Source organism: Aeromicrobium ginsengisoli, assembly GCF_004134905.2.
In the GTDB taxonomy this organism is placed as follows: Bacteria; Actinomycetota; Actinomycetes; order Propionibacteriales; family Nocardioidaceae; genus Aeromicrobium; species Aeromicrobium ginsengisoli.
Genome location: NZ_SDPQ02000001.1, coordinates 1014783 through 1125135 on the forward strand (window position 1 = coordinate 1014783; position 110353 = coordinate 1125135).

Sequence of the window (110353 nt, forward strand, 5' to 3'; positions counted from 1 at the left end):
CCGTCCAGGTACTCGAAGCTGGGAATCCAGTCGCTCGCGTGCGCCGCGTTGTTCTTGCCGTGGCCCTCGCCCTTGACGATCGAGTTGTAGCTCACCGAGATGGCGTGTGCGTTGGCAGGATTGCCCGGCGGAACGTGACAGATCGTGACCTTGGCGTCGAGATCGACGGCTGCTGCGACTGCTGCAGCGCTGTCGACGTCGTCATTTGGTGCATTGCCCGACGTGGTGTCGTCCGGCTTCGGTGCCGGCTTGTTGGCATCGCGCGCGGGCGGCGCCGGCTCGTCGTTGACGACCGGCTCGGGCTTGCTCTCGGCTGCCGGTGGCGTCGTCTCGGCTGGAGCCTGTTGCTCCGGCTCGGCCGTGTCCGGCGCCGACTCGGTCGTGGTGTCCGCGGTGGTCTCGACGGCGGCTTCGGCCGGCGCGTCTCCTTCGTCCGCGACGGCGGGCTGCGCGAGGAACACGCTGGCCGCGATCATCGCGAGGACGATCAGTATCTTCTTCATGAGATGTAACTCCATCCGTATCGCCCCTGCACGGAACGGTTCGAGTTGTGGGTACGGGGAAGTCCCCCGAAGGCCGAGACCCAGGAGTGCGTCGCGACCTGTGCACCTTGATGAACGGCTGTAACAGACAGAAGGTCACGCCGTTTGAGACCTCAAGGTCTGTAATTCTGGCCAGAATCGGCGATTTGATCACTACTGACTACGCCCCCTAGTTCCGATGGGCCACAGCTCGAAACCACGCCGCGCTCACCGGTGGAAACACAAGAAGGGGAGCCGCCGAAGCGACTCCCCTTCTCAGATCGTGCTCAGATGATCAGCGCAGTCGCCTGATCACGGTCGGGTCCGACTCGAGCTGACGGCGCTTCAGGAGCATGACTCCGGCCGCGACCATCGGACCGGCGACGAGCAGCGCCCACAGCGGCAGGCCGCCGGTGTCGGGCAGCAGTCCGTTGTCGTCCTCGTCGGGCGAGGTGCAGTCCGAACCGCTCAGCTGCTTCTCGACGGTGATGTTGAACTCCGTCTCACCGTTCAGCACGAAGTCGTCGCTCGCGGGTGCCGCGGTGACGACGAAGTCGCCGGGCCCGGACTCATCGGGCGAGACCGAGTAGATGACGCCTTCGGTGTCGGGCAGGTTGAGCGAGCCGTCCGCGTCGCACGTTGCCGGATCGGCCGTGGGCTCCTCAGGCGTGACCTCGGTCGGGAACGTGGGGCAGTTGACCAGCTCCTCGTCGCCCGGCTGCTCGTTGCCCACTGCGTAGCGGATCGCGATCGAGTCCTGCGCATCGCCGAACGCATACGGGAAGACGCCCAGGAAGCCGTCGCCCAGCGCGCTCTCGTTGACCACGATGATGTGGTCAGGAGTGCCCGGAGGCGTTCCGACGTACTTGCAGACCACGACCTTCTTCTCCACAGCGGTGGAGCAGTCGGTGCCTGTCGGCTGGTTGCCCGGCACGTCGGGGCACACATCGACCGGCGGGGTGAAGTCGCACTCCGAGACGGCGACGTCCTTGGCCTGCTCGCCCGGCTCGGCATAGCGGATCGCAACGGAGTCCTGCGCGTCGGCGAAGATCGTCGGGAAGACGCCGAGGAAGCCCTTGGGAGCGTCCACGATGATGACGTGGTCCAGCTCACCACCAGGTGTGCTGACGAACTTGCAGACCACGATCTTCTTGTTGGCCGCCGGAGCAGCGATGACTGCGGAGTCACCCCGGGTGTCAGCCGGCGGCTCGGCACCCGCGGCCGGCGGCGGGACCTCGGTCTCCGGTGCCGGCGGGGCCTCCTCCGTCGGAGTGTCTCCCGTCGGGGTGTCCTCCGTCGGGGTGTCCTCGGTGGGAGTGTCGGTGGTGGGAGTGTCGCTCGGCGTGTCGGTGGCCGTGGTGGTCACCGGGTCGTCGTCACCGGCGATGGCGGGCTGTGCGAAGAACACACACGCCGCGAGCATCGCGAGTACGAGGAAGATCTTCTTCATACGGTAAAGCTCCATCGGTTTCGCCCCTGCACGGAACGGATTTGAGGCACAGCCAAGGGGGTGCCCTCGCTGCGGATCGGCTGCGGCAAAGTGGGAGTGCGCCGCTACCTGTCACCACAGCCAACAGCATGGCGCCGGGTCACGTCACCTCCAGATGGTGTCGTGGAGGTAAATTTTCCGAGATTGCAGCGAATTTGATCACGAAGGACTAGACGGACTAGTTCGAAGGAACCATATAGTTAAAGACTAGACTTTAAGGCGCGCATCACTGCTGAGCGTGCGCGGCGCCGACCTGGTTCGCGAGCGCGACGGCCACGCGTCGTTGCTCGAGTGTCGGGCGTACGATCCGCGTCGAGGCGACGATCAGGAACGCACCCTCGACGCGGCCGAGGTGGCGTACCGGCAGCACCAGCTCATCGAGCACCGGGAGGCCGTCCCGCTCGACGTTGACGACATGCCCATGCACCGTCACCTCACCGTCCGGCCCCAGCGCGGCGCTGTCCGGGCGGACGACGCCGGCCTCGACGAAGCGGCACGAGTCGACCTCGAGGAGCTCAGCGATGTGGGCCGCAGCCTGGTCGGCGAACGCGGCGGACGACGACTGGGCCGAGACGATCTGCGAGGTGGCCATGAGTCCGTTCAGGTAGCCCGCCCGGCGGCTGGCCACGGCCTGCTGGCGTCCGCCCCAGATCGCGAGCTCCGTCACGGCGACTCCCACCAGGACGAGCAGCAAGGTGACCTCGATGTCATCGGAGTCCTCGATCGTGAATCGGTGGAATGGCTGGGTGAGGAAGAAGTCGAACCACACCCCGCCCGAGACGGCGGCGGCGAGACCCGCCAGTCGATCCCCGGTCGCGGCAGCGGCGACGACGAGGGCGACCAGCACGAGCGCAGCCGTTGCTGCCGTGACCTCACCACGCATCTGGGCCGCCACAGAGCACCACACGAGGGGCAGTCCGGCGGCAAGGCCGACCAGTGCGGTCGGGTGCTGCCGCCACCACGTTGTTCCCATGACTCCATGGTTGCGCGGATCAACGGGTTGAGCGCCGATCGCCGCAAATCCTGACGCGATCTTGACGCTCTGGTCTGAGCTCTGGGTCAGACGACGAGCCGGTAGCCGATGCCGGGATCCGTGATGAACATCGTGGGCCTGGAGGGATCCTGCTCGAGCTTGCGCCGGATCTGCGCGAGGTAGACCCGCAGGTAGTTGGTCTCCCGGTCGTACGCGGGCCCCCACACCTCGTGGAGCAGCTCGCCCTGACGCACCAGCCGTCCCTCGCGACGCGCAAGGACCTCGACGATGTGCCACTCGGTCGGGGTGAGACGTACGTCGGCGCCGGCTCGGGTCGCTTGACGCTCCCGCACGTCGAGGCGTACGTCGCCGGACTCCACGACCCACGGCGCGTCGTCGCCGCCACTTCGCCGGATCGCCGCCCGCACCCTCGCCAGCAGCTCCTCCATGTCGAAGGGCTTGGTCACGTAGTCGTCGGCACCCTCGTCGAGGGCCTCGACCTTGTCGTCCGACTCATGCCGTGCCGACAGCACGACAACCGGCACCTGTGTGTAGACCCGGAGGCGCTTGAGCACCGCGACACCGTCGAGGTCGGGAAGGCCGAGGTCGAGGATCACGACGTCGGGCATGCGCTCGTCGATGATCTGCAGGGCTGACCGACCGTCGCCTGCGGTCTCGACGTCGTAGCCCCTGGCTCGCAGGTTGATCGAGAGCGTGCGCAGGATGGCTGGGTCGTCGTCGACCGCGAGCACGAACGTCATGCCTGCCCTCCGTCGAGCTCCGAACCGGTCCGCGGCAGGTCGAGGACGAACGTGAGTCCGCCGCCGGGGGTGTCTTCGACGGTCAACGTACCGCCCATCGCCTCGGTCAGGCCCCGGGCGACCGCGAGGCCGAGTCCGATGCCCTCCCCGCGTGGGATGTCTCCCAGGCGTTGGAACGGCTCGAACAGCCGCTCACGCTGGTCGAGCGGCACGCCCGGCCCGGTGTCTACGATGCGGACGAGCACCCGCTCCCCTGCTGCCGAGGCATCGACCCGGACCTGCGTCTCGGCGCTCGCGTAGGCCAAGGCGTTGCCGACGAGATTCGCGATCACCCGCTCGAGCAGGCCCGCGTCGCCGACGACGAGCGCCGCGTCGTCGGCCACCACGACGTCGACCCGCTCCCGTCCCGCCAGGGCCGCCAACGCCGTACGGATCGTGCCCTCGACCTCGACCTCGTCGGCGTGGGCGTTGACCGCACCCATCTGCAGGCGGCTCATGTCGAGCAGGTTGGCCACCAGGTCGTCCAGGCGATCCGCCCCTTCCTCGACGGTCGCGAGCAGTGCCTCCTCGTCCTCCGGCGACCAGGTGATCTGGTCGTTGCGGAGGCTGCTGACGGCGGCCTTGACGGCGGCAAGTGGTGAGCGCAGGTCGTGCGACACCGCTGCGAGGAGCGCCGTGCGCGTGCGGTCGGTCTCCTCCAGCACGCGCCGCTCGCTCCTCGCCTTCATCGCGCGACGACGCTCGCCCAGGACAGAGGCATGCGCGGCGTACGCCTTGAGGAGTCGTTGATCGGCCGCGGCCAGCGAGCGGCCGACGAGTGCGAGGTAGGTCTCGTCGTCGACCTTGACGCTGACGTCCGCCGATGCGAGGTCGACGACCGGCTCACCGAACCCGATCGAGACCTGTCCGTCGGTGCCGATGATCGCCGCGCCCCGCATGCCGAACAGCTCGCAGGCTCCGGCCAGCAGCGTGCGCATGTCGCCGGCGTGCAGCAGGCTGTGGGACAGCACCGAGAGGGCGTCGGCCTCCGCACTGGCCCGCTCCGCCTGCTCCGTCCGGCGAGCCGCCAGGTCGACAACCGACGACACCGCGATGGCCACGACGACGAACAGCAGCAGCGCGAATGCGTTCTCCCCACTGGCCACGGTCATCTTGTGAAGTGGCGGGGTGAAGAAGAAGTTGAGCGCAAATCCGCTGACGAAGGCGCTCACGATCGCCGGCAACAGGCCGCCGGCGATCGCGGTCGCCACGACGAGCGCCATGTAGAGCATCGACTCGGTCGGCAGGCCGTGGAAGTCGGGCGTCGCGAGCAGGAGCCCCGACAGCACGGCCGGTCCCACGGCGCCCATCGCGAAGCCGTACGCACGCCGCCGCCCGCTCAGTTCCGCGGCCCGGCGGAAGTTGCGGCGCTTCTTGCGCGCTTCGGCGTGCGTCACGATGTGGACGTCGATGTCGCCGGACTCGGCTATCACGGTCTCGCCGATGCCGGGATTGGCCAGCGTCGACAGTCGCCCTCGCCGGCTGGCGCCGATGAGGACCTGCGTCGCGTTCTCGGCCTTGGCGAAGTCGAGGATCGCGACAGCCGGGTCGTCGCCCACGACCGTGCGGAACGTGCCGCCCATGTCCTCGGTCATGACGTGCAGCTTGTGCAATCGGGCCGGATCCATCTGGACGAGCCCGTCGCCGCGCGTCACGTAGAGCGCCAGCCACTCCCCACCGCCGATGCGCGACGCGATGCGGGAGGCGCGGCGCATCAGCACCTCGGACTCCGCGCCACCGGTGACCGCGACGACGATCCGTTCGCGCGCCGCCCACGTCGAGTCGATCCCGTGCTGGTCGCGGTAGCGGTCGAGCCCCTCGTCGACCCGGTCGGCGAGCCACAGCAGCGCGAGCTCCCGCAGGGCCGTGAGGTTGCCCTCGCGGAAGAACTGCGACAGAGCCGCGTCGACCTTGTCGGGCGCGTAGATGTTGCCGTGCGCCATACGTCGCCGCAGCGCCTGCGGGCTCATGTCAGCGAGCTCGATCGCGTCCGCCTGGCGCACGAACGTGTCGGGGACGGTCTCCTGCTGACGGATGCCGGTGATCGACTCGACGACGTCGTTGAGCGACTCGAGGTGCTGGATGTTGACCGTCGTGATGACGCAGATCCCGGCCGCGAGGAGTGCCTCGACGTCCTGCCAGCGCTTCTCGTTCTGGGCGCCGGGAATGTTGGTGTGGGCGAGCTCGTCGACCAGGACGACCTCAGGCTTCCGGACGAGCACGGCGTCGAGGTCCATCTCCTGGTGCGCCGTGCCCAGGTAGTCGATGGTCCGTCGAGGGATGACCTCGAGGTCGCCGACCTGCTCCTCGGTGTGCACGCGCCCGTGCGTCTCGACGTAGCCGATCACGACGTCGGTGCCCCGGGCCGCACGGCGTTGCCCCTCGTCGAGCATCGCGAACGTCTTGCCGACGCCGGGCGAGGCGCCGAGGTACACCCGCAGGATGCCTCGCTGCCTCGCCTCGTGCTGCACGCCTTCAGTGTGCACCTTCGCCTGACCTCACTGTCGGGCCAGCGCCAGGTTGAGCTTGAGCACGTTGACCTTGGGTTCCCCGAGGAATCCGAGCTGCCGGCCCGACGTGTACGTCTCCACGAGCGCCTTGACGGTCGACACGGACAGGCCGCGTTCACGCGCGACCCGATCCACCTGCAGCGCGGCGTACGCCGGCGAGATGTAGGGGTCCAGGCCCGAGGCCGAGGCCGTGACCGCGTCGGCGGGGATCTCCGAGACGTCGACGCCCTCGATCGTGGCGATCTCCTGCTGTCGTTGCTTGATCGACTTCAGCAGGTCCGGGTTGGACGGGCCGAGGTTGGAAGGGGCCGAGGCTAGTCCGTCGTAGTCCGTCGCCGACGGCCGGCCGTGGAACCACTCGGGATCCTTGACCTTGAAGTCCTGGCCGATGATGGCCGAGCCGACGTCCTTGCCGCCCTGCGACACGATCTGACCGTTCGCCTTGTCGTGGAACGCGACCTGTCCGACGCCCCACACGGCTGCGGGATAGGCGACCCCGAGCATGACGGTCATGACGACCACGATCTTGAGGCCGACGACACTCTGGCGGATGAAGTCTTTGTTCATGGTTATCCGATTCCTGGGATGGTCGAGACGAGGAGGTCGATGAGCTTGATCCCGATGAACGGTGCGATGACGCCGCCGACGCCGTAGACCAAGATGTTGCGGCGCAGGATGGACTCCGCCGACGCGGCGCGGAACGTGACGCCCTTGAGCGCCAGTGGGATCAGCGCGACGATGACCAGCGCGTTGAAGATCACGGCCGAGGTGATCGCCGACGCCGGCGTCGAGAGCTTCATGACGTTCAGCGAGTCCAGCGAGGGATAGGCCGCGAGGAACATCGCCGGGATGATCGCGAAGTACTTCGCGACGTCGTTGGCGATCGAGAACGTCGTCAGCGCTCCGCGGGTGATGAGCAGCTGCTTGCCGATCGCGACGATGTCGATGAGCTTCGTCGGGTCGGAGTCGAGGTCGACCATGTTGCCGGCCTCCTTGGCCGCCGACGTCCCGGAGTTCATCGCGACGCCGACGTCGGCCGCGGCGAGCGCCGGCGCGTCATTCGTGCCGTCACCGGTCATGGCGACGAGTCGCCCGCCCTCCTGCTCCTTGTGGATCAGCCTCATCTTGTCCTCGGGCGTGGCCTCGGCGAGGAAGTCGTCGACCCCGGCCTCCGCCGCGATCGATGCCGCCGTCAGCGGGTTGTCACCCGTGATCATGACCGTGCGGATGCCCATGCGACGCAGCTCGGCGAAGCGTTCCGTCATGCCCTCCTTGACGACGTCCTTGAGGTGCACGACGCCGAGGACCTTGGCGGTCGCGCCGTCCATCTCGGCGACGACGAGCGGCGTCCCGCCGCTGCCGGCGATCTCGTCGACCGTCAGGCGTACGCCGGGATCCATGTCTCGGCCGACCCACGCGGCAACCGACGAGCCAGCGCCCTTGCGGACCTCGCGCCCGTCGGCCAGGTCGACTCCCGACATCCGGGTCTGTGCCGTGAACTCCACGAACTCGGCCCCGACTGGCAGGTCGTTGTCGTCGGCACCTTCAGCCAGGGCGAGCTCGACGATCGAGCGACCCTCCGGCGTCTGGTCGGCGAGGCTCGACAGCCGGGCCGCATCGCGCATCTCCTCGGCGCTGACTCCGGCAGCCGGCACGAAACGTGAGGCCTGCCGGTTGCCGTACGTGATGGTGCCGGTCTTGTCGAGCAGCAGGGTGCTGACGTCGCCGGCTGCCTCGACCGCGCGGCCGGACATGGCCAGGACGTTGACGCGCACGAGCCGGTCCATCCCGGCGATGCCGATCGCGCTCAGCAGGGCGCCGATCGTGGTCGGGATGAGGCAGACCAGGAGGGCCACCAGGACCAGGGTGCTCTGCGGTGCGCCGGCGTAGTCGGCCATCGGCCGCAGCGTCGCCACGGCGAGCAGGAACACGATCGTCAGGCTCACCAACAGGATCGAGAGGGCGATCTCGTTGGGGGTCTTGCGGCGCGAAGCGCCTTCGACGAGCGCGATCATCCGGTCGAGGAACGTCTCGCCCGGCGCTGAGGTGATCTCGACGACGATCTGGTCCGACAGCACCTTGGTGCCGCCGGTGACGGCCGATCGATCGCCGCCGGCCTCACGGATGACGGGGGCCGACTCGCCGGTGATGGCTGACTCGTCGACCGATGCCACCCCCTCGACGACGTCACCGTCGCCCGGGATGACCTCGCCGGCCCGGACCAGGACGCGGTCACCCTTCTTGAGCGCCGTGCCGGCCACCTGCGTCTCGGTCCCGTCGGGGTCGATCCGGAGCGCCGTGACGTCCGTACGTGCCGCCCGCAGCGACGCAGCCTGTGCCTTGCCGCGGCCCTCTGCGACCGCCTCGGCGAGGTTGCCGAAGATCACCGTGAGCCAGAGCCAGACCGTGACGGTCCAGGCGAACACGCTGGGATCGGTGACCGCGATGACCGTGGTCACGAGCGAGCCGATCCAGACGATGAACATGACCGGGCTGCGCCACAGGTGCCGCGGGTCGAGCTTGCGCAGAGCCTGGGGCAGCTGCGAAAGGAGTGAGTGGAGCGTCATGACAGAGCCTCCGCGAGGGGTCCGAGTGCCAGCGCCGGGAAGAACGTCAGGCCGGTGATCAGGAGGATCACGCCGACGAGCAGGCCGGCGAACAAGGGGGTGTGAGTGGGCAACGTGCCGGCGGTGACCGGCACCTTGCCCTGCCTGGCGAGAGAGCCGGCCAGAGCCAGGACGAACACGATCGGGACGAACCGGCCGAGCAGCATCGCCGCAGCAAGGGAGAGCTGGAAGAAGTCCGACGTGACGGTGATGCCACCGAACGCACTGCCGTTGTTGTTGGCCGCGGACGTGAACGCGTAGACCACCTCGCTGAACCCGTGGCCGCCCGGATTGCCCATCGCACCCGAGGTGCTGGATCGGGCGATCGCCGCGCCGATCCCGACGAGCACGATGGCCGGCACGCTCAGGGTGTAGAGCGCGACGTACGTCATCTCCTGGCGGCCGATCTTCTTGCCGAGCAGCTCCGGTGTACGCCCGACCATCAGCCCGGCGATGAACACCGTCAGGATCGCCATGATGAGGATGCCGTAGATGCCGGCACCAACCCCTCCGGGCGAGACCTCGCCGAGCATCATGTTGACCAGCACCGTGCCGCCCCCGACCGGGGTGAACGAGTCGTGCGAGGCGTTGACCGCTCCGGTCGACGTGCCGGTCGTGAAGACCGCGAACATCGACGACAGCCAGGTGCCGAACTGGGTCTCCTTGCCCTCCATCGCTCCCCCGGCGAGCCGCGCCGCCTGGGAGTGTGCTCCGACCTCCGCCCATGTCGTGAGGGCGACCGCGACACCGATCAGGAAGGTCATCGCCCCGAGGATCGACAGGCCCTGCTTGCGGCTGCCGACCATCGTGCCGAGGGTGCGGGTCAGCGAGATCGGGATGACGAGGATGAAGAACATCTCGAGCAGGTTGCTGATGGGCGTGGGGTTCTCGAACGGATGCGCCGAGTTCGCGTTGAAGAAGCCACCGCCGTTGGTGCCGAGCTCCTTGATCGACTCCTGGCTCGCCGCGGGACCGCCCGGGATGACCTGCGTCCCGCCCGAGAGCGCGTGCACCGTGTGGTCGCCGAAGTTCTGGATCGCGCCCTGCGAGATCAGCAGGATCGCACCGACGAACGCCACCGGAAGGAGGATGCGCAGCGTGCCGCGCACCAGGTCGACCCAGAAGTTGCCGAGCTCGCCGCTGCGTGAGCGTGCGAAACCGCGGATCAGGGCCACCGCCACGGCGACGCCCACCGCCGCCGACAGGAAGTTCTGCACCGCAAGGCCGCCGGCCTGGGCGGCGAAGCCCAGTGTCGACTCGCCGCCGTACGACTGCCAGTTGGTGTTCGTGACGAACGAGACCGCGGTGTTGAGGCCCATCTGCCACGGCATGCCGGGCAGCCCCCGGTCGTACGGCAGGAGGCTCTGCCCGACGAGGATCAGGTAGAGCACGATGATGCTGACGAGCGAGAAGCCGAGCACGCTGAGCGTGTACGAGCGAGCGGTCTGCTCCGACTCCGGGTTGACCCCGATCAGGCGGTAGATGCGCTTCTCGATCCGCCAGTGCGACGGGGTCGTGAAGACGCGCGCCATGTAGTCGCCGAACGGGGCATACACGGCGGCGAGCAGGCCGATGAGAACAGCGAGCGTGAGCAGCCCGGAGACGGTGTCGTTCATGCCGCGGCTCAGAACTTGTCGGGCAGGATCAGGGCGGCGACGAGATAGGCCAAGAGGCCGATCACGATCACCAGCAGGACTGCGGAATCGAAGGTCATGACCTCATCGCACACCCGGAATCCGCTCGTCCGGCCCGCCTTGACGCCGCGCTAGCGGACGTTGACGCGTTCTTGACGGGCGGGAGACGATGGCCACATGGACACGTGCCGCCTCGATGACGTCCTGGCTTCCTTCGACGAGCACTGGCAGCCGCGTCTGGTGGCATCCGTCAACGACCATGACGTCAAGGTCGCGAAGGTCAAGGGCGAGTTCATCTGGCACACGCACCCCAACTCCGACGAGCTGTTCCTGGTGCTCGACGGGGAGCTGACGATCGAGCTGCGCGACGGCGACGTCGCGTCGTGCCCAAGGGCGTCGAGCACCGACCGGTCGCCGAGGTCGAGACGTCGATCATGATGGTCGAGCTGCAGGGCACCGTGAACACCGGCGACGCGGGCGGCGACCGTACGTTCGAACCGGTCGACCTGACCTAGCCGCCACGGCGTGTGACCCCCGCCCTAGGCGGCGTACTCGCCTGATGGACATACTGAGAGGAGTTTTGTCCTCGTCAGGAAAGAAGTGACCCGCGTGCGAAATCCCCGAGCATTCCTTCGCCCTCTGGCCGTCGGCGCACCTGCGCCGGTCGCGGACGTCCCGTTCCGTCCGAGCCGGATGATCCACTTCTTCGACCCGAGCAACGAGAAGATGCAGGCGAAGGTCCCGGAGATCGCCACCAAGGTCGACATCATCCTGGGCAACCTCGAGGACGCGATCAAGACCGAGAACAAGGAGGCCGCACGGCAGGGCCTCGTCGACATCGCCAAGAAGACCGACTTCGGCCAGACCCAGCTCTGGACGCGCATCAACAGCCTCGACTCGCCCTGGGCGCTCGACGACCTGATCACCCTGGTCACCGAGATCGGCGACAAGCTCGACGTCGTCATGGTGCCCAAGGTCGAGGGCGCGCAGGACATCCACTACGTCGACCGGCTGCTCGCGCAGCTCGAGGCCCGCGCCGGCCTGACCCGGCCGATCCTGGTCCACGCGATCCTCGAGACCGCCGAGGGCATGACGAACGTCGAGGAGATCGCCGCCGCCAGCCCGCGCATGCAGGGCATCTCGCTCGGGCCCGCCGACCTGGCCGCGAGCCGGCGCATGAAGACGACGCGCGTCGGCGGAGGCCACCCCGGCTACCTCGTCCGCGAGGATCCGACGGGAGACGACCTCCACGCCGGCCGGACGACGTACCAGCAGGACCTGTGGCACTACACGATCGCGCGCATGGTCGACGCCTGCGCCGCCAACGACATCCTCCCGTTCTACGGCCCGTTCGGTGACATCAAGGACGTCGTCGCATGCGAGGACCAGTTCCGCAACGCCTTCCTGCTGGGCTGCGTCGGCGCGTGGAGCCTGCACCCCGTGCAGATCGACATCGCCCGCAAGGTCTTCTCACCCGACCCGGCCGACGTGGCACACGCCAAGGAGGTCGTCGAGGCGATGGGCGACGGCTCTGGCGCCGTCATGATCAACGGCAAGATGGAGGACGACGCGTCCTGCAAGCAGTGCCAGGTCATGCTCGACCTCGCCAAGGCTCTCGCCGAGCGCGATCCCGAGCTCGCCGCCGCCTACGACCTCTAGGAGCTCCGCCATGACTGACACCCTCCTGCGGCCCCGTCGCTCCGTCCTCTACATGCCCGGCGCCAACGAGCGGGCGCTCGAGAAGGCCAAGGGCATCGACGCGGACGCCCTGATCCTCGACCTCGAGGATGCCGTCGCACCCGACGCCAAGCCCGAGGCGCGAGAGCGCGTGTGCGCCGCCGTGACGTCTGGTGAGTACGGCCACCGCGAGCTCGCGATCCGGGTCAACGGCATCGGCACCGAGTGGCACGAGGCCGACCTCGCCGCCGCTGCGCAGGCCGGGCCCGACGCGGTGCTCGTGCCCAAGGTCAACTCCGCCGCCGAGGTCCTCCAGCTCGTCACCGCCCTCGAGAAGGCCGGCGCTCCCGAGAAGACCGCGCTGTGGGCGATGGTCGAGACGCCCGTGGCCCTGCTGCAGGCCGCCGAGATCGCCGCAGCCCACGACCGGCTCACCGTGATCGTGATGGGCACGAACGACGTCGTCAACGAGACGTACGGGCTCCACGTGCCGGGTCGCAACCCCGTCGTCCTGACCTCGTTGTCGATCGCGCTGCTCGCAGCTCGCGCCGCCGGCAAGGTCATCCTCGACGGCGTCTACAACGACGTGAAGAACCTCGAGGGCTTCGACGCCGAGGCCCGCCAGGGCCGCGAGATGGGCTTCGACGGCAAGACGCTGATTCACCCGAGCCAGGTCGAACCGGCCAACGCGGTCTTCGGACCGTCCGACGACGAGGTCGAGCACGCCAAGGCGATGATCTCCGCCTTCGAAGAGGCCAAGGCCGTTGGTCAGGGCGTCGTGACCTACAACGGCCGCATGGTCGAGGAGCTGCACGTGCGCGATGCGCAACGCATCCTGGCCCTGCACGAGGCCATCACGGCACGCTGAAACGACGACGAGCGGCGAGCGGGGATTGCTCCCCGCCCGCCGCTCGCTCACGGTGTCGCGATCAGCGCGTGCTGCGCAGACGGTAGATCTCGTTCTGGATCGCGACTGCCTGCTTCTGGACCTTGCGGCGCTGACGCACCGACTCCAGGAGCACGACACGGTCGATCTCGGACATCTCGTCCCAGGCGCGCTTGCGGCCCTGACGGGAGTTGAGGATACCCACGGCCTTCACCCCCTCTCGATCGTTTCCTGTGGTCGGATCGGTCGGGTTCTGTGCGGGCATGAGTCGTGTATCGGGCTTCGTGGTCATAGCGCGCCTCCTCTCTTGAAGGTTGGATGTGTGGAGTAGATGTTCGGGCAAAAGAAAAACCGCCTCAGATCGAAGATCCGAAGCGGCAGAAGTGCCAACGAGTGTGGGCTACTTCAGGTGCACTGCTCCGGAGGTGGGACCGGCAAAGGGCGCGACGGCATCGCGACCGATGTGGGCGAGAGTCGTCATGGTGAGCTTCTTCATGGGGTCCACCTCCTTCAACAGTTCGTCGCTCCGTGCGGAGCAGTTTGAGAAACGTATCGCATGGATGGACAGGTTGTAAAACATCCGGCGTGTCGCGGCCGCCGGGAGCCCGTGCGTGACGGGGTCCGACGGCCGCGACAGCTGTTGCGGCGGGCTACGGCTTGAGGTTCAGAGCCCGCGAGATGGTGAAGAACATGTCGGTCTGGTCCGTCAGCCCGACGAAGTTCGCCGCCTGGGGTCCGTACGCCGCGACCCGGAGCTGCGTGCCCGTGTGCTGCTGCGAGCCACCCGACGGCGAGGTGCCGTAGTTGAGCGTCATCGGGCTGCCCTCGTTGGTCAGCAGGTTCGCCGTGAGGCCCGGTGACGTGCTGCCGGCCTCGATGATCTGGCTCGTGTGGGCGTGATCAGCCGTGACGATGACCGTGGTGTGCTTGTCCTTCTTGGCGAAGTCCAGCGCGACCTTGACCGCCTCGTCGAGGTCGACCGTCTCACCGATCTGGCCACACGCGTCAGCTGCGTGGTCCTGCTTGTCGATGCTGGCGCCTTCCACCTGGAGGAAGAAGCCCTTCGTGTTGCCCTTGTCGAGCAGCTGGATCGACTTCTTGGTCATCGCCGCGAGTGACGGCTGGGTGGCCGGTCGCGCCGAGTTGTCCTTGCAGCGCTCCGCCGGCTTCTTGCTGCCGTCGATCGTCGCGGCAGGTCCAGTCCACCGGACCGGCAGGTTGCCGGGACCGAACAGACCGAGCACCGGCTTCTTCTGGTCCGCCTTCGTGATCTGGTTGAGCGACGCCAGATCGGTCGGCAGCTGGTAGCCGCGACGCTCAGCCTGGTCGAGGAGCGTGAGGTTCTTCCACTTCCCGGCGGTCGCCTTCTCGTTGAACGTCGCCGCGCCTCCGCCGAGGGTCACGTCGGGGCGGGTCTTGAGCAGCTGCTCGCTGATCGAGCCCGGGCCACCGTTCTCCAGAGCCGCCTCGGGGCACGTCGCGGTCGTCTTGACCGGGCCGTAGCAGGAGCGGGCCGAGATGTGGGAGACCTGCACGGCCGGCGTCGCGTCCTGGATCTCCGAGGTCGTGACGTCGCCGGTCTTGAGGCCGCGCTTCTTGGCCAGTTCGAGCAGGGTTGGCTGCGCCTTGCCGCGGATGTCGACCGACACGGCATTGTCGTACGTCTTGGTGCCGGTCGCCCATGCGCTTCCGGTCGCGGCCGAGTCGGGGACGTAGTCGACCTTGCCGTCCTTGGTCAGCGAGAACGTCGTGTACTGGCCCGTGAACGGCAGCGCGTCGATGCCTGGGAATCGGCCGTCGGCGCCGTACTCGTAGTTGCGTGCCGAGGTGATCTCGGAGTCGCCCATGCCGTCGCCGATGAGCAGGATGACATTGTCAGCCCGGCCGCCGTCGATGGCGGACTTGAGGGTCTTGCTCTGGTCGCCGGAGAGCCGAGTCGCTCCTCCGTGGGCCGAAAGGTCGTGCGCCGCGCCGATCGCGCCGGCCGTGGTGGCGCCGACGATGACGGCGGCTGCTGCGATGCCGACGACGGTGCGCCTACTGGTGTTTCCCCTGTATGAATTCATGGCGGCAGCCCATCGATCGCGGATGAACTGGGCGGGAACTCAGGCACACGCGAAGCTGAAGACTGGCTGAGGAGTGGTGCGGGTTGCGCCGATCGCCGGCTCGCTCGGCTCAATCAAATTCGAGGCGGTCGTCGATCTCGTCCCGGGTGTAGCCGCTGGCGTACAGCAGATCGGCAGCGAGCGACCGGACCTGGGCGGCGATCGAGGCGCTGTTCATCGTCATCGCGGTGGGCAGCGCGACCGTGGCCATCCGCGCCGCCTCGATGAGCTCCTGTCGCGCGTGGTCGAAGTCCTCGTGCTCCGAGAGATCGTCGGCGAAGATGCCGACGGCGCGGGCCAGGGCGTCGATCGCCTGGTCCATGTCGGGCGGCACGACCTCGCCGCGGCGCAGCAGCGTCGAGGTCTTGCGTGCCAGGACCCGCGCGTCGCGGATCGCGTTGTCGAGGTCGCGGACCGTGGCGACGTACGTCTCGACGTGGTCGCGCTGCTTCCAGCGCATCGGTGACATCCGGGCGATCTCGCTGACGTTGGCCGCGGTCGAAGTCATCGACTCGACCTGGGGCTGCATCGACCGCGCTTCGTCGAGGGCGATGTCGGCGAGCTTGGCATCGACGGTGCGCAACGCCTGCGCCGTACGGCTGAGGACGCCCGCGAGCCTCCGCAGGAAGCCCTGGACCTCGCGGTCGATGTCGCGGACCGGGTTGCGGGGGATCAGCAGGACCATCGCCAATCCCACCGCGCCACCGACCAGCGCGTCGAGGAACCGGGTCACCGCCGGGTTGCCCGAGCCGGCGACCGGGATCACCGCTGCGAGCAGGACGGACGAGGTCGCCGACTGGGTCAACGCCAGGCCCTTGAGCCCGAGCAACGTACCCACCACGACGGTCAAGGTCACGACCAGAGCCATCTGCCACGTCCCGCGACCGATGCCGAGGATCAGCAGCTCCCCCACCAGCACACCCAGCGACACGCCGACCACCAGCTCGTACGAGGTGCGGCCACGCAGACCGGCGCCGGCGATCAGGACGATGATGCACGCGATCGGAGCGAAGAACGCCTGCCGGTGGTCGAGGACGTGCGTCGCGATGAAGTAGGCGATCGCCGTGCCGAGGCTCAGGCGCACAAGGGTGCGCCAGCGGCGGCGCAGGACATATAGCCGGTCCTGCAACGTGTCAGCCGGCTTGCGCAGCCGGAGGCGACGCAGCGGGATGTCGCGCGCCGGGCCCACGCTCAGCTCCGACGCAGGGGCGTACGCCGCATGGTCAGCGCACGAGTCGGCGGATGACGATGATCCCGGCCACGACGGCGACCGTGCCGCCGACCAAGGGGACGATCGTGCCGAGCTTGGGCGAACCCGTCTCGTCGACGAACCGCGATCGGAGGTTGTAGAGGCCGCGACGCGCGATGTTGCGAGGATTGGTGCGGTCGATCAGCGCGTCGACCGTGTCGGCCAGTCGCTCTCGGATCTCGTCGATCTCGTCGACCATCTGATCGGGTTTGGCCTTCGCCACGTCGCGCCTCACTCACCTGGGTCTGCGGAGGGTGCAGGCCACTCACCTGCACACGTACGTCAGGATAGTGCCCATGACGACGCGGCTGCAGCCTGGCGACACGGCACCCGACTTCACGCTCACGAACGACGAGGGCCAGGAGGTCACGCTCTCGGACCTCAAGGACCAGAAGGTCATCGTCTACTTCTACCCCGCGGCCATGACGCCGGGATGCACCAAGCAGGCCTGCGACTTCAGCGACTCGATCGACCGGCTGCAGGCCGAGGGCTACACGGTGCTCGGCATCTCGCCCGACAAGCCGGAGAAGCTCGCGAAGTTCCGCGAGCGCGACGGTCTGACGATCACGTTGCTGTCGGACCCCGACCGCTCGGTGCTCGAGGCGTGGGGCGCGTTCGGCGAGAAGAAGCTCTACGGCAAGGTCGTCGAGGGCGTGATCCGGTCGACGTTCGTCGTCGATGCCGGCACGATCACCCTGGCGCAGTACAACGTCAAGGCCACGGGCCACGTCGCGAAGCTCCGCAAGGACCTCGGCCTCGGGGCATGACGTGCGTCGGCACGCCTCGCTGAACCGGCAGCCCTCACACATCGCCGGACAGCGACGTCTACCCGCGAGCCGATTTCGAGGCGACTAGTATCAACCCCGGGCCGATGTGGTGGAACTGGTAGACACGCGGCACTTAGGATGCCGTGTCTTCGGACGTGCAGGTTCAAGTCCTGTCATCGGCACTTCACGAGGCGTTTGCCTGAGCGCCGCTTCGCGCACGGTTTGCGGCTGTCATGACGGGGTATTCCTTGTCTTCCGGTTCCGATGTGGGGACCACCAGACGGAGGGAACCTCCATGCCGAACGTCGTCACACCCTTCGCCCGTCGGCGCGATGCCGCCCGCCCCTCCACGACGGCACCCCGCCATCGTCGGGATGGATACTTCGACGAGCACGACCAGTGGCACGACTCGTCGGACGCGGCTGAGAGCGACGCCGCACGGGCCAACGGCTGACCGCAGCGTCCCGGTCTTCAGGGCGCCGATGCAGTCGCGCCGCGACGACGTCGATCCGTACGCCGCCGTCGACCGTGCGCTGGTGCGAGGCGTCTGCGGAATGGGTGAGGCTGACGACCTGCGCAGCGAGCGCCGGCTCGAGCGCTTCGCCTCTGCGCCGCTTGGCTCGTTCGTGTGGACCCGTGACGTACACGGACGGACGTACGTCGGCCGGCTGACCGGTCCGTGGCACTACGACGAGAGCGGCGCCGAGGTCGACCTCGTCAACGTGCGGGACACCGACTGGGTCAGTGAGCCTGTCGACGCGGCGCTGGTGCCCACAGCGGTCTCGCGGACCTTCGCGCGTGGTGGACGGAACGTCCAGCGCATCCACACCGACCATGTCGAGGTCGAGACGGCAGCACTCTGGGCGCGGCTCGACCGGGAGTGATCACCACGGGATCGGGCCGTCGAGATCGACGAACGTACCCGTCGGACCGTCGGCGGGGACGAACGCCATCCGTACAACCGTGCGGGCTGCCTCGAGAGCAGTCGTGGGTGCCGCGGCACGGTTGTCCGGTCCGCCGAGGTCGGTCTGCACCCACCCCGGGCACACCGAGTTGACCCGCACCGGCGTGTCGCTCAGCGACTTCGCGAGAGCCACGGTCAAGCCGTTGAGCGCCGCCTTCGAGCTCTGGTAGGCCGGGAGCACCATCGCTGCGTACGGCGACGTGGGATCGAGCTGATCGGTCAGCGAACCCATGCGGCTCGACACGTTGACGATGCGGCCGACATCGGCAGCGCGGAGCAACGACAGGAACGCCTGGGAGACCGCCGCCGCGCCGAAGACGTTGGTGTCGAACGTACGCCGGAACAACCCCATGTCGAGCGGCCGCTCTGCGTCGGGCGTGGTCGCCTCCGGCAGGATCCCGGCGTTGTTGACGAGGATGTCGAGCCGGCCGTGCTCCCGCTCGACCTGGGCGGCCGCCTCCGCGATGCTCGACCCGGACTCGACATCGAGCGTGATCGGCCAGCACACGAGACCCTCGTCGCGCAGGTGGGCCGCCGCGAGCTCCGCCTTGGCGGTGTTGCGCGCACCGAGCAGGACCGTGGCCCCGGTCTCCGCGATCAGGCGGGCTGTCGCGAGGCCGAGCCCGCGGTTCGCTCCCGTCACGAGTGCGACGGTGGTGGTCTGCTGTGTGATCGTCATGAGTCCATCGTGGACGCCGCCGCTCGCGGTCGCTGGCGCCAATCGGACCTGCAGATTCAGGCGCGCAGCGACAGCAGCATCGCGGTCGAGGCGGCCAGGTGCTGGCGCGCGGCGTCCGCGCCGAGGCGCTGCACCTCAGAGAGGTAGTCGCGATGCTCGGCGCACAGCTGCGCGCCGTCGTACGCCGAGCGCAGCTGTCGCAGGAACAGCAGCATCTCGGTGTCGAGTCGCTCGTACGCCTCGGTGATCCGCGGGCTCCCGGCGGTCGCGACCAGGGCTCGGTGGAACGCGGAGTGCGCGTGCTCCGGCGACGCTTCAGCCGCCATCCGGTCCGCCGCCTCGAACAGTGGCGTGAGCAGCTCGACCGGCCACGAATCGCCGTGGTCGGCTCGGATCAGCCTCACCGCCTCGGTCTCCAAGGCCGTCCGAAGCTGTTGCAGCGCGACGATGTCGGCGTCGCTGAACGAGGCGACCCGGACACCCCGGTAGGCCTCCGAGACCAGCAGGCGCTCGGCGACGAGCCGTTCGAGGGAGCGTCGCACGGTATGCCGCGACAGGGCGTACTCGTCGGCCAGTGCCTCCTCGCGCAGCGGGGCGCCGGGTTCGAGGTCACCCGACAGGACCCGCTGACGCAGCTCGGCGGCCAGCCGGTCGGCGCCCGTCGCGCGTTCGCTCATACGGGCACCGCCACCGCGCGGCGGGACGGCACGGCCAACAGCACCACGCCACCCAGCAGGACGCCGAGCCCGATCCACCCCGCCGTCGAGAGCCGCTCGTCGAGCAGCACGATCCCGAGCAGGCACGCCGTCATCGGCTCGACCAGGGTGAGGGTTGAGACGGTCGAGGCTCGCAGACTCCGGAGGCCGATCGCGAACAGCACGTACGCCAGCGCGACCGTCGCGGCGGCCAACCAGGCGACCATCGCGAGGCCTGATGCCGAACCGAGCCAGGAGAGGTCAACCAGCAGGAGGAACGGTGCACCCATCAGCGCTGCGGTGCCGAAGATGCTGCCGATCGCCGTGGTCGCGCCGGCGCCGTCGTCCAGCAGCCGCTTCGCCGCCAAGGCGTAGACCGCGTACGACAGCGCAGCACCGAGCGAGCCCGCGATGCCGCGGAGGCTGATGCCCGCGTCCGCCTCGTCGAGCAGCCCACCGAGCAGGACGACACCGACCACCGCGCACCCGGTGGCGATGAACCACGGTGTCGACGGCAGCCGGCGGGTGACCAGCCACTCGAGCAGGCCGGTCAATGCCGGCGCGGCACCGAGCGCCACGACGGTGCCGACCGCGACGCCGTTGAGACGCGTGCCGGCGAAGAACGTGGGTTGGTACACCAGGACGGCGACGCCGCCGAGGAGCACGACGCCGGGCGACAGTCGAACCCGAGGCGATGCCGGTGAACGGCGGCCGACCCACCACGCGAACGCAGCCAGCAGGCCGCCACCCGCGACGATCCGGGTCAGCCCCACGGCCGTGGTCGACGCCGCGTCGGGGCCGTAGACCTGCGCGGTCCCCGTCGTGCCGAAGCAGATCGCGGCCGCGATGACGAGCAGGACAGGACGCACGCCATATTGTTACACAATCTTGCCGAGGGGCTACGGCGTCAGCTTGCCCAGACCCTTCTTGATGTTGGCCGTGAGGACCTTGCCGACCAGGGCGGCCATGCCGGGGATCGGCATGTCGAAGCCGATCGTGTAGTCGAGCGTGGTGCCGCCGTCGGGGGTCGGCGTGAGCTTCTGGACACCCCAGTGACCGCGGAGCGGACTGCCCTTGCTGATCTTGTACTCGATCAGGGTGTTCGGCTCGGCCTTGGTCGTCGTCTCCTGGAATGCCGGCAGCGGCCCGATCTTGAGGGTGCGCGTCGAGCCGGCGCCGTTGCGCGACGTGTCACCGTCGCAGACACGGGTGATCTTCGCACCGAACACCGGCCCGAGGTTCTCGTGCTCCGCGAGCTTTGCGAAGACCGTGGCGGGATCGGACGTGTACGTGTGCGTGACGTGGACGCGTTGCGGTGAGGCCATGGTCGGTGAGTCTAGGGCACCTGTCGCGGTCCCATTCGGATCAGCGAGCGGGTCATCCGCGCCCGGCTGACAAGGCAGAGGAGGAAGGCGCACCGGTGAGGGTCACCCCACGAGCGCAGCGAGTAGGAGGCTTGTGCGGCGACCGACGATGACGCCGTCAGGCGGGATGCAGTGGCCCGGGAGCCCGGCTGGCGCCGGGCTGGGTGCCCTAGGCTGACTTGCCATGGAGCGGCACTGCATCGTCTCGGGTCGCGGATGAGCCGGTCGGAGCTCCAGCAGCCGGTCAGCGCCGGGATCATCGCGATGGTCGTGGGCTACACGAGCTCGTTCGCCGTGGTCCTCACCGGTCTGGCCGCCGTCGGCGCGAATCGTCACCAGGCTGCATCGGGACTGCTGGCGCTCTGCCTGACCCAGGCGGTCGGCGTGGTCTGGCTCAGCCGGCGCCACCGGATCCCGATCGTGCTGGCGTGGTCGACGCCGGGTGCCGCACTGCTCGCGGGCATGAGTGCGGTCGACGGTGGCTGGCCGGCGGCGGTCGGCGCGTTCATGCTCGCCGGCGTCGCATACGTGCTCACGGGTTTCTGGCCGGCGCTCGGCCGGCTGATCGGCCGCATCCCGGCACCGATCGCCCAGGCGATGCTCGCCGGCGTAGTGCTCGAGCTGTGCGTCCAGCCGGTGAGGAGCCTGGTCGACAACCCGGGTGCGATCGTGCCGATCGCGCTGGTCTGGCTGATCGGCGTACGCCTCGCGCCGCGTTGGGCGGTCCCCGCGGCGTTCCTGACTGCCGGCATCGTGATCGGCATCGACATGATCCGTCGCGGCGAGGGAATCGCCTCGTCGTCCCTGCTGCCCGAGCTCAGCCTGACGGCCCCGTCGTGGACCTGGGAAGCGGTCGTCGGCATCGCCCTGCCGCTCTACATCGTCACGATGGCGTCGCAGAACGTGCCGGGGGTGGCCATCATGAAGTCGCTCGGGTACGACGTGCCGTGGCGCGACACGATCGTCACGACCGGCATCGCCACCGTCGCCGGCGCCTCGGCGGGCGGCCACTCGGTCAACCTCGCCGCCATCAGCGCCGCCCTCGCCGCCGGGCCGGACGCCGGACCCGACAAGAGCCGGCGCTGGATCGCCTCACAGTCCGCCGGGGCCACGTACGTCGTGCTTGCCGCCTCGTCCGCGGCACTGGCGGCGCTCGTCGCGGTGGCGCCCGCCGGCGTCATCGCCACCGTCGCCGGCCTGGCTCTGCTCGGCACCCTCGCCGACTCGCTCGAGGGCTCGATGTCGCAGCGCAAGGGCCGGGAGGCCGCCGTCGTCACGTTCCTGGTCGCCGCGTCGGGCATCACGGCGTACGGGATCGGGTCGGCTGCGTGGGCGATCGTCGCCGGCCTGGTGGTCCACGGCGTGCTGCACTGGAGTCCGAAGGGGCGTGGCTGACGTGTTCAGCATCCTGTTCTACGAACCGCGCATCGCCGGCAACACCGGTGCCGCGATCCGCCTCGCCGCCGTGACGGGGGCCGAGCTGCACCTGGTCGAGCCGTTGGGCTTCGACCTCGAGGAGTCCAAGCTTCGGCGGGCGGGCCTCGACTACCACGACCTCGCGGTCATGTCGGTGCACCCCGATCTCGACGCCGCCCTCGCGGCTCTGGCGCCGGCGCGCGTGTATGCGTTCACTGCCGGCGGCGACGAGCTCTACACCGATGTCGTGTACATGCCCGGCGACGTCCTCATGTTCGGCCCGGAACCGACCGGGCTGCCCCCCGAGGTGCTTGCCGATCCGCGCGTCACGGCCCGCGTACGCCTGCCGATGCTGCCGGGGCGGCGGTCGATGAACCTCGCCAACACCGCCTCCGTCGCGGTCTTCGAGGCGTGGCGGCAACAGGGCTTCAGCCTGCCCGAGTAGTCCTTTGCGTCAGGTTTTCATGAACCGTTCGGATGAGGTTTGGTGACTTTTGGGTTGACTTCGGCCATTCTGTCCGGCCGGGCGACATATCCGACTTAGAGTTGCGCTGACTTCAGCAGAGAAAGCGCGCGCATGACGATTCCCCGGGTGACCACTCGAAGGTCCGTCATCCTCGCCATCCTGGCCGCGCTGCTGATCGCCCCATTCATCGCCTGGCAGGGCGCCACGGGTGACGAGAGGGTCGCGGCATCGCCGCTGGCGCCTCGCGGCATCGTCGTCGTCGGCGACTCGATCACGGCGCGCTACAACGACACGCCCGGCGACGCCGACCAGGGCTGGTGGAGCGTCGTCGGATACCACTTCCACGCCAAGGTGACCCGTTACGCCCAGTCGGGCTCGGGCTACCTCCGTCCGGGCCACGCCTGCACGGGCGACACGTTCATCGACCGCCCCAAGGCCTACTCGGGCGCTGCGCCGTCGCTGCTCGTCATAGAGGGCGGCCGCAACGACTGGGCAGCCTGCCAGGACGGCCGCTTCGTCACGGCGTCCGACGCCGCCATCGACCACGCCGTCGATCGCTACCTCGACACCCTGCAGACGTTCCTGCCGGCGTCGACGCGCATCATCGTGCTCGGCCCGCCGTGGGGACCCCGTGACCAGCAGAACCGGCAGCGCGTCACGGCGATCATCGCGGCGCAGGCGAAGCTGCACGGCATCCAGTTCATCAGCACGACCGGCGCCCTGACCGCCGACCGCGTGGTCGACGGCGTGCACCCCAACCGCAAGGGCAGCCTCGCGATCGCGCGACGGGTCATCGCCGCGCTCGATCCCGCTAGCTGAGGGCTTCGACCACGGCTGGGGCGATCGCGGTGAGCGCCTTGCCGCGGTGGCTGATGCGATCCTTCTCGCCGGCGGGCAGCTCGGCGGTCGACACGTCGTAGCCGTCCGCGGCGAACAGCGGGTCGTACCCGAACCCACCCTCACCGCGCTCGGCCCGGAGGATGCGTCCTGGCATCTCACCGAGCTCGATGACCTCGGTGCCGTCGGGGGTGCAGAGCGCTACGGCACACCGGAACTGTGCGGTGCGACGCTCATCCGGTACGTCCGACAGCTGGCTGAGCAGCAGCGCGTTGTTGGCGGCATCTCCCCCGGCGTCCTTGGCCACGCCCGACCAACGCGCCGACAGCACCCCCGGCATGCCGTTGAGGGCGTCGACGCACAGCCCCGAGTCGTCGGCGAGCGACGGCAGTCCGGTGACGGCGAGACAGGCGCGCGCCTTGATCAGCGCGTTGCCCTCGAACGTCGGCTCGGTCTCGGCCGGTTCGTCGTAGGGCGTCACGTCGGCGAGGCCCAGCACCTCGATGCCAGGGACGAGCGGCTCGAGGATCCGGCGCAGCTCGGCGAGCTTCTTGGCGTTGTTGGATGCCAGGACGACCCGTGTCATCGGCCGAGGGCGTCGTTCTGCAGCTGGGTCAGGTCGGCGCAGCCCTTGGCAGCGAGCTCGAGCAGCGCGTCGAGCTCGGGCTTGTCGAACGGGGCGCCCTCGGCGGTGCCCTGCACCTCGATGAACTTGCCCCCGCCGGTCATCACGACGTTCATGTCGGTCTCGGCGCGGACATCCTCGACGTACGGGAGGTCGAGCAGTGGGACTCCGTCGATGATGCCGACGCTGATGGCGGCGATCGACTCGACGAGCGGCTCGCCGGTCAGGGCGCCCTTGGAGCGCAGGTGCTCGACGGCGTCCACGAGGGCGACGTACGCGCCCGTGATCGCGGCCGTGCGGGTGCCACCGTCGGCCTGCAGCACGTCACAGTCGATCGTGATGGTGTTCTCGCCGAGCGCCTTGTAGTCGATCGCGGCCCGTAGAGAGCGGCCGACCAGGCGGGAGATCTCGTGCGTACGACCGCCGACCCGGCCCTTGACCGACTCGCGCGGCGAGCGGTCGTGCGTCGCCTGCGGCAGCATCGCGTACTCCGCGGTGACCCAGCCCAGACCGGAGCCCTTGCGCCAGCGCGGCACGCCTTCGCTCGCGCTCGCGGCGCACAGCACCTTGGTCTTGCCGAACTCGATGAGGCACGAGCCCTGCGCGTGGTCGAGCCAGTTGCGGGTGATGGTCACGGGTCGGAGCTGATCGGCACTGCGGCCATCTTCGCGGGTCATGCCGCGAGCCTATCTAGGCGAGGTCGTAGGTCGAGCCGGCGGTCACGATGTCGTAAGGGCCGTCCCAGGTCGTCTTGACGTCGGACTCGACCTCGGCGCGATCCGTCCACGGCGGGATGTGGGTCACGAGCAGGCGGCCCACGCCTGCTCGGGCAGCGCAGGTGCCGGCCTCGGCGCCCGTGAGGTGCAGGTTGGGCGGGTTGTCCACCGACTCGACGAACGAGGCCTCGCACAGGAACAGGTCGGCACCGGCGGCCAGGTCGACGAGCTGGTCGGTCGGGCCGGTGTCGCCGGAGTAGACCAGAGAGTGGCCGCCTGCGGCGACGCGGATGGCGTAGGCGGGCACGGGGTGGTCGACGTGGATCGACGTGACGGTGAACGGTCCGAGCTCGACCGTCCCGCCGTCCTGCCAGTCGCGGAAGTCGAACTGCTCGGTCATCCCGACCGGCTCGACGATCCCGTAGGCAGCGGCGAGGTGATCACCCGTGCCGGCCGGGCCGAACACCGGGATGCGGTCGAGCTGGCCGTCGGGGTGGTACTTGCTGACGACGTAGAGACCTGACAGGTCGAAGCAGTGGTCGGCGTGAAGGTGCGAGAGCGCAACGGCGTCGATGTCGCGGAGGTCGCAGACCCGCTGGAGGTTGCCGAGCGCGCCGGAGCCGAGATCGATGAGCAGCCGGTACGTTCGACCGTCGAAGGGCGCCTCGACGAGGTAGCAGCTCGCGGGCGAGTCCGGCCCGGGGAACGAGCCGGAGCAGCCGATGACGGTGAGCTTCATACGCCGACCCAGGCGAACTGGTCGACGGTCTCGATCTCGGGGCCGAGGAACCGGCGGCCGAGCTCGCGGAACTGCTCGGGGCGGCCCGTGGTCAGGAAGCGATGGGTCGGCTCCGGGAGCGAGAGGTCGCGCTCGAGGCCTTCGCGCACCAGCAGGGCGTAGACGTCCTTGGCAGTCTCCTCCGCGCTGGAGACGAGCGTGACGCCGTCGCCCATGACGTACGAGAGGACACCGGTGAGCAGCGGGTAGTGCGTGCAGCCGAGGACGAGGGTGTCGACATCGAGGGCGAGGAGCGGCCGTAGGTAGCCCTCGGCGGCAGCCAACAGCTCCGGACCGCTCGTGATCCCGGCCTCGACCAGGTCGACGAAAGCCGGGCAGGCCTGGGTGTGCAGCGTGATGCCGGGATTGGCCGCGAACGCATCGTCGTACGCCCGGGAGGTCGCGGTCGCCTCGGTGCAGATGACGCCGATGGAGCCGTTGCGGGTCGCGCTCACGGCGCGCCGAGTGGCCGGCACGATGACCTCGACGACCGGCACGTCGTAGCGCTCGCGCGCGTCGCGCAGGACCGCGGCGCTGGCGGAGTTGCAGGCGATCACGAGCGCCTTGACGCCTTGGGCGACGAGGTGGTCGAGGCACTCGAGGGCGTACTCACGGACCTCGGAGATCGGTTTGGGCCCGTAAGGCTGGCGGGCCGTGTCGCCCAGATAGAGCACCGGTTCGTGCGGCAGCTGATCGAGCACGGCGCGGACGACGGTCAGACCGCCGAAGCCGGAGTCGAAGATGCCGATCGGTGCATTGCTCACAACCGAAAAGGTTACGGGGGCGAAGTGTTACGACAAAGTGAACAGGCCGCAGATCACACGTGAGTCTCACCTCGCCGGCTGGATCCCCGCTGGAATCTCAGAGCGGGAGCTTGGGCTGGGGTGGGGCGTGGGCCGGATCGACGCCGTCGAAGAGCGACGAGACAGACTCGCCGGCGTGGATGCGGGCGATCGCCTCGGCGAACAGCCCGGCGACCGAACGCACCTGCAGCTCGGGCCAGTCAGCCGGCGGTGGCACGGTGTCGGTCGTGACCACCTCGGTGATCGACGGATGGTTGCGCAGCCGCTCGACCGCCTTGCCGGTGAACAGTCCGTGCGTGCACGCGACCGAGGCCTCGGTGCAGCCCTCGGCCTCGAGCTTGTCCATGAGCTCGACGATCGAGCCGCCGGTGGCGATCTCGTCGTCGAGGACGATCGCGGTCTTGCCGGCCACGTCGCCGACGATCGCGTCGATGACGACCTTGTCGTCGGCCTGGCGCTGCTTGCTGCCGGCGGCGACGGGTACGCCCAGGAGCCGGGCGAACAGCGACGCGGTCTTGGCGTTGCCGAGGTCGGGCGACACCACGACGGTGTTTGTCAGGTCGCGGTTGCGGTAGTAGTCGGCGAGCTCGCCGATCGCCGTGAGGTGGTCGACCGGGACGCTGAAGAACCCGTGCACCTGCGGCGCGTGCAGCGTCATCGTGACGACCCGGTCGGCGCCGGCGGTCGTCAGCATGTCCGCGACGAGCCGACCACCGATCGAGATGCGGGAGGCGTCCTTCTTGTCGGAGCGGGCGTATGCATAGTGCGGGATCACCGCGGTCACCGAGTCGGCGCTGGCACCTCGGGCCGCGTCGATCATCAGCAGCAGCTCCATGAGGTGGTCCTGCGTCGGCGGGACCAGCGGCTGGATGATGAAGACGTCCTTCTTGCGGCAGTTGGCCAGCAGCTGCACCTGGAGGCAGTCGTTGCTGAACCTGATCGTGTCGGACGCCGACAGCGGCTGGCCGAGCTCGGAACAGATCTTCTCGGCGAGGGGTCGATGAGCACTTCCGGAGAACACCACGATCTGGCTCACGGGACGAGGCTAACCGACGACATGCCGTCGCGATACCGGATGGGGACGATCAGGCCCAGAGCTGGCCGTCCAGCGTGTCCTCGGCCTCGTCGAGCGTGCCTTCGTAGGCACCCGTCGAGAGGTACTTCCAGCCGCCGTCGGCCACGACGAACGCGATGTCGGCGGTCTCCCCGGCCTTGACGCACTTGGCCGCCTGGGCGAGGGCTGCGTGCAGGATCGCACCGGTCGAGATGCCGGCGAAGATGCCCTCGGACGCGATCAGCTCGCGCACCCGGCGAACGGCGTCGCGTGGACCGACGCTGAACCGCGAGTCGATCAGAGACGCGTCGTAGAGCTCGGGGACGAAGCCTTCGTCGAGGTTGCGCAGGCCGTAGACGAGCTCGCCGTAGCGGGGCTCGGCGGCGACGATGCGGACCTCGGGCTTGTGCTCGCGAAAGAACCTGCCGACGCCCATCAACGTGCCGGTCGTGCCGAGTCCGCCGACGAAGTGCGTGATCTCGGGCAGGTCGGCGAGGATCTCCGGAGCCGTGCCCTCGTAGTGCGCGTCGGCGTTGGCCGGGTTGCCGTACTGGTAGAGCATGACCCAGTCGGGGTGCTCGGCCGCGAGCCCCTTGGCGACGCGCACGGCTTCGTTGGACCCTCCGGCGGCCGGCGACGGGATGATCTGGGCGCCCCACATCGTCAGCAGCTGGGTGCGCTCGATCGACGTGTTCTCGGGCATGACGCAGATCAGCTGGTAGCCGCGCTGGCTGGCGACCATCGCGAGCGAGATGCCGGTGTTGCCGCTGGTCGGCTCGAGGATCGTGGCGCCGGGCGTGAGGCGTCCGTCCTGCTCGGCGCGCAGGATCATGCTGAGCGCCGCGCGGTCCTTGATCGATCCGGTCGGGTTCTGGTCCTCGAGCTTGGCCCACAGGCGTACGTCCGGGGTCGGCGAGAGGTTGGGGAGCCCGACGAGCGGCGTGCCGCCCACGGAGTCGATCAGGGAGTCGAAGCGCATCTCAGGCTGCGCCGCCGGCCACGGCCGGCAGGATCACCACGGTGTCACCGTCGGCGACCGCAGTGTCGAGACCACCCGTGAACCTGATGTCCTCGTCATTGACGTAGATGTTGACGAACCGGCGCGCCTCGCCGTTCTCCAGCAGGCGCTCCTGGATGCCGGGGTGGTCGACCTCGAGCTTGTCGATCAGCTCGGTGACGGTCGCTCCGCTGCCCTCGACGGCACGCTCGCCGCCGGTGTAGGTGCGCAGGATCGTGGGGATGCGGACCTCGATGGCCATCAGTGTTCTGCCTTCTGTTGGGTTGCTGCTACGTCTTCATAACGGTCGACGACACGAACTTCTTCCTCGGTGACCTCGCCGTCGACGATCCGGTAGGACCGGAAGTCGACAGGGCCCGACTGGTCGGCCCCGTCGCGGGTCGACACGAGGACGTAGTGCGCGCCGGGCTCGCCGGCGAGGTTGATGTCGGTGCGCGACGGATAGGCCTCGGTCGAGGTGTGCGAGTGGTAGACGACGACAGGCTCCTCGTCGCGGTCGTCCATCTCGCGGTAGAGCTTGAGCAGGTCGCCGGAGTCGAACTCGTAGAACGTCGGCGACATCGCGGCGTTGAGCATCGGGATGAACCGCGCGGGCACGTCGGAGCCGATCGGCCCGGCGACGACGCCGCAGGCCTCGTCCGGGTGGTCGCGCCGCGCGTGCGCGATGATCGCGTCATGCGTGGCTCGGTCGATGGTCAGCACCTGCCGAGTTTATCGGCCCACACGACGGCGCCTCAGCGACGGTCATCCGCTGAGACGCCCCGCTGACGAGTCACTCCCGGCGAGGTGACGAGTCACTCCCGGCGAGGTGACGAGTCACTCCCGGCGAGGTGACGAGTCACTCCCGGCGAGGTGACGAGTCACTCCGCCTGACGCGAGTGACTCCTCAACCCTCAGCGAGTGACTCCTCACCCTGTGCTGAGTGACTCGTCAGCGGGACGGGTCAGACGACGTCGCGCCGGCGGTACGTCCACAGCGCCGCGGCGAGGCTGACCACGACGTAGCACGCAACCGTGACGAGGGCCCGGCCGTCGGCGACGTCGGAGTTGACCCCCGGAGGCGACTCCAGACCCTGAGGACGCGACGGCATCACGGCTGAGGCGAGCGATCCCGCGTTGATGCCCGGCAGGACGTCACGCAGCGGCCGCAGCGCCGTCAGAACGGAGCTGGCGACGCCGGCGACGAGGTTCTCCACGCCGAGCACCCACACCACGCCGAGGCCGATCGGCAGCGCGACACCGCGGAGCACGACTCCGAGCATCCCGCCGAGGCCGGCCCACATCAGCATGATCGCCACGCCGGCGCCGTAGCCGGCGAGCAGATCGAACACCGACGGGAAGGCCGTCGACTCACCCTGTGCCAGCGCGATCGCGGTCGAGCTGGCGGCGCCGAGGACGAACAGGACGAGCACGCCGACCGCGACCGAGACGCCGAGGGCGATGGCCTGCCCGGCCAGCACGGTCGTACGTCCGGGGCGCTGCGTCAGCACGGTCTTGACGGTGCCCCAGCCGTACTCACTGCCGAGCACCAGCGCACCGAACACGAGCGCGAGCGCACCGGCGAACACCGGGAACCCGCCGAGCGTGCTGGCGATGATCTGGTCGGGCAGCGTGCGCGCCAGGATCGCGTCCTTCGAGGCGCCCTCGATCGGGCCCGAGCCGTCACCGGCGAACGAGAGGTACGGGATCAGGTATCCGAACACCTGGCTCAGCAGCGCGGCGGCGGCGAGCAGCGTCCACGCTGCCGGGCGGCGTGCGAGCTTGAACAGCTCGGCGCGCGAGACGTTGACGACATCAGACATGAGCGAGCGCCAGCGAGCGAATCGTGAGGCCGTCATGCCGGCGTCCTCATACTCTGGCCTTTCATGGGGCGTCGGCATGACTCAACTCCTTGGCGGTGATCTCGAAGAACACGTCCTCGAGCTGACGGTCGATGCGACGCACCTCGCGGACGTCGACGCCGGCCAGGACGAGGGCACGAGTGACCTCGCCGGTGTGGCGCTCGTCGACGCGCAGCCGGAGCTCGCCGTCGAGCGTGCGGATGGACTGGACGTACGCCAGCTGGTCGAGCGTCGCCCTGACGACGTCGGCGGGCGTCGCACGGATGACGAGCTCGCTGTCGCCGCGGAGCTCCTCGACGGTGCTCTCGACGACCATGCGGCCGGCATTGATGACGCCGACGCGATCGCAGATCTGCTGCACCTCGCCGAGCATGTGGCTCGACAAGATCACGGTGCGGCCCGAGTCGCCGAGCCGGCGGATCAGCGCTCGCATGTCGCGCATGCCGGCCGGATCGAGGCCGTTCGTCGGCTCGTCGAGCACCACGAGGTCGGGATCCTTGAGCAGGGCTGCTGCGACGCCGAGGCGCTGCTTCATCCCGAGCGAGTAGGTCGAGAACTTGTCGCCGCCCCGCGAGGCGAGGTCGACCGTCTCGAGGGTCTCGTCGATCCGCGCGGAGCCGGTGCCGGCATACCTGGCGATGACCTCGAGGTTGGCCCGCCCGGACAGGAACGGATAGAACGCCGGCCCCTCGATCATCGAGCCGATCCTGGCGAGCACGCCGGCGTCGCCCGGCCGGCGACCGAGGACCGTGAGGTCCCCGCTCGTCGCCCGGATGAGGCCCAGCAGCATGCGCAACGTGGTCGTCTTGCCGGCGCCGTTGGGGCCGAGGAAGCCGTAGACCTCGCCGCGGCGCACGCTCAGGCTGACCTGGTCGACGGCCGTGACGGTGTCGTACCGCTTGGTCAGGTCACGGATCTCGACGACCGCCTCAGCACTCACGTGTCCCGCTCCCGCAGGACGGCGAGGCGCTCGCGGTACTCCGACTCCTCGATCTCGCCGGCGGCGTAGCGCTCGGCCAGTCGGGACTCCCCCGCGAACGAGCCGCGGTGCCAGCGACGGCGACCGAAGCGGCCGAGCACGCCGAAGACGAGGACGAAGAACGCGATCCAGAACAGCGGGAACAGCGGCCACCAGGGGCCCGGGCCGTCCCAGGTGTCATGGGCGAGAAGCTGCGTGGACATCATGATGGAACTCCTTGAACAAGACTGAACTGCTGACTCTTCGAGTCTCGTGAGAACCGGCCGACGGCGAATCGGCCACGGGGAGTCTCTTCACGTACGCCCGAGGGCGTACGTCCGGCGGCTCAGGACCAGCCGGGGCGTACGAGGCCGGACTCGTACGCGATGACGACGAGCTGGGCTCGGTCGCGGGCGTTGAGCTTGATCATCGCGCGGCTGACGTGCGTCTTGGCGGTCGCCGGGCTCATGAACAGCCGAGCGCCGATCTCGTCGTTGTTGAGCCCTTCGCCGACGAGGGCGACCACCTCCCGCTCGCGATCGGTCAACGGCTCGAGCACCGCCGGGCTGACCGTCCCGCGGCTGCGGTCGGCGAACTCCGAGATGAGCCTGCGGGTGACTCCCGGCGACAGCAACGCGTCGCCAGCCGCGACGGCCCGGATGCCGGCCAGCAGCTCAGCCGGCTCGGTGTCCTTGACCAGGAAGCCGCTCGCCCCGATGCGGACCGCCTCGAAGACGTACTCGTCGAGGTCGAACGTCGTCAGGATGACGACCCGCACACCCTCGAGCACCGGATCCGCGGTGATGCGACGGGTGGCCTCGAGGCCGTCTACGCCGGGCATGCGGATGTCCATGAGCACGACGTCCGGGACGTGCCGCGCGATCACGTCGACCGCCTCACCGCCGCTGGACGCCTCCGCGACGACCTCGAGGTCATCCTCGGCGTCGATCAGCGCACGGAACCCGGCACGCAGCAGCGCCTGGTCGTCGACCAGCACGACGCGGATCATGAGCGGCTCCTCAGCGGTAGCGACGCGAGGACCCGGGTGCCGCCAACGGGTCCCTGCCCGACATCGAGTGAGCCACCGAGGGTCTCAGCGCGCTCACGCATGCCGATGATGCCGGTGCCTTCGGCCGCGCCCCAGCTGAACCCGGCGCCGTTGTCGATGACCGTCACCGACAACGAGTCGGTGCCGTAGGCGAGCTCGATGTCGGCGGCACTCGCGCCGGCATGGCGTACGACGTTGGTGATCGCCTCCTGCACGATGCGCAGCGCGGCCAGCTCGACCGACGAGGGCAGCGGCCGTACGTCGCCGCGCACGGTCTTGCGGACCTCCAGCCCGGCGTGGCCGCTGCGTTCGACCAGGTCGTCGAGCGACGCCAACGTGCCCGACGGGCGGCGCGGCGCCTCATCATCGACGTCGCGCAGGATGCCGACGAGCGACCGCAGCTCGACGAGCGCATCCTTGCTGGCGTCCTTGATCGCCTCGAGCGCCGTCTGCGCCTGCTCGGGCTTGCGGTCGACGATGTGCAGCGCGACGCCGGCCTGCACGTTGATCAGTGAGATGTGGTGGGCGACGACGTCGTGGAGCTCACGCGCGATCTGCAAGCGCTCCTCGTTGGCCTGACGACGGGACGCCTCGGCGCGCGCTTGCCTGGACGCGATGATGCGTTCGCGCCGCACCCGCACGAGCTCGCCGACCGCGAGCACGAGCAACGACCAGGCGAGCGCACCGGACAGCCAGGACCACGACCACTCCCGGTCGTACATCGGCCGCTGGATCGCGAGCACGGTGACCACAACGGTGCCGAGCCCGAGCCACGCGGCGACCCGATGCCCGCGCACGACGGTGAGCACGGTGGCGATCGCGAGGCTCGCGAGCACCGGCCCGAACGCGTAGTCGCGCAGCACGTACGCCACCGTGATCGCGACGACGAACGCCAGGACCTGCCGGGGCCAGCGGCGCAGGAACAGCAAGGACACCGGGCCCAGCACCGCGATGACGATCGCGAGGGCGTCGAGCCGTCGGTGCCCGGTCTGGTTGTGGTTGGCGCCGACCGTGCCCACGACCTGGAAGACCGCCAGCGGCAGCCACCCGAAGAGCGCGGTCCGCGGCACGGCTCTCAGGTCGACGGACATGCCCTCACGGTAGGCGAACCGGCGGGCGGAGGGCATCGCACTGACGGAGCATTCCGGCGTACGCCCACGGGAGTAGTCGACAGGAAAAGAACGATCGTGCTATAACTGAGGCATGTCCAAGGGCGACGAGACGCGACACGCGATCCTGACCGAGGCGACCGCCGTCGCCGCCAAGGTCGGGCTCACCGGCATGACGATCGGCCAGCTCGCCGCGCACACCGGGATGTCCAAGAGCGGCCTCTATGCGCACTTCGCCTCCAAGGAGGCGCTGCAGCTCGAGATCCTGCGGCACACCCGTGAGCGGTTCGTCGACCAGGTCGTACGACCCGCGCTCCAGACGCCCCGGGGCATCGCCCGGCTGCGGGTGCTGTTCGACGCGTGGGTCACCTGGTCGGAGTCGATGGAGGAAGGCGGCTGCCTGTTCGTGGCCGCCAGCTCCGAGCTCGACGACCAGCCCGGACCGGTCCGCGACGCCCTCGTCCGCGACGAGCGCGACTGGCTCGAGATGATCGCGACCGTCGCCGGGACCGCCGTCAGCGAGGGCGAGCTGCGCGACGACCTCGACCTAGAGCAGTTCGCCTACGAGGTGCACGCCCTCACACTCGCCCACCAGCACGCGTCGCGGCTGCTGCGCGACCCCAAGGCCCTCGATCGCGTGCACCGCGCGTTCGACTCCCTCCTCACCCACTCCGCCTGACCCCGGCAAAGGAATCCGACATGGCACACGCGTCATCACGAAAAAGCACGATCGTTCGGCCTTCTCAACACCTGATGCGTGCCGGCTTTCGCACCCTCGAGCACGTCGCGCCCGGCCTCGGAGCCCGCTGGGCCGATCGGTGGTGGTTCACCCTTCCCACCTCTCCGATCAGTGACCTGCCATCCGGCGGCGCGCCGTTCGAGGTCGAGTCCGAGGGCCACACGGTCCGCGGGCACCGTTGGGGATCGGGGCCGGTGATCTACCTCGTGCACGGGTGGGGCGGCAACGAGACGCAGCTGGCCAGGTTCGTGCCGCCGCTCCTCGCGGCCGGGTTCTCGGTCGTCACGCATGACGCGCCGAGCCACGGCAGCTCCGACCCCGGCGCGGTCGCTGGCCAGGGCCACGCGGTCGAGATGGGTCGAGCACTCGATGCCGTGGCGGCGGTGCACGGCCCGGCACACGCCGTCGTCGCGCACTCCATGGGCGGCCTCGCCACAGGACTGGCGCTGCAGTACGGCTGGCTCGGCACCGAGCGGCTCGCCCTGGTGGCGCCGATGGTGCGCATCGGCGACCACCTGCCCACGCTCCAGGCCGGGCTGGGGTTCGGTCCTCGCACTCGCGAGCGGCTCAAGCAGCGGGCGTACGACCGCGTCGGCCTCGCGGTCGAGGAGGTCGACCTCGTACGCATCGCCGACGAGATCGAGCGTCCTGACCTGCTGGTGATCCACGACCCGGCTGACCGGTTGGCGAAGTACGACTCATCCGTGGAGCTCACCGAGGCGTGGGACGGTGCGCAGCTCACCACGATCGAAGGGCTCGGTCACCACCGGATCCTGCGCGACGACGCTGTCGTGCGGCAGGTGGTCGCGTTCGTCCTCGCGGGACAGCTCGACGAGCTCGAGCGGAGCGCCTGATCTCCGCGTTCAGTCGAGCGCGGAGATCAGGGTCTCCTGGACGTAGCCCAACCAGTCGTAGATCTCGGACATCGCCGCGATCGCCTCGTCCTCGGACTGGGCGATGAGCATCGCATCTTCCTCGGCGTCGATGCCGAGCCGCACGGCAAGTGACAGGCGTACGTCGGTCAGCGCCCTGAGCCAGGCCTGCACCTCGGCGTCGTCGAGCTCGATCTCGATCTGCTGCTCGTCGTCCTCGACCGGGGTGCCGAAGGTCAGCCCGCCGTCGACGAGGGATCCGATCAGTGCCTCGGCGTTGGCGACCTTGGCCGACGTCAGCGACCGCTCGGTGAACCGCCGGAACTCGCCGGCGCCCTCTTCGTCATCGCGATAGGCGTCGGGCAGCAGGCGGCGGAGCACCGGGTCCTCTGGCGGCAACGACGGGCCGCCCATGCCCAGCTGCGTCGCGAGCGGATCTGCGGTCGACTCGTCGGCGCCGTTGCGATCGCGCAGGAGCTCGACGACCTGACCGGAGAGGCTCGCCAGCAGGTGCGCCTCACCGGCCTCGAACGTCGCGGTGATGCCGCCGCGGCGGCGCTTCTTGAACGGCTTCATGCGTCTTGCCGCTCCAATGTGGCCCAGAGGCCGTATTCGTGCATGGCCTGGACGTGGCGTTCCATCTGCTCACGGCTGCCGCTCGACACGACGGCCTTGCCCTCGTGGTGCACCGCGAGCATCAGCTCGTGCGCCTTCTCCTCGGTGTAGCCGAAGTAGTTGCGGAAGACGTACGCGACGTAGGACATCAGGTTGACCGGGTCGTTCCAGACGATGGTGACCCAGGGATCCTCGAGCTCGACGATCTCGTCTACGTCGGGCTCGGCGATCTCGACGGGCGACGGCGTGGTCATACGGCCATTGTGTCCCAGGCACCTGACGGAGTGAAACCGCACGGTCGACGCCCGCGCCTCGGTCATACTCGGAGCATGACGATCGACCGGGGGCAGGAAGTGCGCGTCGCAGGATGGATGTTCATCCCCGTGGTCCCGGCGCTTGCCGTCATGGCGGGATATTCGAGCGGGCACGAACATCACGGATCGGCCGACGCGCTCTGGACGCTCTTCGGCGCCGCCCTCCTCGGATCCGCCCTGCTGCCGGCCGTTCGGGCGTACGCTCGACCGACTCGACGCAATCTCGAGACCGTCGCCCTGGTCGTTGCCGGCGTCGTCCTCACAGCGATCGGGCTCATGAACCACGGCGACCCGTACGACAGCGAGATCTTCGGCCCGTTCCTGCTCATCCCGGTCGGCGTCGTGATGTGGCTCTGCGGATGCCTCCGCCGGCTCGACCCCTAGAGCCGCGCTCCGCGCGCGCCTCTAGGCTGAACACCGTGAACGCCTCAACGGCCCTGCTGACCGATCGCTACGAGCTCACGATGCTGCAGGCGACGCTGCGCGACGGCACGGCGCAGCGGCGCTCGGTGTTCGAGCTCTTCGCGCGCAGACTTCCGGAGGGCCGCCGGTACGGCGTGGTCGCGGGTGTCGGGCGCTTGCTCGATGCGCTGGCGGAGTTCCGCTTCGGCCAGGTCGAGCTCGACTGGCTTCGCGAGGCCGGCGTCGTCGACGAGGACACGATCCAGTGGCTCGCCGACTACCGGTTCAGCGGCACGATCTGGGGCTACCCCGACGGCGAGCTCTACTTCCCGCAGTCCCCCGTGCTGATCGTCGAGGGCACGTTCGCCGAGTCGGTGATCCTGGAGACGGTGTTCCTCTCGATCCTCAACCACGACTCCGCGATCGCCTCAGCCGCCACGCGCATGATCACCGCCGCCGGCAACCGGCCGTGCATCGAGATGGGCTCCCGGCGTACGCACGAGGGCTCGGCCGTCGCCGCGGCCCGATCGGCCTACATCGCCGGGTTCGCCGCCACCTCCAACCTCGAGGCCGGTCGTACGTACGGCATCCCGACGACCGGCACCAGCGCGCACTCGTTCACGCTGCTGCACGACACGGAGCGCGACGCCTTCGAGGCACAGGTGCGAGCACTCGGCCCCGGCACGACACTGCTGGTCGACACGTACGACATCCCGGAGGCCATCAGGACTGCCGTCGAGGTCGCCGGGCCCGAGCTGGGCGGAGTACGGCTCGACTCCGGTGACCTGGTCGCGCTCGCGGGCGAGGTCCGCAGGCAGCTCGACGACCTCGGCGCGACGTCGACCCGGATCACGGTGACGAGCGATCTCGACGAGTACGCCATCGCCGCTCTCGCCGCGGCACCCGTCGACGGATACGGCGTCGGCACGGCGCTCGTCACGGGCTCGGGGGCGCCGACCAGCGGATTCGTCTACAAGCTCGTGTCGCGCGAGGGCACCGGCGGCGAGATGGTGCCGGTCGCCAAGAAGAGCAAGGACAAGGTCTCGGTCGGCGGCCGCAAGTCGGCGCTCCGCCGGCGGGATGCCGCCGGCACGGCACAGGCGGAGGTCATCGGCATCGATCTCACCCCGGTCCACGACGGCGATGACCGGACGTTGCTGGTCGAGCTCGTCCGCGACGGCTCCCGAGTGCACCACGAGACGCTCGACGACGCCCGCGAACGCCTGCGTACGTCGCTCGCCGAGCTGCCGGCCACGTCAAGGCAGCTCCAGGCGGGCGAACCCGCCATCGACACCGTCTACGAGGAGCGAACATGACCAAGGCCTTGATCGTCGTCGACGTGCAGAACGACTTCTGCGAGGGCGGTTCGCTGGCTGTAGCCGGTGGGGCCAAGGTCGCCGCCGATGTCGCCGAGCTGCTGGCCACCAGGGCGTACGCCACGGTCGTCGCGACCCGTGACCACCACATCGATCCGGGCTCGCACTTCTCGGACGCTCCCGACTTCGTCGACTCCTGGCCACCGCACTGCGTCGTCGGCACGCCCGGCGAGGAGCTCCACCCGCCGCTCGAGCCCGCCTTGTTCGACGAGGTCTTCTACAAGGGCGAGTACGCGGCGGCCTACTCAGGCTTCGAAGGCAGCTCCGCCGATGGTGCACGCCTCGCCGACTGGCTGCGCTCCGCGGGCGTCGACGAGGTGGACGTGTGCGGCATCGCGACGGACTACTGCGTACGAGCGACGGCTCTGGACGCCGCGCGCGAGGGATTCGCCGTGCGTGTCCTCGAAGGACTCACTGCCGCGGTGTCACCGGCCAACCTGCCCGACGTGCACCGCGACTGGGCCGCCGGCGTGGTGGTCGGCGAAGGCTGAACTACGGTCGAGCCGGTACGACGACGGCCGCGACCGAACCGGCGACGAGCCCGGCGAGGGTCGGCGCCGCCAGGAACCGCAGCAGGAGCGACCAGCGCGACGGAAGCGTGATGTCTGACATGATTCGACGATCTCGTCCCGAGTCGACAGGCGGCCGACGTCGAGGTGAACACCGCAGGATCGCTGGGCGTCAGGTTGTCCGGCGGCACGGATAGCCTGAGGCGATGGGCAACGACTACCTCGACATGCCGGTCGACCCCACCTCACGCGATCAGCTCGCCGCCGAAGGGCTGCGACTCGAGCTCGTCGACATCTCCGACAAGCAGGCGTTCGCCGCCTGGTCGCGGGCCGAGTCACGCGGCTTCCACAGCCCCGTGCAGACCGAGGCCGCGATCGAGCAGCGCCACAGCTACTTCGACGACCGCCGCATCACCGGGGTCTACGACGACTCGGTCCCCGTGCCGCAAGAGCCCGTCGCGACGACCATGGTCTGGCCCGCCGACCTCACGGTCCCCGGTCGCCGGACGGTCCAGTCCTGGGCGATCAGCGACGTGACGGTCGCACCGACCCACCGGCGGCGTGGCGTGGCTCGCGCACTCCTCGAGGCCGAGCTCCGCACGGCCCAGGCACATGGCGCACCGATCGCCACGCTGACGGTGTCCGAGTCGACGATCTACGGCCACTTCGGCTTCGGGCCCGCTGCGCTGGCGCGCGACCTCACGATCGACACGCGGCGTGCGAAGTGGACCGGACCCCGGCCGGCGGGGCGCGTTCACTTCGTCACGGCCGACCAGCTCCTCGAGCCCGGTCTGGCCCTCGTCGAGCGTGTACGCCTGACCACCCCCGGCCAGATCGCCTACGACGGCATCCTGTGGGACCGTCAGCTCGGCCTGATGGTCGACGACGAGGTCGCCAAGAAGCAACGGTTCGTCCGCTACGACGACGAGAGCGGCCGGATGCAGGGGTTCGCGAGCTACACGCTCAACGAGAATCCCGCCGACTTCACCCAGCACCGGCTCGACCTGCTGCACCTCGTGACGGCGACCGACGACGCCTACGCCGCGCTGTGGCGCTTCGTCCTCGAGATGGACCTGGTGTCCGAGGTCAAGGCGCACCTGCGGCCGGTCGACGAGCCGGTGCGCTGGATGGTGTCGGACTTCCGCGCGGTCAAGGTCGCGGAGCTCGACCACCTCTGGATCCGCATCCTCGACGTCCCGGCGGCGCTGGAGGCGCGCACCTACGCGACCCCCGGACGCCTGGTCCTGTCCGTGAGCGATCCGTTCGGCGCTGCCGACGGGTCGTGGGTGCTCGACGTCGACGACACGGGCACCCCCACGGTCACGCCCACCGATGATCCGGCCGACGTGTCGCTGACGGTCGAGGAGCTCGCGGCGATCTACCTCGGCGGTGCCTCGCCGGTCATGCTCCACGCGGCCGGGCGCGTGCGCGGAGACGCCGCGCGGCTCGAAGCGATGTTCCGCTCCCCCGTCGCACCGTTCCTGAGCCACTGGTTCTGACGTGCAGATCCGTACGTTCGAGGTCGACGACTGGCCGCAGGTCTGGCCGCCGATCGTGCGCGCTGTCGTGCGTGCGGCCGACACGTTCACCTACGACCCGGCGATGACGGCAGAGCAGGCGTACGACATCTGGGTGCAGCCGGCGCCGGGCCGCACGGTGGTCACACACGACGGCGAGACGATCCTCGGCACGGCGCACATGAACACCAACCGGCCGGGTCCCGGCGCGCACGTCGCCACGGCGAGCTTCATGGTCGCCGCGAATGCTCGTGGCCGGGGCGTCGGCGGAGCGCTGGTCGGCGACGCGCTCGACTGGGCTCGAGGACGCGGCTACGCCGGCATGCAGTTCAACGCCGTCGCGGCGTCCAACACGTCGGCCGTCGAGCTCTACGAGCGCCACGGCTTCACGATCGTCGGCACCGTTCCCGGAGCGTTCGAGCATCCGACGCAGGGCCGGGTCGGGCTCCACGTGATGTACGCGGAGCTCTAGAGCAGCTCCTTCGCCAGCAGCTCCAGCGTCTGCTCGCGCCCCGGCGCCGTACGCGGGTCGGTGCCACGCCGGGCGGACGCGACCGGGTTGACCATGACCTCGTCGACGCCGAACTGGAAGGCGAGCTCCTGGATCTGGTCCGCCGCCTGCTCAGGAGTTCCGACGACAGCACGCGCCAGGCCGGAGCTGATCATCGCCTCGACCTGCGCGGGCAGCTCCATCGCCTGTGCGTCCTCGACCAGGTCGAGGGCCGTGAGCGGCTGACCCGTCCGCAGCTTCGCCATCATCTGCAGGTTGGGCAGCATCAGCGCGGCCGCCTCCCGCTCGGTCTCGGCGACCGCCGCGTTGACCGTCAGGAACGTGACCGGCTCAGGCGCCAGGTCGCTGGGCTGGAACTCCGAACGATAGACCTGCAGCGCCTCGGCGGTCCCTTGCCCGGAGAAGTGGTGCGCGAAGACGTACGGCAGGCCCTTGGCCGCCGCGAGGTGCGCCGAATACATCGACGAGCCCAGCAGCCACATGCGCGGCTCGGTGGACGCAGCCGGCGTCGCCTTGAGCACGTAGTTCTGCCGCGGCACCGCCACACGTACGCCCTCGGCACCCATCAGCGCGACGACGTCGTCGAGGTACTGCGGGAAGTTCTCGATGTCCGTGTCGTCGCGGCCGGCGGCACCCCGCAGCGCCATCGACGTGACCGGGTCCGAGCCCGGCGCCCGGCCGATGCCGAGGTCGATGCGGCCCGGTGTCGCGGCTTCGAGCAGCGCGAACTGCTCGGCCACCGCCAGCGGTGCGTGATTGGGCAGCATGACGCCTCCGGACCCGAGCCGGATCGACGTGGTCTGCGCACCCAGCATCGCGATCAGCACCGGAGGCGAGGTCGCCGCGACCGCCGGCATGTTGTGGTGCTCGGCGACCCAGAAGCGGGTGAACCCGAGACGGTCGGCGACCTGCGCGAGCGACACGGTGGCCGCCAACGCGTCGCCGGTCGACTGGTCGGTGCGTACGGGGACGAGGTCCAGCACGGAAAGTCTCACACCATGGGCAACGCGCGACCCACGCCGATGCTTCCCGCTCAGCTGATCTTGGTCACCTTGCCGGTCGATCCGAACGTCACGGTGCGGGTGACCTGCGACCCCGCAGCGTTGCGAGCGCAGTAGGTGAACGCCGTCGCGAGCCGCGTGTGAGGCTGGCCGGCCCTGAGCAGCACGTTCTGCACCGTGGTGCCGAGCGGGATGCCCTTGATGACGCTCTCGGCCTTGATCGCGCGGGGATCGCGGCATGCGTCGTTGGTGACGCCGACAGCGCGCTCCCACATGTCGAGGTACGCCTCGGAGCCGCGCGCCATGTCGTCGGCGATCGCCTGGCCACCCTGCTTGCGCAGGTCCTCGATCCAGTCGGGGTAGAGCCCGTAGTGTGCGACGCCGTCGACATTGATGTCGTACGTCCGCTCGCCGCTGACCTGCTGGTCGATCGTGACGCCACCGAGACCGGTGAACGGGTAGGTCACCTTGTTCGGGGCGTCCGCGCCGCGCGGATTGCCCTGCGCGCCGAGGCCGTTGATGTCGGCGCCGTAGCCGAAGCCGAAGTAGTAGCGCGGGTCAGCCCAGGTCAGGTGCTTGCGCCACTTCTCGACGAAGCCCGCACTGTCACCCGCATAGGGCGTCACGACGCCACCGAGCTCGTAGATCCGCGGGTACGCGTCAGGGGTCGACCACGAGTGACTCGACACGACGCCGGGATAGTTCAGCTTCTCCGCGAGATCCAGCGACGACTTCCGGGACACGACGCTCATGTGGTCGGGGTCGAAGATTATCTTGCGCTTCGCCATCTCCTCGATCGTGTGGTCGCCGAGGCTCGTGAGGCCGCGCGCGTTGCAGTGCGGACCAGAGGCATAGAGCGGCAGCTTGATCGGCACCGCCAGCCCGGCGATCGCCCCGAACAGAGCGTCCTGCTCCGGGGCGACGGACGGCAGCGCCAGCTGGTCCTTGTCGTGCACCTCGGGGTCGTTGCCGTCGGGGCACGTGCGCATGTCCCAGAACGACCCGGTCTCGAGGAAGTTGGCGGCATTGATCAGCGGAGCGGCCGAACCGGTGTCACCGGCGACGCCCGACAGGGCATTGTCGAACTTGTTGACGAGCTCCATCTGCCGCACGCCAAGAGCGTGCACCTCGTCGAGCTGCTGGTCGATCGAGGCGGCGGTGCACTGCGGCTTGTCGAGCTTGCTGGAGCAGCCGAACAGCGCGCTGGTCTCGATGCCCATCACGACCGCGAGCTTGCCCTGGTTGATGACCTCACGCGCCTGGAACGGGTCCGTGACGATGCGATACCAGCCCTTGCCCGGGCCACCGCTCTGCGCGTCGATGTAGCGCTCGAGCTTGCGCATGTCGCTGGCCTGCAGGCGGATCGACTTCATGTCGTCGCACGAGTTGCGCTTGAGCGGATAGAGCATGCAGAGCTGGTTGTTCTCCACCAGCAGGTTGACCAGGACCCGCTGCCCGCCGCGCCACGACCGCTCGAGCCACTTGTAGTACGTACCCTCGTGGGTTAGCGAGTCCGGTGCGGGCCAGTCCTTGAACGTCGGCCAGCCGACGGTGTCGTGCGGCTCGATCGTGCCGCCCTTGAGGAAGTTCTCGAGCACCGCGCCACTGCCGCCCGTGAGCTCGTGGTCGATGCAGTCCTTGAGCGCGTACGCCACGCCGTACGGGTGCCACGGGCGACCGCAGTGCACATCGCCGCCGAGGAACTCGAACGCCATCCCGTGCGTGTGCGCGTCGAGATAGCCGCGCACCTCCTGGTACGGCGTCGCACCCGCGAACGGGTTGCCGGTGACGTTGACGTCGACCTCGGGCCAGGCGTCACACCCGCTCGTCAGCCTGAGGTTGAACGCCGCCGCCGTGCCGTTGACCAGCGCGCCGGTCGACGACTGGCCGAGCGAGATCTTCGTGGCCGGCAGCGTGAACGTGAAGGTCGAGCCGGTCTTGGTCACGGTCCAGTCGGCCATCGTGCTGGGGTGGTGGAGCGGCGCCGGGCGCAGCAGGATGTTGGCGCTCAGGAAGGTCTTGTCGGGCCCGAACAGGAGATACGTCCCGAGGTCGGTCGCCTGGAAGTGGAACGGCAGCGCGCCGGTGATCGACGTGCCCTTGGCGCCGTAACCTCCGCCGTCCCGTACGACCCACTTGCCGGTCTTCGCGGACTGCAGGGCATAGCAACCGCCGGCCATCGCATAACGGTCCTGGGGCACCGTCGCCCTGGCCGCGGGCGAGGCCGTGGGCACGAGGGTCGGATCCGGTTCGTCGCGCTGCTCGGCGACGCGGCTGACGTGCGTGACCGCCTCGGTGAGCGTCGTCGGGTCGGCGGTGTCGGCCGACTGCGGCGCCCGGGAGATCGAGTTCTTGGTCGCCGGGTCGTTGTGCGTGTGCGGCTTCGACTCGTCGATCACGGCAGTCGCCGCCGGTGCCGTCGCCGGTCGGTCGTGGAACTGCTGGGCCCAGCTCGCGTACGCGGGGAACGATCCCATCGTGACGGCGATCGTGGTGATCGCGATCGCAACGGGCCAGAAGTGACGGTGGCGTGAGACCGGCCGCATGGAGCCTCCCAAGTTACTTGGGAGTCATAACGAGACGTGCGTCACGAAAGTCACGCGAACGTACAACTCAGGCCCTCCTGTACAGCTCAGGCGACGTCGTTCATCTCAGGCATCGTCGACGGGAAGGTGCCGAGCCGCTCGACCATGAACCCGCCGGGGTACGTCTTGATGCGCTTGAGGTCGCGCGCGTAGTGCGGCTTGCGGCGTGGCGGCATGAACCGCTCGATCCGTGCCCGCAGCCGCAGCCCACCGCGGGCCATGGCGACGACCGGGCGCGACGGCTTCTCGTAGCCGAACGCGTCGAGCAGCGCGTCATCCATCAGGGCCCGGCTGAACACCTCGACGGGCTTGGCGGCGATGCGGGGGTAGAACGAGACGAGCAGCTCGAGCGTCGCGTCGGCCACGGCCCGCGTCTTGGGGTCCGGGGTGAAGTGCTCCGCCTCGTAGGAGTCCATCAGCTCCTCGAACCCGGCCAGGTCCTGCGGGATGTCCTTGATGCCCATCAGCGCGCCGAGCCGCTGGTAGTACCTGACACCGGCGGTCACCTCACGCTCGCCGGGCTTGCGCCAACCGTAGTCCTGCAACCACCGGTGAGGCACCACGACGAACGTCGCCAGGACGTAGCGCAGGTCGTCGTTGGAGATGTCATAGCTGCCGTGCATCTGGTTCATCCGGCGCACGGCGGCCCGGCCGTCCTGGGACTCCATGCCGTCGACCAGCACCGCCTCCAGGACGAGGGCGGTGTCGTCGTGCCGCTTCTGGGTCCGCTCGGTGAACTCCCCGGTGTCGAACAGCAGCCGGCCGATCGACGGCACCGCGTACGTCCGGAACAACGCGAAGCTCAGCGCCTGCTGGTAGTCCCACGGGAACTCGTGGTGGAGGCCGATCCGGGCGATCTCCTCGAACTGCGTCTCCGGATCGAGCTCGGCGATCCGGCGCTGCCAGTGGTCACGTCGCATGGCCCGACGTTACCGTGACAGCACCACTGTCACAATGCTTCAGAGCGTGCGACCGAGGAAGTCCACGATGTCGTCGAGGGCGGACTTTGCGACGGGCACGACACCCGGCAGGCTCATGAATCCGTGGATCGCGCCCGTGTATTCGGCATAGCGAACCGCGACGCCTGCCGCCTCGAGTGCGTCGCGATAGCGCGAGCCGTTGTCGAGCAGCGGGTCCAGCTCGGCCGTCAGGATGAACGCCGGGGGCAGGTCGGCGTGGGACGTGGCCCTGATCGGCGAGGCGCGGAAGTCCTCGTCACCGTACCGCTCCCCCATGTAGAGCCGGGCGAACGCGCGCATGTTCTTCGACGTGAGCACCGGCGCCTCGGCGTGCCGGTCCTCGGACGGGTAGCGGTCGTACATCTCGGTGCCGGGATAGATCAGCACCTGCGCCCGGATCTTGGGGCCACCGGCGTCCCTCGCGAGCAGCGCCAGCACGGCGGCCAGGTTGCCGCCACCACTGTCACCCATGACCGCGATCCGATCCGGATCGACGCCCAGGTCGTCGGCCTGCGCGACGACCCACTCCAGCGTCGCCCAGCAGTCCTCCAACCCGGCCGGGAACGGGTGCTCGGGCGCCAGCACGTACGTCGGCGAGATCACGACGACCCGGTTCCGTACCGCGATCCGGCTGGCCATCCACTGCGACTGCTCAGGATTGCCCTGCACCCAGCCCCCACCGTGGAGGTTGATGACCACGGGCAACGGGGCCGTCGCATCGGCCGGGCGGTGCACCAGCGCGCGGGAGCCGTTGCCAACCGTGATCTCCTCGGCCATCGCCGCCCGGTCGGCGCGCCCGAAGACGTACTGGCCGGGGATGGTGCGCTGCAGCCTGACCCGCTTGGCCCGGTGCGCCGGGAGGTCGACGACGTCCTCGATGCCCTTGTCGGCGAGGCCGAGCAGGGTCGCGAACACGCGCGTGCGCAGCGCCATCGTCGAGGTCACGCCCGCGAGCGTAGCCGTTCGCGCCCCGACTCACACGGCGAGCCGTACGCTCGTCCCATGGAGCTGAGCCCGCTGTCGCCATCACTCGGCGAGGTGCTCTTCACGATGGCCAACTGGGTGGCATTCCTCCTGGTCGCCGTCGCGAGCTACCGCCGGAGCCGGTGCCTGAGCGGCTACCCGGTCTGGAAGAGCCTCGTGATCGGCGTGGTCGCCGGTGCCTGGTGGCCCCTGTGGCTGATCGTCTGGTTCGTCAATCGCGATCGCATCGCCTGGGAGTGGCGCGAGTATCGCCGAGAGCGCACGCTCTCGCCTGCCGCCTGATCAACCAGAGGCCTTGAGCGCCCAGACGCGAATCGCGTCGATGCGCTCCTGCAGCTGCGCCGCCGAGGCCTGCGCCGCCGGGGGCCCGCCACACTGCTGCCGCAGCCGGCTGTGCGTGACACCGTGCGGGGCGCCCGTGCGGTGGTGCCACGCGCCGACCAGCGCGTGCAGCTCACGTCGCAGCTCGCTGCGCTTCTCGAACGCGACATCGGCCTCGGGCGCCGAGGCGTCCTTGGCCTTCGCCTTGGCCCGCTTGGCCCGCGACGTGCGCAGCAGCTCAGCGACCTGGTCGTGGTCGAGCAGACCCGGTATGCCCAGGAAGTCCAGCTCGCCGTCGTCATCCGACAATGCGTCGTAGCCGAACTCGCCACCGTCGTAGACGAGCCGGTCGAACGACGCATCACTGGCGAGCGCGCGATATTCGCCCAGCTGGTCCGAGGCGCCCTGGTCTTCATTGGCCTTGGCCATCAGCTCGTCCTCGGCGGCGAACAGGTCTTCCTCGTCCTTGACCGGCCGGCCGATGACATGGTCGCGTTGCGCCTCGAGGTCGGCGGCCAGCGCCAGCAGGCGCGGCACGCTGGGCACGAAGATCGACGCGGTCTCGCCCTTGCGCCGGGCCCGGACGAACCGGCCGACAGCCTGCGCGAAGTAGAGCGGGGTCGCCGTCGTCGTGGCGTAGACGCCGACTGACAGTCGAGGGATGTCGACACCCTCGGAGACCATGCGCACCGCGACCATCCACGGCGTCATGCCGGCCGAGAAGTCGGCGATGCGGGCGCTCGAGGTCGACTCGTCCGACAGCACGACGGTCGGCGTGGTGCCGGTGATCTCGGCGAGCACTGCGGCGTAGGCCCGCGCGGAGTCCTGGTCGCTCGCGATCACGAGACCACCGGCGTCGGGGACGTCGCGGCGCACCTCCATCAACCGGGTGTGCGCCGCGGTGAGCACCTCGGGGATCCACGAGCCGTTGGGGTCCAAGGCGGTGCGCAGCGCCTGCGCCGTCGCCGCCCGGTCGAGCGGCTCACCGAGGCGCGCCGCGACCTCGTCGCCCATGCGCGTGCGCCAGTGCATCTGCCCGGAGTAGGCCATGAACAGCACCGGGCGTACGACCCGGTCCTTGAGCGCCTTGCCATAGCCGTAGGAGTAGTCAGCGATGCTCGTCATCGTGCCGTCGTCCTGCGGGGCATACGTGACGAACGGGATCGGGTTGTCGTCGGAGCGGAACGGCGTGCCGGTCAGGGCGAGTCGTCGCACGGCCGGTTCGCACGCCTCCTGGACCGCGTCGCCCCACGACAGCGCGTCGGCCGCGTGGTGGACCTCGTCGAGGATCACCATCGTCGGCCGGTGCTCGATGCGGGCTCGGTAGGCGTTGGGGTTCACGGCGAGCCCGGCATACGTCACGGCGAAGCCCTGGAAGTCCCTGCCGAGCACGCCCTGCCCCGCGAGTGAAGGGTCGAGCGTGATGCCGATGCCGGACGCGGCGAGCGCCCACTGGGTCTTGAGGTGGTCCGTGGGCGTGACGATGACGACACGCTCGATGAGGCCGCGGGCGAGCAGGTCGGCGGCGATCGTCAGGGCAAAGGTCGTCTTGCCGGCGCCCGGCGTGGCGACCGTGAGGAAGTCGCGCGGTTGCGCGCGCTGGTAGAGCTCGAATGCCTCACGCTGCCAGACCCGGAGGTGCTGGCTACGCGTCACCCGAGGGGTCCCCCTCGTCGCCGTCGTTGAGGCTCTCCCAGATGTCCTTGCACTCGGGGCACACCGGGAAACGCTCGGGATCACGGCTCGGCACCCACACCTTGCCGCACAGGGCGACGACCGGATGACCCATGATCATCGCCTCGGTCAGCTCGTCCTTGGGGACGTAGTGGGAGAACTTCTCGTGGTCACCCTCTTCGGTGCGCATGTCGGTGCGCTCGTCGACAACCGTCTGAGTACCTCGCCCGAAGAAAGCCACGTCGCCAGTCTAACGAGTCGTCAGGACACGTGGGTCAGTTGGCGGAGGGGTCGTCGGGGAATGTCGTCCAGAACCTCACGTCGTTGTCCTGGCGTCGCAGCACTTCGCGCCAGAGCGTCTCCGGCTGCGGTGACATGAGGTCGGCGTCGAGGGCCTCGACGACCAACCACGCGCCCTCCTCGAGCTCGGCCTCGAGCTGGTCGGCACCCCAGCCTGCATAACCCGCGAACACCCGGATGCCGGCGAACTCACCGTTGCCGGGCAGCGGTCCTTCGAGGTCGACGAGACCCACCCGCCCGGCCATCTGGCGCCAGCCGATCGGGGGTGCGACGTCGGCGATGACGCCGAGCGCGAGCGCCGAGTCCATCGCCACCGGCCCGCCGTCGAACAGGCACACCGGCGCGTTGACGAGGCCGGCCCAGTCGGGCAGCACGTCGTCGACCTCGGAGTCGAGCGGACGGTTGAGGATCACGCCGAGGGCTCCGTCGGCGTCGTGATCGAGGACGAACACGACGCTGCGCATGAACGGGCCGGACTCGATGGCCGGCGTGGCCACCAGGAGCCTCCCTCGCAACGTGTCCATGTCTCCATGATGCCCCCTGCCACCACGCTCCGCGCGCAATCTGGCGCCCCCTATGATTCCTGCATGCCAGAGGATGCGACGGACGGCGAGGAGTACACCGTCGACGAGCTCGCCGCGCGGGCCCAGATGACGGTTCGCAACGTCCGTGCGTACGCCGGCCGCGGCCTGATCGACGCGCCGCGACTCGAAGGACGTACGGGCTACTACAACCGCGAGCACCTGCAGCGGCTGCAGCTCATCCGCCAGCTGATCGAACGCGGCTTCACGCTCGCGGCGATCGAGAAGGCGATCCTCAACGCACCCCACGCCGCCGGGCACACCCTCGACCTCATCGCGATCCTCGACCAGCCCGACACCGCCGAGCCCGAGACGATGTCGCGCGACGACCTGGCGGCGCTCGCCGGAGTGCACCGCGACGACACCCTGATCGAATCGCTCGTCGGCCTCGGGCTCGTGGAGAAGATCGGCACCGACCAGGTCCGATTGATCGAACCGGCCGTCGTACGTTCGGGAGCCGCGGCGGTCAAGCTCGGGCTCGCCCCGGAGACCGTCATCGCGCTGTTCCCACTGCTGCAGTCGCACCTGCGGACGATCGCCGATGCGTTCGTACGAGAGGTCGTCAAGGAGCTGGTCCAGCCGTTCATCGACGCGGGCCTGCCCGAGGACGAGTGGCCCAAGGTCCTCAGCATCGTCGAGAGCCTGCTGCCGATCGCGAGCCAGGTGACGCTCGGGATCTTCCGCACGGAGTTCCGTGACGCGATCGAGGTCGAGGTCGGCGAGCAGATCACCGGGCTGGCGTCGAAGCGCTCCTGAAAAGACACGACCCCGCCCGGCGCCCTGAGGGAGGGCAGCGCCGAACGGGGTTGGTCCTGGATCGGAGAGGTCTACGCGGCGATGACGCTGCGCAGCTTGGCGACGAGTCCCATGCGGGGCTCCTCGTCCATGGTTTCGATCTCGTCGACCACGGACTCACGGGCGGAGTCCATGATGCGGCGACCGTGACCCGTGAGGTCCGGGTGATCCATCGGCACGCCGGCCGAGGCGGCCAGGAACGACTGCTCCTTGGCGAATGCCTTGGCGAGCGCAGGTTCGTGGAGATGGGCGTCGAGCAGGACGCGGGCGCCGGGCATCTCTGCCGCAGCGTTGACCCATGCGGTGACGGCCATCAGCTCGGGGGTCTCGACGCTCTCGCTGACGAGGCGGTCCAGCTGTCCACTGAGGCGCTGGAACCAGGCCATCTGGAGATCGAAGAGGAGCTCGGTCTCGTTCGCGAAGGCGTTGCGGCCCTCGTCGACCGTGTCGAGCAGTTCGGTGAGTGTCAGGTCGCGGCGCCGATCGGCGATCGCGAGCAGGTCACGAAGTGTTTCCTTGCGACGGTTGTAAGCATCCCAGGTCATGGTGTGCTCCTTTCTGTTCCCGTCGAATCGAGAGTTCCATACTCTCGGTACGTACCCTCAGTATGTTCGAGACTCGCACCAAAGACAAACCCCCGGTATGTGATTCGCCCCACGAGGGCTGCCGGGCCCTAGACTGGTCGGTATGCCCAACCACGCACGCGTGACGAAGAGCGTCCTGCGTACCGCGCGCAAGACCACGCGGCGCCAGGACTATTCGTCCAGCACCAAGCGGGCCCTCTTGGAGAGCGCCACCACGCTGTTCACCGATCACGGCTACGCCGGGACCTCGCTCGACGAGGTCGTGGCCGCCGCGCGGGTCACCAAGGGCGCGCTCTATCACCACTTCCCCAGCAAGCTCGCCCTGTTCGAGAGCGTGTTCTTCCGGGTGCAGGAAGCCACCGCCAACGACGTCGAGAAGGCGATCAACGCCTCCAAGGACCCGTGGGAGCGGGCTCAGATCGGCCTCGAGAAGTTCCTCGAGGTCTGCCGCGAGCCGCAGTTCCGCCGCATCTGCATGCAGGAGGGTCCCGTCGCTCTGGGCCACGAACGTTGGGCCGAGGCCGAGCGTGCCTCGTCGTTCGGCATCGTGCAGCGCACGGTCGACGACCTGTTGGCCGACCTGGGTGGCGGCGGCGAGCTCAACGAAGCGTTCGGCGCGGTGTTCTACGGAGCCATCAGGTCGGCGTCGGAGTTCGTCGCCGACGCCGAGGACCCCGAGGCAGCGAGCGAGCACGTGCAGGCGGCCATCGGCACGATCCTCGCCGGCCTGCGTCTGCTGCCCTCGATCGACTGACCGCGAGCCGCCCCGCCGCTCCTTGAGCCTGTCGAAAGGTCAGCCGAGGGTGACCTTGCCGTCGCCCTTGGGCACGAGCTCGAAGAACACCTTGCCGGGATCGATCGTGTACGCCTGACCGGCCTTGGTCTGGAACGTGATCGCCTCGTCAAGGCTCGGCTTGTGCCACTCGACCTCGGTCACGGTGCTGCCGTGGAACACCAGCGCCCGACCCGAGCCCTCGAATTTGGTCTCCGGCACCGGGTTGCCAGCCGGATCCGTGTAGCCGGCGTCGCCGACCCGGCAGAACATCACGATCATCGTGTTGGCCTTGAAGTCCTGCCCCGCCGCGGCATGCCCGTTGGTGCGCTGCCACGTGCCGCCCGCGAGCTTCCAGCGGGTCGACGTCGAGTTGGAGAAGCGTACGGTCGCGGCGCGGGTCGTCTTGTGCCGCGGCGGAGCCGGTGTCGTGCCGGTGGCGGCGGGCGTCTTCACCGTGGACTTCCGGGGCGTCCAGGGCAGGTAGGGGCCGAGGATCCGCGTGGCCTTGGCCTTCTTGGCCACGGTCTTGAGGTTGATCAGGCGGTTGTAGGGACGCACCTTCAACGGGTCGCTGCTGAAGCCCGGCGCGCCGCCGTCCTCGGAGAAGACCTTGACCCCGGCCCGCTCGACGCGCCGGTAGGTGCCGGCGGCGCCACCCGATGCCACGACCTGGCCGCCGACCGGGGAGGCGATGCCGATGTCGGTGTCGCGCAGCGAGCGTACGTGCCCGATCTTGGACGGGAGATTGGAGTAGTAGAACGCCGCGAGCCGGGTGAGACCGCCCTCGACCAGCTCCTCCATGACGAGATCGGCCTTGTTGAGGCCGTACTGCGGAGCACCACCCTCGGTGTTCTCGATCTTGACGACGAAGACCGGGTTGGACGGACGGCCGTGGGGCATCGGGCGACCCGTCAGCGGCGAGATCTCGACGAGCTTCTCGGCGGTGCCCTTGGAGGCGTCAGGCGTCGTCGGCTCCTTCTTGCCGTCCGACGACGACGAGCAGGCGGTCAGGGTGAGGGCCGCCGCAGTGACCGCGACGAGCAGGCGCAACTTCATGCCGCCAGCATGCCTCATGGGCGGGGGCACCCGGCGTACCGCCACGGCCCTGTCGGTCAGGTGTCGTCGGCCTCAGGCGGCGGCGAGGCCTTCTTGGCGGCGGGCCTCTTGGCGGGGGCCTTCTTGGCTGCCGTCTTCTTCGCCGGAGCCTTCTTGGCAGGAGTCTTCTTGGCAGCGGCCTTCTTCGCCGGGCTCTTCCTGGCGGCGGACTTCTTGGCGGGTGCCTTCTTCGTGGCCGGAGTCTGCTTCTGCGGCGTCGCGGGCACGACCGGCTCGGGTTGCTCCGCTCGCGGTACGTCCGGCGTACGCGTCGCCTGACCCTGTCGGAGCAGCAGCTCACGCGCGATCCAGCCGAGGGCGAAGCCGAGCGCCGCGGCGAGCAGCAACCACCCGACGATCTCGCCGATCGTGTATGCCGACACGTCTCAGGCGCTCGTCACGACGAAGTCGACGCGGCGGAACTGCTGGGCAGACGCGCTGACCGTACGACTGTCGGACGCGAACGTCCGCGTGCTGAGCCGCTGCGGATCCACGCCGGCTCGAACGAGGTAGGCCTTGACCGCGGCGACGCGTGCCAGCCCGACGACCTCTCCGGCGGCAGGGTCGTGTGGCCCCGCATGGGCGCCCGCCTGGACCTCGACGCCGGGATTGCGGTTGAGGACCTCGGCGACCGAGTCGAGCACCCGCCTGCCGGAGACACCCAGGTTGGAGCTGCCCGACGCGAAGTAGAGCGTTGCCGAGTTGAGGACGGCCGCATCCGCCTCGGACAGGGTGCCCGGGCGTACGACCACGTGGTCCACGACGTCGAGCCCGGGTGCGGCATGAGCGACGAGACGGAGTACGTCATCGGCCCCGGCGCGACTCTCGATCGACCCGGACAGCTCCAGGGTGCCGGTCCCGTCGATCGCCAGTCCGAGATCCTTGACCCCCACGATGTCGCCGAAGACGTCAGGCAGCTGCGCGATCCAGGCCGCGCCACCCACGACCGGGTTGATCATGAGGTCGCCGGTCACCGGGACCGCGAAGTCCTCGGCGACCCGCGCCTTGATGCCCGCGGCCGCATCGGCGTCCGGCACCGTGCCCTCGATCGTGATGCCGTTGCCGGTGCGCCGGAGGTTGAGCGTCGGGGTCGTGGCGGGCGGCTCCGGCGTGGGGTTGCCGGTCTGGACGACATCGGCCCAACGAACCCCGTCGATGCCCTCGACGATGCGCCGAGCCTTGCCGAGCTGGTCGGCGTCGCTGCCGCTGAGCTCGGCCTCCCGGCCGTGGAACGTGACCGTGACGCCGTCGAGGTGCGCCGACGCGAGCGCGCGCTCGGCCTCGGTCTGCAGGTCGCCGGCCGCGGCCCGCGAGCCGAGCAGCGCGCCGAGCGTGACCGCTGTCAGGAGCGCGACCCCCACGAGTGCGGCGATGCTCTTGAGCCGCTTCTCCGACACTCCCGCTCCCCTTGCCTGGACGTACGGACCGGTGCCCAGACTATCGGCCCCGCACCACTGGTCAGGGCACTCCCGGGCGCATGTCGGTGGTGGCTGCGACGATGGGACGATGACCGGCACGCTCGATCGTTTCGCCCCTGCCACCCGGCAGTGGTTCGACGAGTCCTTCGATGCGCCGACGCCTGCCCAGCTCGGCGCCTGGGACGCGGTCGCCGGCCACGAGCACGTCCTGGTGGTCGCCCCGACCGGGTCCGGCAAGACCCTCGCGGCGTTCCTGTCCTCGATCGACCGGCTCATGCACGCCGGCGAGTCCTCAGGCACCCGCGTCCTCTACATCTCGCCGCTCAAGGCGCTCGCGGTCGACGTCGAGCGCAACCTCCGCTCCCCCCTCGTCGGCATCACGCAGGCGGCGGCCCGGCGCGGCGACGAGTTCCGCGAGGTCACGGTCGGCGTACGCTCCGGCGACACCCCTCAGCGCGATCGCCGGGCGCTCGTGACGCACCCGCCCGACGTCTTGATCACGACACCCGAGTCGCTGTTCCTGATGCTGACCTCCGCTGCCCGCGAGACGCTCCGCACGGTCGAGACCGTCATCGTCGACGAGATCCACGCCGTGGCAGGCACCAAGCGAGGCGCGCACCTGGCCCTGTCGCTCGAACGACTCGACGCGCTGCTCGAGCAGCCGGCGCGCCGCATCGGCCTCAGCGCGACCGTACGCCCGCACGACGAGGTCGCGCGGTTCCTCGGCGGAGCCGCCCGGGTCACGGTCGTCGCCCCGGAGTCCCCGGCGCGCCTGGCCCTCGAGGTCCAGGTGCCGGTCGACGACATGACAAGCATCCCGGCCCCGCCGCGAGACGAGGGCAGCGCGGCCCGGGCCCTCGACGACGAGCAGCCGCGCGGCAGCATCTGGCCGCACGTCGAGGAAGCCATCATGCAACGCGTCCTCGAGCACCGCTCGACGATCATCTTCGTCAACTCCCGCGGCGTCGCCGAACGCCTGACCGCCCGGCTCAACGAGGCATACTCCTCACACACCGATGCCGAGCCCGTCAGCGCCGGCACGGGGCGACCTCCGGCCCAGCTCATGGGCGGCAGCGCGCAGACCTCCGGCGCCGAGGCGGTCCTGGCCCGGGCGCACCACGGATCGGTCAGCAAGGAGCAGCGCGCACTGATCGAGGACGAGCTCAAGTCCGGCCGACTGCGCTGCGTCGTGGCGACGTCGAGCCTCGAGCTCGGCATCGACATGGGCGCGGTCGACCTCGTCATCCAGGTGTCGTCACCGCCATCGGTCGCCAGCGGGCTGCAACGAGTCGGACGCGCTGGGCACCAGGTCGGCGAGGTGTCCCAAGGCGTGACGTTCCCTACCTCCAGACAAGACCTGCTGGGCGCCGCCGTCACCACCTCGCGCATGCAGCAGGGCCTGATCGAGCGGCTCGACATACCCGCCAACCCGCTCGACATCCTCGCCCAGCAGACCGTCGCCGTGACGGCGCTCGAGCCGATCGACGTCGAGGAGTGGTTCGACACCGTACGCCGCAGTGCGCCGTTCGCGACGCTCCCGCGATCGGCCTATGACGCGACGCTCGACCTGCTGGCCGGCCGCTACCCCTCCGACGAGTTCGCCGAGCTGCGGCCGCGGCTCGTGTGGGACCGCGATGCCGGCACGCTGACCGGCCGGCCCGGCGCCCAGCGCCTCGCCGTGACCAGCGGTGGCACGATCCCCGATCGTGGCATGTTCTCGGTCAACCTCGCTGCCGGCACCGACGACTCCGGCGCCAGCCGCAAGGTCGGCGAGCTCGACGAGGAGATGGTCTACGAGTCGCGCATCAACGACGTGTTCGCGCTCGGCGCCACGAGCTGGCGCATCCAGGAGATCACCCACGACCGGGTCATCGTCACGCCGGCGTTCGGCCAGCCCGCGCGGCTGCCGTTCTGGAAGGGCGACGCCGTCGGCCGGCCCTACGAGCTCGGCGAGGCGATCGGCGGCTTCGTGCGCGAGGCGTCGAGCCTCTCCCCGGCCAAGCTGGCGGACCGCACGTCGGCCCTGGGCCTCGGACGTCAGGCATCCGACAACCTCGCGGCCTACCTCCGCGACCAGAAGGAAGCCACGGGTCAGGTCCCGTCCGACCGCACCCTCGTGGTCGAGCGGTTCCGCGACGAGCTGGGCGACTGGCGCGTCGTCCTGCACTCCCCGTTCGGGCGGCGCGTCCACGCACCGTGGGCACTGGCGATCGGCGCCCGCATCGTCGAGCGCTACGGGATGGACGGATCTGTGGTGGCGAGTGACGACGGCATCGTCGCGCGCATCCCCGACACCGAGGTCGAGCCACCGGGAGCCGATCTGTTCGTGTTCGACACCGACGACCTCGACAAGATCGTCACCGAGGAGGTCGGCGGGTCGGCGCTGTTCGCCTCGCGGTTCCGCGAGTGCGCCGCGCGCGCCCTGCTCCTGCCCCGCCGCAATCCCGGGTCGCGGGCGCCACTGTGGCAGCAGCGCCAGCGGTCGGCCCAGCTGCTCGACGTGGCCCGCAACCACCCGACGTTCCCGATCCTGCTCGAGACCGCCCGCGAGTGCCTCCAGGACGTCTACGACCTCCCGGCGCTGATGGCGCTGACCAAGCGTCTCGCGTCACGCGAGGTCCAGATCGCCGAGGTCACGACCGAGCGGGCGTCGCCGTTCGCCCAGAACCTGCTGTTCGGCTACGTCGCGGCCTTCCTCTACGAAGGCGACACCCCCTTGGCCGAGCGCCGGGCGTCGGCGCTGACGCTCGACCCGACGCTCCTCGCCGAGCTGCTGGGCCGCGCCGAGCTGCGTGAGCTGCTCGATCCCGCCGTGATCGAGCAGACCGAGCTCGAGCTGCAACGCCTGACCGAGGACCGGCGGGCCAAGGATGTCGAAGGCGTCGCCGACCTGCTCCGCATGCTCGGCCCGCTCACCACCGCAGAGGTGACCACACGGCTCCAGCCCGACGTGGCGACCCATGCCGCCACCTGGCTCGGCGCGCTGCACGAGGCGCGGCGGGTCATCGAGGTGGCGATGGCCGGCGAGGTGCGCTGGGCCGTGGTCGAGGACGCCGGCCGCCTGCGTGACGCGCTGGGGGTCGTCGTGCCGATGGGCGTGCCCGACGCGTTCCTCGAGGTCACCGCCGATCCGCTGACCGATCTCATCTCACGCTTCGCCCGCACGCATGGTCCGTTCACGACCGACGAGGCCGCCGCCCGCTTCGGGCTCGGCAGCGCGGTGGCGCTCCAGGTCCTGCGCCGGCTCTCGCGCGACGGCCGGCTGACCGAGGGCGAGTTCCGGCCGCAGGCCACCGGCACCGAGTGGGTCGAGCCGGGCGTGCTGCGCCGACTCCGCTCACGCTCGCTCGCCGCCGCGCGCCACCAGGTCGAGCCGGTCGACCCGGTGACCTACGCCCGGTTCCTGCCGTCCTGGCAGGGTGTGGGCGGCAATCTCCGGGGGCCCGACGGCGTCCTGACCGCGATCGACCAGCTGGCGGGGCTGGCACTGCCGGCCTCCGCGTGGGAGTCGTTGGTGCTGCCGGCACGCGTACGTGACTACTCCCCCGCGATGCTCGACGAGCTCACGACGGCCGGCGAGGTCATGTGGTCGGGCGCGGGCACCCTCCCGGGCAACGACGGCTGGGTCCAGCTGCACCCGGCCGATCTCGTGCTCCGCGCTGCCGGCACGACCCCGCCCGAGGCCGACTCCCTGCAGGCCACGATCGCCGAGGCGCTCGACGGTGGTGGCGCGTTCCTGTTCCGCCAGCTCGCCGACGCGGTCGGCACCGACGATCATGGAGCGCTGGCCGACGCGCTGTGGGACCTCGTGTGGTCCGGCCGGGTCAGCAACGACACGTTCGCCCCCGTGCGTACGCTCGCGGGTCGTGGCGGCGCGCACCGCACCACACGGCCGACTCCCCGGGCCCGCATCCACGGCCGGCGCGCTCGGTCTCCGCGGGTCGCGCTGCAGGGACCGCCGACCGTCAGCGGCCGGTGGTTCACGCTGGCTGAGACGTCCACCGACGCCACGAGTCTCCAGCTGGCCCGCACCGAGTCATTGGTCGGACGCTATGGCGTGGTGACCCGTGGCTCCGTCATGGCCGAGCAGACGCCGGGCGGGTTTGCCGGGGTCTACCGGGTGCTGCGCGAGCTCGAGCAGACCGGAGCGGTGCTTCGCGGCTACTACATCGAGACCCTCGGCGCGGCCCAGTTCGCCGCGCCGGCCACCGTCGACCGCATGCGCGGCCACGTCACCGACGACGACCGGCCGAGCGACGCGGCGGCACTCACGCTGGCGGCGACCGATCCGGCCAACCCGTTCGGCGCCGCGCTGCCCTGGCCCGAACGCAGCAGCGACGACGAGGGCACCCGGCACCGGCCGGCGCGCAAGGCCGGGTCGCTCGTGGTGATCCATGACGGGCGGCTCGTCGCCTACCTCGAGCGCGGCGGTCGCAAGGTGCTGGTGTTCGACGGCGACCCCGTGCGGCTGTCGGCAGCCGCCGCATCGCTCGCCGGCACGGTGCGCGCCAAGCGCATCAGCCGCCTGTCGATCGAGACCGCCGACGGGCGACCCGTCGCGGGCACGCCGTTCGGTGAAGCACTGGTCGAGGCCGGTTTCGAACGCACGATCAAGGGCCTGCGCCTCGATGCCTGAGGGCGACACGGTCTGGCGCACCGCGCGCCACCTGCACGAGGCACTCGCGGGCCGGCTGCTGACGCGCACTGACTTCCGCGTTCCCGCCTACGCGACGGTCGACCTCAGTGGCGCATCCGTCGACGAGGTGGTCAGCCGTGGCAAGCACCTCCTGATCCGCACGCCCGAGCACTCGATCCACTCGCACCTCAAGATGGAAGGCGCCTGGCACGTCTACCGGCTCGGCAGTCCGTGGCGTCGGCCCGGCCACACCGCACGCGCCGTGCTGGAGAACGACGAGTGGCAGACAGTGGGCTACTCGCTCGGCATCCTCGAGGTGCTGGCCCGCACCGACGAGGAGTCGGTCGTCGGCCACCTCGGACCCGACCTGCTCGGCCCTGACTTCGACCTCGACGAGGCAGCCCGGCGCGTCGCTGCCGATCCCAGCCGACCGGTCCACCTGGCGCTGCTCGACCAGCGCAACGTCGCAGGGTTCGGCAACGAGTACGTCAACGAGCTGCTGTTCCTGATGGGACTCGCGCCGACCCGGCCGGTCGGCGAGGTCGCCGACATCCGCCGGGTGATCTCACGAGGTCAGAAGATGCTCGACGTCAACAAGTCCCGCATCGAGAGATCGTTCACCGGCAGCGCCCGGCAGGGCGAGGAACGCTGGGTCTACGGACGCGAACGCGCGCGCTGCCGACGCTGCGGCACGCCGCTCCGCAGCAGCTCGCTCGGTGATCGGCCGACCACCGAGCGCAACACGTTCTGGTGCCCGCACTGCCAGACCTAGAGCTTGCCGATCGCTGCCCGCTCGTCCTTGAGGTCGTCGAGCAGGATCCGTGCCGACACCGTGAAGAAGTTCTCGGTCCAGCCCGGCGAGCGTCGCACCTTCTTGTCCTTGGCATAGACCGGCCCGAGTGCCAGCACAGCCTTCTTGATGCGCTTCTGCCCCTGCGCGGCGATCTTGTCGAGCTTCTTGTTGCCCTCCGAGATCCCGGGGTTGTTGACGGCCGAAGCACTCGTCCGGACGTACCGGTAGTTCTTGAGCTGCTGCTTGGTCGATGCGGTGTAGGCCTGACCGATCGTGCGGCACGCCGCCTTGTAGGACGTCTCGGTGCACGCGCTCGAGGTCCACAGCTTCAGCCCGGTCGACTCGTACATCCGCGTCGCCTTGAGCCGCAGGTCCGCGTACGTGTTCTTCTTCGCGGCGAGCGGCGAGACACAGGTGTCGAAGCTCGTGCAGCTGCCGTTCCCTTCGGACTGGCCACGCTTGATGAGGTACTTGGTGGCCTGGTTGTACACCTTCGAGAAGGCGGCGGACGTCGTGTTGACCTTGATGTTGAACCGGCAGTCGCGCTCGATCTGCGCCAAGGCGGCGGAGGCCCGCTTGACGTACGCCTTCACCGCCTTCTGCCGCTTCGCCGAGTGGTCGCCGGCGTCGCTGTAGTCCGAGCTGACCGTGCCGAGCAACCCGCCGCCGTCAATCGTCGGCAGACGATCGGCCGCGGCTGCGATGTCCTTGCGCGACTCGGCCACGGCATCGCACCCCTGCTTCTGGGACCGCCGGCTCTTGGCCGCGTAGACGTCCCCCTCGACCGGGAACGTCGTGCTCGGCACCTTGGCGGTCGCCGCGAGCAGGACCGGCTTGTCCTTGGACTTCCAAGCGGCGTATGCGTCGTCGTAGTCCGACACCTTGCCGTTGGCGGCCGACCCCGCATACAGGAACGACCCCACGATCAGGGCGATCACGGCCAGCAGGACCGCGGCAAGGATGATGAACAGCTTGCGGCGGCTTGCTGGTTGATTCGGCTGGGTCGTTGCTGTGTCGGTCATGCGTTCCCCCGGGCACCTGGTCGTGGCGACACGCCAGAGCAGGTGCGATCCCCCGACGCGCAGGAACCATCATGGCCCGTCGTCAGACAGGCTGCCGCGGCACCCCTGGCTCAGGCCGGGACGGACACCTGCGACTTCTCGGTGAACACCATGTCCTGGTCGAGGTCGGTCCGCTTCATGTCGTACGAGTCGAGCAGCCAGTTCTGCCGGATCGTCCACGGCGAGCTGGTGCCCTGCTGCGGCAGGATGTCCGCGACCCGCATGACGTAGCCCGAAGTCAGGTCGAGGATCGGCCGTACCTGGCCGGCCGCGCCCTTCGGATCGGGCATGCCGAACGCACACCCCTTGGCGTCGAGGTGGTTGAGGTACCTGCAGACGTACTGCGACGACAGGTCGGCGCGCAGGGTCCACGACGCGTTGGTGTAGCCGACGCACCAGGCAAGGTTGGGCACGCCACTGAACATCAGCCCCTTGTAGACGTAGACCTCGTGCGGGTCGACGCGCTCACCGTCGACCTCGATCTCGAGCTGCCCGAAGGCGACGACCTGCAGCCCCGTCGCCGTCACGACGATGTCGGCGTCGAGATGCTGACCGGAGTCCAGGTCGATGCCTGTCGGCGTGAACGACGTGATGGTGTCGGTGACGATCGATGCCTTGCCCCGGCGAATAGCCCGGAAGAGATCGCCGTTGGGCACGATGCACAGGCGCTGGTCCCACGGCTTGTAGCGAGGCGTGAAGTGCTGCATGTCGGCGCCATCAGGCAGCTGACGCTTGACCCGGCCGAGCAGCAGCTTGGTCGCCGCCGCGGGGAATCGCCGACAGAACTGGTAGAAGCCGATCGTGACGATCGCGTTCTTGCGGCGGACCGCCCGGTGCGCGAGCTTCGCCGGCAGCACCGTGCGCATGACCTGCGCGAGCTTGTCCTCGGCCGGCAACGTCGTGATGTACGTCGGAGAGCGCTGCAGCATCGTGATGTGCTCGACATCGTCGGCCATCGACGGGATCAGGGTCACGGCCGTCGCGCCGCTGCCGATCACCACGACCTTCTTGCCGGCGTAGTCGAGGTCCTCGGGCCAGAACTGCGGGTGCACGACCTGCCCGTCGAACGAGTCGAGGCCGGGGAACTCCGGCTGGAAGCCCTTGTCGTAGTTGTAGTAGCCGCTGCAGAGGTAGAGAAACGACGCGGTCTGCACGATCCGAGACTCGCCGACCTGCGACGTCACGGTCCAGCGCGCGTCCTCCGACGACCACGACGCCGAGACCACGCGATGACCGAACTGGATGTGCTCGGCGATGCCGAACTCGTCGGCGGCGTCGCTGATGTACTCGCGGATGTGCTGGCCGTCGGCGATCGACTTGCGGTTGGTCCACGGGCGGAACGGGAAGCTCAGCGTGTACATGTCGGAGTCCGAGCGGATGCCCGGATAGCGGAACAGGTCCCACGTGCCGCCGACGGCCTCACGCGCGTCGAGGATCGCGTAGGACTTGCCGGGGCACTGCTCCTGGAGCCGGTATGCCGCTCCGATGCCGGAGAGTCCCGCTCCGACGATGATGACGTCGACGTGCTCTGGGGTGGTGATGTCCGCGCTCATGGTGACCTTTCACATACTGGTGGTATGCGAAACTCTAACTCACATAATCCGGTTACGCCAGTGGTCCCCAGCACCTCGGTTGCCCTCTCACCTTAGGATCACCGTTATGACCGATCTGATCGACGACGTCGACACCACCGGCGATGACACCTTGGCGAGCCGCGGACTCGGGCTCCTGCTGACGATCGGTGGAGCCATCGGCCTGTTCTCGGCCGCGACTCTCATCGTCGAGAAGGTCAATTTTCTTCAGGACCTCGCCGATGGCAAGCCAGGCAGCACGTCCTGCGACATCAATCCCATCGTCGGCTGCGGCAAGGTCATCAACACCGACCAGGCCTCGGCGTTCGGCTTCCCCAATCCGATCATCGGTGTTGCCGGCTTCGCGATCGTCGTGGTCATCGGCGTCCTCGTCCTGGCCCGAGTCACGTTGCCGAAGTTCGTCTGGCTCGGTCTCCAGCTCGGTGTCATCTTCGGCATCGCGTTCGTCACGTGGCTGCAGTACCAGAGCATCTACGAGATCCACGGCCTGTGCCCGTACTGCATGGTGGTCTGGAGCATCACGATCCCGATCTTCGTCTGGGTCACCGCGCGCAACCTGCGGGCATACGCACCCGACAACCCGGTCTCGCGGATCGTGACCGAGTGGACGCTGCTTCTCAACATCCTCTGGTACGTCGCCGTGATCTCGGCAATCTGGTTCCAGTTCGGCAGCGACCTTTGGGCCTAGGCCACTGCCCCAGCCACGCGCTCGAGGACGTTCGCGAGCTGAATGTCGCGGCCGGTCACACCGCCGGCATCGTGGCTGCTGAGCCGGATGTCGACACGGTTGTAGACGTTCGTCCACTCCGGGTGGTGGTCCATCTCCTCGACCGGCCCAGCAGCGCGGTTCATGAAGTCGAGCGCAGCGCGGAAGTCAGCGAACTCGTACGTTCGGACGATCGCCTCGCCCTCCTGTGACCAACCGGGCAGCGACTCGAGGGCTTCTTCGATCTGGGCGTCAGTGAAGGTCGACATGCCTTCGACGATACGTCGGCCTCCCAGCGCTCAGTAGCCCCCGCCGCCACCGGTGCCAGGCGCTGCGGTGATCTTCTTGCCGGCGGGTGACACGACCCACCAGGTGCCACCTTCCGCGCCCTGACCTCCGGTGTCGCCGGGCTCACTGTCGTCATGGAACGTGTACAACGGCCGACCGTCGAGCGTGACCTGCTTGGCTCCGTCGGTGCCCGTGATCGTGCCAACCTTGCCGGTCACCCCGTCGACCTGGGGCCGGTCGGACGACGAGATGATCGCCGGCCACACCTTGAGGCACTCCCCCGTGCAGGCGCTCGTGTCTGAACCCGGCGAGTCGTTGTCGAACACGTACGCGGTCATGCCCTTGCCGTCGACGACGATCGTGCCGAGCCGGCTGTCGGACGTACCGATGACCGAGCCCTTCGCCGGCACCTCGCCGGCCGAGTCGGAACCTCCACACGCCGTGAGGCCGAAGAGGGCGAGCGAGCCGCTGGCGGCGGCGAGAATGAGCCTGCTGTTCATGGCGATCAACGTCCTTGATCTCGCGGAGGCGTGCGTACGCCCCTGTAGTGAGGACGAGATCGACGGCCAAGGCGTTCAATGAACGAAGAAGATGAACGAAACGGCCCTGCTCCTCGTTGTAGGGCCTGGAGGACCCGATGCCCGAGGACCAGGACGAGTTGATGCGTGCGCTGCACGACGCGCACGCGCCTGCCCTCCTGCGCTACGTCACCCGGCTGACGTACGACCCGGCGATGGCGCAGGACGTCGTCCAGGAGGCGCTGTTCCGCGCCTGGAAGCGCCCAGCGATCCTCGAGCAAGGCGACGCCGCGTCGCGCGCCTGGCTCTTCACCGTGGCCCGCAACCTGGTCATCGACGACCGGCGCAGCGCCCGCCACCTGCACGAGGTGACGAGCGAGCGGCTGCCCGAGACGTCCCGCGGCGACGGCACCGACGCGACACTCGACCGCTGGCTCGTGGCCGACGCCCTCAAGTCGCTGTCCGCCGAGCACCGCCAGACGGTCGTCAACGCCTACTACCTCGGCCGGTCCGCCGCCGACGTCGCTCGCGAGGAAGGCATTCCCGAGGGCACCGTCCGCTCACGCATGCACTACGCGCTCCGCGCCCTACGACTCGCGATGCAGGAAAGAGGTGTCACGCGATGAACGATGATCCCTTCCACGACTGGGATGCCGCGTACGTCCTCGGCCAGCTCGGCCCCGACGACCGGCGGGCGTACGAGCAGCACCTGACCACCTGCGCTGCCTGCTCGGCGGCTGTCGCCGAGCTCGCCGGCATGCCCGGCATCCTCGCGAGCCTGACCAAGGACGAGGCCATCGCCCTGCTCGAGCCGATCGAGGAGCCTGAGTCCGACGGCCTCGTGACCCGGCTCGCCACCGCGGCCGTACGCCGTCGGCGTCGCATACGTCTCGCGATCGCCGGCGCGGGAGTCGCGGCGGCTCTGAGCCTGGGTGTCGCCGGGTACGTCGTGGGGTCGGCTGACGACTCACCGTCCGGCCAGTTCGCCGCAATGAGCGCCGTGCAGCCCGGCATCATGACGGCCAGCCTGCGCGTCGAGAAGAAGGACTGGGGCACGCGGCTCGACTGGAACTGCCACTACCTCGCCACCAGCGGCTACAGCGCCAAGCGCGTGTATGAACTCGTCGTCATCGACACGTCCGGCCACGAGACGATCGCCGCTTCGTGGGTCGCGACGAGCCCCAAGGCGACGTCTCTGTCGACCTCGAGCGCCGTGCCGAAGGGGTCCATCGCCCGCGTCGAAATCCGCGTCGCCGGCTCGGCCGAGCCGCTGACCGAGACGCAGCTCTAGAAGGTCACCAGCGCAGAGAGCTCGTCGACGAGCGACTCGCCGATCTGGAGGTCCGACGTGAGGTCACGATCGCCCGTCTCGTCAGGCAGGGAACCGCACATGTCGAGGGCGCGTGATCGACCATGGCGAGGGTCCTTCTGTCGAGCGCACCGGACAGCCGCCACGAGCTCGCCGGCCAAGATCGTCCTGAAGTGCGCCACCGAGTCGAGCGCCTGACGAGCCGCCAGCGAGGCGAAGCTGGCCTCTTCCTCCACACCTCGGGACAACGTGGCCGTCTGCAGGCTCGCGGGGGTCGCCAGCGCACGCAGCTCGCTGAGCGCTGACGCCGCGACGTACTCCACGATCATGGTCCCCGAGGCGCCGGGCGTGCCGTCGCCCAGGAACGCGTCCAGTCCTGTCAGCGAAGGCTCCTGCAGCATCCCGAGCCGCGCCAAGGAGAGTTGTGCCGTCTGAGCCGTGGCCAGTGTCACCGAGTCGAGTGCCTGGGCCAGATGTGCTGCGTAGAAGCCGCCGTGATGGGCGACGCCGAGGTCCGGCGAGAAGGTCGGGTTCTCCGACCCGGAGTTGGCCATCGCGAGGACGACTGTCTCAAGTCGGTCCAGCGCGTCGAGCAGTGCGCCATGGACCTGCGGCAGCACGCGCAGGCCGAACGGGTCTTGGATCCTGGCCGGTTCGCCGGGGGTCGGGACGAGCCTCCGCATCGTGCGGCACACGTCGGACGTGCCCGCCAACGGGGAGGCTTGCTCGGCGGCGGGTGAGAACGCCTCCAGATTGCCATCGACCGCTTCGAGCACCAGAGCGGCGACGGCGATCGTCGATCGGGCCAGCGACTGCAGCCGGCTCACTGCCAGCGCCGCGTCCGCGATCGTGGCGGCGTTGCTGCTGAGGAACGGCAGCGCGCTACCGCGGCCGAACGGCACGGACTCGTGCAGAGCCAGTGCGGTCGCCGCAAGCGCCGACAGGTCACCCGTGCCGATGCTCCCGAGCTCGCGGACGGCCGGAAGGTCGTCGCGATCGATCATTCCCGCTAGGCCTGTCACGATGGCCGGGTCGATCCCGCTGGTGCCCACCGCCAGCTGGTTGAGGCGGACGACGAGCATGGCCCGTACGCGCGCGGCGTCTCGCAGCGCGGCTGCCGAGGTGGCGTGACTGCGCAGCAGGTCGAGTGCCTGAGCGTCGGGGTCAGTGAGGGCCACGGTGCGGTTCGCGCCGACCCCAGTCGACCAGCCGTAGATCGGGCGTTCAGCCGCGGCCTCCTGTGCGTACGCGTGCGAGGCGGCGACCTTCGCGAGTGCGGAGTCCGTGACCTCGACACGCGCGGTTCGTGAGGAGGCAGCCACGATGTCGGCCACCGTCAGCCGGGTTCCGTCGATGTCGATCACAGCGGTCCTTCCTTCTGTGCTGGGCGGCCCGTCGCCCGGCACGTCCAGCTCGAATCATCCGGTCCCAGGCGACCGATTCCCCGGGGGCGCCATGTTTCGGCCAGGAAAACTCTTCGGATATCTGGCCGCGACCTCTTCCGCTCATCCTTGCAGAGTGCCAAGATACCGGCTAGTGGCAAGCACTTGCCACTCAATGGCACAGGGAGTCACCGTGACCGAACCCAGCGGCAGCAGCTCGACCCGCACGGTCGATCGCGCGTTGGCACTGCTCGCCGAGGTCTGCGCCGAGGAAGCGATCAGCCTCTCCGAGTGCGCCCGGCGCGCTCAGCTGCCGGCGAGCACGGCACTTCGCCTGCTCCGGACGCTCGAGAGCTCGGGCTTCGTGGCTCGGGACGAGGAGGGCTGGTTCGGCGCGGGTCCTCGCATCATCCAGCTCGGCGCCTCCGCCCTCGGGCGCCAGACCCTCGTCCGGCTGACAGAGCCCGCCCTGCACCGCATCGTCGCGGCGACGGGCGAGTCGGCCTACCTCTCGATCGCCGGACCGAGCAACACCGCGATCTACGTCGCCATGATCGAGGGCACCCACTCCGTACGACACACGAGCTGGATCGGCCGGGCCATCCCCCTCGAAGGCCTCGCCGTCGGCCGCGCGCTCACCAGCCTCGTGCCGGCCGAGGGCTACGTCGCTCAACGCGACCGGCTCGAACCCGACGTCACGGCCATCGCCGCGCCGATCCGCCGGCCCGGCGGGGTGGCCGGTGCCATCAGTCTGCTCGGCCCGACGTACCGGATCGACGACGAGACGATGCATCTCTTCGGACAGCTGGTCGCCCGCGAAGCGCAAGACCTCTCACAACAGCTGGGAATGCCGACCCGCACGGACTCGGCCCCGTCAGCCAGATCGGCGACCGAACAGGAGACAGGCACATGATTCGATTCGAAGCAGCATCGAAGACCTACCCGGACGGAACCATCGCCGTCGACGCGCTGGACCTGGTCGCCCCATCGGGTCAGATCACGGTGCTCGTCGGCCCGTCCGGGTGCGGCAAGACCACGAGCCTGCGCATGATCAACCGGATGATCGACGCCACGGGCGGACGTATCCTCCTGGACGACCAGGACATCGGGAAGGTGGAGCCGGCCGAGCTGCGTCGTGGCATCGGGTACGTCATCCAGCACGCCGGACTGTTCCCTCACCGGACGATCATCGACAACATCGCCAGCGTCCCGATCATGCTGGGCCGCAAGAAGAAGCAGGCCAGGGCCGATGCGATGGAGCTCCTCGAGCGGGTCGGCCTCGACCAGAAGTTCGCCCACCGCTATCCCGTGCAGCTGTCGGGCGGCCAACAGCAGCGTGTGGGCGTCGCCCGAGCACTCGCGGCCGACCCGCCGGTCATGCTGATGGACGAGCCATTCAGTGCGGTGGACCCTGTCGTTCGCGAGCAGCTGCAGGACGAGTTCCTGCGGCTGCAGGGCGAGCTCGGCAAGACCATCGTGTTCGTCACGCACGACATCGACGAAGCGATCAAGCTCGGTGACCAGGTCGCCGTGCTGCGGGTCGGCGGTCGACTCGCCCAGATGGCGACCCCCGCCGAGCTGCTCTCCAACCCGATCGACGACTTCGTCGCCAACTTCGTCGGCCGCGACCGCGGCTACCGCGCCCTGGGCTTCGAAGTCGTGGGCGCCCTTCCCCTCGAGCCCGAGCCGACCGTCGCGTTGTCCTCGTCGTTCGACCAGGCCGCGCGTGCGGCGCAGGACGGCTGGATCCTGGTGCTCGACGACGCTCGCCGTCCCCAGGGCTGGCTCGCGGTGGACGACGGCCCAGCCCCCGGCAGCGAAGCGATCAACCCCGTGACGCTGCGTCGTGGCGGGACGGTCGCCGATGTCGACGGTACGTACCGGGCAGTGCTCGACGCCGCACTGTCGTCGCCGACCGGTCGCGGCGTCGTCGTCGACCGCGACGGGGCGTTCGCCGGCACGATCAACGCGACGCAGGTCGTCGAGCTGATCGAGTCACGCGGGGTGGCGTCGTGATCGCCGCCGCCGACTCCCCGAGCTCGGCCAGCTCGTCCCCGTGGCACTTCTTCGGCTATTTCATGGATCACCGGTCCGAGGACCTCGGCTGGCTCTGGACCCACGCGTGGCTTTCAGTGGTGCCGGTCATCGTCGGACTGCTGATCGCCCTCCCCCTCGGCTGGCTGTCGCGTCGCTATGGCTGGCTCTACCCGCCGATGATGTCCATCACCGGGTTGCTCTACACGATCCCGTCGATCGCCCTGTTCGTCCTGGTGCCACCACTGCTGGGCTTGAGCTCGCTGGACCCCCTGCAGGTGCCGATCGCCCTCACGGTCTATTCGGTGGCCCTGCTGGTCAGGGTCGTCGCTGACGGTCTCGCGTCCGTGCCGGACGAGGTCAACCAGGCCGCAACGGCAATCGGCTACACGCGGGCCAGGCGGCTGTTCACCGTCGAGCTGCCCGTGGCGGTGCCGGTCATCGCGGCGGGCCTGCGGGTGGCCACGGTCTCGAACGTGAGCATGGTCGCGATCGCCGGCACGATCGGACTGTCCAACCTCGGGCAGCTGTTCCAGATCGGCAAGGATCTCTCGACACCGACCGCGTACTACCCGCCGATCGTCCTCGGCATCGTGCTGTGCGTGCTGCTGGCGCTCGTCCTCGACTCGGTCATCCTCCTCCTGACGAGACTCGCGACACCGTGGCGAAGGGCGGTGGCGGCGCGATGATCGGACAGGTCTTCTCCTGGCTCACCGATCCGGCGCACTGGCGGGACACCGCCCTCGACACCGGCATCACGACCCAGCTTCTCGCGCACGTTCGGTTCTCGCTGATCGCCTTGGGCATCGCCAGTGCGATCGCCTTGCCCCTGGGGCTGTTCATCGGCCACACCCGGCGCGGCACGTTCCTGGTCGCGGGAGCCAATGCCCTGCGCGCCCTGCCCTCGGTCGGCCTGCTCGTGCTGTTGACGGTCATGATCGCGCCGCATTTCCACGGGCGTACCGACATCGGCTACGTCATCCCGACGGAGATCGTGCTGGTGCTGCTCGCGATCCCGCCGATCCTGTCCAACACGTACGCCGGCGTCGACACCGTCGACCCCGCGGTCACGGACGCCGCCAGGGGTATGGGCATGCGCGGTCGTCAGGTGCTCTTCGACGTCGAGCTGCCGTGCAGCCTGCCCCTGATCCTCTCGGGGCTGCGGAGCGCGACACTTCAGGTCATCGCGACCGCGACGATCGCCTCGTTCGTGCCGCTGGGTGGCCTCGGGCGCTTCATCTACGACGGACTGCAACAGCAGGACTATCCGCAGATGATCGGCGGAGGCGTGCTGGTCGCCGCGCTGGCGGTCACGGCCGACCTGCTGCTGGCTCTGCTCCAGCGCGTCACGGTCTCGCGCGGCATCTCCGGACGTTTCGCGACCAAGGGCGATGCGCCCGCCGGCCCCATCGAGGGGGCCATCACACGGGTGGAGGTGGAGGCCGGCTGACCGACCCGCACGACCCCGAGACCCACCCCCGCATCCACACCCTCTCGTCTAGGAGACCCATGAAGCACAAGATCCTCGCCGGCGCGGCAGCCGCTGCCCTGGCTCTGACCCTCACCGCCTGCGGCGGCAGCAGCAGCGACTCGTCGAGCGGCGGCACGATCGCCAGCTCGTTCATCTTCGGCGGCCCCGCCGAGTTCAAGACGCGCACGGACGGCATCCCCGGGCTTGCCGAGCACTACGGCGTCAGCTTCGGCAAGTACACCGTCACCGACACCGGCGGACCCGTCACGGTCAACGCCCTCAAACAGGGGCAGATCGACGCGGCCGACCTCTTCACGACCGATCCCAGCATCGAGTCGAACGGTTTCGTGATCCTGACCGACCCGAAGGCGAACTTCGCCGCGCAGAATGTCCTGCCGATCATCAACAAGGACAAGGCGACCGACGGGGTGAAGACGACGCTGAATGCCATCTCGGCCAAGCTCGACACCGCCGGCCTCGGCGCGCTGATGGTCAAGGTCGTCAGCGAGAAGCAGGACCCCGACGCCGTGGCCAAGGCGTGGCTCGCCGACCAGGGACTCGACGCCACGGGCTCTTCGGCGTCGGGCGTCAAGCTGACGGTCGGTTCGGCGAACTTCCCCGAGAACGTCCTGCTCGCGCAGATCTATGCCGAGGCGCTCAAGGCGCAGGGCGCTGACATCAAGCTGAAGCTCAACATCGGCAGCCGGGAGAAGTACGTTCCGGCGCTCAAGGACGGCTCGGTCGACCTGATGCCGGAGTACAACGGCTCGATCCTGCAGTATCTCGACGCCAAGGCGACGGCCACCGAGCCGCAGGACGTGTTCGACGCCCTGCAGAAGGCGCTGCCGTCGAACCTCATCGTGCTCGACCAGGCTGAGGCCCAGGACAGCGACGCGATCGTCGTCACGAAGGAGACCGCCGAGAAGTACGGCCTGAAGTCGATCGCGGATCTCGCGAAGAAGAAGTAGGCGTACAAGCTGAGCGCCGTCCCGCCGGACTCCCGGCCGGGCGGCGCTCAGTCGTCGTGGTGAACCAGCGGCGATGACCAGGCGACGTCGGGACACGGGTGTCAGACTCGATGCGTGGAGATCCGGCAGATCGAGTGCTTTCTCGCGGTGTCAGAGTCGCTGAGCTTTCGGGTGGCCGGCGAGAGCCTGGGCATCGGTCAGCCGGCCGTCAGCGGCCAGGTCGCACGCCTCGAGCGAGAGCTCGGCCAACGGCTGTTCGAACGCACCTCCAGGGTGGTGCGACTGACGCCGGCCGGACAGCGGCTCGTGCCTGAGGCTCGGTCGATCCTTGCCTCGGTCGATCGCGCTCGGGCTGCGGTCGCCGTGCCCGGCGAGCCGGTCTCGCTCCGGCTCGGCAGCAGCACGGGCCTGGGCCAACGACTCGACCTCCTGCTCGAGACCATGAACCGGACGGATCCCGACGTGTCGGTCGAGCTCGGCACGTACGCGACGACGACCCGCCTTGACCGCGTCAGGTCGGGCCAGCTGGACGCCGCATTCGTCCGCGGGGTCGAGACGGCGGCCGGCCTCGACGTCATCCCGGTCTGGGACGATCCGCTCCTGGTCGCCATGCCCACGACACATCCCGCCGCCGGTGAGGCGTCGGTCGACCTTGCCGCCCTGGCCTCCCTGCCGCTGTGGCTCGTGCCGCGCAAGGCGAACGCTCCGCTGGTGGATCTCGTCATGTCAGCCTGCGCGGCCGCTGGTTTCGAGCCGACGTTCGGCTCTCGAGCGTCCAAGCTGCCGGAGACACTGGCCTCGATCGGCAACGGCGGCGGCTGGACCGTGGTGTACGCACCGCACGCGCAGCAGCTGCGCCACGAGCGAGTGGCCTTCAGGCCTGTGGATCCTCAGGTGACGATGCCGACCTGCGTGGCGCTGCAGCAGGGCTCACGATCCCGCCTGCTCACCCGGCTCATCGCGGCGTGCGCCGAGGTGCGTGAGCGCGCCGACGATCAGCAGTCGTGATCGCTGCGATCCGCTGATCGCCGTTGATGATGCATCGCCGCGGACGTGGAATGGAGGCATCACATCAACCGATACTCAAGGAGTCATCATGCCGATCGTCACCGTCCTGCAAGGGCCCCGCGACGTCGACCAGAAACGCGCCCTCGTCAAGGACATCACCGACGCGTTCGTCGACGGATACGGCATCCCCGCCGAGACCGTCCAGGTCTGGGTGCTCGACACCCCGACCGACAGCTGGGGCGTCGGGGGCACGCTGACCGCGGACCGGTAGGTCCCGGTCTCCGGCGACGGAGCTGCCGCCGCGTGTCAGGGGCCCACTCGATTCACTGCACTTGAATGACGACAGCGGGCCCTCCCAAAACCGGGGAGGGCCCGCTGTCGTCAGTGGAGCTGCCGGGAATCGAACCCGGGTCCTATGGCGCTGAGTCAGGGCTTCTCCGGGTGCAGTTCGTCTATCGCCTTTCTCGGCCCCGACGCTCGGACGAACGCGTCGCCGACAGGCCCAGTCGCAGAAAAGTCCCGATCACACGCTGCGACGCCGTGTGATCAGCAAGTCCCCTAAATGAGACTGGCGATCCGGAGCGGGAACGCCCCCGGGCCAGCCCTTCACCTATCGCTTAAGCAGCGAGGGCGAAGTCAGTGCGCTTTGAATCGGCACTTGTTGGTTTCCAGAGATCGTTTAAGAGATAACCCTGGATCCTCTACCCGCTTCACCTGAATCGAACGACCTTAGTCGAAACCGATCAGCCCCTCTTGAGTTTTCAAACGCTGCCGGAGCAACGTCACCATCCTACTCCTGCACAACCTCCGGACCGACTCAGGAATTCCGCGAGCGGGTCGTACGACGCTCGGCTAGTCCTCAGCCAGCAGGGTTTCCGGGCTCACCGCCGGACCGTGGATCAGTGCGGCGGCGCACGCTCCGGCCACGACCAGCATGCCGACGCAGATCAGCGTGCCCGTGCGGAAACCGGGCGCGAACACGTCCGGGTCGGCGAAGTCCGAACCCGCAATCCCCGCGATCGGCGGGATCGCGGCGACCGCGAGCAGAGATGCGGTGCGGGCGACCGCGTTGTTGATGCCGGACGCGATGCCGGTCTGCATGTCGGGCGCGGCGGCCAGCACTGCCGTGGTGAGCGGCGCGACCAACAGCACCAGACCGATGCCGAACACGATCGAGCCCGGCAGCACGTCGATCCAGAAGTTGGTGTGCTCGTCGATCATGAGCCACCACAGCAGGCCACCGGCCGCCACGAGCGGACCGAACGTCATGGGCCACCGCGGACCGATCTTGGTCGCGAGCGCACCGGACTTGGCCGAGAACAGCAGCATGAGGATCGTCGCCGGGATCGTCGAGAGCCCGGCCTCGAGCGGCGAGAACCCCGCGACGTACTGCAGCTGGAGCACCAGCAGGAAGCCCGACGCTGCGAGCGCGCCGTAGATCGCGAACGTGCAGATGTTGGCTGCAGTGAACACCCTGTTGGCGAACAGCTCGAGCGGCACCAGCGCGTGAGGCGTGACCTTCTGGTGCACGACGAACGCGACGAGGACGAGCACGCCACCGGCCGACCACATCCACGACTTCTCGACCAGCCCGTACGTCAGGAAGGCCAGCCCGGCCGCAGTCAGCGCCGCGCCCCCGAGGTCGAGCTTCTTCTGCTCGCCGGTCGTCTCCGGCACGTGCTTGATCGACAGGTAGACCACGGCGGCGGCAAGCGGCACGTTGATCCAGAAGATCGACCGCCAGCCGACGGAGTCGACCAGCCAACCACCCACCAGCGGGCCGATCGCGGTGGTGACTCCGGCCAGGCCTGACCAGACTCCGATCGCCGGACCGCGGTCCTCGGGCACGAATGACGCCGAGATGATCGCCAGGCTGCCCGGCGTCAGGAGCGCCGCGCCGACACCTTGCAGGCCACGCGCCGCCACGAGCACCTCGATCGTCGGCGCCAGCGCGCACACGACGGATGCCGCGGCGAACCAGACGACGCCCACGACGAAGACCCGGCGACGGCCGAGGCGATCACCCAGGGAGCCGCCAACCAGGATCAGTGCCGCGAGCGTGAGCGTGTAGGCGTTGACGGTCCACTGCTGACCCGGCAGTCCACCGCCGAGGTCGCGGGTGATGGCCGGCAGCGCGAGCCCGACGACCGAACCGTCGAGGAACGCCATGCCCGACCCGAGGATCATCGCCGCCAGCAGCCACTTGCCCTGCGCGCTCGCCAGTCTCATGCCGCCACTCCGAACAGCTCGGCGCCGTTGTGCCACAGCACCGAGCGGAGCCAGTCGTCACCGAGATCGAGTCGTTCGAGCACCTCGACCTGATGCGCGTACGCATAGGGAATGTTGGGGAAGTCGGTGCCGAACAGGATCTTGTCCTGCAACGCGGCCAGTCGAGGCACCACACCATCGGGGATCGGGAGCCCCCAGAAGTCGACGAAGGCCATCGTGGTGTCGAGCCGCACGTTGGCACAAGTCTCGGCGAGCTCGAGGAATTCCGAGATCTCCGGCATCCCGAGGTGCGCGATGATCAGGGCGAGGTCCGGATGCCGCGACAGCACATCGGCGACGCCAGCAGGACCGGTGAACGTTCCGGGCGCGGGGCCGGAGCCGGCGTGCAGCACGATCGGCGTGCCGCTCTCCGCGAGGGCAGCCCACACGGGCTCGAGCAGCGGATCGTTGGGCGCGAAGTCGCCGACCTGCACGTGCGCCTTGAAGACCTCGACCCCGTCGGCGATGAGCTTCGGCACGTACGTCGCCGCCTCCGGCTCGGGATAGAACGTCGCCGAATGCAGGGCGTCAGGCGTGCTCGCGGCGAACTCGCCGGTCCACTCGTTCATGAACTCGGCGACGCCGGGCTTATGGGCGTAGGAGAGCGCCGAGAACCGCTTGACGCCCATCGCCCGCAGTTGAGCGACCCGCTCCTCGTCGCTGCCCCGGTAGGTCACCGGCCAGGCGCGGCCGAGCAGCGGGCCCGCCGAGTCGAAGTAGGCCCAGACCTTGGCCAGGATGGCGGGCGGCATGAAGTGCGTGTGGACGTCGACGATGCCGGGGATGCCGAGCTTCTCGGTCCAGGCCGGCAGGTCGGCGTCCTGCAGTGACACCGCTACATGCCCTTGAGCCGGCGCCCGAGGTCGCGTTCTGCCTCGCGGGTCGCGTCACGCTCGGCGATCGCATGTCGCTTGTCGTACGTCTTCTTGCCCTTGGCCAGTGCGATCTCGACCTTGGCGCGGCCGTCCTTGAAGTAGAGCGAGAGCGGGACGATCGTCAGGCCCTTCTCGGACGTACGCCGCTCGATCCGGTCGATCTCCTGCCGGTTGAGCAGCATCTTGCGGCGCCGGCGGGTCTCGTGGTTGGTCCACGTGCCCTGCGTGTACTCCGGGATGTGGACGTGCAGCAGCCAGGCCTCGCCGCGCTCGATCTCGCCGAACCCGTCGACGAGGGATGCGCGACCAGCACGCAACGACTTCACCTCGGTGCCGGTGAGGACCAGTCCGGCCTCAAACGTGTCTTCGATGTGGAAGTCGTGGCGCGCCTTCTTGTTCTGCGCAACGAGCTTGCGCCCGGTCTCTTTAGCCACGTCACCATGCTCTCACGAAGGGCCGACCATCATCCGCGTACGGCCGCCAGCACCACGGGATCGGCGCACCCACGGGCGAAACCCGCGATTCGCCGGTCGATGTCCCGCCGGAGCACGCGAGCACCGATCCACTCGACGATCGGCGCCAGCCACCGTGGCCGGCAGCGGAAGTTGTAGCGCCAGGTGGCGCGGGTGCCGCCACCCGACTCGGGGGCGAACCGCCAGCCGCCAGCGAACGACTCGAAGAACCACGGACCGTCGAGCATCTTCATCCCGACGTTGGTCGGCGGGTTGAACGACACGTACTCGCTGGTCATGCGCAGGACCCTGAGGCGATGTCGCGTGGCGGTCCGTACGCCCTTGGCCGGCATCGTCGCGCCGTCCAAGAGGTGCTGCTCGTGGATGAACGGGTCCCACCGCAGCCGCGTCTCACCCGTCGTCTGCGAGACCGCGAACGCGGTGGCGGGATCGACTCCGAGGATCACGCTCGACTCGACGACCGGCACGCGTCCCTACAGCCAGCCCATCGGATTCACGGTCGCCCCGTTCACGAGGACCATGAAGTGCAGGTGGCAGCCGGTCGAGTAGCCCGTCGTGCCGGAGTAGCCGATCGTCTGGCCACGCTTGACGTGCTGTCCCGGGCTGACGATCCAGCGGGTCAGGTGGTTGTACGTCGTGACGATCCCCTTGCCGCGCATCCGGCCGTTGTTGAGGATGATCCGGTTGCCGTAGCCGCCGTTGTAGTACGTCTGCAGGACCGTGCCACCGGCAGCGGCGTGCACCGGTGTGCCGCACGGGGCGCCGAAGTCGGTGCCGTCGTGCAGCTTCCAGACGTGCAGCACGGGATGGAACCGCATGCCGTACGGCGAGGTGATCGGGAACCCGCTGACCGGGTAGGACAGCGTGCCGCCGCCGTCACCACCGGCGTCGTTGACCTGCTTGGGCGTGAGCGCGCGGATCTTGGCCTCGAGGCTGCGGCGGTCGGACTCGAGCGAGGCGAGCTGCTTCTTGTCGGCCTCACGGAGCCGCGCCGCGGTCTTGCGGGCACCCTTGCGGGCGACCACCAGCTCGACGACCTGGGCCCGCTGCTCTTCGGCGGCGGCTTCGAGCTGCTGCTTGCGGACGAGGTTGGCCGCGGCGGCCTCACGCTGCACCTTGACCTGGTCACGCAGCTTCGTCACGCGCTTGCGATTGACCTCGAGCAGCACCCGCGTGGCGGCGAGACCCTGCATCGTCGCTGTCTGATCGTCGCTGACCGCGTCGTTGAGGCTCATCTGCTCGGTGAACGCGTTGGGGTCCTCGCCCTGCAGGAGCTCGCTGAACGCGCGCATCCCGGGGTCGCCCTGCTCGATGTTCTGCACCGCGAACTGCTCGACCTTGGCCTCGGAGCTGCGCAGCTCCGACTTGCCCTGACTGAGTCGCGCCGAGGCGGCGTCGAGCTCGGCCTGGGTCGAGAGCAGCTTGGCCTGCATCTGGGTGTCCAGCGCCTTGGCCGTCGCGAGGGCACCGCGGGTGCTGCTGAGCTTGGCCTGCGCGGCGTTCAGCTTGCCCTGTGCCTTCTTGAGCGCGGCCACGGCGTTGGCGTACTGCTGCGTCGACTGCTCGAGATCCTTCTTGGCGTCGCCGATCTTGCCGCTGACGCCCTTCTTCTGCTTTTCGAGGTCGTCGCGCTTGTCGGCGAACGACGGGGTCGTCAGCGCAGCGATCAGTGCTGCGACCAGCAGCACCGCCAGCGATGCTCTGCGGGTGGTGGAAAACATGACCTCGACCTCGGGGGAAGATCCTCCCCGGAGGGAGGACGTGTCGGTTGCCTCTCCCGCACCTTACGTCACATCAGTCACACCCGGAAGTATTTGGTCTTCCGGGAGTGGCTAGACGTCGAGGTACTTCCGGGTCATGACGAGCGTGGGTACGAGCGCCAGCACCAGGGCGAGCAACGTCGTCCCGCCCATGACGATCAGGGCTTCGTGCCAGCCCACCCACGTCGTCAGTTGGCCGAGCGTGTGCCGGAGATAGCGATAGACCACGAAGTACATGAACGCGGCGAGACCTGCAGCGGCAAGTGCGGCCGAGAGCAGCGCGGCGATCAGCGACTCGAGGACGAACGGCAGCTGGATGTGCCAGCTCGACGCACCCACCAGTCGCATGATGCCGATCTCACGCCGTCGCGCGTACGCCGTCATGCGGATCGTGTTGGAGACCTGCAGGATCGCCGCGACGATCAGAAGAAGCGCGACCGCCCAAGCACCGACCTTCATGTTCGTGAGGAAGTCGAACAACGGACTCAGCAGCTTCTTGAGTGAGTTGACGTTGCCGACGCCGTCCATGCCGGCGACCTGGCTGACGACTCCGTCGTACTTGTCAGAGTCCTTCAGCGTCACGAAGTACGACTCCGGGAACGAGTCCGGGCTGAGGGTCTCGAGCTGCTTGCGCCCGGAGTCGGACTGTCCGAGGAGGGCGCGCGCCCGCTCGTAGTTGTCGCTGGGCGTGCGCACGTCGAACGACTTGACCTCGGGGTTCTCGCGCAGCGCCTGCTGCACGGCCGTCTTCTGGTCGTCCGTCGCGACCCCGCCGATGCAGTTGGAGCTCGGCGAGTTCTTGGTGCACAGGTTGACCTGCAGCTGGAGCTTGGAACCGAAGTACTTCTCGGTCCGGTCGGCCTGGCTCTGGATCAGCAGACCCAGCGCGACCAACAGCAGGGAGACCGTCATGGTGACGACCAACGAGATCGTCATGGACTTGTTGCGGGACAGGCTTTGGCGCAGCTCACTCAAGGTGCTTCGCATCGACGTCTCCTAGTTCTGGTAGCCGTAGATGCCGCGGGCCTCGTCACGGACGATGAGTCCGTTGTCGAGCTCGATGACCCGCTTGCGCATCTGGTCGACGATCGACGAGTCGTGCGTCGCCATGACCACGGTGGTGTCAGTGCGGTTGATCCGGTCGAGCAGCTTCATGATGCCGACGCTCGTCGCGGGATCGAGGTTTCCGGTCGGCTCGTCGGCGATGAGGATCATCGGCCGGTTGACGAACGCACGCGCCACGGCAACGCGCTGCTGCTCACCGCCCGAGAGCTCGTCCGGCATGCGGTGACCCTTGCCCTCGAGCCCCACCATCTCCAACGTCTCGGGGACGACCTTGTTGATCTCGCTGCGCGACTTGCCGATGACCTGCAGCGCGAACGCGACGTTCTCGGTCACGGTCTTGTTGGGCAGCAGTCGGAAGTCCTGGAACACCGTGCCGACCTGGCGGCGCAGCTTGGGCACCTTCCAGCTCGAGAGCTTGTTGATCTCCTTGCCGGCGACATAGACGCGACCCGTCGTCGGCCGGGCCTCGCGGAGGATCAGGCGCAGGAACGTCGACTTGCCCGAGCCGGAGGAGCCGACGAGGAAGACGAACTCGCCCTTCTCGATCTCCAGGTCGACGGCGTCGAGCGCAGCACGCTTCTGGCCGGGATAGGTCTTGGTGACCTTGTCGAATCGAATCACCCGTCGAGTGTAGGTGGGCGACCCCACCGGGCGTTGGACCCGGCTGCCTAGGCCGTTTGCGCTGCAGTCTGTCTCGCGACGTACTCGTCGACGGCGCGCGGCGCGAGCACGGCGTCGACGACCATGGCGCTCGCCCCGAGGATCCCGCCTCGGCTCGCGGCCGAGGTGCTGACGATCCGCAGGTCGTGCGTCGCCAGCGGCAGCGATCGTTGATAGACGACCTCGCGTACGCCTGCCAAGAGGTACTCCCCTGCCTCCGAGAGCTTGCCGCCGATCACGATGACCGACGGGTTGAGCAGGTTGACGCAGGTCGCGAGCACCGTGCCCAGGTCACGACCGGCCTCGCGTACGGCCTGGAGCGCGGCGATCTCTCCGGCGACGACGGCGTCCACGATGTCCTGCGAGCCCTCGACGTCGAGCCCGCGCTCACGCAGCTTGGCGGCGATCGCCGGCCCGGCGGCCACGGCCTCGAGGCAGCCGGTGTTGCCGCACCGGCAGACGACGTCCTCGCGGGCCCCGGCGACCTGGACGTGCCCGAGGTCGCCGGCCGAGCCGAGCGCGCCGCGCATGAGCCGGCCGTCCGAGACGATGCCGGCGCCGATGCCGGTCGCGACCTTGACGAGCAGCAGGTGGGGTGCGGCCTGCCACGACGTCGCGTACTCGCCGAGCGCCATGAGGTTGACGTCGTTGTCGACGAGCACCGGGCCGACGAACGTCTTGCCGAGGTGCGCCGGGATGTCGAAGTCGTGCCAGCCCGGCATGATTGGCGGGTTCGCGGGGCGGCCGGTGGCGTGCTCGACCGGCCCCGGCACACCGATGCCGACGCCCGCTACGTCGCTCAGCGGGCGCTCGATCGCGGTCAGCAGCTTGCGACCTATCGTCGCGACCCGGTCGAGGACCCTTTCGGGGCCGTCCGCGATGTCACTGTCGACGGTCTTCTCGTCGAGCACCCGGCCCGACAGGTCGGTCACGGCAACACTGGCGTGCGAGGCGCCCAGGTCGATCGCCAGCACCACGCGGTTGTCGCGGTTGAGGGCGAAACGCGTCGGCGGACGGCCGCCGGTCGAGGCGGCCTCGCCGACCGGCGCGAGCAGTCCCGACGCCAGCAGCGCGTCGACCCGGGCGGTCACGGTCGATCTCGCCAGCGACGACAACTGGGCGAGCTCGGCGCGCGTGCGGGGGGTGCCGTCGCGCAGCAGCTGGAACAGCTCACCCGTACCGGCGAGAGTCGGCGGCAGCGCGGCGGGCACGGTCATGGCCATGAGTAAACCATGCACCCTTTCGTGATGATTGTGAACCAAGTATGTCGCTCAACATCATACTTTTGCTTGACGAACGACAAAACCTGTGACTAGCATCACGGCCATGCCACAGCCCCTGCTCGAGATGCGCGGCATCGTCAAGGAGTTCCCCGGCGTGCGCGCCCTGGACGGTGTCGACCTCGTCGTGCGCGCAGGCGAGGTGCACTGCCTGCTGGGCCAGAACGGCGCCGGCAAGTCCACCCTGATCAAGATCCTGTCGGGCGCCCACGACGTCGACGAGGGCACGATCCTGTGGGACGGCGAACCGATCAGCTTCTCGGATCCGCAGGCCGCGCTGGCGACCGGGATCGCGACGATCTACCAGGAGCTCGACCTCATCGACGGGCTCAGCGTCGCCGACAACATCTACCTCGGCCACGAGAAGGCGCGCGGCGGCGTCACCCGCGACCGCGACATGAACCGCTCGGCGCGCGAGCTGCTGCGCCGGCTCGGCCACCCCGAGATCCGGCCGACCCGCGAGGTCGGCAGCCTCTCTGCGGCCGGCAAGCAGATCGTGTCGATGGCCCGTGCGCTGTCCCGCAACGCCCAGGTCATCGTGATGGACGAGCCGTCCGCCGTGCTCGATCCTGACGAGGTCGACGGGCTGTTCCGCGTCGTCGAGGACCTCCGCACCTCCGGCGCCGCGATCATCTACATCTCGCATCGCCTGGAGGAGATCCGCCGGATCGGCGACCGCCTCACGGTGCTCAAGGACGGCCGCACGGTCGCCACCGACCTGCCGGCCCGAGAGACCCCGACCTCCGAGCTCGTCACGCTGATGACCGGGCGCACCGTGTCGTCGGTGTTCCCGAGGCGTACGACCGAGCTGCCTGACGGCGCTCCCCTGCTGAGCGTCGACGCGATCACCCGTCACGGCGAGTTCGCCGACGTGTCGTTCGACGTACGTCCTGGAGAGATCGTCGGCCTCGCCGGACTGGTCGGCGCCGGGCGGAGCGAGATCATCGAGACCGTCTATGGCGCTCGCCGGGCGAGCTCGGGCTCGGTGAAGGTGGCCGGCCGGACCCTGCGCAACGGGTCGGTCTCGGCCGCAGTCTCCGCCGGCCTCGGCCTGTGCCCGGAGGAGCGGAAGTCCCAAGGACTCGTGCTCGACGACGCCGTCTATCGCAACATCTCGCTGGCCAGCCTCGACCGGTTCGCGCAGTACGGCATCTCGCGCGAGGGCGCCGAACGCCGGGCGGCGCACGAGGCGGCGCGCTCGGTCGACGTACGCCCCGACGATCCCAACCGCATCATCCGCACGCTCTCGGGCGGCAACCAGCAGAAGGTCGTCCTGGCTCGTTGGCTGCTGCGGTCGTGCAAGGTGCTGCTGCTCGACGAGCCGACCCGTGGCGTCGACGTCGGAGCACGCGCCGAGATCTACACGCTGATCCGTGAGCTCGCCGACTCCGGCGTTGCGCTCGTGATCGTCTCCAGCGACATCGAGGAGGTGCTCGGCCTGTCCGACCGGGTCCTCGTCGTCGCCGACGGCCGGGTCGTCCACGACGGCCCGAGCGACGCCATCGACGCCTCCGGCGTGCTCGACCGCATCCTCGCCGAGCACGACTCGACCCCGATCCAGGAAGAAGACATCGCGTGAGCGCCTCCCTTCAGAACGACCCCTCGCTGGCGGCGCCAGCACCCGCCAAGGCGGATCGCGGGGGCGGCCTCGGCCCGGTCCGCAACCTCGGCCTCGTCATCGCCCTCGTCATCCTGTGCGTCGTCGGCATCGTCACCGCCGGCGACCGATTCGCCAGCACCGACAACGTCGTCACGATCCTCCGCCTCGCGGCCGTCACCGGCGTGGTCGCGGTCGGCATGACGTTCGTGATCACCGGCGGCGGCATCGACCTCTCGGTCGGCGCCATCCTGGCTCTCGCCTCCGTGTGGGCCACGACGACCGGCACGCAGGACATGGCCGACAGCATCGGCTGGATCGCGATGGTCTTCAGCGCGCTCTTGGTCGGCACGTGCGCCGGGATCATCAACGGCGTGCTGATCGCGTACGGCAAGGTCGTCCCGTTCATCGCGACGCTCGCGATGCTGGCCTCCGCCCGTGGCCTCGCCGAAGTCATCGCCGACCGCAAGACCCAGATCATCCGCAACCAGGGCTTCACCGACTTCTTCGGCGCCGAGCCTGCCGGCATACCTGTCATCGTGATCATCTTCGCCGTCGTCACAGCAGCCGGCTGGTTCCTGCTCAACCGCACGACGTTCGGCCGCCGGACGTTCGCCGTCGGCGGCAACCCCGAGGCGGCGCGTCTCGCCGGCATCAAGGTCCAGCGCCACACCGTCTACCTGTACGCCCTGTCGGGCCTGACCTGCGGCATCGCCGCCGTGATGCTGATGTCCCGCACCACCACAGGGTCGTCGACCCACGGCACGGGGCTCGAGCTGCAGACCATCGCGGCCGTCGTGATCGGCGGCACGCTGCTCAGCGGTGGCCGCGGCACTGTCACCGGCACCCTGCTTGGCGTGGTGATCTTCACGACCCTCACCAACGTGTTCACGCTCAACAACCTGTCGACGTCCACCCAGGCCGTCGCCAACGGCGTGATCATCGTGATCGCCGTGCTGCTCCAGCAGCAGATCGCGAATCGCAAGACCTGACTTCTCCAGTCCGTCCGCCCCCACCACAACAGGAGTCCACACCATGTCCGCTTTCCATCATCGTCGGCGTCGCGGTCTCGCGATCGTCGGTGCCTTCGCAGCAGCCACGCTCGTGCTCGGCGCGTGCGGCAACAGCTCCGACGGCGACTCGAACTCCAACGTCAGCAAGAGCAACACCGACAACGACAAGCCCGGCAAGAAGGTCGTCATCGGCTTCTCGGCACCGGCCGCCGATCACGGCTGGATGGGCGCCATCACCAAGAACGCGGTCGCCCAGGCCAAGGAGTACAAGGACATCTCGCTCAAGGTCGCCGAGGGCACCAACGACGTCAACCTGCAGATCTCGCAGGTCGAGACGTTCATCAACGACAAGGTCGACGCCATCGTGCTGCTGCCGTTCGACGGTGCAGCCATGACGTCGGTGGCCCGCAAGGCTATGGACGCCGGCATCGTCGTGATCAACGTCGATCGCGAGTTCGACTCGCCGTTCGCGGCCCGCAGCACCGTGCTGGGTGACAACTACGGCATGGGCGTCTCTGCTGGCACGTACGTCTGCGACGACGCCAAGGGCGACAAGAACAAGATCGTCGCCGAGATCGCCGGCATCGACTCGCTGCCCCTGACGCAGGACCGGTCACGGGGCTTCGCGGACGCGCTCAAGAAGTGCGGCCTCAAGGTCAACAACCGCGTCGCGGCCGAGTTCACGGTCGAGTCGGGTGAGAAGGCGGCGTCCAACCTGCTGCAGGCTGCGCCCAAGATCGACTACCTGTGGAACCACGACGACGACCAGGGTGTCGGCGTCCTCGCGGCGATCAAGAACGCCAACCGTGACGAGTTCACGATGATCGGCGGTGCCGGCTCGGCCGACGTCATGGAGGCCATCAAGGCCGGCAACTCGGTGCTCAAGGCCACCGTCGTCTACCCGTCGACCCAGGCTGCTGACGGCATCAAGCTGGCCCGCCTGCTCGTCCAGGGCAAGTCGATGTCGGATCTCTCGGAGATCGAGGTGCCGCGTCAGCTCAAGCTGGCCGCGCCGGTCGTCACCAAGGACAACGTCGACACGTACCTGCCGTCCGCGTTCCGGTCCTGATCGGACGGGGGCCCGCGGCCGCCGCCGCGGGCCCCCACCACCACGCCACACTGAGACCACCTCACACGAGAGCAGGGACATGACCGACACACGTACCGAGCTCGGGATCGGCATGGTCGGCTACGCCTTCATGGGCGCCGCCCACTCCCAGGCCTGGCGCACCGCCCCCGCCTTCTTCGACCTCCCGCTCCGCCCGCGACTCACGGCCGTCTGCGGTCGCAACGAGGACGCCGCCGGCGACGTCGCACGCCGGTTCGGCTGGGAGTCCGTCGAGACCGACTGGCGGGTGCTGCTGACCCGCGACGACATCGACGTCATCGACATCTGCACACCGGGCAACACGCACGCCGAGATCGCGATCGCCGCGCTCGAGGCCGGCAAACACGTGCTCTGCGAGAAGCCGTTGGCCAACACCGTCGCGGAGGCCGAAGCCATGGCCGCAGCTGCCACCGAGGCCGCCAAGCGCGGCGTACGCGCGATGGTCGGCTTCACCTATCGGCGTACGCCGGCCGTCGCGTACGCCCGGCAGCTCGTCGCGTCGGGCCGGCTCGGCACGATCCGCCACGTGCGCGGCCAATACCTGCAGGACTGGTTGGCCGACGAGAACGCGCCACTGAGCTGGCGGCTCGACAAGTCGCTGGCCGGATCCGGCGCTCTGGGCGACATCGGCGCCCACATCATCGACATGGCGCAGTACGTCACCGGCTCGTCGATCACCTCGGTGAGCGGACTCATGGAGACGTTCGTCAAGACCCGCCCGATCGCGGGCGACAGCGCGACGCTCGGCGGCACCTCCAGCGCCGATGCCGAGCGCGGACCGGTGACCGTCGACGACGCGGCCGCCTTCACCGCCCGCTTCGCCGACGGCGCCATCGGCGTCTTCGAGGCGACCCGGTTCGCGACCGGCCGCAAGAACGCCCTGCGGCTCGAGATCAACGGCACGCGCGGCTCGATCGCGTTCGACTTCGAGGACATGAACGTCCTCGAGCTGTTCGACGCGACCGAGGACCCGGCCGTCGCCGGCTTCCGCCGCATCATGGTCACTGAGGCGACCCATCCCTACATCGCGGCGTGGTGGCCGCCCGGTCACGGCCTCGGCTATGAGCACGGCTTCACGCACCAGGTCGTCGACCTCGTCACCGACATCGCCAAGGGCGCCGATCCGGTCCCCTCGTTCGCCGACGGCCTCGCCGTGCAGCGCGTACTCGCAGCGGTCGAGGCAAGCGCCGCCGACGGCACCACGCACACGACAGGAGCGGACTCATGACTCGACCGATCACGCTGTTCACCGGGCAGTGGGCCGACCTGCCGTTCGAGGAGGTCGCACGCCTCGCCGGTGAATGGGGCTACGACGGCCTCGAGATCGCCTGCTGGGGCGATCACTTCGATCCGTGGGCTGCTGTTGAGGACCCCTCGTACGTCCAGAGCCGCCACGACATCCTGGAGAAGAACGGGCTCAAGGTCTACGCAATCTCCAACCACCTGACCGGCCAGGCCGTCTGTGACGACCCGATCGATGCGCGACACCAAGGCATCCTGTCGTCGCGCATCTGGGGCGACGGCGATCCCGAGGGCGTACGCCTGCGAGCCGCCGAGGAACTGAAGAACACCGCTCGTGCCGCGAAGCTGTTGGGCGTCGACACCGTCATCGGGTTCACCGGCTCATCGATCTGGAAGTACGTCGCGATGTTCCCGCCAGCCTCCGAGGAGATGGTCGCGGCCGGATACCAGGACTTCGCCGACCGCTGGAATCCCATCCTCGACGTGTTCGACGAGGAGGGCGTGCGCTTCGCCCACGAGGTGCACCCCAGCGAGATCGCGTACGACTACTGGACGACGCACGCCGCGCTCGACGCGATCGGTCACCGCGAGGCGTTCGGGCTCAACTGGGACCCGTCGCACTTCGTGTGGCAGGACCTCGATCCCCTGGGCTTCCTGTGGGACTTCAAGGACCGGATCTATCACGTGGACTGCAAGGACGCGAAGAAGCAGGTCGGCAACGGCCGCAACGGCCGGCTCGGCTCGCACCTGCCCTGGGCGGACCCGCGGCGGGGCTGGGACTTCGTGTCGACCGGTCGCGGCGACGTGCCGTGGGAGGCGTGCTTCCGGATGCTCAACACGATCGGCTACGACGGGCCCATCTCGATCGAGTGGGAGGACGCCGGCATGGATCGCCTGCTGGGTGCGCCCGAGGCGTTGGCATTCGTCAAGGCCAACCTGTTCGACACCCCGACCGCAGCCTTCGACGCCGCCTTCTCGTCCTCCGACTGAGCAGGGAGCGGTGACCTGGTCGCCCATCCCGACACGTCGCGGTGCGTGAGTCGGCTATCCGAGCGACGGACAGACGACCAGGTCACCGCCACACCGTCAGTCAGGCTTCTTGGCCCCTGCGCCAACGCACCCCAGCCTCGATGAAGTCGTCGATCTCGCCGTCGAGCACGGCCTGCGTGTTGCCGGTCTCGTACTCGGTGCGCAGGTCCTTGACCATCTGGTAGGGGTTGAGGACGTAGTTGCGCATCTGGTCGCCCCACGACGCCTGCACGTCGCCGCGCAGCTCGTCGAGCTGCGCCCGCTCCTCGGCCTTTTTGAGCGCCAGCAGCTTGGCCTTGAGGATCACCATCGCGCTGGCCTTGTTCTGCAGCTGGCTCTTCTCGTTCTGGCAGCTGACGACCGTGCCGGTCGGGATGTGCGTCAGGCGTACGGCGGAGTCCGTCGTGTTGACGCTCTGCCCGCCGGGACCCGACGAGCGGAAGACGTCGACGCGGATGTCCTCTTCGGGGATGTCGATCTCGTCGGTCTCCTCGAGCACCGGCACGACCTCGACCGCGGCGAACGACGTCTGGCGCCGGCCCTGGTTGTCGAACGGCGAGATGCGGACCAGGCGGTGCGTGCCGGCCTCGACCGACAGCGTCCCGTACGCGTAGGGCGCCTTGACCGCGAACGTCGTCGACTTGATGCCGGCCTCTTCGGCGTACGACGTGTCGTAGACCTCGACGCTGTAGCCGTGGCGCTCGGCCCAGCGGATGTACATGCGCTGGAGCATCAGGGCGAAGTCGGCGGCGTCGACGCCACCGGCGCCGGAGCGGATCGACACGAGGGCGTCGCGCTCGTCGTACTCGCCCGACAGCAGCGTGCGGATCTCGAGGGAGTCGATGGCCTTCTGGATGCGTACGAGCTCGGAGGCGACTTCAGCCGAAGCGGAAGCATCGTCCTCCTCGAGGGCCATCTCGTGCATGATCTCGAGGTCGTCGAGACGTCCGCGCAGACCTGTGACCCGCTCGACCTCGGCCTGGAGTGCGGAGAGCCGGCTCGTGACGCGCTGCGCGTTGGCCTGGTCGTCCCACAGCCCGGGATCGCCGACCTCTTCCTGGAGGGTCGCGATCTCCGCGCGAATCGAGTCGAGATCGAGGACCTTCTCGATCGACGTCAGGGTCGCGTCGAGGGCCTTGGTCTGCTCTGCAAAATCCGGTGTCGCCACCCGACGAGGTTACAGGGAGCGGTCAGATGCTCTTGCGGCGGAACTCCGGCGACTGCGTGGGACCGTTGGCTCCGTGCGACTTCTCGCTGCCGTCGTGCTCGGCGCCTTCGGCGGTCGCGTGGTGCTTGCCCTTCTTCTTCTCCAGCGCCTCGCGGAACTTGGCCTTCATGTCGGACTTGTTGTCGGTGCCTTCTGATTCAGCCATACGTCCACCCTATGCCAACCTGTGATGGGATCGACCCATGGAGAAGGACTGCCTGTTCTGCGGCATCATCGCCGGGACGACTCCCGCCACGATCGTCCTCGAGACCGATGACGTCGTCGGCTTCCTCGACGTACGCCCGGTGTTCAAGGGGCACACGCTGCTCGTGCCGCGCGAGCACGTCGTGACACTGTCCGACCTGCCCGAGCCGCTGATCGTGCCGTTGTTCAGCACCGCACAGCGCGTCGCCGACGCCATCACGTCGGGGCTCGGCGCGCAGGGCACGTTCGTCGCGATGAACAACGTCGTGTCGCAGAGCGTCGCACATCTGCACGTGCACGTCGTCCCCCGTACGAAGGGCGATGGCTTGCGAGGATTCTTCTGGCCACGCACGAAGTACGCCGACGGCGAGGCCGAGGAGTACGCCGCCAAGCTCCGCGCTGCCCTCGACGGCTAGGCGGCCGCGCCGGGGCCGGGCAGCACGTCGATGTCGCCGGCGTGCATCGGCTCACCGCAGCCGGAGCAGCGCAGGTCGACGCTGCTGATCTCGCCGCACGCGTGATGGCGATAGAGCACCGGCGGTCCGGCCTCCCCCGCCAGCCACGTGTCACCCCACCGCACCATGACCATCAGCACGTCGACGAGATCGGTGCCCTTCTCGGTCAGGTGGTACTCGTGGCGCGGCCGGTTGTCGTACGGCCGGCGCTCCAGCACGCCGTGCTCGACGAGGTGGTTGAGCCGCTCGGTCAGCACCTTGCGGGAGATGCCGAGGTCGGACTGGAGCTGCTCGAACCGGTTCATCCCGACCCACACGTCGCGCAGGATCAGCGGTGACCAGGGCTCGCCGATGACATCGAGGGTGCGGGCGATCGAGCAGGCCATAGCACCGAAGTCCGTACGTTGCATGGCTTCATCGTAGCGCATTGGGGTTCCCTCAAGAAACTTTAGATGTTACGGTCGCAGAGTCTCTTCACGGAACTCGAAAGGAATCACGATCATGAGCAAGGTCTTCACCGCCATGTCGGTCTCGGTCGACGGCTTCGTCACAGGGCGCAACGCCCGTCCCGGCCACGGGCTCGGTGACGGCGGGGCACTCTTCGACTGGTTCTTCACCGGGGATGTCCCCAGTCAGGTGTTCGACGGCTTCACGCTCAGCGCTGCCAGCGCTCCACTGTTCGACACTCTGGCGGAGCGCGTCGGCGCCTCACTCGCCGGGCGCAAGACGTACGACGACTCCGAGCAGTTCGGCAACGACGGAGCGCCGCACCCGACAGCACCCTTGTTCGTCCTCAGCCATCGCCCAGCCCCGGACATGGGCGACCGCCAGACTCTCGTCAGCACCGGGATCGAGGATGCGATCGCCGCCGCCAAGGAGGCGGCCGGCGACAAGGACGTCGCCCTGATGGGCGGCGGCATCGTGACCGAAGCGCTCAAGGTCGGCCTGGTCGACGAGCTGGTGCTCAACCAGATCCCGATCCTGCTCGGCGCCGGCCGGCCGTTCTTCCAGGAGCTGCCTGAGCACATTCGGCTGCGCCTGATCGAGGCCGTGCCTGCACCGGGCGTGACGCATCTCCACTACGAGGTGCAGCGATGATCGACCCCGAAGTCCGCGAGGTCCTCGACGGCACCTCGACCGCGCACCTCGCGACGATCCTTCCCGACGGGGCACCCCATTCGGTGCCCGTCTGGGTCGGCACCGAGGGCGACCACGTCGCGATCCTCACCGGCCCGCACACCCTCAAGGCCCGCAACCTGCGGCGCGATCCGCGCGTCGCGCTCTCGATGACGCCGGTCGACAACCCGTTCCATCCCGTCATCATCCGTGGCCGCGTCGTGCAGTGGCTCGAGGGTAACGCCGCCTGGGAGGTCGTCGACCGGATCGCGATGAAATACCTCGGTCAGCCGTACGGGCGGGACGCCGAGCGCGTCGTGGCCCTCATCGAGCCCGAGCGCCAGATCGCCGGCCGCAACGAGGGCTAGTCGCCGAGCCGGAGCTGGGACGTCGCCTCGGACACGATCGTGGTCCGCGACGTCCAGCCCGGCGGCGCGATCGCCAGCTCCACGGTGCGCTCGAGACGTACGTGGACCTGGTCGCCGTCGGTGCGCACGGCGACGACCCGGATGCCGTCGCCCGTGACGTACTCACCGATGAGTCGGCGGGCCTCGGCGTCGTCGAGCGTGACCTCGCCGCGCCGGTAGAAGTCGGCGCGGCTCAGTCCGTCCGCCGCGGCGAGCGCCGCCCCGTCCGCGATGTTGTCGAGCTGCTGACGCTGCAGGAAGGCGGCCGATGAGTTGACGACCACGACAGCCAGCAGGCCGAGGAACACGAAGAAGCCGATCGTCATCACGGTGATCTGGCCGTCCTCGCGCCTCATCGCTCCCTCCGGAACGTGCCGTAGGGCTGCGTGTGGGTGCTGTCGACCGTGATGCCACCGAGCTGCGATCCGAGCGCGCTGGGCGTGAGCGGGAGCTGCTGGGTCGTACGGACGACGACCCGGACCGACGAACCCGGCTGCAGGCAGTCCGCGGGCGACGGCAGGCAGGTGATCTGGACGCTGGCGGCGGGCAGGCCCTGATCGTCGAGCGCGACCCGGGCGGCGAGCCTCGCCCGCTGCTCCCCCGAGGCGACGTCAGGTGCCTGCAAGAAGGCGCGCGCCGCGGAACGGCTCGCGGTCGACACCCCATAGGACGCACGCTGGGCGTCGAACACCGCGACAAGGATGTAGACGAAGGGCACGAGGAGCAGGATCGAGAGCCAGACGAACTCGACCGTCGCGGTGCCGTTGTCGCGGCTCACGGCTCGACGTCGCTGACGGCGTGTCCTCGTACGGTGATCGGGACGGAGGGTCCGAACAGGCCAAGGGCAGGGACCCGAGTGCGTACGACCACCTCCGTGCCGGGCACGCCGCCGATCGACGTACGGGTCGCCGTCACGTCATCGGCGTAGTGGTCGGCGAGGGCGTCACGGATCATGTCGCGGGTGCGCGCCGCGCCATCAGCCGGAGTGGCTCCCAAGGGCGCCGCCGACCGCGCACCCTCGGAGGCCGCGGCAGCCGCGGTGTTGCGTACGTGCAGCACGAGAGCCACCTGGGCCACTCCGAGCACCAGCGGAACCAGCAGCACCATGATCAGCACGAAGTCGACGACTGCCGCCCCGCGCTCGCGGCGGCCCGGCACACGCACGGCTCAGCCGCCGACCGCCGACAGGGCCTGCGTCAGCATCGACCGCAGCTGGGGGCCGGCGACCGCCGACAGCACCGCCACGATGCCTGCGCTCATGACGGTGATCATGACCCAGCCGGGGACGTCCCCGCGCTCGTCAGGGCGACGGGATCGGAAAAACGACATGTGAGTTCCTTCCTACATACCTGAGGTCAGATGAAGTCCGATGTAGCCGGGGAAGAACGCGAACACGACAGTGACCGGAAGGATCAGGAACACAACCGGCACCATCATCGCGACCTCCTTGCGGCCGCCGGCCTCCATCAGGTCGCGTCGGCCCGCCTCGCGAACGTCGGCTGCTTGGGCGTGCAGCACGTCGACCAGGGGCGTGCCGCGCTCGACCGCGATGGCCAGGCCTTCGGCGAATCGCGCGATGCTCGTGACGCCCGTGCGCGCAGCGAGCCCGTCGAACGCGTACGCCATCGGCGTCCCGGTGCGGATGTCGGCGACGACACGGGCGAGGTCGTCGGACAGCGCGCCGTGGCAGACCTTCATGATCCGCTCGAGGCCGGCGACCGGACTCTCACCGGCGGCGACCGCGAGCGCCAAGAGATCGGCGACCACCGGGAACTCCGCCTGCAGCTCCTGCTCGTGCGCCTTGACCTGGCTGGACAGGTTGTTGTCGCACATCAGGACGCCACTCACGAAACCGACGACACAGATGACCAGCAGCACCGGGACGCCCGTGCCGCGTTCGGACCACAGCAGCGCGGAGATGCCGATCGCGCCGGCAAGACCGGCCGCGCCCCACAGCACCTGGCGGATGCGGAAGTCCTCGACCGTCATGGTCGATCCCAGTCGCACGAGGCGCTGCGAAACGCTCGCGGAGCCCCCGACGAGGTCACCCACGACCTGTCCGGCCCTGCGGATCGAGGGCCCGAACACCGCCTCGACCACGCCGTGGGAGCGGCCGGGCACCACGGCGTATGGGTGTACGTCACGGAGGTAGGGTGCCAGCCGTTGGTCGAGCGAGGGGCGTCGCGTGCGCGCCCAACCAGACGCGACCAGGAGCAGACCGCTGGACAGCAACAGCCCGATCATCGCCCCGGTCACGCGAGGATCCGCTTCTCGGTGGGCAGCCGGCCGATCCAGAGCATGAGGCGATAGGCCACCACGCAGAGGACCGCGCCGCTCGTGAGGACAACCAGACCTGCGGTGGTGGCGAAGCGTTCGACCACGTCCTGCTGCAGGCACATGAACAGCAGGACGGCCCACGGCGCCCCGACCGCGAGGCGAGCACCGTTGACGGTCCAGGACTGCCGGGACTCGAGCTCGCCGCGCGTACGGAGATCGTCGCGCAGGAAGCCCGAGAGCGAGCGCAGCATGCGGCCCAGGTCGCCGCCGCCGACCTCGCGCGCGATGCGCAACGCTTCGATCACCCGGTCACCGACGGGGTCGGCGAGTCGCGCCTTGAGCAGGTCGAGCGAGTCGTGGAATCGGCCGGTCGCCTGGTAGTCGCGGCCGAACTGCCCGAACGGCGCTCGCAGGCCCTCGGGCCCGCGCTCCCCCAGCTGCATCAGCGCCTCGGGCAACGAGAGCCCCGCACGTACGGCAGACGAGAGATTGTCGACGGCATCGGGCCACAGTGCCGCGTGCTCGCGGGCCCTCCGCTCGGCTCGCCCACGCAGGATCGCAATCGGCACCGCGCTCGCCATGAGCCCGAAGATCGCACCGATTGCCGCTACGCCGGAGGCCGCCGTCAGCACCATCGCCGCGAGCACGAAGGCAACGACACACATGCCGACGATCTGTGCCGGCGAGACACCTTCGACCCCGGCGCGCGCGAGCAGGTCTGCGAGACGATTCTTGCTGCGAGCGTTGCGACGCGCGGGGTGCCACGCGGGCTCGGCGAAGGTCCAGCCGATCAGCAGCAGGCCGACCCCGGCCATCAACCCGATCAGGGCCCCCATCGGCCGACTCCCAGCACGTCATCGAGGTCGACGCCGACCTGCTCGTACGCGTCACGGCGCAGCGGCACGCCATGGCCACGCTCGAGCCGGCCCGCACGGCGTACGTAGACCGGTTCGGACTCGATCAGGTCGTTCTCGACACGGCCCGTGACCGCGACGATCTCGCGTACGGCGCGGCTGCCATCGTCGTCGATGCCGGTGTGGACGACGATGTCCACGGACGAGGCGACGGTCGGCACCACGAACCTCGACCCGATGTTGTCGCCGGCCAGCAGCGGGAGTGTGCACAACTTGACCAGCGCCTGCCGTGCGGAGTTGGCGTGGATGCTGGCCATGCCGGGAAGCCCGGCGTTGAGAGCGAGCAGCAGGTCGAGGCACTCGGCCGCCCTGACCTCGCCGACGATGATGCGGGACGGGCGCATCCGCAGCGCTTCCTTCACGAGCACCCGCAGCGAGATCTCGCCGGTGCCCTCGAGCCCGGCCTGCCGCGTCTGCATCGCGACCCAGTCGGGGTGGCCGCACTGCAGCTCGAAGACTTCCTCGACAGAGACGAGGCGCTGGGAGCCCGGAATCGAGGCAGCGAGGCAGTTGAGCAACGTCGTCTTGCCGGCCTGCGTACCGCCGGACACCACGATGTTGAGCCCGGCAGCGACGCTCGCATCGAGGAACGCGGCACTCTGCTCGTCGAGGGTGCCGAGCGCGACGAGGTCGGTGAGCGAGTGGGCGCGTGCGACGAACTTGCGGATGTTGACGGCGGCGAAGCCTCGCGAGATGCCGTCGAGCACGACGTGCAGCCGATGCCCGCCCGGCAGCATGGCGTCGACGAACGGCTGGCTGATGTCGAGGCGGCGACCGGATGAGCTCAGCATCCGCTCGACGAGCTCGCGGACCTGCTCGGCGGTGAGGATCAAGGAGGTCAGCTCGTGCCGGCCGCCTCGTGCGATGAAGACACGGGAGGGATCGTTGATCCAGATCTCCTCGACCGTGTCGTCGTCGAGGAACTGTTGCAGCGGCCCGAACCCCGACACGTCAGCGACGATCTGGCCGATCACCAGCTCCGGTTCGTCGAGCGAACGCACGGCGCCGGTCAGGCTGCGGGACTCGTGCTCGGCGATGACGTCGAGGGCTGCCTGGCGTACGGACACCGCATCGGTGCGCGGGTCGATGCGGCGTTGGCGCACGAGATCGCGCACGCGGTCGGACAGGGCCGACGTCGACGATTCCACTCCCAGAACCTCTTCCCCCGAAGAAGTGACTTGGGAAGAGATAGTGCCTGAGTCCCGACCCGTTTGGGAAGAGGCTGTCGCTGTGAGCTGTGGAGAAGTGCCGTCTCATCGAGAAGTGCGACGAGTCAGCTGGCTGCCGGCGCCCCGACCCGGATTCACCAGCGAGCCCAACGTTTGAGTGCCATTCTGATCGCATCGACTCTCGGGTACGCCCAACTGACCGGAGGCGACAATGTCCACTCCCAAACTGCCCATGCTCAAGACCGTGGAAGAGACAGACGACCCGTTTGACCCGGAGAGTCTTGACGGTCTGGCAACGTGGACCGGAATCGGGTTCACGACACTGTCCGGAGTCCTGACATTCATCGGGACCAAGGACGGCTACCTCCAACGGATCCTGGCGGAGAATGCCACCGCCTCGATGTGGGTGTTCGTGCTGGTGGGTCTCGGCGTGGTCGCGTCACTCTTCGCCATGGCAACCAAGACAACCGTGCATGTGTACGCCGCGTGGGTCATCGCAGCAGCCCTCGCGCTGGCAACGATCTCCGCAAGATTGTTCGATGACTTCGGCGAAACCACGATCACCGGGAAGATGCTTCTTGTCTGTGTGGTGCTCGCGGCTGTCGCACTCGTGTGGACCGCGAGCGTAGGCACCACGATCGCCTTGCCAGCCGCGCTCCTTGCCGTCGCCGTAGCTGCGACGTCGATGGGGCTCTACGGCGGCGTCAAGCTGTCGGTCGCCTCTCGATCCTTGCCTGAGGAGCTTCAGACCCGCGCAAGCTTGGAAACCAAGGGCGGACGCGACTTCGTGAAGGTCACGGTTGCCGGCTCACAGCAGAAGAACTCCGTCGGCACGGTCCAGGTCGTCATCCAGGATGCGCGCAAGAACAAGGCGGGCAAATTCCCCCTGCGAATCATCGGCCGCGCCAAATTCGCGCCCGACACGTCGAACGATGTGGCTGAGACTTTCAACTTTCCGATCGACCTCGCATCCAGCCGACGTGTCTTCGTGCAGTCGTGCGTTGGCAAGAGGTGCACTCCTCACGAGGTTTGGCGTATCACGTCACCCGCCGCCAAGAAGAGCAAATGAAGTCGTCCGGATAGCGGCGAGAAATCCTGCGTGGGACCTCCTCGAGGGACTCGTCTCAGCAGGCGCATGAAACGATCGTGCGTATGACGTGGACCGTGCCGACCCCTACTCCCGCGCCTGAGGGCCCCATGACCGGACCCGACCGGCCGCTGCTCGAGGAGATGCTGGCGCACCATCGCGTCACCCTGCTCAACATCTGCGCCGGGCTGACCGCCGAGCAGCTCGCGTCGCGGCCGATCCCGTCGACGAGCATCACGTTGCTGGGGCTCGTACGTCACATGGCCAAGGTCGAGCGCATCTGGTTCCGCAAGCGCCTGGCGCATCAGGACATCGAGCACCTGCACAACTTCGAGGCCCGCGACGACACGGACTTCAAGGTCATCGATCCCGCGGACGCCGAGCGCGCCGTGGCCGAGCTGCTCAACGAGCAGCGCGAGGCGGAAAAGGCGGCCAAGGCTCTCGACTTCGACGTGACGTTCGACAGCCACGGCGAGGACATGTCGCTGCGCATGCTCTACATCCACATGATCCAGGAGTACGCCCGGCACAACGGTCACGCCGACCTGATCCGTGAGGCGATCGACGGCGTGACCAGCCGCTGAACGACAGTTGCCCACATCCCCGGTTCGGCGCGATGGACTGTGTCGGAGGCGTGGTCTAGTCTGGGATCAGTCGAACATATGTTCTACTGATCGGGGGTCATGGTCGCCGAGCTCGTCCCATCGCCGCCACCGTTGGTGGGCTGCCTGGACGCGCTCGATGCCGTGCTGGACGACATGCCGGTCGAGGCATACGCCGAGCTGGATCCCGCGATGCGGACGACGCGGGCTCGCGGACGCGAAGGTGTAACTCCATGTCACCTTCGATCGTTGTGACCTGCAACACTTTTCTGAGTCTGAGGAGCACCTTCGTGCGTCGTCTTGCCGTCACCGTATTCAGCGTCCTGGCCATCGGCGCAGCCGCGACGATTCCCGCCGCCGCTGCGACCACCGCACCCTCCCCCGCGACCGCCGACTCGTACGGCACGGTGCGCAACATCGTGCCGGCCGGCCAGCGCGGGTCGATCAACGCGCTGCAGCTCGCACAGGTGCTGCTCGGCGGCAGCCTGACCGCAGTCGACGGCAAGAACGCACCGAAGAACTACGCCGACCAGCTCGAGATGTACGACGACCTGGCGAAGCACACGCCGACCCAGATCACCGACGCCGTGGTCGACAAGGACTACAAGAAGGCCGGATTCGTGCCGGAGAAGGTCATCAGCACCGAGACCCCCAAGCCGGGCGTGACGATCGTGCGCGATGCGTACGGCGTCCCCTACATCACGGGCAAGACGTACACCGACACGATGTTCGGCGCCGGGTTCGCCGGCACGCAGGACCGGATGTTCCTCATGGACGCGCTGCGTCACCTCGGCGCGGGTCGTGGCGCGGAGTTCGTCGGCGGCACGCCGGGCAACATCGCGATGGACCGGGCGCAGGTCCGCTCGGCGTACTACACGCCCAAGGAAGCCCAGGACCAGCTCCAGATCATCGCTGACGAGAACGGCGCAGAAGGGCAGCGACTGCTCGAGGGCGCCGACGCCTACCTCGCCGGCATCAACGCGGCGCAGAACCAGATGTGCCCCCTCGGCCTGCCGACCGGGCTCAACTGCCCGGCGGAGTACCTCGCCCTTCAGAAGAAGCCGACGCCGTGGACCCGGGCCGACCTGACGTACGTCGCCTCGCTCGTCGGCGGCATCTTCGGCAAGGGCGGCGGGCAGGAGTACGCCAACAGCATCTACTACGGCGAGCTGGTCAAGAAGTTCGGCACCGCCAAGGCCGACAAGATGTTCGCCAGCCTGCGCGAGAAGAACGACAAGGAGGCGCCGACCACCTCGACGCTGTCGTTCTCGTACGACAACAAGGCGTTCAACCCGCACCAAGCCGGCGTGGCGATCCCCGACCTCACTGGCGCCCACGGCACCGGGTCGGGCGACGATGCCGGCAGCACCAATCCCATCGAGACGTTGCTCGACGCGCTCAAGCTCGGCCTCACCGGCGTGCCCAACCAGATGGAGACGCCGTCGGGGACGATCGACCTCAGCAGCCTGTTCGCCGCCAACGGCATGAGCAACGCACTGCTCGTCGGCGCCACCAAGACCAAGACCGGTCACCCGCTAGCGGTGTTCGGACCGCAGACCGGCTACTACAACCCGCAGCTGCTTAGCGAGCAGGTGCTGATGGGTCCCGGCGTGTTCGCGCGCGGCGTCTCGTTCGCCGGCACCAACCTCGTCGTCGAGCTCGGCCACGGACTCGACTACGCCTGGTCGGCGACGAGCTCGGGCAGCGACAACATCGACACCGTGATGGAGAAGCTCTGCAACGCCGACGGCAGCGCGCCGACGGTCAACTCGACGTCGTACCGCAAGGACGGCGGCGCGTGCGTGCCGATGCAGTACAACGAGCACAAGGAGACCGTGATCCCCAACATCTCGGCCCCGACGCCGCCCACGACCCTCAAGATGCAGGTGTGGCGCACCAACCACGGCATCGTGCAGACCCGCACGACGGTCAAGGGCGTGCCGGTCGCCGTCGTGATCGAGCGCAGCACGTACGGCCGGGAAGCCGCATCGATCCTGGGCTTCTCGCGGTTCAACAACCCCGACTACGTCAAGGACGCGACGACGTTCAAGCAGGCTGCGAACGGCATCGACTACACGTTCAACTGGTTCTACGCCGACAACCGCGACATCGCCTACTTCTCGTCCGGCCGCCTGCCCATACGCGCGGCGGGCACCGACACCGACATGCCGCGGTGGGCCGGCAAGGCGTACGACCCGACCGGCTGGCTCAGCGCCGCCAAGCACCCGCAGCAGATCAACCCCTCGACGGGCTACCTCGCGAGCTGGAACAACAAGCCGGCGCGTGACTTCGCGGCCGCCGACGACAAGTGGTCCGACGGCTCGGTGCACCGCTCCGAGGCGCTGAGCCGGCGCGCGTCAGCGGCGATCGCCGCGGGCAAAGTCGGCCGCGCCCAGCTGGCCGGCATCGTCGAGGACGCCGCGACCGAGGACGTACGCGCCAAGTCGCTGCTGCCGGGTCTGCTCAAGGTGCTCGGCGACGACCCCAAGACCGCCGAGGCGCGCAAGCTCCTGTCGGCATGGCTCGCCGCCGGCGCACACCGCGTCGACTACGACCGCGACGGGACGTACGCCCACCAGGCCGCGATCCGGATCTTCGACACCTGGTGGGAGGACGGCGACAAGTCCCTCGCCTACGACTTCGCCACGCCGGGCCTCGGATCGGTGCTCGCTCGGGCGATCCCCCAGCCGCTCGACGACCATCCCCGCACAGGTCAGGGCTCGTCCTGGCTCGGCTCGCCGTGGTACGGCTACATCGACAAGGAGCTGCGTCAGCTCACCGGTTCGACGGTGCAGAGCCCGTACGCCTATCGACTCTGCGGCACGCTCACGACCTGCCGCACAACCTTGCGGACGTCGTTGCTCGACGCGGTCCAGCGGGCCGAGACGGCGCAGGGCGTCAGCAGCCCGAGCCAGCTGACGTACGACAAGTCGCTCGACTACATCCGGCCGACCACGGGTGGCGTCGTGGAGGTCCGGCCGATCGACTGGCAGAACCGTCCGACGTTCCAGCAAGTCGTTGACTACCGGACGCATCGGGCTCGGTGATACTGGTCGGCATGAGACGGACTCTGCCGGCAGCCATCGTGATCCTGTTGCTCACAGCGGGGTGTGGTGGCACTGACGAGCCCAAGGGCGCGGACGAGCCCACGACGACGTCCGCGCCGACGACTGAGCCGACCATGACCACCCCGACGACCCCGGCTCCGTCGACGACCCCGACGCCGACGCAGCCCACGAAGGCCTCGACGCTGATCGACTACGGAGACGACGAGATCACGGTGGCACGCGCCGGCGACGTCGCGAAGCTGAGCGGCGCGCCCGAGGACTTCAAGGCGTTCATCGCCGCCGACCTCCAGCGTCAGCAGGCCATCAAGGACAAGGTCTGCACGGAGCGGCCGGAGATCCACGTCGGCAAGGTCGACACCCGTGGGTGGGCAGCCGGCGGCATCTTCATCCCGCAGTGCGGTGGCAATGCCGCACTCTGGGCCAAGGTCGCGGGCGGGTGGCGTGAGGTCTGGGGCGGCCAGACGCTCCCGGACTGCGCCGTCCTTGAGAAGTACGACTTCCCGGCCGGGGTGGCCGGCGGCGAGTGCGGCACAGCCGACGGCAAGACCCGCCGCTATCCCTGAGGCGTGATGGCCGCGACCAGAGGCTCGATGAGCCGCAGGAAGCGGTCCGGCGTCGCGTCGGGATTGACCGACTGCCGCATCGCCAGGCCGATGGCGTAGTCGACGGCTGCCTCGGCCAGCACCTCGATGGTCTCGTCGTCCATCGAGTCCGGCGGCACGAGCGAACGTACGACCGTCACGGCCTGCTGGATCGACGCCGTCTGCCGTCGCGTCTGGGCGGCCGCCAGCCGGGGGTCGTTCATGGTGTCGAGCAGCAGCTCGAGCTCGAGCCGCACCCACCCGGACGACATCGCCTCGGCGGCCCACTGTCGTACGCGGTCGAGGACATCGCTCGACGCCCCGCTGCCGACCCGTTCGCCGAGGGCGCTGATCTGCTCGGCCTGCAGGCGTTCGAGGACACTCAGCGCGAGGTCGGCCTTGCTGCCGAAGCTGGAGTAGACGATGCCGGTCGTGAAGCCGGCCTCCTTGGCAACCGAGGCCAGCGACGTCGCGACGTAGCCGTCACGGAGGAACGCGCCACGGGCGACCTCGAGCACGGTCTCGCGATTGCGGTCCTGCACCTGAGATCGGGTGAGCCGCGTCATGGGCTCAGCGTAGTGACCGCCGTCAGGTGTTGGCGCCGTTGCCCTGCGTGGCGGGCTGTTGCATTCCGGGGCCGCCGCCAGGCGGCATCTGGCCGCGCTGCATGCCGGGGCCGCCTCCCGGACCGCCCCTCATGCCGCCATCGGAACTGCCGCCCGCGGCGCCGAGGGCCGCGCCGGCGCCCAGGCCGAGCACGACCGCGGTGATCGCGGCGGCCACGAGCGTTCGGGTCGACCACGAGGTCGGCTGGGCAGGGCTGTCGTCAGCGATGTCACTCATGACCGCCACGATGCGGGCGCCACCTGTCACCGACCTGTGCACCCGCCCATCGCCGGCTGGGACGGCCGACCGGCACCGGCACTCACAGGTTGCTCACAGGCGGTTCTCACGCGCTCCGGGTCTGGGGGATCCACACTGAACTCATGGCTTCCACACTGACCCGGGCCGACGGGACACCCCTGCGCGTGCTCGTCGTCGACGACGAGATCAACATCGCCGAGCTGCTGCAGATGGCGCTGCGCTACGAGGGCTGGGACATCCAGATGGCGCACACGGGGCGCAAGGCCGTGGCCGCCGCCAAGGAGTTCGTCCCCGACGCGATCGTGCTCGACATGATGCTGCCCGACTACGACGGCATGGAGGTCCTGCGGAAGGTACGCGCCCAGTCCCCCGACATCCCGGTGCTGTTCCTGACCGCGCGCGACTCCGTCGAGGACCGGGTCGCCGGGCTGACCGCCGGCGGCGACGACTACGTCACGAAGCCGTTCAGCCTCGAGGAGGTCGTCGCCCGCCTCCGCGGGCTGATGCGGCGTGCCGGTGCGATGGACGCGCGGCCCAACTCGGTCATCACGGTCGGCGACCTCAGCCTCGACGAGGACAGCCGCGACGTCGTGCGCGACGGGCGCGAGATCGAGCTGACCGCGACGGAGTTCGAGCTGCTGCGCTTCCTGATGCGCAACCCGCGCCGCGTCCTGTCGAAGGCGCAGATCCTGGATCGCGTCTGGGACTACGACTTCGGCGGCCAGGCCAACGTCGTCGAGCTCTACATCTCGTACCTGCGCAAGAAGGTCGACGCCGGCCACGAGCCGATGATCCACACCAAGCGCGGCGCCGGTTACGTCCTGAAGCCTGCAGAGTAGGTCCTGTGCGCAAGTTCCTCCCCTCCTCGCTGACCGGCCGCCTCGTCGTGACCTCGGTCGCGCTGGTCGCCGTGGTCAGCATCCTCGTGGCTGCCACGGCCACGGTCGTGATGCAGTCGTACCTCACCGGCCGGCTCGACACACAGCTCGAGCAGTCCAAGATGCGTGCCCAAGGTGAGTTCGAGGGCAACCCCGGCGGCTTCCACCCTCGCGACAACGACAGCCAGAGCAACGCCTTCTGCGGCGATCCGCCGCCCCTGGCGCGCGGGCAGTCCGCCGGGAGCCTGACGGCGATCATCGCCGACGACTGTTTCGCCGGCCTCGTGATCCCGAGCAGCGGCGTCCCCCGACAGCTGTCCCGAAACGCCCTCAAGAAGCTCGCCAAGATCGAGGTGGGCGACGCTCCCCAGACGATCGAGGTCCCGGCGCTGGGCAGCTATCGCGCGGTCGCCGCCACCACACCGCAGGGCAACACCGTCGTCCAGGCCCTGCCCACCGAAGACGTCGAGAGCACGATCTCCAAGCTGATCTGGTTCGAGACACTCTTCGCGTTGCTCGGCATCGGCGTCTCGGCCGTGGCCGGACGCATCCTCGTACGCCGTCAGCTCCGGCCGCTCCGCGAGGTCGCCGCCACCGCCCACGAGGTCATCGCGATGCCGCTGTCATCGGGTGAGATCGGCGAGACCGTACGCGTGCCCGCCGAGCTCACCGACCCGGACACCGAGGTCGGGCAGGTCGGCGGCGCGCTCAACCAGCTGCTGGGACACGTCGAGGAGGCGCTCGACGCGCGGCACGAGAGCGAGCAGCAGGTGCGCCAGTTCCTCGCCGACGCGTCGCACGAGCTGCGCACTCCCCTGTCGACGATCAAGGGCTACGCCGAGCTCAGCCGGCGTACGGGCCGGGACGACCCCGACCAGATCCTCGCCAAGGTCGAGTCCGAGGCCGGCCGCATGTCAACGCTCGTCGAGGACATGCTGCTGCTGGCCCGCCTCGATGCCGGTCGCGAGGTCGACCGCAGGCCGGTCGACCTGACCCGGCTCGTCGTCGAGGCGGTCAACGACGCGCGGGTCGTCGACCCGGAGCGGCAGTGGACGTTCGACGTGCCCGACGAGCCCGTGACCGTGACCGGCGACGAGCAGCGACTCCACCAGGCCGTCACGAACCTGCTCACCAACGCAAGCCGCCACACCCCACCCACGACGACGATCGACGTACGCCTGCAGGTCGGCGACACCGTACGGGTCGAGGTGCACGACAACGGTCCCGGCATCGACCCTGCGCTCGTGCCGACGATCTTCGAGCGCTTCGTGCGCGGCGACTCGTCCCGCACGCGCGCATCAGGTGGTGCCGGCCTCGGCATGTCGCTCGTACGCGCGATCATGCACGCCCACCACGGCACGGCGGCGGTCGAGAGCACCCCGGGGGACACGACGTTCACCCTCACGCTGCCCCGCGACTGAACGCCGCTGCGACCGGGCTGAACGCCTCACAGAGGTGGCACAGACGAGCCACACGGTCGTGCCAGTCCGGTCTCGCAGCGTGGAGGCATGAACCAGACGACCCTCATCGCGCCGGCGGCCGAGCGCCGCACCGTGGCGCCCGCCTCTGACCGAACGCCCTCCACCCCGAGCTGGACGACGCGCCTCTGGCGGGGCAAGCCCGACGACTCACCACTCGTACGCCCCGCACTGCTGGGTCTGTTGCTGGCGACCGCGCTCCTCTACCTGTGGGGGCTCGGCGCGTCCGGGTGGGCCAACTCGTTCTACTCCGCCGCAGTTCAAGCCGGCTCGGCGTCGTGGAAGGCGTTCTTCTTCGGCTCCTCCGACGCGTCGAACTCGATCACGGTCGACAAGACACCGATGTCGCTCTGGCCGATGTCGCTGTCGGTCCGCATCTTCGGGCTGTCGTCGTGGAGCATGCTCGTCCCGCAGGCGCTCATGGGCGTCGGCTCGGTCGGCCTGCTGTACGCGACGGTCAGGCGTACGACCCACAATGCGTGGGCCGGGCTGCTCGCCGGTGCGACGCTCGCGCTGACGCCGGTCGCGGTGCTGATGTTCCGGTTCAACAATCCCGACGCGCTGCTGACGCTGTTCCTCATCGCGTCGGTCTACGCCACGATCCGCGCGATCGAGTCGCCCGAGCGGGCAGTCCGCTGGCTCGTGCTGGGCGGTTCGCTGGTCGGCTTCGCGTTCCTCACCAAGATGCTCCAGGCGTTCCTGGTCCCGCCGCCCCTTGCGGCCGTCTACCTCATCGCCGCCAAGCCGTCGATCGGCAAGCGCCTCGGCCACCTGCTGATCGCGTTCGGGTCGATGATCGTCGCCGCCGGCTGGTGGATCGCGATCGTCGAGCTGTGGCCCGCATCGAGCCGGCCCTACATCGGCGGCTCGCAGAACAACTCGATCCTCGAGCTCACCCTCGGCTACAACGGCTTCGGCCGGCTCAACGGCAACGAGGTCGGCTCGGTCGGCGGCGGTGGCGGCAACACCGGCGGCGGCAACTGGGGCGCGACCGGCCTGTTCCGGCTGTTCAACTCCGAGATCGGCGGCCAGATCGCCTGGCTGCTCCCCGCAGCGCTCGCCAGCCTGGCGCTCGGCGTGTGGTTCCGGCGCAAGGCCGGGCGTACGGATCGCCAGCTCGGTGGACTCATCGTGTGGGGTGGGTGGCTGCTCGTCACCGGGCTGACGTTCAGCTTCATGGCCGGCATCTTCCACGCCTACTACACCGTCGCGCTCGCCCCGGCGATCGCCGCGCTCATCGGCATCGGCGCCAGCATCCTCTGGGAGCACCGCGAGTCCGTCGTCGCCGCCCTCGGCGCCGCATTCGTCCTCGCACTCAGCGCTTCGATGAGCTTCGTCCTGCTCGACCGGGCCGACGGATTCGTCCCATGGCTCAAGTACGTCGTGGTCGTGGTCGGCGTCGGCGCCGCCCTGCTGATCGTGCTCCACCGGCTGCTGTCCAAGCGGGTCATGCTCGCCGTCGGAGCCGCCGCGGTCATCACGATGCTCGCCGGCCCCACGGCGTACGCGGTGGACACCGCGTCGACTCCGCACACCGGCTCGATTCCCACCGCCGGCCCCAACACGGGCGGCGGCATGGGCGGCGGACCCGGTGGCGGTCGCGGTGGCGGCCAGATGGGGCAGCTCCCGACGCAGAACGGCACCCGCCAGGCACCCGGCGGCACCACTAGCACCCCACGCGGAACCGGCGGCGGCACCGGCGGGCTGCTCAACGGCTCGACGTCGACCACGGCGATCAACGCCCTGCTGACGACAGACGCCAGTTCCTACACGTGGGTCGCCGCAGCGATCGGCTCCAACACCGCCTCGGGCTACCAGCTCGCGACCGAGCTGCCAGTCATGGCGATCGGCGGGTTCAACGGCTCGGACCCGAGCCCGACGCTCGCGCAGTTCAAGCAGTACGTCGCCGACGGCGACATCCACTACTTCATTGCCAGCGGTGGCGGCGGGATGAGCGCCGGCGGCAGCACCAGCACGGCGATCACGACGTGGGTGGCGGACAACTTCACCGCCAAGACCGTCGACGGCGTGACGATCTACGACCTCTCGGCAGGCATCCAGTGACCGCGGCAACGGCGTACGCCGAGCACACACCGGTTGGCACGACCGTGCTGGACATCGTGATCCCGGTCCACAACGAGGAGCGGACGCTGGTGCAGTCGGTCGAGACCGTCCGCAGGCACCTGCACACGCTGCCGTATGAGTCACGCGTGACGATCGCTGACAACGCGAGCACCGACGCGACGGGCCTCCTGGCCCATCAGCTGGCACACCGCCACGAGGACGTCTCGGTCGTGTCGCTGGCGCAGAAGGGGCGCGGGCGGGCGCTCAAGGAGGCCTGGTCCCGATCGGACGCCGAGGTGCTGGTCTACATGGACGTCGACCTGTCGACCGACCTCAACGCCCTGCTGCCGCTGGTCGCCCCGCTGCTGTCCGGGCACTCCGACCTCGCGATCGGCTCCCGGCTGGCCCGCACCGCACGTACGACCCGGGGACCCAAGCGCGAGCTGATCTCCCGGATGTACAACGTGATGCTCCGCGGGGCACTGCGGGCGCGGTTCTCCGACGCCCAGTGCGGCTTCAAGGCGATCCGGCGCGACGTGGCCGAGAAGCTGCTGCCGCTGATCGAAGACAACGAGTGGTTCTTCGACACCGAGCTGCTGGTCGTCGCCGAGCGGGCCGGCCTGCGCATCCACGAGGTGCCGGTCGACTGGGTCGACGACCCCGACAGCCGGGTCGACATCGTCCGCACCGCGGCGGCCGACCTGCGCGGCATGGGCCGGCTCGGCTGGGCCCTGCTGCGCGGGCGGGTGCCGCTGGCCGAGGTCGCCGACGCCCTCGGGCGTACGACGGCCCGCAGCGCCGGCGGACGGCTGAGCGCCCAGATGGTCGTGTTCACCCTGATCGGGATCCTGTCGACCCTCGCGTACGGCGTCCTGTACGTCGCTCTGCGCGGCCGGCTCGGTGCGCAGGAGGCGAACGCCCTCGCGCTCGCCACGACCGCGATCGCCAACACGGCGGCCAACCGGCGCTTCACATTCGGCTTCCGAGGGCCTGACGGGGCGCTGCGGCACCAGCTCCAGGGTCTGCTGGTCTTCGCGTGCGGACTCGGCGTCACGAGCGGTGCGTTGTGGACGTTGCGGGCCGCACGCGGCGAGGGGCATCCGCTGGTCGAGGTCGCCCTGCTGACCGCGGCCAACCTGTTCGTCACCGTCATGCGCTTCGTCCTGATGCGGCTGTGGATCTTCCGCGGCGTACGCGCAGAGCCGGAAACCGCAGGGTGAGCGGCGCCCCGCGCCGAAACCGGTTGTCTCGCACACGTCGATGCAGCAAGATCGACGTGTGCGGCAACCCTGTGCCCGATCGTCGCACCCCGCAAGCAGCATCTGACAGAGAGTGATGACCATGGCTCAGAAACAGACCATCCTGGGGCGCATCGGCCAGTTGACGCGCGCCAACATCAACGCCCTCCTCGACAAGGCCGAGGATCCGGAGAAGATGCTCGACCAGCTCGTGCGCGACTACACCAACTCGATCGCCGAGGCAGAGGACGCCGTGGCCCAGACGATCGGCAACCTGCGGCTCGCCGAGGCCGATCACGCCGAGGATGTCGCCGCGGTCAAGGAATGGGGCCAGAAGGCACTCGCCGCGTCGCAGAAGGCCGACTCCCTGCGTACGTCCGGACAGGCCGCGGAGGCCGACAAGTTCGACCAGCTCGCCAAGATCGCCCTGTCCAAGCAGATCGGGTTCGAGACCGAGGCCACGCAGGCCGAGCCGATGATCGCCTCGCAGAACGAGACGGTCGAGAAGCTCAAGACCGGACTGATCGGCATGAAGGCCAAGCTCAGCGAGCTGCAGACCAAGCGCGACCAGCTCGTCGCCCGCGCCAAGACCGCCGAGGCACAGGCCAAGGTCCAGGACGCGGTCCAGTCGATCGACGTGCTCGATCCCACCAGCGAGCTGGGCCGGTTCGAGGACAAGGTCCGCCGCTCCGAGGCGCAGGTCGCCGGGCAGGCCGAGCTGAATGCCGCGACGGCCGACCCATGGGACGAGCTCGAGGCATCGTCCACGGACGCCGAGGTCGAGGCCCGGCTGGCCGCGCTCAAGGGCGCCGGCACCGCCGCACCCGAGGCGGCGACCGAATGAAGCTCACCGAGTCGTTCAGCTACGAAGGTGCCGACGTCGCGACGGTCTACGGGCTGATCACCGACCAGGCGTTCCGCACCGAGTCGTGCGCCAACCAGGGCGCCCACGAGTACGAGGTCACGGTCGAGGAGTCCGGCGACGGGGCGACCGTCACGGTCATCCGTACGCAGGACGCCGACCTGCCCGACTTCGTCAAGAAGCTCACCGGCAGCACCGTCAAGGTCAAGCAGACCGAGGTGTGGAGCGGCCCCGACGCGAGCGGCAACCGCACCGCCGACGTCAAGGTCAGCATCATCGGACAGCCCGCCGAGATGACCGGCAAGGCCAAACTGGTCGCCGACGGCGCCGCGACCTCGTTCAGCCTCGACGGCGACGTCAAGGTGTCGATCCCGTTCATCGGCAAGAAGATCGAGCCCGAGGTCGCCAAGGCGATCCGGTCCTCGCTGCGCGAAGAGGTCGAGTACGGCCAGGCCAAGCTCTAGGAAGAGGTCGCTACGACGCCGTGTCCGGCCCCGCGAGGGTGCTGAGCACGGCGTCGATCTCTTGCGTGGCATACCAAGCGAGATCGCCCGTGCCATCGACGTCGAGGTGGAACGACACGACGTCGTCGAGCGTGACCGGCCCGTCGGGGTCGTCGAGCTCGGCCGCGGCGACCGCAGCACCGTTCTCCGCCGCCTCCTCGAGCGCGGCGAGCTCGTCCTCCTCGTCCTCCGACGCGGCGAGGAATGCCGGAGCGCTGATCGAGCCGCCACCGGCCAAGGCCGTCAGGTCGTCGGGGCTGACCGCGAGATAGACCCTCATGACTTGGCCGGCCTCTGACGCCCGCGCGGAGCGCGCGACCGGCGCCCCTCGACGGACTCGACGAGCTCGAGCAACGCGTCCTCGATGCACTGCGCCAGGACGTCGACGTCCGGCACGGCTTCGCGATCCGCGACGATGCCGAAGAACACCTTGCTGTTGTAGGACGTGACGCCGATCGAGACCGCCCGGCGACCACTCAGGGGGATGCACGGATAGACCTCGCTGACCGCCTCCCCCGCCATGTAGACGGGATCCTGCGGACCCGGCACGTTGGTGATGACGATCTGGTGGCCGCGACCCGCCTCGGCGTCCGCGACCCGCGCGCCGACGGCGTGGAACGTCGACGTGGCGAAGCCAGGCAGGTTGGCCAGCTTGTTGGCGGCGACCGCGGAGCCGGTCTCGCGATGATCCTTGAGCGCGTACGACACCTGGTGCAGCCGCACGACGGGATTGGACTCGCCGACCGGCAGCGACAGCAGGTGCCCGCGCACCTTGGAGCCCAGCGACGTGGGCAGGCCGTCCTCGGCGACGACCGACATCGGCACCATCGCGCGGAAGCTGGTCTTGGCGGTGACGGGCTCGGCGCGTGTCAGCATCCAGCCGCGGATGCCGCCGGCGATCACCGCCAGGATGACGTCGTTGACCGTGCCGCCGTGCTCCTCGCGTACGCGCCGGAAGTCGTCGAGCTGGGCGGCCAGCGAGGCGAACCGGCGATGCCGCGACAGCTCCGTGGACAGGACGCTGTGGGGCGGCTGGCCGTCGACGCCGACGACCGGCAGTCGCCGCGCGATCCGGCCGAGGTTGAGCTCGGCGACACGCAGCGCCTCGCCGGGGTGGCGCAAGTTGCGGTTGAGCGTGCCGACAACGAGCTCGGCGGCGTTGGGCTCCGGTCGCGGGTTCCACTCCTCGTAGGGGATGTCGCGGTCGTGCGCCGTCTCCTCCAGCAGGACCTGCGCGAGGTCGACCGTCTCGGAGCCGTCAACCAGTGCCTGATGGGCCTTGAACAGCAGCGCGACCCGACCTTCGGACAGCCCCTCGATGAGGTAGAGCTCCCACAGCGGCCGGTCGAGGTCGAGCCGTCGGGCGATGAGGCGACCGACGAGCTCGTGCAGTGCCGCGGCGGTGCCGGGTCGCGGGAGCGCCGAACGGCGTACGTGCAACGAGATGTCGAAGTTCTCGTCGTCGAGCCACACGGGCGTGCCCAGCGACGCCGGGACGGTGCGCGGGACCTGTCGGTAGCGCGGCACGATGTCGATGCGCTCGTTGATGACGTGGATCAGGCGGTCGTAGTCGAGCGGGTGATCACCGGGTTCGAGGATCGCCAGCGAAGCGATCTGACGCGGCACGGTCGGGCTGTCCTGCTGCAGGAACATCGCATCCAGCGGGCTCAACCGTTGCATGACTCTCCTCAGGGACGTCCTGCAGAGAAGTTACCACCGCGTCATGGGCTCGCAGGCGAGAGGACGGTGGGTGTTCCGACCTGTGACACGAGCGTGCGGGCCAGGACCTCGATCCGGGTCACGAACGGCGACGACGGGGCCACCTCGCGCGGCGTCCGCCCGCTGACCGCAGCGAGGTCGAGACCTGACTGGTCGAACGGCAGATGGGCCGCCGGCACCACCCCGGTGAGCCGCCGCAACGTCGCATCGACCTCGCGCTCCCGCCAGCCCAATGACGTACGTGTCATGTTGACGACCAGCGTCGGCACCCGCCCCGGCACGACTTCGGCGAGGTCGTGGAGCCCGCGTACGAGCCGCGCCAGGCCCACGGGATCGGGCCGGCCGACGGCCACGATGGCGTCGGCCTGGTCGAGCACCTGCAGGGTCGACTGATTGCGGTTGGCCGAGGGCCCGGTGCCCGGCTCGAGGGAGAACCCGCAGTCGACGACCAGCAGCTCGGCGACCGACCGCAGGCGAGACAGGACGAGTTCGAAGGCTCCCGTGCGTACCTGCGGCCACATGTCGGCTCGCGGGAGACCCGTGAGCAGGCGCAGGCGGTCGTCGATCTCCAGCAGGTGGTCGGCCGCCTCGGCCGCCCGGCCGGTGTTGGCGGCCCGGCACGCGGCCACGAGGCCGCTCACGTCGTCGAGCACCGAGAGCATCTGGCCGAGTGAGCCGCCATAGGTGTCGGCGTCGACCAACGCCGTGTCGACGCCTTGGGCGGCCGCCGCTGAGGCGAGCCCCAGCGCCACGGTGCTGCGACCCGGTGCGCCGGCCGGGCCCCACACGGCGATCAGCGGCGCGCGTACGTCCTGGGGTGCGTGACGTGGCGCCGGGGCCTCGCGCGCCACCACGGCGAGCGAGCCGAGCCGGAGCATGCGCTCGATGCCCAGGGCCCGGGACCGTGCCTCGTCGGAGTCGACCGCGGCGACCCGTATGCCGGCGTGCTCGAGCCGATAGACCGCGTCCGCGTCGAGGCCCGGCAGGTCGGCCGTGACCAGCGCAGCGGCTGCCAGGCCGGTGTCAGCGACGGCCAGGAGGTCGGCGACGTCGACGCAACGGCGTACGAGGCGGAGGTCGGTCGAGCCCTCGATCTCGCGGATCGCCGCCGCCTCCCACGGAGCACCGCCCGCGGCGAGGACGACATCCATCAGGACACCCTGACGAGGGTCACGTGTCCCGCCGCCACGGTGCTGACGACCGATCCGCGTAGCTGTGTCTTGTCGACGTCCACCAGGACCGTCTGCGCCAGCGAGCCGGCCTGCGCCGCCGCATCGTCACCCGACTCGATGACGCGCACGGACTCGAGCACCAGCCTGGCCTTGCCGGCCGGCTCGTCGCCGGGTCCCGGCCCGACCCACACGTCGACCAGGTCGCCGCGGCCGAGGTCGGCCGGCGCGGCGCCCTCGGCCACGCTGAGCGGCAGCTGACTGCGCATCGTGGCGGACCGGCGTACGAGTGCCCCCTTGTCGACCAAGGCCCCGGCCGACACGCCGTGAGCCCAGACGAGATCGTCCAGCGGAGCGGCGAACTCCTCGTTCGTGCGCAGATAGCTGCCCTTGGTCTCGGACGACAGGCGCACGCGAGTGGCCTGCAGCGTGTCGCGGTTGACCGCATCGCCCGCCGCGACGTCGGACCTGATCGACCAGTACTCGACCGTGTCGTCGCTGGCGGCCGCCAGACGAGCGCCGAGGATCGTCGCCCCCAGCACGAGCAACAGCCCGATGAGGAGTCGTGGGTCCCGCCACGCCCGGATGCGCAGTCGTTGCGCCGATGTCCTGCCTGATTCCCCAGGCCCCCGCCAGTTCGTCATGCATCGGTTGTACAGACTCCGCCTGCATTCGTCCATACCGGGGTGGGGTTGTCCACAGCCGCGCGTGGGCCGGGGCGACGCTGACACCGCGTCGTGGGAAACTGAAGCCATGCCACCCACCAGCCCGCGGTTCCTCACGCTGGCCGACGTCGCGGAGGTCCTCAACGTCACGGTGCGCCAGGTCTATGCGCTCGTCC

General features: G+C 69.1%; 121 protein-coding genes, 1 tRNA gene, 1 other RNA gene and 1 pseudogene (2 of these 124 only partly in view). 51 read left to right on the plus strand and 73 right to left on the minus strand.

Annotated features, from left to right (window positions below; translation table 11 throughout):
* The 9 genes from ESP70_RS05015 to kdpF form a co-directional block, all read right to left on the minus strand.
* Positions 1-503: the 5' portion of a hypothetical protein gene (locus ESP70_RS05015; protein ID WP_149688206.1), read on the minus strand. Its footprint begins 1063 nt before the window's first position; 503 of the gene's 1566 nt are visible here — the first part of the coding sequence; the start codon lies at positions 501-503; the stop codon falls past the left edge of the window.
* A 313-nt stretch (positions 504-816) separates the two neighbouring features.
* Positions 817-1971: a hypothetical protein gene (locus tag ESP70_RS20015; RefSeq protein WP_188110491.1), complete on the minus strand. Its 1155-nt coding sequence runs from the start codon at positions 1969-1971 to the stop codon at positions 817-819.
* Between the two features lie 265 nt (positions 1972-2236).
* Entirely contained in the window at positions 2237-2983 is a 747-nt protein-coding gene (locus ESP70_RS05025) for a DUF4118 domain-containing protein (RefSeq protein ID WP_149688207.1), read from the minus strand.
* Between the two features lie 86 nt (positions 2984-3069).
* Positions 3070-3744, minus strand: a complete 675-nt coding sequence (locus ESP70_RS05030; protein ID WP_149688208.1) for a response regulator — start codon at positions 3742-3744, stop codon at positions 3070-3072.
* Positions 3741-6254 carry an ATP-binding protein gene (locus ESP70_RS05035; RefSeq protein ID WP_246161802.1) on the minus strand — a complete coding sequence of 838 codons (2514 nt, stop codon included), beginning with the start codon at positions 6252-6254 and terminating at the stop codon, positions 3741-3743. The genes ESP70_RS05030 and ESP70_RS05035 overlap by 4 nt, the downstream gene beginning before the upstream one ends.
* A gap of 27 nt (positions 6255-6281) precedes the next feature.
* Complete coding sequence (kdpC, locus tag ESP70_RS05040) at positions 6282-6860, minus strand: potassium-transporting ATPase subunit KdpC (protein ID WP_149688209.1); 579 nt, start codon at positions 6858-6860, stop codon at positions 6282-6284.
* 2 nt (positions 6861-6862) lie between these two features.
* Positions 6863-8860, minus strand: coding sequence for a potassium-transporting ATPase subunit KdpB (gene kdpB / locus ESP70_RS05045; RefSeq protein WP_223148604.1), 1998 nt, complete (start codon positions 8858-8860; stop codon positions 6863-6865).
* A complete protein-coding gene (gene kdpA / locus ESP70_RS20290) occupies positions 8857-10515 on the minus strand; it encodes a potassium-transporting ATPase subunit KdpA (protein WP_223148605.1) in 1659 nt (552 codons plus the stop codon). Before kdpA ends, kdpB begins: the two co-directional genes overlap by 4 nt.
* Before the next feature lie 8 nt (positions 10516-10523).
* Positions 10524-10613 (minus strand): K(+)-transporting ATPase subunit F, encoded by a 90-nt coding sequence (kdpF, locus tag ESP70_RS05050; RefSeq protein ID WP_082582392.1) that lies wholly within the window; start codon positions 10611-10613, stop codon positions 10524-10526.
* A 97-nt stretch (positions 10614-10710) separates the two neighbouring features.
* Between kdpF and ESP70_RS05055 the strand changes: the two genes are divergently transcribed.
* From ESP70_RS05055 to ESP70_RS05065, 3 genes are all read left to right on the plus strand, one after another.
* Positions 10711-10971, plus strand: coding sequence for a cupin domain-containing protein (locus ESP70_RS05055; RefSeq protein ID WP_223148606.1), 261 nt, complete (start codon positions 10711-10713; stop codon positions 10969-10971).
* 171 nt (positions 10972-11142) lie between these two features.
* Positions 11143-12192, plus strand: coding sequence for an HpcH/HpaI aldolase/citrate lyase family protein (locus ESP70_RS05060; protein WP_149688211.1), 1050 nt, complete (start codon positions 11143-11145; stop codon positions 12190-12192).
* 10 nt (positions 12193-12202) lie between these two features.
* Positions 12203-13078: an HpcH/HpaI aldolase/citrate lyase family protein gene (locus ESP70_RS05065; RefSeq protein ID WP_149688212.1), complete on the plus strand. Its 876-nt coding sequence runs from the start codon at positions 12203-12205 to the stop codon at positions 13076-13078.
* Between the two features lie 61 nt (positions 13079-13139).
* Here ESP70_RS05065 and ESP70_RS20020 read toward each other — a convergent pair whose 3' ends face one another.
* The 4 genes from ESP70_RS20020 to ESP70_RS05080 all read right to left on the minus strand — a co-directional run bounded on the left by ESP70_RS20020 (position 13140) and on the right by ESP70_RS05080 (position 16673).
* Complete coding sequence (locus ESP70_RS20020) at positions 13140-13310, minus strand: hypothetical protein (RefSeq protein WP_188110492.1); 171 nt, start codon at positions 13308-13310, stop codon at positions 13140-13142.
* Between the two features lie 436 nt (positions 13311-13746).
* Positions 13747-15162, minus strand: a complete 1416-nt coding sequence (phoA, locus tag ESP70_RS05070; protein ID WP_149688213.1) for an alkaline phosphatase — start codon at positions 15160-15162, stop codon at positions 13747-13749.
* A gap of 109 nt (positions 15163-15271) precedes the next feature.
* Entirely contained in the window at positions 15272-16390 is a 1119-nt protein-coding gene (locus ESP70_RS05075) for an FUSC family protein (RefSeq protein ID WP_188110493.1), read from the minus strand.
* Positions 16391-16424: 34 nt separating this feature from the next.
* Positions 16425-16673: a DUF3618 domain-containing protein gene (locus ESP70_RS05080; protein WP_149688215.1), complete on the minus strand. Its 249-nt coding sequence runs from the start codon at positions 16671-16673 to the stop codon at positions 16425-16427.
* Positions 16674-16746: 73 nt separating this feature from the next.
* Here ESP70_RS05080 and bcp point away from each other — a divergent pair, with 73 nt between their 5' ends.
* From bcp to ESP70_RS05095, 4 genes are all read left to right on the plus strand, one after another.
* Positions 16747-17217, plus strand: coding sequence for a thioredoxin-dependent thiol peroxidase (gene bcp / locus ESP70_RS05085; RefSeq protein ID WP_188110494.1), 471 nt, complete (start codon positions 16747-16749; stop codon positions 17215-17217).
* A gap of 100 nt (positions 17218-17317) precedes the next feature.
* A tRNA-Leu gene (locus ESP70_RS05090) sits at positions 17318-17399 on the plus strand.
* Between the two features lie 113 nt (positions 17400-17512).
* Complete coding sequence (locus ESP70_RS20025) at positions 17513-17671, plus strand: hypothetical protein (protein WP_188110495.1); 159 nt, start codon at positions 17513-17515, stop codon at positions 17669-17671.
* A gap of 28 nt (positions 17672-17699) precedes the next feature.
* Positions 17700-18101, plus strand: coding sequence for a GAF domain-containing protein (locus ESP70_RS05095; RefSeq protein ID WP_149688217.1), 402 nt, complete (start codon positions 17700-17702; stop codon positions 18099-18101).
* Here ESP70_RS05095 and ESP70_RS05100 read toward each other — a convergent pair whose 3' ends face one another.
* From ESP70_RS05100 to ESP70_RS05115, 4 genes are read right to left on the minus strand one after another with little or no spacing between them, the layout of a single operon-like run.
* Positions 18102-18860 carry an SDR family oxidoreductase gene (locus ESP70_RS05100; protein ID WP_149688218.1) on the minus strand — a complete coding sequence of 253 codons (759 nt, stop codon included), beginning with the start codon at positions 18858-18860 and terminating at the stop codon, positions 18102-18104. It abuts the gene before it with no gap.
* Positions 18861-18916: 56 nt separating this feature from the next.
* Positions 18917-19537, minus strand: a complete 621-nt coding sequence (locus tag ESP70_RS05105) for a GntR family transcriptional regulator (protein ID WP_149688219.1) — start codon at positions 19535-19537, stop codon at positions 18917-18919.
* Positions 19534-20424: a DMT family transporter gene (locus ESP70_RS05110; RefSeq protein ID WP_149688220.1), complete on the minus strand. Its 891-nt coding sequence runs from the start codon at positions 20422-20424 to the stop codon at positions 19534-19536. Before ESP70_RS05110 ends, ESP70_RS05105 begins: the two co-directional genes overlap by 4 nt.
* Before the next feature lie 30 nt (positions 20425-20454).
* Positions 20455-20880 carry an SRPBCC family protein gene (locus ESP70_RS05115; protein ID WP_149688221.1) on the minus strand — a complete coding sequence of 142 codons (426 nt, stop codon included), beginning with the start codon at positions 20878-20880 and terminating at the stop codon, positions 20455-20457.
* Positions 20881-21135: 255 nt separating this feature from the next.
* Between ESP70_RS05115 and ESP70_RS05120 the strand changes: the two genes are divergently transcribed.
* The 3 genes from ESP70_RS05120 to ESP70_RS05130 all read left to right on the plus strand — a co-directional run bounded on the left by ESP70_RS05120 (position 21136) and on the right by ESP70_RS05130 (position 23620).
* Positions 21136-22314 (plus strand): benzoate/H(+) symporter BenE family transporter, encoded by a 1179-nt coding sequence (locus ESP70_RS05120; protein ID WP_149688222.1) that lies wholly within the window; start codon positions 21136-21138, stop codon positions 22312-22314.
* Positions 22307-22780: a tRNA (cytidine(34)-2'-O)-methyltransferase gene (locus ESP70_RS05125; protein WP_246161804.1), complete on the plus strand. Its 474-nt coding sequence runs from the start codon at positions 22307-22309 to the stop codon at positions 22778-22780. Before ESP70_RS05120 ends, ESP70_RS05125 begins: the two co-directional genes overlap by 8 nt.
* Before the next feature lie 147 nt (positions 22781-22927).
* Positions 22928-23620: an SGNH/GDSL hydrolase family protein gene (locus tag ESP70_RS05130; protein ID WP_188110496.1), complete on the plus strand. Its 693-nt coding sequence runs from the start codon at positions 22928-22930 to the stop codon at positions 23618-23620.
* On the opposite strand, the gene rdgB is transcribed toward ESP70_RS05130, so the two are convergent.
* The 13 genes from rdgB to ESP70_RS05195 all read right to left on the minus strand — a co-directional run bounded on the left by rdgB (position 23613) and on the right by ESP70_RS05195 (position 33569).
* The gene (gene rdgB, locus ESP70_RS05135) at positions 23613-24224 is read right to left on the minus strand and encodes an RdgB/HAM1 family non-canonical purine NTP pyrophosphatase (RefSeq protein WP_149688224.1); all 612 of its coding nucleotides are present in this window, start codon (positions 24222-24224) and stop codon (positions 23613-23615) included. The genes ESP70_RS05130 and rdgB overlap by 8 nt on opposite strands.
* Entirely contained in the window at positions 24221-24940 is a 720-nt protein-coding gene (gene rph, locus ESP70_RS05140; RefSeq protein WP_149688225.1) for a ribonuclease PH, read from the minus strand. The genes rdgB and rph overlap by 4 nt, the downstream gene beginning before the upstream one ends.
* Before the next feature lie 13 nt (positions 24941-24953).
* Positions 24954-25718: an MBL fold metallo-hydrolase gene (locus tag ESP70_RS05145; RefSeq protein WP_149688226.1), complete on the minus strand. Its 765-nt coding sequence runs from the start codon at positions 25716-25718 to the stop codon at positions 24954-24956.
* Positions 25715-26521: a glutamate racemase gene (gene murI, locus ESP70_RS05150; RefSeq protein ID WP_149688227.1), complete on the minus strand. Its 807-nt coding sequence runs from the start codon at positions 26519-26521 to the stop codon at positions 25715-25717. Before murI ends, ESP70_RS05145 begins: the two co-directional genes overlap by 4 nt.
* A 97-nt stretch (positions 26522-26618) precedes the next feature.
* Positions 26619-27596, minus strand: a complete 978-nt coding sequence (locus ESP70_RS05155) for a ribose-phosphate diphosphokinase (protein WP_149688228.1) — start codon at positions 27594-27596, stop codon at positions 26619-26621.
* A gap of 49 nt (positions 27597-27645) precedes the next feature.
* Positions 27646-28593, minus strand: a complete 948-nt coding sequence (locus ESP70_RS05160) for a PLP-dependent cysteine synthase family protein (RefSeq protein WP_149688229.1) — start codon at positions 28591-28593, stop codon at positions 27646-27648.
* Between the two features lies 1 nt (position 28594).
* Complete coding sequence (locus tag ESP70_RS05165) at positions 28595-28873, minus strand: MoaD family protein (protein ID WP_149688230.1); 279 nt, start codon at positions 28871-28873, stop codon at positions 28595-28597.
* On the minus strand, positions 28873-29334 hold the full coding sequence (locus ESP70_RS05170; protein WP_056212641.1) for a M67 family metallopeptidase: 462 nt from the start codon (positions 29332-29334) through the stop codon (positions 28873-28875). Before ESP70_RS05170 ends, ESP70_RS05165 begins: the two co-directional genes overlap by 1 nt.
* 241 nt (positions 29335-29575) lie before the next feature.
* Positions 29576-30469 carry an ABC transporter permease subunit gene (locus ESP70_RS05175; RefSeq protein WP_188110497.1) on the minus strand — a complete coding sequence of 298 codons (894 nt, stop codon included), beginning with the start codon at positions 30467-30469 and terminating at the stop codon, positions 29576-29578.
* A 25-nt stretch (positions 30470-30494) separates the two neighbouring features.
* Positions 30495-31412 carry an ABC transporter ATP-binding protein gene (locus ESP70_RS05180; protein WP_149688232.1) on the minus strand — a complete coding sequence of 306 codons (918 nt, stop codon included), beginning with the start codon at positions 31410-31412 and terminating at the stop codon, positions 30495-30497.
* On the minus strand, positions 31409-31657 hold the full coding sequence (locus ESP70_RS05185; RefSeq protein ID WP_223148607.1) for an SHOCT domain-containing protein: 249 nt from the start codon (positions 31655-31657) through the stop codon (positions 31409-31411). The genes ESP70_RS05180 and ESP70_RS05185 overlap by 4 nt, the downstream gene beginning before the upstream one ends.
* 119 nt (positions 31658-31776) lie before the next feature.
* A complete protein-coding gene (locus ESP70_RS05190; protein ID WP_149688233.1) occupies positions 31777-32439 on the minus strand; it encodes a response regulator in 663 nt (220 codons plus the stop codon).
* Entirely contained in the window at positions 32436-33569 is a 1134-nt protein-coding gene (locus ESP70_RS05195; protein WP_149688234.1) for a sensor histidine kinase, read from the minus strand. The genes ESP70_RS05190 and ESP70_RS05195 overlap by 4 nt, the downstream gene beginning before the upstream one ends.
* A 112-nt stretch (positions 33570-33681) precedes the next feature.
* Here ESP70_RS05195 and ESP70_RS05200 point away from each other — a divergent pair, with 112 nt between their 5' ends.
* Together ESP70_RS05200 and ESP70_RS05205 are read left to right on the plus strand one after the other, a co-directional pair.
* Positions 33682-34266, plus strand: a complete 585-nt coding sequence (locus tag ESP70_RS05200; RefSeq protein ID WP_149688235.1) for a TetR/AcrR family transcriptional regulator — start codon at positions 33682-33684, stop codon at positions 34264-34266.
* A 74-nt stretch (positions 34267-34340) separates the two neighbouring features.
* Positions 34341-35180 carry an alpha/beta hydrolase gene (locus ESP70_RS05205; protein ID WP_188110498.1) on the plus strand — a complete coding sequence of 280 codons (840 nt, stop codon included), beginning with the start codon at positions 34341-34343 and terminating at the stop codon, positions 35178-35180.
* Between the two features lie 9 nt (positions 35181-35189).
* Here the strand turns inward: ESP70_RS05205 and ESP70_RS05210 are convergent, their stop codons facing one another.
* Positions 35190-35774: a DUF2017 domain-containing protein gene (locus ESP70_RS05210; protein WP_149688237.1), complete on the minus strand. Its 585-nt coding sequence runs from the start codon at positions 35772-35774 to the stop codon at positions 35190-35192.
* Positions 35771-36067 carry an ATP-dependent Clp protease adapter ClpS gene (gene clpS, locus ESP70_RS05215; protein WP_056212624.1) on the minus strand — a complete coding sequence of 99 codons (297 nt, stop codon included), beginning with the start codon at positions 36065-36067 and terminating at the stop codon, positions 35771-35773. Before clpS ends, ESP70_RS05210 begins: the two co-directional genes overlap by 4 nt.
* Before the next feature lie 75 nt (positions 36068-36142).
* Between clpS and ESP70_RS05220 the strand changes: the two genes are divergently transcribed.
* The 5 genes from ESP70_RS05220 (at position 36143) to ESP70_RS05240 (ending at position 40403) form a co-directional block, all read left to right on the plus strand.
* A complete protein-coding gene (locus ESP70_RS05220; protein ID WP_149688238.1) occupies positions 36143-36511 on the plus strand; it encodes a hypothetical protein in 369 nt (122 codons plus the stop codon).
* A gap of 35 nt (positions 36512-36546) precedes the next feature.
* Positions 36547-37845: a nicotinate phosphoribosyltransferase gene (locus tag ESP70_RS05225; protein WP_425458382.1), complete on the plus strand. Its 1299-nt coding sequence runs from the start codon at positions 36547-36549 to the stop codon at positions 37843-37845.
* Positions 37842-38396, plus strand: a complete 555-nt coding sequence (locus ESP70_RS05230) for an isochorismatase family protein (RefSeq protein ID WP_149688240.1) — start codon at positions 37842-37844, stop codon at positions 38394-38396. The genes ESP70_RS05225 and ESP70_RS05230 overlap by 4 nt, the downstream gene beginning before the upstream one ends.
* Positions 38397-38620: 224 nt before the next feature.
* Positions 38621-39913 (plus strand): GNAT family N-acetyltransferase, encoded by a 1293-nt coding sequence (locus ESP70_RS05235; RefSeq protein WP_149688241.1) that lies wholly within the window; start codon positions 38621-38623, stop codon positions 39911-39913.
* 1 nt (position 39914) lies between these two features.
* Positions 39915-40403 carry a GNAT family N-acetyltransferase gene (locus ESP70_RS05240; RefSeq protein WP_223148608.1) on the plus strand — a complete coding sequence of 163 codons (489 nt, stop codon included), beginning with the start codon at positions 39915-39917 and terminating at the stop codon, positions 40401-40403.
* Here ESP70_RS05240 and ESP70_RS05245 read toward each other — a convergent pair.
* From ESP70_RS05245 to ESP70_RS05260, 4 genes are all read right to left on the minus strand, one after another.
* On the minus strand, positions 40400-41425 hold the full coding sequence (locus tag ESP70_RS05245; protein ID WP_246161807.1) for an LLM class flavin-dependent oxidoreductase: 1026 nt from the start codon (positions 41423-41425) through the stop codon (positions 40400-40402). The two genes, ESP70_RS05240 and ESP70_RS05245, sit on opposite strands and share 4 nt — an antisense overlap.
* A 50-nt stretch (positions 41426-41475) precedes the next feature.
* Positions 41476-43989: a hypothetical protein gene (locus tag ESP70_RS05250; RefSeq protein WP_149688243.1), complete on the minus strand. Its 2514-nt coding sequence runs from the start codon at positions 43987-43989 to the stop codon at positions 41476-41478.
* 86 nt (positions 43990-44075) lie between these two features.
* Positions 44076-44948, minus strand: coding sequence for an oxygenase MpaB family protein (locus tag ESP70_RS05255; RefSeq protein WP_149688244.1), 873 nt, complete (start codon positions 44946-44948; stop codon positions 44076-44078).
* A gap of 39 nt (positions 44949-44987) precedes the next feature.
* The gene (locus tag ESP70_RS05260) at positions 44988-45932 is read right to left on the minus strand and encodes an alpha/beta hydrolase (protein ID WP_246161813.1); all 945 of its coding nucleotides are present in this window, start codon (positions 45930-45932) and stop codon (positions 44988-44990) included.
* A gap of 57 nt (positions 45933-45989) precedes the next feature.
* Between ESP70_RS05260 and ESP70_RS05265 the strand changes: the two genes are divergently transcribed.
* Entirely contained in the window at positions 45990-46253 is a 264-nt protein-coding gene (locus ESP70_RS05265; protein ID WP_149688245.1) for a hypothetical protein, read from the plus strand.
* Here the strand turns inward: ESP70_RS05265 and ESP70_RS05270 are convergent, their stop codons facing one another.
* From ESP70_RS05270 to ESP70_RS05280, 3 genes are read right to left on the minus strand one after another with little or no spacing between them, the layout of a single operon-like run.
* Positions 46254-47948, minus strand: a complete 1695-nt coding sequence (locus ESP70_RS05270; RefSeq protein ID WP_149688246.1) for a DEAD/DEAH box helicase — start codon at positions 47946-47948, stop codon at positions 46254-46256.
* Positions 47938-48207, minus strand: a complete 270-nt coding sequence (locus tag ESP70_RS05275; protein ID WP_425458383.1) for a DUF3039 domain-containing protein — start codon at positions 48205-48207, stop codon at positions 47938-47940. Before ESP70_RS05275 ends, ESP70_RS05270 begins: the two co-directional genes overlap by 11 nt.
* A 34-nt stretch (positions 48208-48241) precedes the next feature.
* Positions 48242-48790, minus strand: a complete 549-nt coding sequence (locus ESP70_RS05280; RefSeq protein WP_149688247.1) for a YqgE/AlgH family protein — start codon at positions 48788-48790, stop codon at positions 48242-48244.
* 63 nt (positions 48791-48853) lie between these two features.
* On the opposite strand from ESP70_RS05280, the gene ESP70_RS05285 reads away from it, so the two are divergent.
* Positions 48854-49603 (plus strand): MerR family transcriptional regulator, encoded by a 750-nt coding sequence (locus ESP70_RS05285; protein WP_149688248.1) that lies wholly within the window; start codon positions 48854-48856, stop codon positions 49601-49603.
* 71 nt (positions 49604-49674) lie between these two features.
* Here the strand turns inward: ESP70_RS05285 and ESP70_RS05290 are convergent, their stop codons facing one another.
* Positions 49675-50187, minus strand: a complete 513-nt coding sequence (locus ESP70_RS05290) for a hypothetical protein (protein ID WP_149688249.1) — start codon at positions 50185-50187, stop codon at positions 49675-49677.
* A 142-nt stretch (positions 50188-50329) separates the two neighbouring features.
* On the opposite strand from ESP70_RS05290, the gene ESP70_RS05295 reads away from it, so the two are divergent.
* Positions 50330-50980, plus strand: coding sequence for a TetR/AcrR family transcriptional regulator (locus ESP70_RS05295; protein ID WP_056212598.1), 651 nt, complete (start codon positions 50330-50332; stop codon positions 50978-50980).
* 39 nt (positions 50981-51019) lie between these two features.
* Here the strand turns inward: ESP70_RS05295 and ESP70_RS05300 are convergent, their stop codons facing one another.
* The 3 genes from ESP70_RS05300 to ESP70_RS20380 are packed head-to-tail and all read right to left on the minus strand — an operon-like array spanning position 51020 to position 53493.
* A complete protein-coding gene (locus ESP70_RS05300) occupies positions 51020-52057 on the minus strand; it encodes a DUF3048 domain-containing protein (RefSeq protein ID WP_188110499.1) in 1038 nt (345 codons plus the stop codon).
* 56 nt (positions 52058-52113) lie between these two features.
* Positions 52114-52479: a hypothetical protein gene (locus tag ESP70_RS20030; protein WP_188110500.1), complete on the minus strand. Its 366-nt coding sequence runs from the start codon at positions 52477-52479 to the stop codon at positions 52114-52116.
* 3 nt (positions 52480-52482) lie between these two features.
* Entirely contained in the window at positions 52483-53493 is a 1011-nt protein-coding gene (locus tag ESP70_RS20380) for an OmpA family protein (protein ID WP_149688251.1), read from the minus strand.
* A gap of 109 nt (positions 53494-53602) precedes the next feature.
* On the opposite strand from ESP70_RS20380, the gene ESP70_RS05315 reads away from it, so the two are divergent.
* Together ESP70_RS05315 and ESP70_RS05320 are read left to right on the plus strand one after the other, a co-directional pair.
* Positions 53603-58150: an ATP-dependent helicase gene (locus ESP70_RS05315; protein ID WP_149688252.1), complete on the plus strand. Its 4548-nt coding sequence runs from the start codon at positions 53603-53605 to the stop codon at positions 58148-58150.
* Complete coding sequence (locus ESP70_RS05320) at positions 58143-58922, plus strand: DNA-formamidopyrimidine glycosylase family protein (protein WP_149688253.1); 780 nt, start codon at positions 58143-58145, stop codon at positions 58920-58922. Before ESP70_RS05315 ends, ESP70_RS05320 begins: the two co-directional genes overlap by 8 nt.
* Here the strand turns inward: ESP70_RS05320 and ESP70_RS05325 are convergent.
* Together ESP70_RS05325 and ESP70_RS05330 are read right to left on the minus strand one after the other, a co-directional pair.
* Positions 58919-59965, minus strand: a complete 1047-nt coding sequence (locus ESP70_RS05325; RefSeq protein WP_149688254.1) for a hypothetical protein — start codon at positions 59963-59965, stop codon at positions 58919-58921. The two genes, ESP70_RS05320 and ESP70_RS05325, sit on opposite strands and share 4 nt — an antisense overlap.
* Positions 59966-60075: 110 nt before the next feature.
* Positions 60076-61557 (minus strand): flavin-containing monooxygenase, encoded by a 1482-nt coding sequence (locus tag ESP70_RS05330; RefSeq protein WP_149688255.1) that lies wholly within the window; start codon positions 61555-61557, stop codon positions 60076-60078.
* 106 nt (positions 61558-61663) lie between these two features.
* On the opposite strand from ESP70_RS05330, the gene ESP70_RS05335 reads away from it, so the two are divergent.
* Positions 61664-62284: a vitamin K epoxide reductase family protein gene (locus tag ESP70_RS05335; RefSeq protein ID WP_149688256.1), complete on the plus strand. Its 621-nt coding sequence runs from the start codon at positions 61664-61666 to the stop codon at positions 62282-62284.
* Here ESP70_RS05335 and ESP70_RS05340 read toward each other — a convergent pair.
* On the minus strand, positions 62281-62571 hold the full coding sequence (locus tag ESP70_RS05340) for a 4a-hydroxytetrahydrobiopterin dehydratase (RefSeq protein WP_149688257.1): 291 nt from the start codon (positions 62569-62571) through the stop codon (positions 62281-62283). The two genes, ESP70_RS05335 and ESP70_RS05340, sit on opposite strands and share 4 nt — an antisense overlap.
* A gap of 30 nt (positions 62572-62601) precedes the next feature.
* Positions 62602-63090: a COG4315 family predicted lipoprotein gene (locus ESP70_RS05345; RefSeq protein ID WP_149688258.1), complete on the minus strand. Its 489-nt coding sequence runs from the start codon at positions 63088-63090 to the stop codon at positions 62602-62604.
* A gap of 137 nt (positions 63091-63227) precedes the next feature.
* Between ESP70_RS05345 and ESP70_RS05350 the strand changes: the two genes are divergently transcribed.
* Complete coding sequence (locus tag ESP70_RS05350) at positions 63228-63734, plus strand: sigma-70 family RNA polymerase sigma factor (protein WP_149688259.1); 507 nt, start codon at positions 63228-63230, stop codon at positions 63732-63734.
* Positions 63731-64399 (plus strand): anti-sigma factor family protein, encoded by a 669-nt coding sequence (locus tag ESP70_RS05355; protein ID WP_149688260.1) that lies wholly within the window; start codon positions 63731-63733, stop codon positions 64397-64399. The genes ESP70_RS05350 and ESP70_RS05355 overlap by 4 nt, the downstream gene beginning before the upstream one ends.
* On the opposite strand, the gene ESP70_RS05360 is transcribed toward ESP70_RS05355, so the two are convergent.
* Positions 64396-65781 carry an aromatic amino acid ammonia-lyase gene (locus tag ESP70_RS05360; protein WP_149688261.1) on the minus strand — a complete coding sequence of 462 codons (1386 nt, stop codon included), beginning with the start codon at positions 65779-65781 and terminating at the stop codon, positions 64396-64398. The genes ESP70_RS05355 and ESP70_RS05360 overlap by 4 nt on opposite strands.
* Positions 65782-65992: 211 nt before the next feature.
* Here ESP70_RS05360 and ESP70_RS05365 point away from each other — a divergent pair, with 211 nt between their 5' ends.
* The 7 genes and pseudogenes from ESP70_RS05365 (at position 65993) to dmpI (ending at position 71551) form a co-directional block, all read left to right on the plus strand.
* Positions 65993-66712 carry an IclR family transcriptional regulator gene (locus ESP70_RS05365; RefSeq protein ID WP_223148610.1) on the plus strand — a complete coding sequence of 240 codons (720 nt, stop codon included), beginning with the start codon at positions 65993-65995 and terminating at the stop codon, positions 66710-66712.
* Positions 66709-67431: pseudogene (locus tag ESP70_RS05370) on the plus strand (ABC transporter ATP-binding protein); the annotation flags it as partial. The gene ESP70_RS05365 and the pseudogene ESP70_RS05370, both read left to right, overlap by 4 nt.
* A gap of 380 nt (positions 67432-67811) precedes the next feature.
* The gene (locus ESP70_RS05375; RefSeq protein ID WP_246161815.1) at positions 67812-68522 is read left to right on the plus strand and encodes an ABC transporter permease; all 711 of its coding nucleotides are present in this window, start codon (positions 67812-67814) and stop codon (positions 68520-68522) included.
* Positions 68495-69283: an ABC transporter permease gene (locus ESP70_RS05380; protein ID WP_246161816.1), complete on the plus strand. Its 789-nt coding sequence runs from the start codon at positions 68495-68497 to the stop codon at positions 69281-69283. The genes ESP70_RS05375 and ESP70_RS05380 overlap by 28 nt, the downstream gene beginning before the upstream one ends.
* A gap of 59 nt (positions 69284-69342) precedes the next feature.
* A complete protein-coding gene (locus ESP70_RS20385; RefSeq protein ID WP_246161817.1) occupies positions 69343-70272 on the plus strand; it encodes a glycine betaine ABC transporter substrate-binding protein in 930 nt (309 codons plus the stop codon).
* A gap of 114 nt (positions 70273-70386) precedes the next feature.
* On the plus strand, positions 70387-71280 hold the full coding sequence (locus ESP70_RS05395; protein ID WP_149688264.1) for a LysR family transcriptional regulator: 894 nt from the start codon (positions 70387-70389) through the stop codon (positions 71278-71280).
* An 88-nt stretch (positions 71281-71368) separates the two neighbouring features.
* The gene (dmpI, locus tag ESP70_RS05400) at positions 71369-71551 is read left to right on the plus strand and encodes a 4-oxalocrotonate tautomerase DmpI (RefSeq protein WP_149688265.1); all 183 of its coding nucleotides are present in this window, start codon (positions 71369-71371) and stop codon (positions 71549-71551) included.
* 111 nt (positions 71552-71662) lie between these two features.
* Here dmpI and ssrA read toward each other — a convergent pair.
* From ssrA to ESP70_RS05445, 9 genes are all read right to left on the minus strand, one after another.
* Positions 71663-72031: a transfer-messenger RNA gene (gene ssrA / locus ESP70_RS05405) on the minus strand.
* A 101-nt stretch (positions 72032-72132) separates the two neighbouring features.
* Complete coding sequence (locus tag ESP70_RS05410; protein WP_149688266.1) at positions 72133-73509, minus strand: MFS transporter; 1377 nt, start codon at positions 73507-73509, stop codon at positions 72133-72135.
* The gene (locus tag ESP70_RS05415) at positions 73506-74381 is read right to left on the minus strand and encodes an amidohydrolase family protein (RefSeq protein ID WP_342780159.1); all 876 of its coding nucleotides are present in this window, start codon (positions 74379-74381) and stop codon (positions 73506-73508) included. Before ESP70_RS05415 ends, ESP70_RS05410 begins: the two co-directional genes overlap by 4 nt.
* A 2-nt stretch (positions 74382-74383) precedes the next feature.
* The gene (gene smpB, locus ESP70_RS05420) at positions 74384-74857 is read right to left on the minus strand and encodes an SsrA-binding protein SmpB (RefSeq protein ID WP_056212575.1); all 474 of its coding nucleotides are present in this window, start codon (positions 74855-74857) and stop codon (positions 74384-74386) included.
* 29 nt (positions 74858-74886) lie between these two features.
* Entirely contained in the window at positions 74887-75363 is a 477-nt protein-coding gene (locus tag ESP70_RS05425; protein WP_149688267.1) for a type II toxin-antitoxin system RatA family toxin, read from the minus strand.
* A 6-nt stretch (positions 75364-75369) separates the two neighbouring features.
* Positions 75370-76617 (minus strand): M23 family metallopeptidase, encoded by a 1248-nt coding sequence (locus ESP70_RS05430; RefSeq protein WP_149688268.1) that lies wholly within the window; start codon positions 76615-76617, stop codon positions 75370-75372.
* Between the two features lie 111 nt (positions 76618-76728).
* Positions 76729-77643 (minus strand): permease-like cell division protein FtsX, encoded by a 915-nt coding sequence (ftsX, locus tag ESP70_RS05435; protein WP_149688269.1) that lies wholly within the window; start codon positions 77641-77643, stop codon positions 76729-76731.
* Between the two features lie 9 nt (positions 77644-77652).
* A complete protein-coding gene (gene ftsE, locus ESP70_RS05440; RefSeq protein WP_149688270.1) occupies positions 77653-78342 on the minus strand; it encodes a cell division ATP-binding protein FtsE in 690 nt (229 codons plus the stop codon).
* A 47-nt stretch (positions 78343-78389) separates the two neighbouring features.
* Positions 78390-79598, minus strand: a complete 1209-nt coding sequence (locus ESP70_RS05445; protein ID WP_188110501.1) for an ROK family transcriptional regulator — start codon at positions 79596-79598, stop codon at positions 78390-78392.
* 109 nt (positions 79599-79707) lie between these two features.
* Here ESP70_RS05445 and ESP70_RS05450 point away from each other — a divergent pair, with 109 nt between their 5' ends.
* From ESP70_RS05450 to ESP70_RS05470, 5 genes are all read left to right on the plus strand, one after another.
* Entirely contained in the window at positions 79708-81240 is a 1533-nt protein-coding gene (locus ESP70_RS05450; RefSeq protein WP_223148611.1) for a sugar ABC transporter ATP-binding protein, read from the plus strand.
* Positions 81237-82250, plus strand: coding sequence for an ABC transporter permease (locus tag ESP70_RS05455; protein WP_149688272.1), 1014 nt, complete (start codon positions 81237-81239; stop codon positions 82248-82250). Before ESP70_RS05450 ends, ESP70_RS05455 begins: the two co-directional genes overlap by 4 nt.
* Positions 82251-82293: 43 nt before the next feature.
* Positions 82294-83340: a substrate-binding domain-containing protein gene (locus ESP70_RS05460; RefSeq protein WP_149688273.1), complete on the plus strand. Its 1047-nt coding sequence runs from the start codon at positions 82294-82296 to the stop codon at positions 83338-83340.
* A gap of 79 nt (positions 83341-83419) precedes the next feature.
* A complete protein-coding gene (locus ESP70_RS05465) occupies positions 83420-84607 on the plus strand; it encodes a Gfo/Idh/MocA family protein (RefSeq protein WP_149688274.1) in 1188 nt (395 codons plus the stop codon).
* A complete protein-coding gene (locus ESP70_RS05470; protein WP_149688275.1) occupies positions 84604-85611 on the plus strand; it encodes a sugar phosphate isomerase/epimerase family protein in 1008 nt (335 codons plus the stop codon). Before ESP70_RS05465 ends, ESP70_RS05470 begins: the two co-directional genes overlap by 4 nt.
* A gap of 100 nt (positions 85612-85711) precedes the next feature.
* On the opposite strand, the gene prfB is transcribed toward ESP70_RS05470, so the two are convergent.
* On the minus strand, positions 85712-86818 hold the full coding sequence (prfB, locus tag ESP70_RS05475) for a peptide chain release factor 2 (protein WP_149688276.1): 1107 nt from the start codon (positions 86816-86818) through the stop codon (positions 85712-85714).
* Between the two features lie 22 nt (positions 86819-86840).
* On the minus strand, positions 86841-87023 hold the full coding sequence (locus ESP70_RS05480) for a DUF5302 domain-containing protein (RefSeq protein ID WP_056212555.1): 183 nt from the start codon (positions 87021-87023) through the stop codon (positions 86841-86843).
* A gap of 37 nt (positions 87024-87060) precedes the next feature.
* On the opposite strand from ESP70_RS05480, the gene ESP70_RS05485 reads away from it, so the two are divergent.
* Positions 87061-87477 carry an HIT family protein gene (locus tag ESP70_RS05485; protein WP_149688277.1) on the plus strand — a complete coding sequence of 139 codons (417 nt, stop codon included), beginning with the start codon at positions 87061-87063 and terminating at the stop codon, positions 87475-87477.
* Here ESP70_RS05485 and ESP70_RS05490 read toward each other — a convergent pair.
* Positions 87474-87926, minus strand: coding sequence for a winged helix-turn-helix transcriptional regulator (locus ESP70_RS05490; protein WP_149688278.1), 453 nt, complete (start codon positions 87924-87926; stop codon positions 87474-87476). The genes ESP70_RS05485 and ESP70_RS05490 overlap by 4 nt on opposite strands.
* Before the next feature lie 91 nt (positions 87927-88017).
* Between ESP70_RS05490 and ESP70_RS05495 the strand changes: the two genes are divergently transcribed.
* Positions 88018-88614 carry a dihydrofolate reductase family protein gene (locus tag ESP70_RS05495; RefSeq protein ID WP_149688279.1) on the plus strand — a complete coding sequence of 199 codons (597 nt, stop codon included), beginning with the start codon at positions 88018-88020 and terminating at the stop codon, positions 88612-88614.
* Complete coding sequence (locus tag ESP70_RS05500) at positions 88611-89000, plus strand: PPOX class F420-dependent oxidoreductase (RefSeq protein ID WP_149688280.1); 390 nt, start codon at positions 88611-88613, stop codon at positions 88998-89000. Before ESP70_RS05495 ends, ESP70_RS05500 begins: the two co-directional genes overlap by 4 nt.
* On the opposite strand, the gene ESP70_RS05505 is transcribed toward ESP70_RS05500, so the two are convergent.
* The 7 genes from ESP70_RS05505 to ESP70_RS05530 are packed head-to-tail and all read right to left on the minus strand — an operon-like array spanning position 88997 to position 93378.
* Positions 88997-89395, minus strand: coding sequence for a pilus assembly protein TadG-related protein (locus ESP70_RS05505; protein ID WP_149688281.1), 399 nt, complete (start codon positions 89393-89395; stop codon positions 88997-88999). The two genes, ESP70_RS05500 and ESP70_RS05505, sit on opposite strands and share 4 nt — an antisense overlap.
* The gene (locus ESP70_RS05510; protein WP_149688282.1) at positions 89392-89817 is read right to left on the minus strand and encodes a hypothetical protein; all 426 of its coding nucleotides are present in this window, start codon (positions 89815-89817) and stop codon (positions 89392-89394) included. The genes ESP70_RS05505 and ESP70_RS05510 overlap by 4 nt, the downstream gene beginning before the upstream one ends.
* Positions 89814-90203 carry a TadE/TadG family type IV pilus assembly protein gene (locus ESP70_RS05515; protein WP_246161818.1) on the minus strand — a complete coding sequence of 130 codons (390 nt, stop codon included), beginning with the start codon at positions 90201-90203 and terminating at the stop codon, positions 89814-89816. The genes ESP70_RS05510 and ESP70_RS05515 overlap by 4 nt, the downstream gene beginning before the upstream one ends.
* A gap of 3 nt (positions 90204-90206) precedes the next feature.
* On the minus strand, positions 90207-90368 hold the full coding sequence (locus tag ESP70_RS20035; protein ID WP_188110502.1) for a hypothetical protein: 162 nt from the start codon (positions 90366-90368) through the stop codon (positions 90207-90209).
* A gap of 12 nt (positions 90369-90380) precedes the next feature.
* A complete protein-coding gene (locus ESP70_RS05520; protein ID WP_246161820.1) occupies positions 90381-91295 on the minus strand; it encodes a type II secretion system F family protein in 915 nt (304 codons plus the stop codon).
* Positions 91292-92152: a type II secretion system F family protein gene (locus ESP70_RS05525; protein WP_149688283.1), complete on the minus strand. Its 861-nt coding sequence runs from the start codon at positions 92150-92152 to the stop codon at positions 91292-91294. Before ESP70_RS05525 ends, ESP70_RS05520 begins: the two co-directional genes overlap by 4 nt.
* Entirely contained in the window at positions 92140-93378 is a 1239-nt protein-coding gene (locus ESP70_RS05530; protein WP_246161822.1) for a TadA family conjugal transfer-associated ATPase, read from the minus strand. The genes ESP70_RS05525 and ESP70_RS05530 overlap by 13 nt, the downstream gene beginning before the upstream one ends.
* Positions 93379-93643: 265 nt before the next feature.
* Between ESP70_RS05530 and ESP70_RS05535 the strand changes: the two genes are divergently transcribed.
* From ESP70_RS05535 to ESP70_RS05550, 4 genes are all read left to right on the plus strand, one after another.
* On the plus strand, positions 93644-94468 hold the full coding sequence (locus ESP70_RS05535; protein WP_188110503.1) for a hypothetical protein: 825 nt from the start codon (positions 93644-93646) through the stop codon (positions 94466-94468).
* A 128-nt stretch (positions 94469-94596) separates the two neighbouring features.
* Positions 94597-95070 carry a DinB family protein gene (locus ESP70_RS05540; protein ID WP_223148612.1) on the plus strand — a complete coding sequence of 158 codons (474 nt, stop codon included), beginning with the start codon at positions 94597-94599 and terminating at the stop codon, positions 95068-95070.
* Positions 95071-95378: 308 nt separating this feature from the next.
* A complete protein-coding gene (locus tag ESP70_RS05545) occupies positions 95379-98135 on the plus strand; it encodes a penicillin acylase family protein (RefSeq protein ID WP_188110504.1) in 2757 nt (918 codons plus the stop codon).
* An 11-nt stretch (positions 98136-98146) separates the two neighbouring features.
* Positions 98147-98719, plus strand: coding sequence for a hypothetical protein (locus ESP70_RS05550; protein ID WP_149688287.1), 573 nt, complete (start codon positions 98147-98149; stop codon positions 98717-98719).
* Here ESP70_RS05550 and ESP70_RS05555 read toward each other — a convergent pair.
* Together ESP70_RS05555 and ESP70_RS05560 are read right to left on the minus strand one after the other, a co-directional pair.
* Entirely contained in the window at positions 98710-99303 is a 594-nt protein-coding gene (locus ESP70_RS05555; RefSeq protein ID WP_149688288.1) for a TetR/AcrR family transcriptional regulator, read from the minus strand. The two genes, ESP70_RS05550 and ESP70_RS05555, sit on opposite strands and share 10 nt — an antisense overlap.
* Before the next feature lie 22 nt (positions 99304-99325).
* Entirely contained in the window at positions 99326-99580 is a 255-nt protein-coding gene (locus ESP70_RS05560; RefSeq protein ID WP_149688289.1) for a hypothetical protein, read from the minus strand.
* 143 nt (positions 99581-99723) lie between these two features.
* On the opposite strand from ESP70_RS05560, the gene ESP70_RS05565 reads away from it, so the two are divergent.
* From ESP70_RS05565 to ESP70_RS05590, 6 genes are all read left to right on the plus strand, one after another.
* Positions 99724-100440 (plus strand): response regulator transcription factor, encoded by a 717-nt coding sequence (locus ESP70_RS05565; protein ID WP_149688290.1) that lies wholly within the window; start codon positions 99724-99726, stop codon positions 100438-100440.
* A 5-nt stretch (positions 100441-100445) separates the two neighbouring features.
* Entirely contained in the window at positions 100446-101900 is a 1455-nt protein-coding gene (locus ESP70_RS05570; RefSeq protein WP_149688291.1) for a sensor histidine kinase, read from the plus strand.
* A gap of 87 nt (positions 101901-101987) precedes the next feature.
* Complete coding sequence (locus ESP70_RS05575) at positions 101988-104021, plus strand: ArnT family glycosyltransferase (RefSeq protein WP_149688292.1); 2034 nt, start codon at positions 101988-101990, stop codon at positions 104019-104021.
* The gene (locus ESP70_RS05580; RefSeq protein ID WP_149688293.1) at positions 104018-105241 is read left to right on the plus strand and encodes a glycosyltransferase; all 1224 of its coding nucleotides are present in this window, start codon (positions 104018-104020) and stop codon (positions 105239-105241) included. The genes ESP70_RS05575 and ESP70_RS05580 overlap by 4 nt, the downstream gene beginning before the upstream one ends.
* A gap of 121 nt (positions 105242-105362) precedes the next feature.
* Positions 105363-106103 carry a PspA/IM30 family protein gene (locus ESP70_RS05585; RefSeq protein ID WP_149688294.1) on the plus strand — a complete coding sequence of 247 codons (741 nt, stop codon included), beginning with the start codon at positions 105363-105365 and terminating at the stop codon, positions 106101-106103.
* Positions 106100-106585: a DUF2505 domain-containing protein gene (locus tag ESP70_RS05590; RefSeq protein ID WP_188110505.1), complete on the plus strand. Its 486-nt coding sequence runs from the start codon at positions 106100-106102 to the stop codon at positions 106583-106585. The genes ESP70_RS05585 and ESP70_RS05590 overlap by 4 nt, the downstream gene beginning before the upstream one ends.
* Before the next feature lie 10 nt (positions 106586-106595).
* On the opposite strand, the gene ESP70_RS20040 is transcribed toward ESP70_RS05590, so the two are convergent.
* From ESP70_RS20040 to ESP70_RS05610, 4 genes are read right to left on the minus strand one after another with little or no spacing between them, the layout of a single operon-like run.
* Positions 106596-106904, minus strand: coding sequence for a hypothetical protein (locus tag ESP70_RS20040; protein WP_188110506.1), 309 nt, complete (start codon positions 106902-106904; stop codon positions 106596-106598).
* Positions 106901-108304, minus strand: a complete 1404-nt coding sequence (locus ESP70_RS05600; RefSeq protein WP_149688296.1) for a wax ester/triacylglycerol synthase family O-acyltransferase — start codon at positions 108302-108304, stop codon at positions 106901-106903. Before ESP70_RS05600 ends, ESP70_RS20040 begins: the two co-directional genes overlap by 4 nt.
* Positions 108305-108345: 41 nt before the next feature.
* On the minus strand, positions 108346-109494 hold the full coding sequence (locus ESP70_RS05605; RefSeq protein WP_149688297.1) for a CpaE/TadZ family protein: 1149 nt from the start codon (positions 109492-109494) through the stop codon (positions 108346-108348).
* Positions 109494-110156: a hypothetical protein gene (locus tag ESP70_RS05610; protein ID WP_149688298.1), complete on the minus strand. Its 663-nt coding sequence runs from the start codon at positions 110154-110156 to the stop codon at positions 109494-109496. The genes ESP70_RS05605 and ESP70_RS05610 overlap by 1 nt, the downstream gene beginning before the upstream one ends.
* A gap of 109 nt (positions 110157-110265) precedes the next feature.
* Here ESP70_RS05610 and ESP70_RS05615 point away from each other — a divergent pair, with 109 nt between their 5' ends.
* Positions 110266-110353, plus strand: partial view of a helix-turn-helix domain-containing protein gene (locus ESP70_RS05615; RefSeq protein ID WP_149688299.1) — the 5' end (the start) only. 155 nt of this gene lie beyond the right edge of the window; the window shows 88 of its 243 coding nt (coding positions 1-88); it begins with the start codon at positions 110266-110268; its stop codon lies off the right edge, out of view.

What these genes read in the sequence shown, in the direction of transcription:
- ESP70_RS05105 (WP_149688219.1), bottom strand. Translation starts at nt 19,537, where the DNA reads ATGAGCGAACGCGCGACGGGCGCCGACCGGCTGGCCGCCGAGCTGCGT.
- ESP70_RS05145 (WP_149688226.1), bottom strand. Translation starts at nt 25,718, where the DNA reads ATGAAGCTCACCGTCATCGGCTGCTCCGGCTCGTTCCCCGGGCCGGAC.
- ESP70_RS05495 (WP_149688279.1), top strand. Translation starts at nt 88,018, where the DNA reads ATGAGCAAGGTCTTCACCGCCATGTCGGTCTCGGTCGACGGCTTCGTC.
- ESP70_RS05290 (WP_149688249.1), bottom strand. Translation starts at nt 50,187, where the DNA reads ATGACCTGGGATGCTTACAACCGTCGCAAGGAAACACTTCGTGACCTG.
- ESP70_RS05235 (WP_149688241.1), top strand. Translation starts at nt 38,621, where the DNA reads ATGGGCAACGACTACCTCGACATGCCGGTCGACCCCACCTCACGCGAT.
- ESP70_RS05065 (WP_149688212.1), top strand. Translation starts at nt 12,203, where the DNA reads ATGACTGACACCCTCCTGCGGCCCCGTCGCTCCGTCCTCTACATGCCC.
- ESP70_RS05230 (WP_149688240.1), top strand. Translation starts at nt 37,842, where the DNA reads ATGACCAAGGCCTTGATCGTCGTCGACGTGCAGAACGACTTCTGCGAG.
- ESP70_RS05480 (WP_056212555.1), bottom strand. Translation starts at nt 87,023, where the DNA reads ATGGCTGAATCAGAAGGCACCGACAACAAGTCCGACATGAAGGCCAAG.
- ESP70_RS05465 (WP_149688274.1), top strand. Translation starts at nt 83,420, where the DNA reads ATGACCGACACACGTACCGAGCTCGGGATCGGCATGGTCGGCTACGCC.
- ESP70_RS05525 (WP_149688283.1), bottom strand. Translation starts at nt 92,152, where the DNA reads ATGGGGGCCCTGATCGGGTTGATGGCCGGGGTCGGCCTGCTGCTGATC.
- rph (WP_149688225.1), bottom strand. Translation starts at nt 24,940, where the DNA reads ATGACCCGCGAAGATGGCCGCAGTGCCGATCAGCTCCGACCCGTGACC.
- ESP70_RS05220 (WP_149688238.1), top strand. Translation starts at nt 36,143, where the DNA reads ATGACGATCGACCGGGGGCAGGAAGTGCGCGTCGCAGGATGGATGTTC.
- ESP70_RS05485 (WP_149688277.1), top strand. Translation starts at nt 87,061, where the DNA reads ATGGAGAAGGACTGCCTGTTCTGCGGCATCATCGCCGGGACGACTCCC.
- ESP70_RS05540 (WP_223148612.1), top strand. Translation starts at nt 94,597, where the DNA reads ATGACCGGACCCGACCGGCCGCTGCTCGAGGAGATGCTGGCGCACCAT.
- ESP70_RS05350 (WP_149688259.1), top strand. Translation starts at nt 63,228, where the DNA reads ATGCCCGAGGACCAGGACGAGTTGATGCGTGCGCTGCACGACGCGCAC.
- ESP70_RS05165 (WP_149688230.1), bottom strand. Translation starts at nt 28,873, where the DNA reads ATGGCCATCGAGGTCCGCATCCCCACGATCCTGCGCACCTACACCGGC.
- ESP70_RS05190 (WP_149688233.1), bottom strand. Translation starts at nt 32,439, where the DNA reads ATGATCCGCGTCGTGCTGGTCGACGACCAGGCGCTGCTGCGTGCCGGG.
- ESP70_RS05410 (WP_149688266.1), bottom strand. Translation starts at nt 73,509, where the DNA reads ATGAGACTGGCGAGCGCGCAGGGCAAGTGGCTGCTGGCGGCGATGATC.
- ESP70_RS05335 (WP_149688256.1), top strand. Translation starts at nt 61,664, where the DNA reads ATGACCGATCTGATCGACGACGTCGACACCACCGGCGATGACACCTTG.
- ESP70_RS05450 (WP_223148611.1), top strand. Translation starts at nt 79,708, where the DNA reads ATGCCACAGCCCCTGCTCGAGATGCGCGGCATCGTCAAGGAGTTCCCC.
- ESP70_RS20040 (WP_188110506.1), bottom strand. Translation starts at nt 106,904, where the DNA reads ATGAGGGTCTATCTCGCGGTCAGCCCCGACGACCTGACGGCCTTGGCC.
- kdpA (WP_223148605.1), bottom strand. Translation starts at nt 10,515, where the DNA reads ATGAACGACACCGTCTCCGGGCTGCTCACGCTCGCTGTTCTCATCGGC.
- ESP70_RS05445 (WP_188110501.1), bottom strand. Translation starts at nt 79,598, where the DNA reads ATGACCGTGCCCGCCGCGCTGCCGCCGACTCTCGCCGGTACGGGTGAG.
- ESP70_RS05600 (WP_149688296.1), bottom strand. Translation starts at nt 108,304, where the DNA reads ATGCAACGGTTGAGCCCGCTGGATGCGATGTTCCTGCAGCAGGACAGC.
- ESP70_RS05605 (WP_149688297.1), bottom strand. Translation starts at nt 109,494, where the DNA reads ATGGATGTCGTCCTCGCCGCGGGCGGTGCTCCGTGGGAGGCGGCGGCG.
- ESP70_RS05560 (WP_149688289.1), bottom strand. Translation starts at nt 99,580, where the DNA reads ATGAGTGACATCGCTGACGACAGCCCTGCCCAGCCGACCTCGTGGTCG.
- ESP70_RS05490 (WP_149688278.1), bottom strand. Translation starts at nt 87,926, where the DNA reads ATGCAACGTACGGACTTCGGTGCTATGGCCTGCTCGATCGCCCGCACC.
- ESP70_RS05585 (WP_149688294.1), top strand. Translation starts at nt 105,363, where the DNA reads ATGGCTCAGAAACAGACCATCCTGGGGCGCATCGGCCAGTTGACGCGC.
- ESP70_RS20385 (WP_246161817.1), top strand. Translation starts at nt 69,343, where the DNA reads ATGAAGCACAAGATCCTCGCCGGCGCGGCAGCCGCTGCCCTGGCTCTG.
- kdpF (WP_082582392.1), bottom strand. Translation starts at nt 10,613, where the DNA reads ATGACCTTCGATTCCGCAGTCCTGCTGGTGATCGTGATCGGCCTCTTG.
- ESP70_RS05590 (WP_188110505.1), top strand. Translation starts at nt 106,100, where the DNA reads ATGAAGCTCACCGAGTCGTTCAGCTACGAAGGTGCCGACGTCGCGACG.
- ESP70_RS05025 (WP_149688207.1), bottom strand. Translation starts at nt 2,983, where the DNA reads ATGGGAACAACGTGGTGGCGGCAGCACCCGACCGCACTGGTCGGCCTT.
- ESP70_RS05100 (WP_149688218.1), bottom strand. Translation starts at nt 18,860, where the DNA reads ATGACGATCACACAGCAGACCACCACCGTCGCACTCGTGACGGGAGCG.
- ESP70_RS05460 (WP_149688273.1), top strand. Translation starts at nt 82,294, where the DNA reads ATGTCCGCTTTCCATCATCGTCGGCGTCGCGGTCTCGCGATCGTCGGT.
- kdpC (WP_149688209.1), bottom strand. Translation starts at nt 6,860, where the DNA reads ATGAACAAAGACTTCATCCGCCAGAGTGTCGTCGGCCTCAAGATCGTG.
- ftsX (WP_149688269.1), bottom strand. Translation starts at nt 77,643, where the DNA reads ATGCGAAGCACCTTGAGTGAGCTGCGCCAAAGCCTGTCCCGCAACAAG.
- ESP70_RS05300 (WP_188110499.1), bottom strand. Translation starts at nt 52,057, where the DNA reads ATGAAGTTGCGCCTGCTCGTCGCGGTCACTGCGGCGGCCCTCACCCTG.
- ESP70_RS05195 (WP_149688234.1), bottom strand. Translation starts at nt 33,569, where the DNA reads ATGTCCGTCGACCTGAGAGCCGTGCCGCGGACCGCGCTCTTCGGGTGG.
- ESP70_RS05430 (WP_149688268.1), bottom strand. Translation starts at nt 76,617, where the DNA reads ATGTTTTCCACCACCCGCAGAGCATCGCTGGCGGTGCTGCTGGTCGCA.
- ESP70_RS20035 (WP_188110502.1), bottom strand. Translation starts at nt 90,368, where the DNA reads ATGTCGTTTTTCCGATCCCGTCGCCCTGACGAGCGCGGGGACGTCCCC.
- ESP70_RS05315 (WP_149688252.1), top strand. Translation starts at nt 53,603, where the DNA reads ATGACCGGCACGCTCGATCGTTTCGCCCCTGCCACCCGGCAGTGGTTC.
- ESP70_RS05330 (WP_149688255.1), bottom strand. Translation starts at nt 61,557, where the DNA reads ATGAGCGCGGACATCACCACCCCAGAGCACGTCGACGTCATCATCGTC.
- ESP70_RS05550 (WP_149688287.1), top strand. Translation starts at nt 98,147, where the DNA reads ATGAGACGGACTCTGCCGGCAGCCATCGTGATCCTGTTGCTCACAGCG.
- ESP70_RS05555 (WP_149688288.1), bottom strand. Translation starts at nt 99,303, where the DNA reads ATGACGCGGCTCACCCGATCTCAGGTGCAGGACCGCAATCGCGAGACC.
- ESP70_RS05340 (WP_149688257.1), bottom strand. Translation starts at nt 62,571, where the DNA reads ATGTCGACCTTCACTGACGCCCAGATCGAAGAAGCCCTCGAGTCGCTG.
- ESP70_RS05210 (WP_149688237.1), bottom strand. Translation starts at nt 35,774, where the DNA reads ATGAAGCCGTTCAAGAAGCGCCGCCGCGGCGGCATCACCGCGACGTTC.
- ESP70_RS05295 (WP_056212598.1), top strand. Translation starts at nt 50,330, where the DNA reads ATGCCCAACCACGCACGCGTGACGAAGAGCGTCCTGCGTACCGCGCGC.
- ESP70_RS05030 (WP_149688208.1), bottom strand. Translation starts at nt 3,744, where the DNA reads ATGACGTTCGTGCTCGCGGTCGACGACGACCCAGCCATCCTGCGCACG.
- kdpB (WP_223148604.1), bottom strand. Translation starts at nt 8,860, where the DNA reads ATGACGCTCCACTCACTCCTTTCGCAGCTGCCCCAGGCTCTGCGCAAG.
- ESP70_RS05355 (WP_149688260.1), top strand. Translation starts at nt 63,731, where the DNA reads ATGAACGATGATCCCTTCCACGACTGGGATGCCGCGTACGTCCTCGGC.
- ESP70_RS20015 (WP_188110491.1), bottom strand. Translation starts at nt 1,971, where the DNA reads ATGAAGAAGATCTTCCTCGTACTCGCGATGCTCGCGGCGTGTGTGTTC.
- ESP70_RS20025 (WP_188110495.1), top strand. Translation starts at nt 17,513, where the DNA reads ATGCCGAACGTCGTCACACCCTTCGCCCGTCGGCGCGATGCCGCCCGC.
- ESP70_RS05285 (WP_149688248.1), top strand. Translation starts at nt 48,854, where the DNA reads ATGCCAGAGGATGCGACGGACGGCGAGGAGTACACCGTCGACGAGCTC.
- rdgB (WP_149688224.1), bottom strand. Translation starts at nt 24,224, where the DNA reads ATGACACGGGTCGTCCTGGCATCCAACAACGCCAAGAAGCTCGCCGAG.
- ESP70_RS05500 (WP_149688280.1), top strand. Translation starts at nt 88,611, where the DNA reads ATGATCGACCCCGAAGTCCGCGAGGTCCTCGACGGCACCTCGACCGCG.
- ESP70_RS05505 (WP_149688281.1), bottom strand. Translation starts at nt 89,395, where the DNA reads ATGAGGCGCGAGGACGGCCAGATCACCGTGATGACGATCGGCTTCTTC.
- ESP70_RS05250 (WP_149688243.1), bottom strand. Translation starts at nt 43,989, where the DNA reads ATGCGGCCGGTCTCACGCCACCGTCACTTCTGGCCCGTTGCGATCGCG.
- ESP70_RS05160 (WP_149688229.1), bottom strand. Translation starts at nt 28,593, where the DNA reads ATGCGCTTCGACTCCCTGATCGACTCCGTGGGCGGCACGCCGCTCGTC.
- ESP70_RS05185 (WP_223148607.1), bottom strand. Translation starts at nt 31,657, where the DNA reads ATGATGTCCACGCAGCTTCTCGCCCATGACACCTGGGACGGCCCGGGC.
- ESP70_RS05565 (WP_149688290.1), top strand. Translation starts at nt 99,724, where the DNA reads ATGGCTTCCACACTGACCCGGGCCGACGGGACACCCCTGCGCGTGCTC.
- ESP70_RS05320 (WP_149688253.1), top strand. Translation starts at nt 58,143, where the DNA reads ATGCCTGAGGGCGACACGGTCTGGCGCACCGCGCGCCACCTGCACGAG.
- ESP70_RS05175 (WP_188110497.1), bottom strand. Translation starts at nt 30,469, where the DNA reads ATGACGGCCTCACGATTCGCTCGCTGGCGCTCGCTCATGTCTGATGTC.
- ESP70_RS05055 (WP_223148606.1), top strand. Translation starts at nt 10,711, where the DNA reads ATGGACACGTGCCGCCTCGATGACGTCCTGGCTTCCTTCGACGAGCAC.
- bcp (WP_188110494.1), top strand. Translation starts at nt 16,747, where the DNA reads ATGACGACGCGGCTGCAGCCTGGCGACACGGCACCCGACTTCACGCTC.
- ESP70_RS05575 (WP_149688292.1), top strand. Translation starts at nt 101,988, where the DNA reads ATGAACCAGACGACCCTCATCGCGCCGGCGGCCGAGCGCCGCACCGTG.
- ESP70_RS05265 (WP_149688245.1), top strand. Translation starts at nt 45,990, where the DNA reads ATGGAGCTGAGCCCGCTGTCGCCATCACTCGGCGAGGTGCTCTTCACG.
- ESP70_RS05610 (WP_149688298.1), bottom strand. Translation starts at nt 110,156, where the DNA reads ATGACGAACTGGCGGGGGCCTGGGGAATCAGGCAGGACATCGGCGCAA.
- ESP70_RS05120 (WP_149688222.1), top strand. Translation starts at nt 21,136, where the DNA reads ATGAGCCGGTCGGAGCTCCAGCAGCCGGTCAGCGCCGGGATCATCGCG.
- ESP70_RS05205 (WP_188110498.1), top strand. Translation starts at nt 34,341, where the DNA reads ATGCGTGCCGGCTTTCGCACCCTCGAGCACGTCGCGCCCGGCCTCGGA.
- phoA (WP_149688213.1), bottom strand. Translation starts at nt 15,162, where the DNA reads ATGAATTCATACAGGGGAAACACCAGTAGGCGCACCGTCGTCGGCATC.
- ESP70_RS05095 (WP_149688217.1), top strand. Translation starts at nt 17,700, where the DNA reads ATGCAGTCGCGCCGCGACGACGTCGATCCGTACGCCGCCGTCGACCGT.
- ESP70_RS05280 (WP_149688247.1), bottom strand. Translation starts at nt 48,790, where the DNA reads ATGGACACGTTGCGAGGGAGGCTCCTGGTGGCCACGCCGGCCATCGAG.
- clpS (WP_056212624.1), bottom strand. Translation starts at nt 36,067, where the DNA reads ATGACCACGCCGTCGCCCGTCGAGATCGCCGAGCCCGACGTAGACGAG.
- ESP70_RS05345 (WP_149688258.1), bottom strand. Translation starts at nt 63,090, where the DNA reads ATGAACAGCAGGCTCATTCTCGCCGCCGCCAGCGGCTCGCTCGCCCTC.
- ESP70_RS05255 (WP_149688244.1), bottom strand. Translation starts at nt 44,948, where the DNA reads ATGCGACGTGACCACTGGCAGCGCCGGATCGCCGAGCTCGATCCGGAG.
- ESP70_RS05115 (WP_149688221.1), bottom strand. Translation starts at nt 20,880, where the DNA reads ATGGCCTCACCGCAACGCGTCCACGTCACGCACACGTACACGTCCGAT.
- dmpI (WP_149688265.1), top strand. Translation starts at nt 71,369, where the DNA reads ATGCCGATCGTCACCGTCCTGCAAGGGCCCCGCGACGTCGACCAGAAA.
- ESP70_RS05325 (WP_149688254.1), bottom strand. Translation starts at nt 59,965, where the DNA reads ATGACCGACACAGCAACGACCCAGCCGAATCAACCAGCAAGCCGCCGC.
- ESP70_RS05470 (WP_149688275.1), top strand. Translation starts at nt 84,604, where the DNA reads ATGACTCGACCGATCACGCTGTTCACCGGGCAGTGGGCCGACCTGCCG.
- ESP70_RS05200 (WP_149688235.1), top strand. Translation starts at nt 33,682, where the DNA reads ATGTCCAAGGGCGACGAGACGCGACACGCGATCCTGACCGAGGCGACC.